The sequence below is a fragment of the Mesorhizobium erdmanii USDA 3471 genome, assembly GCF_000472705.1.
GTDB lineage: Bacteria > Pseudomonadota > Alphaproteobacteria > Rhizobiales > Rhizobiaceae > Mesorhizobium > Mesorhizobium erdmanii.
Map to the genome: position 1 here is coordinate 1 of NZ_AXAE01000025.1, position 113655 is coordinate 113655.

A 113655-nucleotide genomic window follows, 5' to 3' on the forward strand; every position below is an offset into this window, starting at 1 on the left:
AATTCAGTTGACGGTGAGGCCGATAATCAGCCGATGATGCCCATGATGTCGGATTCCTTCATGATCAGAAGGTCTTCGCCATTGAGCTTGACTTCGGTGCCCGACCANTTGCCGAACAGGATGCGGTCGCCAGCCTTGACGTCCAGCGGGACGAGCTTGCCGGCTTCGTCGCGGGCGCCGGAACCGACGGCGATGATCTCGCCTTCCTGCGGCTTTTCCTTCGCCGTATCCGGGATGATGATCCCGCCGGCGGTCTTGGATTCGGATTCGACCCGGCGAACGACCACGCGGTCATGAAGCGGGCGGAACTTCGACTTTGCCGTTTTTGGATGTCCCTGGTGCGGAGGTTGAGCAGTTCTCCGTTGCCGGAGAGCGGTTAGCACTCGGCAGAGGCGAGTGCTAACGTGGCGGTGAGATAGGCCACAGGCTGGTGCTAGTCAAGACGGAAGAGGGGCGGGCGAAGAGCAAATAATTTTGGAATCGGTGCGGAAGCACCCGGGACCCTTTGCGTGAGGACAAAGCCCTTTTTGCATCTTTGCTGCCAGTGGTTTGTCCCCTCCGGCTCCAAACATCTCCGCCAGCGGCGCCTGCCTGGTGTGGCCAGCGGGGAAGGGCCTGAACGGCATTTTCAGCTTGCCCAGGCCAACGAAATCGGGACCTTCTGGCTGAGTCGGTGCGCGGGGCTGTAGCGTCTTTTGATCAGGCCGCGTCGGGACCTTCCGATGCGAGCAGCAGGGCGACTTCGACGCGGTTTCGGCCTTTGTGCTTGGCCTTGTAAAGGGCGGTGTCAGCGGCAAGAAGCAGGCCTTCCGGCATCCTGATCGTCCCGCCCGATCGTGACAGTGCGGTCGCTGAACCGATGCTGACGGTGACGCGTCCGCCGCCTTCCGGATTGTCGCCGTGAGGCAGGCCGAGGTTTTCGATTGCGAGCCTCAGCCGTTCCGCTATTTCGAGCGCTCCTTCGCCATCGGTATCAGGCAAGATGACGGCGAGTTCTTCCCCGCCATATCGGGACGCCAGATCCCCAGGACGATTAAGCACGTCTCTTATTGCGGCAGCGACGGCGCGAAGACAATCATCGCCAACCTGATGGCCGTATTTGTCGTTAAAACCTTTGAACCGATCGATGTCGAGCAACAGCAAGGACATCTGTCCAGCGCTACCAACGGTGCGCCGCCATTCCCTCTCCAAGGTCTCGTCGAAGGCGCGGCGGTTGCCCAGGCCGGTCAGCCCGTCCGTCATCGCAAGTAAGCGAAGTTGTTCTTCGAGCCGTTTGCGTTCTGTTATATCTCTCATGATCAGGACGAAGTCGCCTGGAACGCCGGTTAGCGGATCACGGACGATGCGCGCCTTGCTCTCAACCCAGATAGTTTTCCCATCCTTCCGCCGGATCTCGATCGCAAGCGGCTCGCCTTCATCTGCTCCGGCAAGCAAGAGCGCGGCTGCCGCAGCGATGTTTTGAAGATGCTCCGGCGGGACGAACTCCTCCGGACCATGCCCCACCATTTCCTCCGGCAGCCATCCCAGAAGTCGGGTGCATGACGGTGAAACGTAGCGTGCCTTCGTGTCCGGCCCGAGTTGCATGATGACGTCACCGCTGTTCTCAGTGAGCATCCGGAAATCCGTTTCTTCAGTAAGAATGTCCGAACCGATAGCCAGGCCGGCCGGTGATTGCCCGGACCCGGTGCGACCAAAAGCCTTGCGAATAAGCTGTGACGCGGATGGCAGGCGCATATTTGTTTCCTTTCCGGACTCTTTTTCGCGGGGTGCCGCAGCGTTCTTTATTGGCTGATCAAGCCACCCCCAAGGGAGGGATTTCCGTCAGGCGATCAGATCGATTGGGTTCGCTATGCCGCTCGCTACCCTAATCTCCTCAGCAGGTGGTTGCCCGAACCGCTTCAAAAGGCCTTTCGCTATCTGACGGGGTACCGCTTGCGAAAACAGATACCCCTGACCCAACTGGCACCCGATCTCCGCAAGTAAGACGGCCTGGGCTTCGTTCTCGATGCCTTCGGCGATGACCTGGATGCTGAGCTTGCGAGCGATGCCGACCAAGCCCTCGACGATCGCCAGGCTCGGATCTCCCTGCACAAGGCGATCAATGAAGGATTTGTCGATCTTGACGATATCGACCGGCACCGTCAGCAGATGCGTGAGCGAAGCGAAGCCGGTTCCGAAATCATCCAGCGCGACGCGCAGGCCATGGGCCCGCAACGCCTTGATCTCCCGAGCGACGACCGGATCGCGCTGGCCGAGATAGACCGACTCCGTGACCTCCAGAATGATGTGCTTCAATGGAACGTTCTCGCGGCCGAAGGCGGCTTCAAGACGCGCGTAAAGCGTGCCGCTATGAAAATCGGCTGAGGTAATGTTGATGCCGACATGCTGCAACGGAATACCTTGAACCAGCCACGAGCGCACGTCCGCTGCGACGATCGCCATCATGCGTTCCGTCAGATGCGAGGCGACGCTGACATCGGAGGTTGCCTGGTGAAACGCAGCGGCGGAAACGACCTCGCCATCCGGCTTGCGAAGGCGGCAGAGGGCCTCCATGCCGACGATCGCCCGGGTGTCGAGCCGCAGGATCGGCTGATAGAACGCGTCGATCCGCCCTTCGCGCAAAGCCACGTCGACATCGCGGATCACCTCAATCCGGGTCTTGATTGCGCTGCCGATTCCCGGCGAGTACAGCACGAAGCCGCCTCGCGAAGTTTCCTTGGCGTGGTAGAGCGCGAAATCGGCGTTTTGGCGCACGCTTTTCGCATCGATGTCCCCCGCCGACAGCACTGCGCCGCCGATGGTAGCCTGTGCCAGGATCATGTGCCCGTCGCAATCGGCGGGCACAGCCAGAGTGTCGAGAATATGACGCGCCGCGCTCTCGATGCCGGAGGGCGCGCCAGCTCGCTGAAGGATTACGACGAACTCGTCGCCGCCCATGCGAAACACACGGTCAGGCACTACGCTTTCGGCGAGACGTGACCCCACCGCCTGTAGCAAAGCATCGCCGGCGGCATGGCCGAAGGTGTCGTTGATGGTCTTCAGGTTGTCGAGGTCGATGATCAGGACCGCCCAGGCGCTCGGTTGGCCAAAGGACAGCCGCTCCAGGGCGACGTCCAAACTCGCCCGGTTCGGCAGGTTGGTGAGGGCATCGATATAGGCGCCGTGCTCTCGCTCGACGACCCGCCGGTGACGCTCAAGCGCGATGGCGCACAGGGAGGTACAAGAGGCGACAACCTTCTCCTCGCCAGGGGTGGGGCCGCGTTTCTCCGGAAAGTACAGGGCAAAGGTGCCGAGCACAGCGCCCTCTGCATCGCAGATCGGGCTCGACCAGCAGGCCTTCAGGCCCAGCGCCAGGACCGGCTCCTTGAAGCCGATCCAGCGCGGGTCGGTCGCGATGTCCTTCACAGCCACGGCTTTTCCGAGATAGGCCGCACTGCCGCAGGAGCCCACCAGCGGGCCGATCATCAGGCCTTCGAGAAGAGCCATATATTCATTCGGCAAGCTGGAACCTGGGAGGGGATGCAACAACCCATTACCGTCAACGCGCAGAACGGAACATCTGACGCCCGGCAACAGTTTCTCGATCCGGTGGCAAAGACGGTCCATCGTCGCTTCGAGCGTCTCGCCCCTGGCGATCATTTCGAGAATAGTGTTCTGGAGATGCAGCATGTTAACCCGCCAATCCGCGTTCCTAAATACCCTGCTGGCATTCCTGGTGAAATCCCTTTGAGGAGATGCAGTGTACGAGATGATAATGTCGGGTAATTCTTTATAAGTTGGACGAACCCGTTTCGGTGAGGATCCGCGTTGAGCGGGGGGTGATTTCCTTGAGGCCAGCCCAGGCCTCTAGTTCCGGGACCACCGGCACGGCGATGTGATCCAGCCCAATTCGGTTGAGCGCCATACGTTAGCGATCACGGGTGATATGGGCCGGTCGGGCTTCAATGACGGGGAAGGTGAAGGATTGTTGCGGGCCGAGCTTGTCGGACGCTCAATCGCAAGCGTCATTTGAGGCACTTCCTCTCCCCCATGCAACTGGAAGACACGCTCGTCCAGTCCGTCCAGGTCGGCGTGCGGAACGTTTCTGTCCATTGCATAGGCTTCTGAAGGTTACGCTGGAGCGTCCAGTTCCGAGCGCCGACGCGGCTGTGGACATGCCTGCGCTGCCGCATGAGGTCCAGGAAGGCCTCGACATTTCTTTCGGCTATCAGATATTCGACCTTGACCACGATCGGGCCGCTTCTTGGGTTCAGATTGAGAGCAACAGCTGGGGCGTCGAATTCTTCCAAAGAATCGGGCTCGGACTCGTGGCGCTCGCGCAGAGGAAACAGCACGCCGGCTGCGGCGACCAGCAACATGGCTCCAGCGGAACCCTCCAGCGCCAAGGTCAGGGAATAGTTCTGGGAAGCCGTGCCCCATACCCAGCTGCCGGCAGCGATGCCGCCGTCTATCAATGCATAATAGATCGAGATGGTCCGCCCCACGACCCAGCGCGGGCTCGCCAGCTGTACGCTCACGCCAACCCCCGACCAGGCGGTGACCCAGCCCGCGCCGCCCAAGGCGAGCGCAATTTGAGCGGCATTTGTATATCCTTTGGAAAATCCGTAATCTGCCGTCTCGGCAGGCACGAGGAATGCGGCTCGTGAAAATCACCGGGGAATTCATCCGAGACTCGCTCCTCATTCAGCCTCGCCTCGACCATACAATTCGAAGGCCAGGTTGGCTTGACCGCCGGAGCAGGCGGAGCCTTGGGTCCCCGATGGCGCGCGGACGGGCCGGTGCGAAAGGTTCGGCGGGCGTTCGGGGCTTTCGAACTGGGTTGTCAAAATTTGCGGTTGAAATTTACTTTTACCGAATTGTTCGGTAGGGGATCAACACGCAGCGACTACTCTAGCGCGGGGGGTGAAAGAGTGATGCAGCGTCTGTCTGCCGCAAGGCTCGGTGACCTTCTGGCGGGCGACCTGCGGGCTTTTGGCGGGCCCTCGACGATCGAACCACTTGCCGGCCGCATTAGAGCGGAGCAGGTCAGTATCGTGCTTCGCAATACCCTTCTTGGCATGGTTGCGAATATACTCAATGCAGCCACTCTTGTTATGGCGGTTTGGGGCTCGCCCGACCAAACGAAAGCCATCGTCTGGGCGAGTGGGATCATCGTCGCCGCTGGTTTCGTGGGCTTGAGAGCGAGATCATCGTTTCGGTCAGTCAAACCAAGGTCGGTGTCTCGCCGGACTACGCAAAACCTGGTGCGGAACGCCTTCCTGTTCGGTACTTGGTGGGGCGCACTTCCCATTCTGTTCTTCAGTGGGGCAACAAGTGCCGCCCAGGTCGTCATCACCTGCCTGAGCGCAGGGATGATCGCAGGCGGTGCCGCTTCCTTTTGCACGATTCCTATTGCGGCCATCGCGTATACGCTACCGATCTTCGTCGGTTCGGCGGTTGCCATTGTGCGGGTGGGAGACGCCGTCAATCTGCCCGTCGCAATCCTGATGGTGAGCTACGCCATCACGCTGTTTCGTGCAGTGCTTGCTCACGCGTCCGAATTTACCCAACGCTTCCTTCTACAAGCGGAAAGTGAAAATGCCATTCGCAGGGATGTTCTAACGAGTCTGCCAAACCGGTTCAGCTTCAATGAGCGGCTCGAGAGCGCGTTGCTGGACGCAAAGCAGTTTGACCGACACTTTGCGTTACTGTTGTTCGATCTGAATAATTTCGACGAGGTGAATGATCGCTTTGGTCGAACGATGGCGGATGCCCTTTTGGTCGAAGTGGCTGCGAGACTCCGCAAATCAACGCGGGAGAGCGATGGCATTGCCAGGTTGGAGGGCGGGGAATTTGCAATAATCGCTGCGCGCGAAATCAGGCCAGATCAGATCAGGTCCTTGGCCAAACAGATCATAGATGTCATGCCCGCCCCGTTCTTGATCGAAGGCCGCGAAATATATTGTAAGGCCTCTATCGGCATCGCTTTGGCGCCCACTGACGGTTTGGATGCCAACCAACTCCTGCGGTGCGTCGATACCGCGCTATACAGGGCCAAGACGCGGGGGGCGGGCTCCATCCAGTTTTTCAGCGCAAGCGACGATGAAGCTGCTGTTAGGCGCCATGCCCTTGGACGCGATCTGGCATCTGCGCTCGTCAACGACCAGCTTTGGCTCGTATTTCAACCCTTTCTCGACCTCGGGAGCGATCGCATCCGAGGTTTTGAAGCGCTTCTGCGGTGGCAGCATCCGACCCTTGGCCCGATCTCTCCGTCGGAGTTCATACCCATCGCTGAAGAAACGGGTTTGATTCACTCCATCGGATACTGGGTCGTCAAAACGGCTTGTTTGGCAGCGGCGCGCTGGCCGCGCGACTTGCGGGTCTCCGTCAACCTGTCGGTGGTGCAGCTTAAGAACAAGGCCTTGCTGGATGGAATTGTCGTGGCCCTGGCTGAAGCCGGGTTGGAGCCCCGAAGACTGGAGGTCGAGATCACGGAAACTGTGCTGATTTCGAATTTTGAAGAAACGATTTCATTCTTACAATCGTTAGTTTCTCTCTCCGTCACAGTTGCTCTTGACGATTTTGGCACCGGCTATTCATCTCTGACGTATCTTCGTAAATTGCCTCTTTCGCGGCTCAAGATCGATCGATCTTTTGTCCAGGATATGCTCACCGATGCGGACTGCGACGCGATTGTACGATCATTGGTTAAGTTGGCGCATGAGCTTCGAATCGAGGTAACAGCCGAAGGCGTAGAAACTCCCGAACAGCTCGACTATCTACGCTGCGTCAGATGTGATGAAGCTCAAGGCTATTTAATCGGGAAACCTGTCCCGATAGGCGACATTCCCGGCATTACCGCGAAGCCTTGTTCTGCCGCATGATCAAATCGAGATCCGATTGGTCCAGCGTGTAGTGTTTGGCGATCTCCCGTTCGTCATCTGGGATCGCTGTTGCCTGGCCCCACCACGTTTCACTCAGCAACGCCCTTCGAGCCATTCATCACCCTCCCTTTCATTGCGGACGCTGCACCGAAATGGAAAATGCCTGCGTAAGCAGAATTTGTCCGAAAACCTTGCCATTCATCGGCAAATCGGACATCCGAAATCAACGAGAAAACGGAAACGTCATGACTCATGACCGCCATCGGCTATGCCGGAGTCCCCACCGGCGACCAGGAAACTGCCCTGCAGCTCGACGCATTGCGTAAAGCAGGGTGTGATAGGGTATTAGAAGACAGGGCATCGGGCGTGAAGGCTGATCGGCCTGGTCTTGGCGAAGCCATTCGATATGTTCGGGAGGGCGACACACTCACCGTCTGGAAGCTGGACCGCCTCGGCCGCTCGATGAAGCACCTAATCGAGATCATCGCCGAATTGGAGACTAAAGGTGTCGTCTTCCGATCCATTACTGAAAATATCGATACGACGACATCTGGCGGGCGTTTGGTATTCCATTTGTTCGGCGCGCTGGCCCAATTCGAACGCGATCTGATCAGGGATAGAACCCGCGCCGGACTGCAAGCCGCAAGGGAAAGAGGCCGGCGAGGTGGGCGGCAGGCTGTCGTGACGCCTGAAAAGCTTGAAAAGGCTCGCCAGTACTCGCAGCCGGTCTCAACGTGCGCGAAGCTGCCGCGCGCGTCAAAATAGGGAAAACTGCGCTCTATGAAGCGCTCAAGGCCGAAAAGTCAGTCGCATCTGCCGTCAAACCGCGCGCGAGAAAAGAGAGAAGAATGTCGCTCAGTCACAACCGTCATAAGAAGCTCATCGAGATGGTCCAAACGGATGGCGAAGTTCGGATCCGCGATCTGATGCTGCATTTCAATATATCCGAAGAGACCGCCCGACGGGATATCAAGCAACTCGAGCAAGATGGGTTGGTCGTGCGCGTACATGGCGGTGCAGTCGCCACACAGCAACCGAAGCTCCTGGCCATCTCGTCGCGTGCCATTTCTGAGCTGGCAGAAAAGAACGTTATCGCCGAAATCGCGCTCGGCCTCTTGAAGCCGGGGCAGAATCTTTTCTTTGGTGGGGGGAGCACAGTGCTGGCTCTGGCGCGTCGGATATCCATGCTGCCGGAAATGCGCATCGTCACCAATATGGTCGACACAGCCATCGCCGCCGCCGAAGGCCGCCGGCATCGTGTCGTCTTGCTGGGCGGTGATTTCAACGGCGATTATCGCGTCGTGACCGGATTTGCGGCCCTGCGCACGCTTCGCGAACAGCAGATCGATATCGCATTCATCGGGGTCAATGCGGTGCACCCGACGCTCGGCGTTTTTGACCATGAGCAGGGTGGGCAGGAACTCGCAGCGACGCTTGCAGAACAGGCACGGAGGATCGCTGTGCTCGCCGACCATACCAAGTTCGGTCGGTCGGCGCGTTACCGAACCCTGCCTCATTCTGCCATCGCTACAATCATCACCGATCAAAAACCGGAACCGCACGTGCTGACTGCCATCGAAGGCGCTGGCGCTGAAGTTCTATACATGCCGCAAAATCCGTCATAACCCAGCATTCAAGCCATTCGTAGCAGTGCGTACGGCAGAGGAATTTCACCAAGTCCTGTTTAATTTTTACTATTTAACCGCTACCGATGCCTGCCTCCATCACGATCCGTCATAAGACCGCATAAAACTGTCATGTAACCGCTCTATGTTTCGGACCGGAAGCGGATTTGCAGTTCGTCCGCCAGAAAGAGGGTTTCTTACATGGAAGCAACACGTCGAACATTTCTCGGCATGACGGCCTTGGCCGCCGGCGCAATAGCATTGCCGCGGTCCATCATGGCCGCAGCCGGCCAGCGGCCGACCCTCAATATTGCCGTTCAGGACTTGCGTACCATTCTGGAGCCGGTGGATAGCTCCTCTAACGCCAATGTTTCCTGGCGCGTGCAGTACAGTATCTATGATCAAATCCTGCGGACCGATTACAATGATAACTATCGCCTGCACTTCGCTCTCGCGAAGTCGTTGAAGCAGCTCGATGCGAAGACCTATGAGATTGGCCTGCGCGACAATGTGAAGTTCCACGACGGATCCACGATGACGGCTGACGACGTGGTGTTCTCGCTTGGCGTGGAGCGGTTGCGCGGCGAAAAAGCGCCTGGCGCGGCAGTGTTTGGAAACTTTCTTGCCTCGCTTGCCGATGTGCAGAAGATCGATGATCGAACCGTCCGTCTGGTTACCCAAACGGAGGATCCGGTCTTCACCGACCGTCTCGGCGCTTGGGGCACGCAGATCATCAGCGCCAAGGCATGGAAGGCCGCCACGAATTACAACGCGTGGGCAGCGCGGCCGATCGGTACGGGTCCTTACAAGATCGGCGAAGTGCGAACGGGCGATGAGATAACGCTGATCGCACACGACGACTATTGGGGCGGCCAGCCGCCGTTCGCCTCCATTCGTTTCAAGCGCCTGCCCGAGATTGCCGCGCGCATCGCCGGCCTGAAGGCCGGAGACTACGATATCGTCACCGATATTACCCCGGACCATATCTCGGAGATCGACGGCGTCAGCGGTCTTTCCGTCACCGGGGGCGAAACCATGTGGTTCCGCTTTCTCACATTTGCTCCGCTCAGGACTCCCGCCCTCAAGGATGCCAATCTGCGACGTGCGCTTGCGTCCGCCATCGATCGGGATGCGCTCGCAGAAGGCCTCTGGAACGGCCGCGCAAAGGCGCTCAACGGCTGGCAGTTGCCGATCTTCGGCGAAATCAATGACCCCGAGCGCAAGGGCGTGTCCTATGACCCGGCTCTCGTCAAGGAACTGCTGGCCAAGTCTTCCTACAGGGGCGAGGAGATTCCCTATCCGACCGTCGGGACCTATTACCCGATGCAGCTTCCGGACAACCAGGCTCTGGTCGAGATGTGGAAAGCCGCGGGCATCAATGTCAAGCTGATCATGTGCGAGAACTGGGACCAGGTTGGCAATATCGGCGGCATCAATGATATGTCCGGTGGCGGCCTTTACGCCGATCCCGTCTCTATGCTCTGGCAGATCATCGGTCCGACCAACGACCTGCAGGCCTCGGGCGGCTGGACCAATGCCGAGTTCAATGCGCTCGGCAATCAACTTGAGACAACGTTGGACCTCGCCAAGCGCAAAGCCGCTTTCAAGCGCATGCAGGACATTGTCGAGATCGAAGATCCCTGCGTCACGCCGCTGCACTCCATGCCGTTCATCTATGGGCAAAAGAAGGACATCTCTTGGAAGCCCAATCCGTTGCCGCAGATGTGGCTGGGCCCGAAGTTGCCGCCCGAGCCTGTGGCGTGAGCCCGATGCTGAACGCATTTAACACAAACAGCGCGGATGCCGCGCTGTTTTCCAGTCAGGACGTCGCCGGTCGCTTCTGAACACGCTGGAACAGCCATACACGCGCGATCTCATTGGTACGATCCCGTGTCCGGTTGCTGCCGAAGTGCTGATGTCGCATGTGGCATGACGAGGCGGACATGCGGGCGATATCGGCGAAACACTTCGACCACTGTATCCGCGTCGCTGATTGTACGTATCAATGACGCTTCTGTGAGTCGAAAAGGTCAGTCGTCGATTTCCGATCGGCAACGCAGCTTTTGGATGCGGAAATTTCTGATCGCTGTCGACCAGGTGCCGCCTCGAAAAAGGCGCTGAAGTCCTATGCCCGCCGCAAAATCCGTCATAACCCAGCATTAAAAACCGTTCATAGCGTGCGAGCGGAGGGGAAAATGCCACAAATTACGCCCTTATCTCATCATGATCCGTCATATACCCGCATAAAACTGTCACATAACTACTCTATATCTGGGATTGGAATTGGAAGCGGATTGTCCGCAAGAGAGAGGGTTTCTGACATGCAAGCATCACGGCGCACATTTCTCAGCATGACTGCCATGGCGGCTGGCGCCCTGGCTTTGCCGCGCTCACTTCTGGCCGCCGGCGGCCAGCGGCCAAGCCTCAACATCGCCGTCCAGGACCTGCGCACGATCCTCGAGCCCGTGGCCAGCTCTTCCATCGCCAACGTCTCCTGGCGGGTGCAATACAGTATTTTTGATCAGCTGCTGCGGACTGACTACAACGACAATTTCCGCCTCAACTTCGCGCTCGCGACATCGTTGAAGCAAATCGACGCAAAGACCCATGAGATCGTCCTGCGCGACAATGTGAAGTTCCACGACGGCTCGACAATGACGGCTGACGACGTGGTGTTCTCACTGGGCGTGGAGCGGTTGCGCGGCGACAAGGCTCCAGGCGCTGCGGTGGTTGCCAACTTCCTTTCTTCGCTCGCCGATGTGCAGAAGGTTGACGAGCGCACGGTCCGCCTGGTCACCAGGACGGAAGATCCTGTCTTCGCCAACCGGTTGGGGGCCTGGGGCACCCAGATTATCAGCGCCAAGGCCTATAAAGCCGCCGCAAGTTTCGACGCCTGGGCGGCAAAGCCGATTGGCAGCGGACCGTACAAGATCGGCGATGTGCGTAGCGGTGACGAGATCACGCTCATCGCCCATGACGACTATTGGGGTGGCCAGCCGCCGTTCGCTTCCATCCGCTTCAAGCGGCTGCCCGAGATCGCCGCGCGCATCGCCGGCCTCAAAGCCGGTGACTACGATATCGTCACTGACATTACGCCGGACCATATTTCGGAGATCGAAGGCGCCAGTGGTCTTTCCGTCACCGGGGGTGAGGCTATGTGGTTCCGCTTCCTGACCTTCGCTCCGCTCAAGACGCCTGTCCTGAAGGATGTCAACCTACGCCGCGCGCTCGCTTCCGCCATCGATCGGGACGCCCTGGCTGACGGTCTTTGGAACGGCCGCGCCAAGGCGCTGACCAGCTGGCAGTTGCCGATCTTCGGCGAGATCAACGATCCCGAGCGCAAGGGCGTTTCCTACGACCCGGCCCTGGTCAAGGACCTGCTCGCCAAGTCGTCCTACAAGGGCGAGGAGATCCCCTATCCGACCGTCGGGACCTATTACCCGATGCAGCTCGCCGACAACCAGGCTCTGGTCGAGATGTGGAAAGCCGCGGGGATCAATGTCAAGCTGGTCATGTGCGAGAACTGGGACCAAGTCGGCAATATCGGCGGTATCAACGACACGTCCGGCGGCGCCTTTTATGCCGACCCTGTCTCCATGCTCTGGCAGATCATCGGTCCGACAAACGATCTGCAGGCCTCGGGCGGCTGGACCAATGCCGAATTCAATACGCTCGGCAATCAGCTTGAGACGACGCTGGATCCGGAGAAGCGCAAAGCCGCGTTCAAGCGCATGCAGGACATCGTCGAGATCGATGACCCCTGCATCACGCCGCTGCACTCCATGCCGTTCATCTACGGGCAAAAGACGGACCTGCAGTTCACGCCCAATCCGCTGCCACAGATGTGGCTTGGCCCGAAGTTGCCGTCCGAGCCTGTGGCTTGAACCCGATGCTGAATGCTTTTCAAACGAACAGCGCGAATGCCGCGCTGTTCACCAGTCATGACGTCGCTGCACCCCGCAAACGGCCCATTCTCACGGTCAATGACCTCACCGTATCCTTCAGCGGTGTCCCCGTGCTCCACGGCGTCGACCTGACCGTTGATAAGGGTGAGGCGATCGGTATCGTTGGAGAATCCGGCTGCGGCAAGTCCGTGACCTGGCGTGCGGTGCTGGGTCTCCTGCCAAAGTCGGCTGAGGTCAAGGGCGAAGCGCGTCTGGATGGTTTTAACCTCGCCGGCGCCAGCCAATCTAAACTTGAACAGGTGCGCGGCGGACGCATTGCGATGATCTTCCAGGATCCCGCAAGTGCGCTCAATCCTGTTCATCGCATCGGCGCCCAGATCACCGAGGCGCTTCGCCTGCATCGTGGCCTCACGAGCGCCTCGGCGCGCGCCGAGGCGCGACGGCTGTTGGACCAGGTTGGTATTCCTGACGCGACCAGCAGGCTCAATGCCTATCCGCACGAACTCTCAGGCGGACAGAACCAGCGGGTAATGATCGCCATCGCACTCGCCGGTGAACCCGAGCTTCTGGTCGCCGACGAGCCGACGACGGCGCTCGACGCCACCGTGCAGGCGCAAATCCTACTGCTGCTCAAAACGATCCAGCGCGACACCGGCATGGGGCTCGTGATGATCAGCCACGATCTTGCCGCGGTGGCCGCCATCTGTGACCGCGTCTGTGTCATGTATGCCGGCCGCATCGTCGAGGCGGCACCCACGCATACACTTCTGAACGCGCCGCAACATCCCTACACGCGCGACCTGATCGGCGCGATCCCTCCCTCGGATGGCCCTCGTGTCCGGTTGACGGCCATCCCCGGCGCGCCGCCCCATGGCGGCCTACCGCCAGGCTGCGCCTATGCGCCCCGCTGCCAAAGTGCTGACGCCGCGTGCGCCATGACAGGGCCGGACATGCGGACGATATCGGCACGCCACGTCGTGCGCTGCCTCCGCGTTGCTGACGGGACGCGTCAATGACGCTTCTGCAGCTCGAAAAAGTCAGCCGTCGATATCCGATCGGCAATCCGGTCTTTGGTTTGCGGAGTTTTCTGACTGCCGTCGACCAAGTGTCGCTCGAAGTCAGAAAGGGTGAGACAACCGGTGTCGTCGGCGAGTCGGGCTGCGGAAAATCCACCACGGGACGGCTGGCACTCGGCCTGGAACAGGCCGACAGCGGCCACGTGCTCTTCGAAGATAAACAGCTCGCCGCGGCCGATACACGGGAATGGCGCGCAAAGCGTCAGCGGATGCAGCTTGTCTACCAGGATACGCTGGCAGCGCTCGACCGGCGGATGACCATCGGTGATCTGATTGCGGAGCCCTTGGTCATCCATGACATAGGTGACCGAGCAAGCCGTCAGCAGCGCGTGCTCGATCTCCTGTACGCTGTCGGGCTCAGCGAACATCATCGCGCGCTCTATCCGCATCAGCTTTCCGGCGGGCAGCGCCAACGCGTGGTTCTGGCGCGTGCACTCGCGCCAAGTCCCTCGCTTCTTGTTTGCGACGAACCCGTCTCTGCACTCGACGTCTCCGTCCAGGCACAGATCGTAAATCTACTCGTCGATCTTCAACAGGAACTTGGGCTCGGCATCCTGTTTATCAGCCATGATCTGAGGGTCGTTCGACATGTCAGCGATCGCATCGTCGTTATGTATCTTGGTCAGGTGGTCGAGCACGGGCGGGCCGACACCGTCATCGACCAGCCGATGCATCCCTATACGCAGGCGCTCGTCTCGGCCATGCCGAAACTGCCAGGCGGTTTCGATCACTATCTGCCCTTGCCGGGCGAGCCGCCAAGCCCCACTGAGCGGCCCTCAGGCTGCCCCTTCCATCCGCGCTGTCATCTGGCAAAGGATATTTGCCGGCAGACGCAGCCTGAACTCCTCCCACTCGGACCGGAACGGCGGGTCTCGTGCCATCTGGTATCAAATCCATGACAAACATACTCCCTTACATCGGCCCAAAAGTCTTGCGGGCCGCGCTCTCGATCATCGTGGTCGTGACACTCACATTCTTCGTGCTGCGCGCTTCAGGAGATCCGGCCCTGCAGATCCTCGGGCCCGGCGCGCGCGCGCCCGACCTCGAAGCGTTTCGCCAGAAGTGGGGACTGGATCAGCCTCTGCCCGTTCAATATCTTCGCTATCTCTGGGGCGCGTTGCACGGCGATTTCGGCAACTCGATGCTGGCCGGCAAGCCCGCCGCGGAGCTTGTGCTTGAGCGAATGCCTTTGACGTTGGCCCTGATGCTGCCGGCACTCGCGCTCAACGTGCTGATCGGGATCCCGGTCGGCGCCTATGCGGCCATGCATCGAGACAGCTGGATCGACCGGTCGGTAATGATGCTGACCGTGCTCGGTTTCACGGTTCCAAGCTTCGTGCTCGGCTTGCTGTTCATCCTGATCTTTTCGGTGACGCTCGGCCTGTTTCCCTCAGGGGGAGCCGACAAATGGCAAAGCTTTGTTCTGCCGGTGCTGACGCTTGGCGTCGGCGGGGCGGCAATGCTCGCGCGGTTTACGCGTAGCGCCATGATCGAGGTTCTGTCGCAGCTCTACGTCGTTGCCGCCAGCGCCAAGGGCGTCACCTGGCGCCAGGTCATTCACCACCACGCCTTCCCGAACGCCATCATTCCGATCCTCACATTGCTGGGTCTGATGCTGGGCGGACAGGTGGCCGGGGCGGTGCTGGTCGAAAACGTCTTCGGCTGGCCGGGCATTGGTCAACTGCTCGTGGTCTCCGTCGGCAATCGAGATCTCGCGGTCGTGCAGGTCATCCTCCTGCTCGTGGCACTCACCATGACGTCGGCGAACCTGATGATGGATCTGCTCTACGGCGTCGTCGATCCCCGCTTGCGACAAGCGCGCCCGGGATCACACTGAGGAAGCCAGATGCAGAAGAAGTCACGGATTGACCTGCCGACGCTCTTTGCGTCGCTCTGGCTTTGCCTGATGCTGCTGATCGCGGCGGCCGCGCCGCTGATCGCTCCGCATGACATCACCGCGATGGACCTGCGCGACCGCCTGTCGCCGCCTTTCGGGTTCGGTGGCACGACCGTTCACCTGTTCGGGTCCGACGACCTCGGCCGCGATGTCGCGTCGCGCCTCTATTACTCGATCCGGACCAGCCTGCTCATCGCCTTTGGCGCAACCGTCATCAGCGTTGTGGTCGGAACCGCAATCGGCTTTCTTGCTGCCTATTTCCGGGGGCTGGTCGAGCATTTCCTGCTGCTGCTCATCGACGTCCAGGCGTCGCTGCCCTTCCTGATCGTCGCGCTGGCGATGCTGGCGTTCTTCGGCAATTCGTTGCCGCTGTTCGTTGGCTTGATGGGCCTTTATGGATGGGAGCGCAACGCGCGGCTCGCGCGTGGGCTCGCACTTGCAGCGGGCGCGCAAGGATATGCAGGGGCGACCCGACAGCTCGGCGCGCATCCCTTGCGCATCTATCTCCGTCACATTCTTCCCAACAGTGCGGCAACGCTTCTCGTTGCGGCAACTGTGACGTTTCCGGAGATCATTCTGGTGGAGAGCGGCTTGTCCTTCCTCGGGCTCGGCGTTCAGCCGCCGATGACCAGCCTCGGCGTCATGGTCGGCACCGGCCGCGAATACATCACCCGCGCTCCCTGGATGTTGCTTAGCCCCAGCATCGTCATCGTGTTGACGGCCGTCGCCGTCAGCGTTGTGGGCGATTTCTTGCGCGACAAACTCGATCCCACTCTCAAGTAACGGATGTCTTCCATGCAGAAAAAACTGATTTCCATCCTTGTTGACGGCGTCAGCGCTGACACCTTCGAAAACTATGCGCATCGCCTGCCCAATATGCGCCAGTTGGCTGAAAGCGGCTTGCGCGTTCGCCGCCTGAAATCAACAGTTCCCGCCACCTCTGTTCCCGGCCGGGCCACGATGTTGACCGGCGTCGGTCCGGAGGTGCATGGCATCTACGGCAACCATATCTTCCGCGGCGATGCCTTCTTGGCACCATTGACCGAAGATCTGCTGGTGCCGACGATCGCAACCCATGCGAGACAAGCTGGCCTTGATGTGGCTGCCATCGGTCAGGCGCTGGTCGATCCCGGCGATACGGCAGTCCATGTCTCGCCCTGGTGGCTCCGCGGCTTCATGACGGGTCATCGCTTCAGCAAGATGGTCACGCCGGAAGCGTTGGCAGCGTCGCGAGCGATCCACGATCCCGAAGACAGGCTCGCCCGGGCCGGGCTGACGGATATGGACGCGTTCAGGAATGCTGCCGACGGCGGCGCTCCGCATCTGATCTCGGGCCTGGCGCTCGACCAGTTTCTCAACCGCGCAGTCGTCGCCTTGCTTGGCTCCAACCGGCCGCCGGATGTCTTGTTGACGGAGATCGAGATGCCGGATGCGTTCCAGCACTATCTCGGCTACGACAGCCCGGCGGGGATCTGGTCGGTGGAGTTTGCCGACATGCTGATCGGTAACTTGCTTGCTGTCCTGGAGCGCACCGGGCGCCGCGACGACTACGTTATCGCGGTCACCAGCGATCACGGTCATGGCCCGGTGGATACCGCGATCTATCCTGAGGCGATTATCCCAGAGATGCTTTGGATGACCGAGGGGGCAAGCCTCTATGTCTTCCTCAAGAACGCCGGCGATCTGGAGAAGGCGACGGAGCGTCTGGCGCGCCGTGGTGTGGAGCTCTGGAACGATGCACATGTTCCCGAGGCAATGCGCGGAAAAGTGGCGATGTTTGTTGCTCCACCCCGGCATTCGTTCGAAGAACGGCCGAGTGATGCGACCGGCCCGCTCGTGGCGACGGGTAGCCCGCACCTTATTTCGACCCACGGCTTCCGGCCTGGCAGCCCAGAAGATGATCGCATGTTCCTCCTTTCCGGCGGTGGCATTGCACCGCAAATCGTCGAGGAGGCGGATGCCGATCAGTTTGCCCCGACGCTCGCGAGCGTGATCGGCCTGTCGCAGGCGCCCTATGCCGGGCGTTCCCTGATCGCGGAAGAGAGCCAACCATAGTGCGAGGCCCGCAATCGCTTGAACCGCACCTGAAGTAAATCGAAGAAGACATCCAATGTGGTTGCAAATCTCCAACGCACGAATCGTGTGCGAAAATCATTTAACAGAGGCGGGCCTCGCAATCTGCGATGGTCTCATCCACTCTTTTGAACAAGGTGAAACTCCGAAAGCGGAAGCCATCGATTTTGAAGGCGACTTCCTGCTGCCTGGTCTGATCGACCTGCATACCGACAGTGTCGAACACTTCATGCAACCGCGGCCGGGCGTGCAGTGGCCTTCGTCCCTTGCTGCCGTACTTGCACACGATTGGCAGCTGCTCGGCAGCGGCATCACGACCGTGCTCGATTCGCTCGCGCTTGGCGATTACGACAGCGGCGGCGCTCGTCTCGCCATGCTGAACGAGGCCATCGACGGACTGACGCGGGCGCGAGCGAGCGGTCTTCTGAAGACCGATCATTATTTCCACTTTCGTTGCGAACTCTCCGATCCGGCCCTGTTGCCGATCGTCGAGCGGCATGTCGATAATCCCGGCCTCAGGCTCGTCAGCATGATGGATCACACGCCCGGCCAGCGGCAGTGGCACAATCTGACGCTCTACCGAGAGTTCCGCCGCAAGAAGAACGCCCGGGTTTGGACGGAAGACGAGTTCTCGCTCTACATCACTGAGCGCCGCAAACACCAGCAGCAATATGTCCCGCCCGGCCGTTCGATGATCGGACGCCTCTGCCGCGAGCGCGATATCCGCATCGCCAGCCACGATGACACGGCAGCCGCGGATGTCGACGAATCCCACGCCGACGGGATCACGATCAGCGAGTTTCCGACGACTGTCGAGGCCGCGAGCCGCGCGCGCGAACTCGGCATGAAGATCGTCATGGGTTCGCCGAACATCATTCTCGGCGGTTCGCATTCCGGCAATGTCAGTGCCCTGGAGCTCGCAGATCGGGGTCTCCTCGACATGCTCACCTCGGATTACGTGCCGGGAAGTCTGCTGCATGCCGCATTCGCGCTGGCCGCCAAAGGGTTCGATCTCCCCGAGGCGGTTGCCATGGTGACGAAAACCCCCGCCGACCTGCTCGGTTTTACCGATCGCGGCCGCATCGCGCCGGGCCTTCGCGCCGACTTGATCCGCGTGCGCCTCGTCGAAGGCGTGCCGGTGATCCGCAACATCTGGGTGGCCGGTCGACAGTATCTGTAAAGAGCGCCCAGGCGCCAAAGGAAAGAATGATGAAATCGAAAACGAAGATGGAAGCGGAGCAGGCTGCCATCGCCCAGCGGTCCGACTGGCTTGGTATTCTGTCGCGCAGTGTTGGCAGTGAGCTTGAGGCCTTGGCGGCGGATCTGGTGACCGACTCGACATTTGAATGGCTGAGGCCTTCCGATATCGGCCTGGTCATGGTGCGTGGTCGCGCGGGTGGCACGGGCAACGTGTTCAATCTCGGAGAGATGACGGTAGCCCGCGCTTCGGTCCGGCTTGAAGACGGCACTGTTGGGCACGGTTACGTCCAGGGACGCGACAAGCGCCAGGCGGAACTGGCGGCAATCGTCGATGCGCTGCTGCAGCAGCCGCACCGCCATGAATTGATCACGGCAAAGGTTATCGAGCCGCTGCGGGAAAGGGCCGAAGCACGACGCCTGGCAAAAAGCCGCAAGGCCGCAGCCACCAAGGTCGAGTTCTTCACTATGGTTCGCGGGGAGGACCCGGCATGACAGTCCAATCTTCAGCAACATCCATGCGTCCCGTCTCCTCCGGCGGCGCTTCGCTGAAGGCAGGCTTTGCCGATCCGGTCTTCGACGCCCAAGCGGTGTTTCGCGCGAGCCTGCTTGCGACCGCCTATCCCGGCCGTGTCGTGCCATTCGACCGCGCATTGGCGCCGCCGCGGCCCTTTTCATCGGCAACCGCGGCACTCTGCCTGACGCTCATGGATTTCGAGACGCTGGCCTGGCTCGACCGGCAGGCGGCATCCGACGAGGCGGTGGCCTGGCTCCGCTATCACTGCGGCCTGCCCGTCACAGACGACCCTATGAAGGCGCGTTTCGCTGTCGTCACCGATGCACTGTCAATGCCGCGCCTCGTCGAATTTCATCCAGGCGACGTGGAATACCCTGATCGCTCGATGACGCTGATCATCCAGGTTTCGTCCTTTACCGACGGACCGACGACCACCTGGACCGGCCCCGGCATCAAGACGACCGCTCACGTGAGCATCGGCGGGTTGCCCTTCTGGTTCTGGTCCGACTGGGAGCTGAATAGAGAGCTCTACCCGCGCGGGATCGACGTCATCTTCACGAACGGCAATGCCCTGGTGGGCCTGCCGCGCACAATCGCGGTGGAGACTTAAATGGCTTATGTTGCTGTCAAGGGTGGCGAACAGGCCATCCTTAACACCCTCAGGCTGATCTCGGAAACCCGTCGTGGCGATCCGGCCTTCGCCGAACTAACGCTCGCCCAGATCAGCGAACAGTTCGGCCTAGCCGTCGACCGGGTGATGACAGAGGGATCGGTCTACGACCGGGAACTCGCCGCACTTGCCCTCAAGCAGGCGCAGGGTGATGTGATCGAGGCGATCTTCCTGCTGCGCGCCTACCGCACCACGCTGCCTCGGTTCGCCGTGTCAGAACCGGTCGATACGTCGCGCATGACGATCCGCCGGCGCATCTCGGCGACGTTCAAGGATATCCCGGGCGGCCAGGTGCTTGGACCCACTTACGACTGCACACACCGGCTGCTCGATTTTGCCCTCGCCGCCGAAGGGCTTCAGCGGCCCCAGGCAGGTTTGGCCGCCGAGCCGCTCGACAAAGATGTGCCGCAGGTCATCGACCTGCTCGGCAGCGAAGGTCTGATCGAAGAGGAAAGCGACGAGGGTCAGGGCGAAATCTTCGATCTCACCCGCGAGCCGATGAGCCTTCCGGCAGGGCGCGACCAGCGCCTGCAAAACCTGGCGCGCGGCGACGAGGGTTTTCTGCTCGGGCTCGCTTATTCGACAGTCCGTGGTTACGGCGGCGCGCATCCCTTCGTCGGCGAACTGAGATTGGGTGAAGTGACGGTCGAGATCGTCCCCGAGGAGCTCGGTTTTCCGATTGCTGTCGCGGAAATCGCCGTCACCGAATGCCAGATGATCAACCAGTTCCGTGGCACGGCCGCCAAGCCGCCGCGGTTCACCCGCGGTTATGGCCTCACCTTTGGCCACAACGAGCGCAAGGCGATGGCCATGTCATTGGTCGACCGGGCGATGCGCGCCCGCGAACTTGGCGAGGACGTACGCTACCCCGCCCAGGATGAGGAATTCGTCCTTGCCCATACGGACAATGTCGAGGCGAGCGGCATGGTCTCGCATTTCAAGCTGCCGCATTACGTCGATTTCCAGGCCGAGTTGGCGCTCGTCCGGCAATTGCGGGCCGAACACATGGCCGCCCGGGAAGCACAAACGAAGGAGGTCGCCGAATGAGCGCCGGCACGACAACGATTCACAGCGACACTGGCTACAACTTCGCCTACCTTGATGAGCAGACGAAGCGGATGATCCGCCGTTCGCTGTTGAAGGCCCTCTCCATACCCGGTTACCAAGTGCCGTTCGGCGGCCGAGAGATGCCGCTCGCCTATGGCTGGGGCACTGGCGGTATCCAGGTGACGGCCAGCGTCATCGGTCCCGACGACCGGCTGAAGGTGATCGACCAGGGTGCCGACGACACCACTAATGCTGTCTCCATCCGCCGTTTCTTCCAGACGGTCACCGACGTCACTGTTACCGAATCCACCGAAGACGCGACCATCATCCAGACACGCCACCGCATTCCGGAGATTCCGCTCAAGGAGGGTCAGGTACTGGTCTATCAAGTGCCGCAGCCCGAACCACTGCAGAAGATCGAGCCCCGCGAGACCGAGACGCGCAAGATGCATGCCTATGCCGAATATGGCGCCATGCGGGTGACGCTCTACGAGGACGTCGCCCACTTCGGCCGCATCGCCAAGACCTACGACTATCCGGCCGTCATAAACGGCCGCCATCTGATGTCACCATCGCCGATCCCGAAGTTCGACAATCCGAAGATGGAGATGAATCCAGCGATCCAGCTGTTTGGCGCCGGCCGGGAGAAGCGCATCTATGCGGTGCCGCCCTACACATCCGTCAGAAGCCTCGATTTTGACGACCATCCCTTCGAGGTGCAGACCTGGAAGGGATGCTGCGCGCTCTGCGGCTCGACTGTGAGTTACCTCGACGAAGTGATCACCGATGACAAGGGTTCGCGCATGTTTGTCTGTTCGGACACCGACTTCTGCAACACCCGTCAGGCCAAGGCCGCAGCGCAACCGAAGACCGCCGGAGAGCAGTCATGACCACGAATGCGATCCGCAAGCTTACTCCGAAGCCGCCGCTGCTTGAAGTCTCCGGGCTTTGCAAGTCCTACGGCGGCCAGATCGGCTGCCGCGATGTGTCTTTCGCGATCCGACCCGGCGAGGTGCTTGGCATCGTCGGCGAGAGCGGTTCCGGAAAATCGACGCTTCTCGCCTGCCTCTCCGGCCGGCTGGCACCCGATGCCGGCACGATCTCCTACGACATGAAGGATCGGGGACCCGTTGACATTCTCACGCTCTCCGAACCCGAACGCAGACGGCTTGCCCGTACCGACTGGGGCATTGTTCATCAGAATCCGCGCGACGGGCTACGGCTGGACGTCTCGGCAGGCGGCAATATCGGTGAACGCCCGATGGCGATCGGCGCCCGCCATTACGGCAACATTCGGGCCGAGGCCCAGGACTGGCTGCAGAAGGTCGAGATCGACCTTGCGCGCACTGACCATCGGCCACGCACCTTTTCCGGCGGCATGCAGCAGCGCCTGCAGATCGCCCGCAATCTCGTCACCCGTCCCCGGCTCGTCTTCATGGACGAACCGACGGGTGGTCTGGACGTGTCGGTGCAGGCGCGCCTGCTCGATCTCTTGCGCGGACTTGTACGCGAGCTCGGCATCGCTGTTATTATCGTCACCCATGATCTTGCCGTCGTGCGCCTGCTCGCCGACCGGCTGATGGTCATGCAGCGCGGTCGCGTCATCGAGCAGGGCCTCACCGACCAGGTGCTCGACGACCCCCATCATCCCTATACGCAACTGCTTGTCTCTTCCGTCCTGCAGGTTTGAGACAATAAGGACAATTCATGACCATTCGTTTGCACGCCAAGGGTCTGACCAAGACCTTCACCCTCCACACCCAGGGCGGTATCGTCCTGCCCGTCTTCGACAACATCGATCTTACGGTGAGTCCCGGCGAATGCGTGTGCCTGCACGGACCGTCCGGCGCCGGCAAGTCGACGCTTCTGCGCTCGCTTTATGCCAACTACAAGCCAGATGAAGGCCAGATCCTCGTTGAGCACATGGGCGAGCCTCTCGACCTGCTCGCCGCCGAGCCCTGGGAGGTGGTGGAAATCCGCCGCTCGACGATTGGCTATGTCAGCCAGTTCCTGCGCGTCATCCCGCGCATCGGTGCCCGCGACGTCGTCGCTGAACCGGCCATCGCCAACGGCATGCCCGCCGACGAAGCTGTAGCGAAAGCACAAGAATTGCTCAGTCGGCTCCGTATACCGGAACGCCTTTGGTCGCTGGCCCCCGCCACCTTTTCCGGGGGCGAGCAGCAGCGCGTCAACATCGCCCGCGGCTTCATCGTGGATTACCCGGTCCTGCTGCTCGACGAACCGACCGCATCCCTCGACGCCGCCAACCGTGCGACCGTCGTTGATCTGATCAACGAGGCGAAATCCCGCGGCGGCGCCATCGTGGGTATCTTCCATGACGAGGAAGTTCGAGAAGCCGTTGCCGACAGGCTCTTTGCGATCGGCAATCAACCGGCCGCGATGGCTGTACCGGCTGCTGCCGTAGCGGAGGTGTGCAGTTGATGCCCGAACCATGCGGTCCTCGCTATGCCATTTACTACACCCGCTCGCGAACATCCGCTCACCGTAGCGGCACGTTCGTGGCTTGGCCGTGATGCCTTCAGCGCTGATCCTATCGAGGACGCCCGTCCGGAAGCGGACATCCGTTTAACCTCAGAGCCGCGCCGGTATGGTTTTCATGCCACCCTCAAGGCACCGTTCCGGCTAACAGAAGGCACTTCGGTCAAGGACCTGGAGCAGGCGCTCAGCAGGTTTGCTGCGTCACGGGCCCCTTGTCCGATCGGGCCGTTGAGAATCGACCTTCTCGGCGGCTTCTTCGCACTCGTTCCCGCCAGTCCCATCCCGACTTTGCGTAGTTTTGCTGCGCAGATCGTTGAAGAGCTCGATACAGTTCCGGGCGCCGATGGACGGAGACGACCTCGAGCGGCGCATGAGCCACCAACTCGACGAGGTCGAGATGCCCAACCTCGTCACCTGGGGCTATCCTTATGTGTTTTCATTCGGCTTTTCGAGGCCTGCTCCGATGAGCCGGACATGGAATACGCCATGGTCGATGCCACCATCGTCAAGGTCCATCGCCACGGCCAGGGCGCAAAAGGGGGACTCAAAGCCAGGCCATAGGCCGCTCCAAAGGCGGCATGACAACTAAAATCTTGGCACTCACCGATGCACTTGGCAATCTTGTGCGCTTTGTTCTTTTGCCCGGCCAGCGGTTCGATACGGTGGGTGTTGCACCGCTCATCGATGGTGTCTGTTTCGGCGGCTTGATCGCCGACAAAGCCTTCGACAGCAACACCATCATTGCCGACCTGAATGAGCGCGGCGCCAAGATCGTTATCTCACAGCACTCACGTCGTACTTTTCCCCTGCCGCTCGACAAGGAACTCTACAAATGGCGCCATCTGATCGAGAACTTCTTCTGCAAGCTCAAGGAATTCAAGCGTATCGCCATGCGCACCGACAAAACCGACCAGAGCTTCGCAGCCTTCATCAACCTCGCTGCTGCCGTCATAAACTCACGCTGAATCTCAACAAGCCTTAGGCCGCGGAGGTAACGGTGGATCCCCGCCTACTGGCGCGGCGGCTTCCTCTATGGAGGTCAGCTGTTCAGGACGTTCGCGGCCTCTCTTCAGCGCCGCGCGAGTTGCAGTCAAAGTCGACGCAGGTCACTATCCCATACGCGACCAGCTTACGAAGTCCCTCGCCTTTTGCACGAGAGCTTGGCGCGTTTGCCACCGGCGACCACAAGCGTGAAACGGATGAAATGTGGGGCGGCGAAGACTAAGCGCCCCACCATCGAAACTAGCAGCTTTGAACTTCAGGGATGCAACTCTCGGAGTTTCCATCAACCCCGTTCCGTTCGTCTGGGACATCGATCGGCCTCTCTGTCTGGCCAACGCAAACTAGCTCTCGTTCGCCTCACCTCGACTTGCACTGTTGTGGATCGAAAGAAGAATGCGGACCAGTGCTTCGCCACCGTCTTTGGGCGACTGCTCTCCAGATTTTCGCGTCCCCGTTCGACAAGACGCTTCGCCAAAAGGTCCATGAAACATCGGCTTTGACCCAATCGCGGTATCGCTTGAAAACCGTGTTCCAGCTCCCGAAGAAGGCTGGAAGGTCGCGCCACGGGCTTCCTGTCCGCACGATCCAAAGCAACGCTTCGATGAAGCGGCGATTGTCGCCACCACTTCGTCCGGGATCGGCTGGCTTACCCAGACAATGCGGTTCCATCTTCGCCCATTGGGCGTCCGTCAGCACAAATCGTTCCATCCAAAGCTTGAATCACAATCAAGCCAAAAGTGGAATCCTGAATCTCAACAAGCCTTAATCCGTGAAGTGAAAAACACCTGTCAGACCGCTTGGCTACTGCGTTACGCGGATCCATCTTTTGCCATGCGCGCGGCCCGCCTTGATCGGCCTTTTCACTGTTTTCATCACCGCATGAATGCGACTCAAGGCAACCCTGAGGTCTCCCTCACGGTACTGTCACCTTCCATCTCCTCGACCGTAAAGTTTGTCATCGATGCCACCCTCCAACGCCAACCACCATCTACAGGAAGCGCTAATATAAAATTGCTTTTCGTCAGCCACCTGCTTCCCGGGCAGTAGTAAGAACGCTCTATATTAGATTAATGACGGACAAGGCCGCAACTGCCTGAGTTGTGAGCATCATTGAAAAGTTGCAGTGGCGAGCGGCGCTAATCACGAAAGACATGGCAGGCTCCTAACGGCCAGGAATATGGGGCATACGGTCCGGGTGAAGAGATCGCCGATAGGTCGAAGCGAACGAACGCTGATCGCTTGCCGTCTCGAAAAGGGTTTCATGAAGCAAGCCTGGAATGCTTCTGCTGGCAGGGTTATTCATGATCCAGCAAAGATTCGCGAATGGAATGGCAAGGGGCGGTTGAGTGAACCCGTTCACCTCTGTCAGTGCAGGCCGAATTCGCGCAGCAGTTCTTCGCGATAGCGCACGAACCGGCTTTCGCTGCGGTCGCGCGGGCGGGGCAGATCGACGTCGATCAACCGGGCCGCGCCGCCTTTCTCCTTCGGCAGGATCAGCACCCGGTCGGCAAGATAGATCGCCTCTTCCAGATCGTGGGTGACCATGACCATGGTGACGTTCTCCTCGCTCCAGATGCGGGCCAGTTCCTCCTGCATGCCGATCTTGGTCATGGCGTCGAGCGCGCCGAGTGGTTCGTCGAGCAGCAGGATTTCGGGTTGCACGGTCAGCGCCCGGGCGATGCCGACGCGCTGCGCCATGCCGCCGGAAAGCTGGCTCGGCCAGGCATCGGCGAATTCGGCGAGGCCGACAAGCGCGATGTAGAAGCGGGCCCTTTCGTCGGCGTCGGCCTTGGCCACGCCGCGCACTTCGAGGCCAAAGGCGACATTGCCGAGCACGGTCAGCCAGGGCAGCAGGCGCGGTTCCTGGAAGATCACCGCGCGCTCGGCGCCGACGCCATGCACCGGCTTGCCGTCGATGGCGACGCCGCCGCTGTCGGCGGCCTCCAACCCGGCAAGAATGCGCAACAGCGTGGTCTTGCCTGAGCCGCTGGCGCCGACGATGACCAGGCATTCACCGGAGCGGACGTCGAGGTTGAGCGTCCTCAGCACGGCAAGCTTGCGGCCGCCGAGGGTGAAGGATTTGGAGAGGTCGCGGATCGAGACCTCTCCGCCGCGGTTGGTGCCAGTCATTTCAGCTCCCGGTCCATCTCAGCTCTCAGTTCGTCTTGGTTTCGCCGGGCCGGTAGAGAATGTCGGCGGCCTTCAGCTTACCCTTGGCCAGGCGGCCGTCGCGTTCCAGCACGGCAACCCAGAAATCGATGTCGCGGTCGGTCGCTTGCGCGCCTTCGCGCAGGCCAAAGCCGGTCCAGTAGCGGGCCAGATCGCCATTTTCGCCGCGCTTGTTGAGGATGTCGGCGAGCACCTTGCGGGCTTCGTCAGGATTCTGCCGCGACCAGTCGGAGGCGCGTGCCGATTGTTCGACGAAGTTACGCGCCGCATCCGGGTTGGCGGCGATGAAGTCGCGCCGCAGCACGACGAAGCCGCCGGCGAGTTCGCCCAGCACGTCGGTGTCGTTGAACACGCCGCGCACGCCGCCATTGGCGACCAGGGCGCCGGCGAAGGTCGCCTGCCAGTAGCCCAGCCCGGCAATATCGACCTGGCGCGAGCGCAAGGTCTGTTCGAGTTGCGGCCCGGGTACGACGACGAGGTTGGCGGCATCCGGCGGCAGGCCGACGCTGTGCAGCGCCTCGCGCACCGTATAGTCGAGATGGGCGCCGAGCGTGTTGACCGAGATGGTCTTGCCGGCAATGTCGGCGATCGATTTGATCGGGCTGTCTTCCAGCACATAGAAGACGCTTTTGACGTCCTTGTTGATGCCGTTGCTCGGATAGGCGGCGACGAAGTCGTTGCCGCCGGAGATCGAGTTGATCACCGCGGCGGTGGCTGCCGAACCGAGGTCGACGCTGCCGGAGGAAAGAGCAAACAGCGATTCCGGGCCGCCGGCGGCATAGCCGACATTCTCCAGCTCGATGCCGAGGTCCTTGAAATAGCCGAGCTCGTAGGCCAGCTCATGCGGGGAGATGCCGCCCCGGCTGGCGAGGTAGCGAAATTTGACAGGTGCGCCTTGCGCAAAGGCGAAGCGGGGCAGGCCGGCGGCGATGATGCCGGCGGCAAGCGGTGCACCGGCAAGCAGGGAACGACGCGTGATTTTCATGGTCCGATCTTTCCTGGGTCGAGAGGAGGGGTAGGCCTGGATTGAGAGGGTTGGTCAGTTGACGGGATTGCTCCAGCGGCACAGTCGCCGCTGCAGGACAACCAGCGCCTGGTTGGCGACCAGGCCGAGGCCGGCGAGGATGACGATCGCCGCGAACATCAGCGGAATCTGGAAATTGTATTGGGCGTTCATCACCTGGAAGCCGATGCCCTTGTTGGCGCCGATCATTTCGGAGGCGATCAGCAGCAGGAGCGCCGTGGTGGCGCTGAGCCTCAAGCCGACGAAGATCGAGGGCACGGCGCCGGGCAGCACGACGCGGCGGAACACGGTGAGCCGCGTCGCGCCATAGACGCGCGCCATTTCGAGCAGTTTTGGATCGACTTCCTTGACGCCGCTGGTGGTGTTGAGCAGCAGCGGAAACAAAGTCGCCCAGAAGATGACGAAGATCTTGGAGGTTTCACCCAGCCCCAGCAGCAGGATGAACACCGGGTAGAGCGCCAGCGCCGAGGTCTGCCGGAATAGCTGCAGGATCGGGTCGAGCGCGGTTTCGACGGCGCGCACCTGGCCCATGAACAGGCCAAGCGGAATGGCGACCGCGACAGCCGCTGCAAAGGCAATGCCGGCACGCTGCAGGCTGATGGCGATGTCGCCGAGCAAGGTACCGCCGGCGAGCCCTTTCCACAGGGCGGCAACGATCATGTCGACCGGCGGCAGCACCGCCGCATTGACCCATCCAACGCTGCTCGCCACCTGCCAGAGCGCCAGGAACCCGAGAAGAACGCCGTAGCGCGACAGGAAGCGAACGGTCGCCCGGCCGCCGAGGCGCAGGAAGTCAGTGTCTATGCCGGTTCCGCCGCGGTGTGCGGCGATCGTGATCCGCCGCTCGATATGCTGCAAAGTCATCGTCTTGCCCTTTCCCTGGAAGCTGGTTGGCGCGTCGGAGGACTATTCGGCGGCCAGTACGGTCGAGCGGGCTGATGTCCACGGGTTTTCCGGCCGCCTGAGGCCAAGGTTCTCGCGCAGCGTCCTGCCTTCGTAAGCCCTGCGGAACAGGCCGCGGCGCTGCAGTTCCGGGATGACCAGGTCGACGAAATCGTCGAGTGCGCCCGGAAGCCAGGGCGGCAGGATGTTGAAGCCGTCGGCGGCGTCGCTAGTGAACCATTCCTCCAAGAGGTCGGCCACCTCCGTGGCGCTGCCGACGATGGTGTAGTGGCCACGCGCCGTCGCCACCCACTGGTAGAGCTGGCGGATGGTGAAGTTGTTCTCGTCGGCGATCTGGCGGATCAGCGCCTGGCGGCTCTTCATGCCTTCGGTTTCCTTGCTCGGCGGCAGCGGGCCGTCGAGCGGATAACCCCTGATGTCGAGCGTCTGGCCGGCGAGCCCGTTGAGCAGAGCGACGCCGTCCTCGGGCAGGATGAGGTCGTTGAGTTGCTGGTACTTCTCTCGCGCTTCCTCCGTGGTGCGGCCAACGAAGGGCGCCACGCCGGGCATGATCAGCACCTGGTCGGGATCGCGGCCGACAGCCGCCACGCGCGCCTTGATGTCGCGGTAGAACTCCTGCGCCGTTTCGAGTTTCTGATGGGCGGTGAAGATGACCTCGGCCGAGTGCGCGGCAAGCCCGCGTCCATCCTCGGACTGCCCGGCCTGGACCACCACCGGGTGACCCTGAACGGGGCGCGGCACGTTGAGCGGACCTTTGACGCTGAAATGCGCGCCCTTATGGTCGACGTCGTGCAATTTGTCCTTGTCGTAGAAGCGGCCAGACTGCTTGTCGCGGATGAAGGCGTCGTCCTCCCAGCTGTCCCACAGCGCTTTAACCGTGTCGACATGCTCATGTGCCCTTGCATAGCGCTCGGCATGGTTGGGCTGGACATCGCGGTTGAAGTTCTGGGCGGTTTCGTCGCCGGCCGAAGTCACGACATTCCAGCCGGCGCGGCCGTTGGACAACAGATCGAGCGAAGCGAATTTGCGCGCCAGCGTGTAGGGCTCTTCATAGGTGGTGGACGCCGTGGCGATGAAGCCCAGATGCGTGGTCAGCGGCGCCAAGGCCGCAAACAGCGTGACCGGCTCGAAGCCGGCGATCTTGGCGTTGCCGCCTTCGCGGGCGCCGAGGCCGACCGTCAGATTGTCGGCCAGGAAATAGGCGTCGAACAGACCGCGCTCGGCGGTCAGCGCCAGCTGCTTGTGGAATTCAAAGTTCGTCGCGCCATCGGCCGGCGCGTCGGGATGGCGCCATGCGGCGATATGCTGGCCGCCACCTGGCAGAAAGGCGCCTAGCTTGATTTGTCTGGGCATTGTCAAATTCCTCTTTTCGCATCAGTTGAAGACATGTCCCCTGGTGTTCAGGCGGCCTTGATCCTTGCCGGCTTGGCGGCCTTCGTCCGAGAGACGCTGCGACGTCCGTCGACGGCGACTGGTACGTCGCCGTCGACCGTGGCGCGGTGGACGACGCGGCGCTGATCGCCGTAGTCATTGACGGCGTAGTGCTGCGTGGCGCGGTTGTCCCAGATCGCCACATCACCGCGCTGCCAACGCCAGCGAATGGTATTCTCCGGTGCGGTAACGTAGGATTGGAACAACTCGTAGATCCGGTGGAAGTCGCTTCTGGACAGGCCGACGAACCGCTGCACGAAGTTGCCGAGAAGGAGGGTGCGCTCACCGGTCTCGGGATGAACCCGCACAACCGGGTGTTCGGTCTCGTAAATCGTCGAAGTAAACACCTCATCGAAGTGTTTTGCTTCCGCCTCTGTCGCCCGCGGTCGCACCGCCGCGTAGTCGTAGGTGTTGCTGTGAACCGCCCAAAGATCGTCGGCGAACCGCTTGAGCGTTGGCGGTAAACTCTCATAGGCGGCCGCGGTATTCGACCAGATCGTGTCGCCACCGGCCGAAGGAATGACCACGCCGCGCAGGACCGAGAACTTTGGATAGGCGTCGACGAACGTGACGTCAGTGTGCCACTGATCGGCGCGACCGCCGCCGCGACTTGAGTCCAGTTCGAGGATTGAGGTCGTGCCGACGATTGACCCCTGGGTCGGATGCGGCACCAAGTCGCCTAGCCGCTGAGCGAAACGCTCCTGCTCGGCATCGTCCAGGTGCCCCTGGTCGCGGAAGAACACGACCTTGTGGCGAAGCAGAAGCTTATTGATTGCCACCACCACACTGTGGGGTAGATCCCCGGATAGACGAACGTTGCTGATCTCTGCGCCGACGCGTGCTGTGAGGGGAGCAACATCGGCTTCCGGAATGGTTGCATCAATGAAAGCAGGCTTGGTCATGGCTAGTCTCCAGGCGGATTGAGCTTTTGGTTGCGGCTGACGATTTCTCGAAGATCCAGACAGGGCTGGAGAAGGCGCTTCAGGCCAGATTTGCGTTGGAATCTCGGGTCGAAGAGCGCCACTGGCCGCGGGCGATAGCAATGTCCGCCTGAGGCGCGTCGGAACCCGAAACCAACTCGTCTCGAGTTCGCGACGCCAGATAGGGCGCGAATTGCGCGATCGCGCGATCGAGACGATCGGCCAGTATCGGCGAGACCGAGGTTTGGTCGACGAAGTCGCGTTCTGAAGCATAGATCCCTGTCGCCAGCGTTCGTGCCTCGAAGAACCCAAAGAGCGGCCGCAGCTGATGCTCGACGATCAACGCGTGTCGGTCTCCGCCGCCGGTCGCGGCGAGCAGTACCGGCTTGCCTATGAACGCGGTGGGCTCCAGCAGATCGATGAAATGCTTGAAGAGGCCAGCGTAACTGCCTTTGTAGACCGGGCTTGCGACGACCAGCGCCTCGGCTTGCAGCAGATGGTCAACAAGTCTCCTTGCCTTCGTGTCCAGATCGGAAAGGCGGTGCGCTGCGCCCAGCGAAGGCAGGAACTGGCCAATATCGATGACCTCGAAGCTCCTGTCGTATTGTTGCGCTGTTCGCCTTACGATCTCTTCGACCAAAGCGCGGGTGCGGGAGGGAGAACTGAAGCTGCCGGAAAATCCGACGATTTCGGGTCTGGTCATCAGGTGCTGTCCCTCTCCTTGAAAATGCGGAGCCGCAGTCGCGACATGGGGACAGAATAGTTATTTCTACAAAATCTATAGAGAAAGAGGATTGCGTGTTTGCATCTACTTGTGAAATTCCTTTCCCCGCTTGCGGCGTTTCGAGCCTCGCCTTTCGATGAACGACGTAATCGTGGTGTGCGCAGCACCGCGCGTGGCTCGGAACGGGTTCTCGCGGCCTAGACGTTTGAACGGGCAGTTGCACTGACGTCGGCGCCTGGGAAACGAGGGCGCAAGAGGCTCAGGACCCGTCGTAGCAAGTCGGTCCTCGCACCCTTGATCGCTTCCTGGTCCTGCCCGGCGATGCTGCTCGCCAGCGGCGGAAACGGATTTACCTCTTTGGTTGCCATGTTGGAGGCAGCCCTCGGCCTCCCGAGGCCTGACAAGCGCGGAATCGACATTCGCTGTCTGCCGCCAGCAAAGCGCGCCATCCGTAATCCGATCGGAAAGTCAGGAGTTCCGCGACCGTTTAGATAGTGCTTCGGCGATGAACGCCGTTTTGGCGTTGCTGTAGCCTTCTCGATCAGAGCCGAACCTGTCGGCAAGGCGCTTCTTGAGAAGCCCATATGTTTTCGCAGCGTCGGGATTGGCGCGCAGGTAGTCGCGAAAAGCTATATGCCGCCCGAGTTCTGGGTTGGCCGCCGCACATACGTAGAGGTGATGCGCCGGCAACCTGCTCGGCTGAGTAAAGGCGTGACGCCCATCAATGCCCCTCTCACCCTCATACGTATATCCGATTTTCGAGAGCTTATTGATTGCAACAGAAAGGTCGGCTTCGGTTGGAATCACCACGTCCATGTCGATTATGGGCTTTGCGGCCAAACCGGCGACCGCAGTGCTTCCGATATGCTCAATCTCAAGCGCAGTTGTCCCTAAAGCTCGTGCGATCTCATCTCTGATCTGGGCAAAAACAGCGGGCCATGCGGGATCATACGGCACGATAATTACAGGATTGATCATTCTTCCAACCGGATGGCTTTTTGTCGTGCCTAAAAGCCTGTGACGTATCAAACTTTAGGAGTTTTGCGACAGACAGTCCGCTTCGCGCAACGAATCGGACGTAATGCGGCCTGTGCCTTGGACTGGTTCTTCAGGTTGGGGAAGATCAGCATCATTTCATAGGGTGGAATTTCCCAGCCGCGGAGCAGTTCCACGAGGCGGCCGACCGCGACGGACCGCTGGCACACATAAGCGGGAAGGAGTGCAAGCCGGCGATGCAGGATGCAGCAGAAACCCCATAGAACGCGGTGGAAAGCGAACTTGCAGATATCATCCGCCAGCGTGACGAAGCGATGGCTGCGGAGGAGGGGCTTGCCCCTTATATCGGACGCGTCCTCTGGTTTCGTCTCAGTCCTTGTGAGGGCGTCCTAGGCCAGCGCGAAGGTCACCTATTCACTTTCGAGCGAAGAGGCTTCAATCGCTAGCACATCAAGCCCCTCAATCTCCTGCATCACTTTTCCGGCGATACCCTGCAAGTCGCCATACATGCCGACGGTCGACTCGATCACCGCTTGGATCTGCGCCTCGCGCTTGGCCCACAGGCGTGTTGTGGCTTTGCGTTCCTTGGCGAGGTCATCCTGCATATCCGAGAATTTCTCCACGATCGCCTCGACGCGGTGACGGAAGCGCGCACCGGTCAGATAGCCGTAAACCTGCTCCATTTTGGTGGCCTGGCCATCCTGGGCGAGGCGGGAGTTCGCCAACTCGATCAGGGATTGTCGAAGCATGATGGCGATCGGGATCGCGCATTTGGGATGGGCGACATAGACGCCGTCCACGAGATCGAAGGTTTCCACGCCGGAAGGCAACGCTTCCGAGATCATCAGCGCGATATCCGCTTTCGCCGCGCGTTGATCCGCCCGCAGCTTGCCCAGCCAGCCTTGGCTCCAGTTCTTGGTGCGTTTCGATTCCCACAAAATGGCGCCGCATGACTGGCCTGCCGGTCCGACCACGCGGTGCAGGACATCTCCGCCGAACTCGCCCTTGGCGACCGGTTCAATGATGTCCATAGGGAACCGGTTGGCGATGAGGGACTCCAGTTCAAGCTCGAGGACCTCACCCTGCAACTGCTGGGAGCCTTGCTCGGCACGGCGCTTCAGCTCCTCGATCTGGCGCTGCATGCCGGCGATCTGTACTTCTTTTTCCGCAACCTTCATTTTGAGGCCGTCTTCGGCTTCCGTTCTCGCCTTGATGCGAACGGCATCCAATCCTTCCTGGATCTTCTTTTCGATGGTCAGCGCCATCTCCCGCTTTTCATCGTCAAGCGCACGTTGCTGTTTCAGGAATTCCGCCTGTTGCTGCTGGGCCTCGGCGAGCTTTTCGTCGCGCGCCTTCAACGTCGCTTCCAGCTCGGCAAGCTTGTTATCCCTGTTCTCCAGGTCTACCGAAAGCAGCAATTTTGCCTTGCGAGCTTCCTCGACCGCGATTGCGGCACGCTCGAGCTTGATTTGCTCAGCCACCTGATTGCCGATGTCCTCTTTGGCGGCGTCGATCGCGGCCTGCTCGCGTTCAAGCTCTTCCTCTCGGGCCGCCATGGACGCATTGCTCTGCGCCAAGCGCCGTTCATAGTCCTCGCGGGTGGCGGCAATCAGCGGCGCCGCGAGCGACTCGTTGAGCTTGATCTCCGTTTTGCAGCTTGGGCAGCTGATTGTCGGTTCGTTGAGAATCCTGGGCTGGACGGTCATTGGCGCGCTGACTCGGCTGGGGGCTGATGGTCCCAGACTATATTTTGCCGGCCCCTTTTGGAAAAGAACAAATGTCGAACATGACTGTTATCCCCAGCGGAAGGACGGAACGGAGCGGCGAGCTTCCGCTAACATCCACATTTCTCCGCTATTCCGGCGATGCATTCCTCGAGACGCTCCAGGCGGAACTTCGCAATACGAAGTTCATTCCCGGCGTCGAAACGTCGATGGCGTCCCTGCGATGTGGTCGCCACGAGGTCGCGCTCCAGTTCCGCAATGCGCGCACGCACCTCCCGGGCATCGTCCTGACGCAACCCCTTGATCCACCCACGCCCCCGCATCAGTCTTCCTGCCAGCACCCCGAAAGTCATGCCGAGTTATGCCACCGAGACCCTAATTTGCGGCAAGCCGAAACACTCAAAATTTAACTTCCGCTAATGCGAGGAAGACGAATAGCCCGGCAAGATAGTCAAGCAATCGGACGCGATCCTGGGAGGTGGCTATCGTCTCCCTAATAAGGCCGCGCCCGAACCGAAAACCAACCGGCCGGATACATGCGCCAGGAGCCGGTCACGACGCGAAATACCGACCAAAGATGCGGGCGAGCATCCTGTGTGCGGTCGAATCCCTCCAAGATTGAATGCCCGCTGCGAAAGCAGCTCAGGCGCTCGCCTTTTGCGGTTGGCTAAACGTATTTTCCGGACGCGGCAGACCGAAATGGTCCCTCAGCGTTGCCCCGTCATAGTCGTGCCGGAAAAGCCCGCGCCTGCGCAAGATCGGCACCACCTCCTCGGCGAATATGTCGAACCCGCCCTGCAGATAGGGCGGCATGATATTGAAGCCATCGGCGGCACCATTGTCGAACCATTCCTGGATGTTGTCGGCGATCTGTTCAGGCGTCCCGGCCTGGACCCAATGCCCGCGCGCCCCTGCGAGGCGGTGGAGCAACTGGCGGATGGTTGGGTTCTCGCGCTCGATGATGTCAAGCACGACATGAAAGCGGCTGCTTGCACCACGCTCCCCCTCGACACTGATGAGCTCGCGCGGAAATGGCCCGTCCAGATCGTAGCTGGAAAGATCAGCGTCGACGATGCGGCGTAGCTAGTGAAGCGAATATTCCGGCTGCGTCAGCTCGTTGAACTCGTCATGCAGCGCGCGGGCTTCGGCCTCGGTGGAACCGATGAAGGGGCTGATGCCGGGCAACACCTTGACGTGGTCAGGATTGTGGCCAACTGATTTCACGCGCGCCTTGATGTCGGCATAAAATTCCTGCGCGTTGCCGAGTGTCTGATGGGCTGTAAATATCGCCTCGGCATAGCGACTAGCGAAGGACCGTCCGTCTGGCGATCAACCCGCCTGGACGTAGACCGGACGTCCCTGCGGCGAGCGCGGAAGCGTGAGGGGGCCCTTCACCCGATGGTATTTGCCGATGTGGTTGATCGGATGGATCTTGTCGGTGTCGGCAAAAATGCCGGACTCCCGGTCCGAGACGAGCGCCTCGTCCTCCCAGCTGTCCCAGAGCTTCGTCACCACGTCAACGAATTCGCCGGCGCGTTCGTAACGATCGGCGTGGGTTGGATGTCGATCAAAACCGAAATTCAACGCTGCGGACTCGTCACCCGTCGTGACGATGTTCCAACCGGCGCGCCCGCCGCTCAGATGATCGACGGAAGCAAACAGCCTGGCCAGGTTGTAGGGTTCGTTGTAGGTGGTCGAGGCGGTCGCGATGAAGCCTATTTTCTCCGTTACGGCGGCGAGCGCCGAAATCCATGTCAGCGGCTCCAGCCTGAAGCGGCTCGCGTAGCGGATGTTGTCGGCGAGCGCGGGCCCATCGGCAAAGAACAGCGCGTCGAACTTGCTCGCCTCGGCCTTTTTCGCCAGTTCCTGATAATAGGCGATGTCCAGCACCCTCTCAGGGGCAGAATCCTTATAGCGCCAGCCGGCTTCATGATGGCCGCCAGGATAGATGAAAAGATTGAGGTTCAACTGTCGTTTTACGGCGGGCATATGTTGGTTCTCCTAAGGGGGTGACGCTAAGCGACAAGTCGTGGGGCCCTCAGACGGGCAGCACAGGCTTTATCTCGACGCCGAGATGACGCAGAAGTTCGCAGCGGATCTCGCTGAACCGGCGATCGCCATGATCGCGGGGCCTGGGGATATCGATTGCGATGTCGGCGGCGATCGCGCCATTGTCCAGCACCAGGACCCGGTCCGCCAGCGTCACGGCTTCGTCGACATCATGGGTGACCAGCAGCACGGCCGGCTGGTGCCGGGCGCAGAGCTGGCGTAACAGGTCGTGCATGCGCAGGCGCGTCAGCGCGTCGAGCGCGCCGAACGGCTCGTCCGCCAGCAGCAGGTCAGGATCACGAACTAGCGATCGCGCCAGGGCCACGCGCTGCTGCTCGCCACCAGAGAGTTCGACCGGCCATGCCGTCTCGCGGCCGCTCAAGCCAACCTCTTCGAGAGCCACCCGTCCGCGTTCGGCGGCGTCCGGCAGGTCGAGACCAAGCACCACATTTTCCAGCACGCGTTTCCACGGCAACAGTCGGGCGTCCTGGAACACCACCGATTTCTTTTGGGGCGTATCGAGTCGGCCGGAGCCGGAGACTTTGTCATCCAGATCGGCGAGCGCGCGCAACAATGTACTCTTGCCCGATCCGCAGCGGCCGAGAAGGGCGACGAACTCCCCCTTCTCGATGTCGAGACTGAGGCCGTTGAGGATGGTTCGCGGCCCGAAACGTCTCACCAGGCTCTCGACCCGCACCACCGGTGCGCCGCTCAATCCGCCAAGGTGCGACGCCATGCCAGCGACCTTTCCTGGAAGAAGCGCACGATGCCGTCGCAGCCGAGACCGAGCAACGCATAGACGACGAGGCCGACGATGACGATGTCAGTCTGGCCGTAGTTGCGCGCGAGATCGATCATGTAGCCGATGCCGCTGGTGGCATTGACCTGTTCGACCACCACCAGGGACAGCCAAGCATAGGTCACCGCCAAACGCAGGCCAAGGAAGAAGCCGGGAAGGGCGCCCGGCAGGATGACCTGGCGGATGAAGGTCTGGGCCAGTTCGACATAGCGGTTGTCTATGCCCCGCAAGCTGCTGTGGGTCTGGATATAGATCGGGATCAGCACAGCCAGCGCGATGGCCGTCACTTTCATGCCTTCGCCGATGCCGAACCACAGCATCAGCAGCGGGATCAGGGCGAGCGTCGGTATCGCCCGCTTGATCTGAACAGGGCCGTCGATGATCGCCTCACCAAGTCGGGACAACCCGGAGATGAGTGCAAGCACGGTCCCGATCAGGACTCCGAACACCAGACCCTGTGCTGCCCGCCAGGCGGACGTCATCAAATGATCCTGAAGCTTGCCTTCGGCGATGAGACCAATGGCGGTGCCGACAACGGACCATGGCGCCGGCAGCGTTCTTCGATCGATCAGGCCGGCGATACTGCCGATGGACCAGATCGCGAGAAGCAGTGCAGGCCCGATCAGCGCGCCAAACGGGATCGCTCGCCCAAGCGCCAGGCGACGCCTCGTCCCGGTCTTATGAGGCTGTACAGCGGTGGGAAACAATCCCCTTTCATCCGATGCGTGGGGAATGGGCAGTGCAACTGCGGCGGTATGTGAGAATGCATTCATCTGCTCGTCTCCAGTGTTGGGAAGCAGGCGTCAGGACGCGTTCAGCGCATTTGCCGCGATCGTCTCGAAGCGCCTGTCGAAAAGATCCTCGGCCTTGATCGCGGGTTTGTTCAGTTCCCTGGCCAGGAGATCGATCGTCGCCTGCTGCCGCGCGATCACATCGTTCCAGTCGGACGGGATGTCGAACTGACCATCGGCGTCGACGAGATACTGGCCATCTTCTGCGTTGAGGCCTTGGGTATCGACGTAGTAGCCCGCGATCCACTCTTTGGGATGTTCCTGCACCCATCGGGTCGCAAGGGCCCAGTAGTGAACATATTCGCCGAGAGCGGCAGCTTTGGCCGGGTCATCAAGCACCGCCTGTGGCGCATACAGATGGGCTGGATCGTCGCGCAAGCCATGCGGGATAGTGGTCGCGCCGTCGGCACCGTACTGGTGCAGATAGTGCTTGACGAGGACGCCCCAGATCGGCGCGACGTCGACTTGCTTGCTGGCAAGTGCCACCGCATAGGCATCGCCTTTGCTGGGCAGCTCGATGAGAGTGACATCCTCCTTTTTCAGGCCGGCGGCCTGCAGGACCCTCAGCACCAGCGCGCCTTGCGCCTGACCGGGGCTGAAGGCGATCCGTTTGCCGCGCAAGTCCGCGAGTGTCTTGACCTCGACGCCCGGCGCAATGCCGAGTTGATAAATCGGGTGCGCAACCGGTTCCTTGCGGAACTTCGCGGCAATGATCTTGACCTTGAGCCCCGTCCAGGTGGCGTGGATGGGCGGAATGTCGGCGACCGATCCGACGTCCAGCGCATTGGCGCGAAAAGCTTCGATTGTCTGGGGACCGCCGCTGATATTGGCCCATTCGACCTTGAACGGCAGTTTATCGATGAGGCCCGAGAGTTCCAGTGCCCTTTGCGTCTCGGGGTCGCCGATGCGAAGCACCGTACCCTCCGGGATCTTGGTCGGCAGCTTACCGGCGTCCGCACTGCCCGCCTCCGGAGGGAAACTCTGTTCGTCTCCAATGCGCATTTGGGGCACGTGTCCCTCAAATGAGGCGGGTTGGGTCGCCGCAGCGCAGGAGTGTTCTGACCGATGCCTGCTTGCGTTCGAAGTCAGTTTAGGCGGGCACGGAGGGACCTCCAAGCAGTGCGTTTGCAGTACAGGAGAGCCGGCGGCCGACGTAAGGCGCTTCTTTGTTGTCGCCTATGAAAAGGCCATCGGTGGCTGGTGTGTGGATAATCAGCGCTGGCGTCTTGCCGATTGCGCCAGCCGGCGCGCACTCTCGCGGCCATGGTGGCGGAGCATGTTGAACTGGCCTTGTTTGAGCAGTCACTCGGCAACATCGAGGGCCTCAATCGACCGTTCGGCGATCGTGTGGCTGACGCCGCGGAGAAAACCGCAGGGTCGGTTCTGTTCGATGTTCGCGTCGACGGCGACACCTGCGTTCAGCGGATGGCGGCGATTGGATATGGCGCGACCGGAACAGCGATAATTGTGATGGAGAAGAACGGACAACTTAGATGCGCGTCGATAAACGAAGACACCGCTCTTTTGGTGGCAGAATTGGCTGCCTGGAATGCATCTCCGCTGAGTGAGCAAGCGAGGATTGACCACAGCGCAACGGCCAGCATGCTGCTGGCGAAGCTGCGTATCTCAGGTCACTTCGACCGTCTCTAGCCGTCTCAGCGCTGCTCTTATCGGCCGTAAAGACGTGTCGATAACGACGTCAAAACCGGGCGCCTGTTGAGCCATCCAAGGAGTTGATCACCATCGGTACGGTCCGCCGTCAATTGCTCAGCGCGCCCCGCTAGCGGCTCGTTCAAGCTGCTTCACCCGATGATGCCGTTCATCACCGAGGAGTTGTGGGCACAGACAGCGGGCGAGGGCAAGGAACGGCCTCGGCTGCTGTGTCATGCCGCGTGGCCGTCGCCGGATTTCGAGGACGCTGAAGCGGCCGCCGACATCAACTGGCTGGTCGACCTCGTCTCCGGTATTCGCTCGGTGCGCTCCGAGATGAACGTGCCGCCGACGGCGATCGCGCCGCTGATGGTGATCGGCGCCAACAAGGTGGCGCAAGAGCGGCTCGAACGCCAGGCATCAGCCATCAAGCGGTTGGCGCGCGTCGGCGACATCTCTCTGGCAGATGTCGCCCCGAAAGGCTCGGCCCAGATCAGTGCTCAACGAGGCGACCATCTGCCTGCTGGCAGCCTGATCGATGTGTCTGCCGAAAAGGCGCTTCTCGAGAAGGCGATTGCAAAAACCGAGCAGGAGACCGCTTTGCCGGCAAGCTTTCGAACGAAAAGTTCGTTGCCAACGCGAATCCGGATGTGGTCGCCGCAGACCGTGAGCGTCTCGGCGACCTGGAGGGGCAAAGTGCCAGCCTCAAGCTCGCATTGGCCAGGATCAGCGAGGCGGCCTGAGGAAGACTTCAAAGTCAAATTTGGCACGCGGCGATAGTCGCGTGCTGTTGCGGTCGCTGATGCCCCAGATATGTGCCGGTCGGGCGTCAATGACGGGGAAGGTGAAGGATTGACTGATAGGGTTTGCGGGCCGAGCTTGTCGGCCGCTCAATCGAAAGCGTCATTTGAGGCGCTTCCTCGCCCGCGTGCAACTGGAAGATACGCTCGTCCAGTTCCTTGTCCACTTCCGTGAGACGATGGTTTAACCGAAGGTAGTCCGTCCAGGTCGGCGTGCGAAACGTTTCTGTCCATTGCATGGGCTTCTGCAGGTTGCGCTGGAGCGTCCAGTTCCGAGCACCGACGCGGCTGTGGACATGACGCCGCTGCCGCATGAGGTCGAGGAAGGCCTCGAGATTTCTCTCCTCTATCAGATATTCGACCTTGACCACGATCGGCCCGCTTCTCGGCTTCAAATTGAGGGCGACTGCCGGGGCGTCGAATTCCTCCAAAGGATCGGGCTCGGACTCGCGGCGCTCGCGAAGAGGAAACAGAACGCCGGCTGCGGCAACCAGCAGCAGAGCACCAGCGGAGCCCTCCAGTGCCCAGGTCAGCGAATGGTTCTGGGAAACCGTGCCCCATACCCAGCTGCCGCCCGCGATGCCGCCATCTATCAAGGCATAGTAGATCGAAATCGTACGCCCCACGACCCAGCGCGGGCTCGCCAGTTGCACGCTCACGCCAACCCCGGACCAGGCGGTGACCCAGCCCGCGCCGCCCAGGGCAAGTGCAAGTGCCGCCACCGCAATCGAAGAGGTCAGTGCAAGGGAAAGGGAGCATGCCGCGCAGGCGACGCACGCGAGCCTCATCAACCGTTCCTGCGATAAGCTCCGTCTGAATGTGCCGTTGGCGAGGCCGGCGAAGACGGCGCCTGTCCCGAAACCGGCCATGAGCGTGCCATAGGCGAGCGGCCCGCCTCCCAGTTGATCGCGGACAACCAGCGGCAGCAGCGCGAGGATGGCGATGCTTGCCAGACCAAAGAGGGTTCCGCGCGCGATCGCCGCCTTGATTTCCGATGACATCGCCGTGAAGCGCAGCCCATCATAGATCGCCGTCCTCATCGACTCGCGTGGAAGAGGTGACGAGCGAACCTTCCACTTGCAGCGCCATATGGTGCCCAGGGGTACCAAATAGGTGAGGGTGGTCACGGTAAAAGCTGCCATAAGCCCGAACGAGGCAACCACGATGCCGCCGAGCGCCGGGCCCACGGTCCGGACGGTGTTGAAGCCGACCGAGAGCAAGGTGACGGCAGCGGGAACATCGCGTCGCTGCACCATATCGCCAACCGAGGCCTGCCAGGCGGGATCGTTGAGAGCGCCGCCGCTTGCGATCAAGAAGCTGAAGCCGAGGATCATCCACGGACTAACAAAGCCCAGCGCCACGGACGCAGTGAGCATCGCAGAGGCTATCACCATAAGGCAACGGCCGGCGAACATGACCCTGCGACGGCTGAAATTGTCGGCGAGCACCCCGGCGAAGACAGATAAAATGAACGCGGGCAGGTTCGATGAAGCCTGTACCAACGCAACCATCAGATCGGAAGTCGAGATCGTCGCCATCAGCCAGCTGATGGCGACAGTCTGCATCAACCAGCCGAGAGAAGAGACCTGCGTGGCGAGCCAGATCGAACGAAAAGTCGGCTGCATGAGTGGCGCAAAAGTCGTCGGCGCAGCCAAATCTTCAACTGATCCAGCTACCCTACTCATTTTTTGCAAGCCTTTTCTTTCCGGTATCGGCCGTCTCGCATGTAATCTCGACTGAACCGAGGCGGCTGGCAAAATTGAGAGAAACTTTTTGCCTCCGATGAGGCGGACACAGTTCCTTCCGATCAGTGATTTGCGGCCGAGACGCTGACCCGAGCCAACTCACCTTGCCTTCGAAGACATCACCCGGGTGGAGCCCGTTCTTGCTTGTCGTTTGACGCAGCATGCTTCATCAACAGGCTCTTTGCCGGGCGACGCCTTTTCGCGGGACGCGACCATGTTCTTTCGTTGAAAACTCATTCACCAGGCGCGGTCAATGCGCTGAGTGTGGCTTGGGGAGAGTGAGGACGTTTGCAGATCTTTGACAGGATCGATTCACTGATAGACGCAGACGATTGCCGGGCCGCGATCGAAGAGGCGCGTGCCTTGCTACTTCAACTCGAACAAAGGTCTGATGCGCTCACACATGCGATCGACGACTTTCTGCTCGATCTCATGACACTGTCTTTCATTGTTGAATGTTACGGGCGCGGCTTTGAACTTTTGGCGCGAACGCTTGCCCGTAGAAGACTGGCGAAGGTCAGGCTTTTGTCGGGAGGGGTCGGTTCTGTCACTTGGCCGTTTTAGCGGCGATGTAAGCACCGGAGCCATGACGTGAGTCTGGGGGCTTCCAAGCGCCGGTTTGGCCGGTTAGGGTTTGCAGGGGCGCGAACAACCGCATGAACGAACGGGATGATGCTGGAAAAACTGCGCACCTGTTGGGGGTTTAGCCCGACCGTCGACAGGAACATCGCCCTGGTCGAAGGCTTTCTGAAGGGCAAGCGGTTCGCCGACCTGGCTCAGGAGCATGGCTTGTCGACAGCCAGGGTGCGCCAAATCATCGAGAAGGCCGATTGGTTCGTGGGCGGCGGCATCCTGACCAAGCCTGAACCGTCCAAGGCCTCGCCTCGATCCGATTTCATGGCCGCCTATCCGTATGTGTGGAACCTGGCCCAGCTGCAAGGGCTCGGTAGCGCCACGCCGCGTCATTTCTTTAGGGAGTTGGAACGCGCGGGATCGCTGGAACGGCTCGTTGAGAAGATGAAGCGATTGCCGAGCCGCGGACGAACAACACGTGAGCTGGTGCGCCTCGTTTGGCAAAAGGAGAGGGGCGAGAGCCCATGGCCTGCGATGAAGCGATCAAGCATTGCGATCGCGCAACCAAGTGGCCCGGTCGACCGTCCGGACCGCGCCCTTCAGTGCCAGCTCGCCTTGGAACCGGCCCTCCAGCAATTGGTTCAGCGCGCACTGGAATCAGGCTGGAGCGAGGATGAGACAGTCTACGCGCTCCTCGAGCTCGCCGGCGCGCGCCTCAAGGGGCAGCTTCCGAGGGCGGCGGTAGTCGATGGAGATGGCACTTCCTGAAACAGCTAATTCAGCCATATTGCCAAAAATAGCTGTTTCACCTATCTTAGGGGTAAAGATGGAGAGCTAGGATGACCAGCTTTACGCTAACCGACCTCGGAAACAAATCTGGCGAGGTGGTAGAGGCGGCATACCGAGGGCCTGTTGAGATCACAAAGCGCGGCAAGCGCAAATTTGTGCTTCTGACCGTTGAGCAATTCGACCGATTGGCGGGACGAAGCGCACAACGGGCGTATCGTGTCGAAGACCTCAAGGGAGCCGAGCGTGATGAAATTCTCGCTGGCCTGGACGCCGTCACCTTGAGGGATAGCGGAGAATGACCGAGCCTGAACATGGCCACGTCATTCTCTATTCCTATCTGTGGGCGCGAGAATTCGATCGCGGTGAAGACAGTGGCCGAAAGGCTCGGCCGACTTGTGTGATGGTAATCGTCGCAGGCAAGGATGGCCGCACGCGGCCTCTGCTTTTCCCATCACGAGTAAGGCTCCGGGACCTGACCGGCGTTGCTTCGAGGTCCCGGAGACTGAGGCGAAGAGGGCGAAGCTCTATACGCCGGCCTGGGTCATCGTGGACGAATTCAATGTCGATGACCTCACGACCTCATGGGCTTTGGAGTCCACCGTTCCGGTAGGCCAGTTCACGCGACGTTTCATGGCGAAGGTTGCGGCCGAGGCAGCGGCCGCCATTCGGGCCAAAAACATTCGCAGCATACCGCGGCAATGATTATCGCATTGCTCGCTGAAATCCTCACTTGAATGGGGTTCTTTGCACGGACGCCACTATCGCGGCGGCATCATCGGTACAGCAAGAACGGTTCCTGCCCTGGACTAGACCTTGATGAAGCTGGCATAAGTTGGCCGCAAGTACTGTAGTCATGTATCCGCGAGGTTTCGTGGCGAGTGACGTGGCTCCTGTGCGGGGCCCATTTCCCGCTCTTTCGGCTTAATTCCCTTGTTCCAGCCCGGACCTTGCCGATCAACCCGCTGCGGGGTCGGACTACGCAAAGCGTGCCGTCGCTCAAGGCTTCGCCATCGCGATGATCGCGGTCCCGGCTGGACCCGACGGGCGCCTGTCGAGCGGGGAATGGTCCCCGCAAACACGGGAGCAAAACACATGTCGCACGAACTCAGCCTCGCTCAGAGCCACGCCTGGAACCTCGCTCGCACCCTGATGACGCCGGTCATCCTGTTCAAGGTCAATGACAACGAGTACGGCGTTCTTCCTGCCGAAGACCTCGACGGCGACGAAGTCGAGGCGATCGCCGAATACTGCCCATACACAGGCGGTCGGCCGGTTCATTGAATCGGCCCTCTATGCCACGGCGTGCCGCTTGCGAGCGGCAGGCCGCAAGGGAGGCTGCGCCGCGGCGGTAGCCGCGCCCTTGCGCCCTTTGCTCTTCGCGGCGGTCGCGGCGTGTTCCGCCAATTGTGGAAGAGATAGACTTGGAGAAAGGCGGACCGCAGGCTGCCAGGAGAGAAGAATGGAAAAGGCGGATATAGAAGAGCTGCGCGGCCGGGTCGGCTGTGCGGCGGTGCTGGAGACGGGCGGCTTTGCGGTCGACCTCAAGGAAAGCACCCGCAAAGCGGTCAAATATCGCCGTGGCGACGATATCATCATCGTCATCCATGACGGCAAGGGATGGTTCGCCCCGTTGTCGGATGCAAAAGGCGATGTCTATTCGCTGGTCCAGCATCTGGACGGCGGCGATTTCGTGGAGGCCTTCGTGCGGGTTGCGTCGCTTGTGGGATTGGTGCCGAGCGAGCCCGAATGGAAACGGCAGTCCCGGGAGACCGAACTCGACCAGTCCATCCCGCAACGATGGGTGGCGCGACGCAAGCCGTGGCGCGGGTCGGCGACCTGGCGCTATCTGCGCGATGAGCGGCACATTCCCGAACAGGTCATCGCGACAGCGACCGCTCAGAACGTTCTGAGGGAAGGCCCGCGCGGCAGCATGTGGGCCGCCCACAGCGACGCGGCCGGTATCGTCACCGGCTGGGAGGAGCGCGGCCCGCAATGGCGGGGTTTTGCGGCTGGAGGCGGCAAGATGTTGTTCCGGTTGGGGACGACGATGACAGCCACCCGCATCTGCGTCACCGAAGCGGCGATCGACGCCATGAGCCTGGCCGCGATCGAACGGATCCGGCGCGATACGCTGTATGCCAGCACCGGCGGCGGCTGGTCGCCGGCGACGGACACGGCTCTTCGCCTGTTGGGGGCAAAGCCGAACACGCGGCTTGTGGCGGCCACCGACGCCAACCCGCAAGGCGAGGCATTCGTGTCGAGGCTGCGTGAGCTTGCCGGCGAGCTCGCCTGCGACTTTGAGCGGCTGAAGCCGCGCGCCGAAGACTGGAACGCGATGCTGCAGGACGCGGCACCCGCCTGACGGCGCCGATCACTCAACCGCCGGCGCAAGATTGAAGATCGCTGCCAGCGCTTTGCCAATGACCATGTCAACTCGAAAGTCTGCGCCACGCGGGCATGACAGCCGGTTCGCACCGCCAAATTGGAGAGGAAGAGAGAGAAAAGGAAAGGAAACCGGGTTGCCGCATGCCCGCCGGTCGCGTGCAAGGGTGAAGCTTCGCCCGGCTGCGCCGGCCCTTGACCCGCCCGGACGGAGAGGCGGCCGCTGGGAAGGGGTCATGAAGGGCTGAAGATGATGGGCATCCACGAGGGTGTTGCGCGCTCAGGCCCGACGAGGCTGAAGGAGCCCGCCGATGAACCCCTTTTCTCCCATCCGTAAAGTCTACCAGGGCATTGCCGACCGCCGGCAGATGTTCCGTTTGTTCGACCGCCATGCGCAGCGCCCGAACCGGGATCACGTCGATGCCGGATCTCTTTATCTCGGGGAGTGGTTTGGAGTCGGCCGCGCCGAGCACGACTACATGCTGGAAATTCTGCCACCGCTCTGGATGCGAGGCGAGATGTTCGCGCTACGCGAGTTTCTTACCGATAGCATCACCAGCGTCTTCTACACACTGCGCATCGACGGCGGAACGCGTTACTATCATGCCTATTGCGATCTGAATGTGGCGCGATCGCCTGCCGAAATGCGCGATGCCATCGTCGAGCGCGAGTCCTGGCCGGTGAAGGCGATGACGCGCGAAGAGCGGTTGGAGCATATCTGGAGCGCCACGCACGACGATTACCGTTGCTATGCCGGGGACCGCTGGCTGCCGGAGCATCGCGGCAAGCGCACGGTGCTCTGTTATGGCGGCCGGCAGGGCACCACGCTGAAGTTGCTCGACGAACTCACCGATGATGAGATCGCGGCCAAGCTGCCGGTGCATCTGCGCCATCTCCCGATCCAGGCGGCGGCGTGAGGTGGGGCGATGTTTACCTTTCCCATCCTTGCCGTCCGCAAGGTGATCGATCGCGGCATTGCCGATGCCGCCGCCAATGGAGGCTTCCGCAATCCCTACTATGGGACGAGGCCCGGTGAGGGCGAACGGCCCGGCCTCTGGTTGGTCGGCGACGAGGGCGTCTACATCCTGTCCAACGGCAAACTCGCCGAGGGCGCCCGTGCGCTCGTCGCCTATTCGGAGCAATGCCACCCTGTCGGCAATCCCGACTGGTGGGACTACAAGCGCCGGCATTTCGGCGGTGACGACGGCATCGAATTCATCGACGCCGAGCAATTGATCCCGCTGTTCGATCGCAACCTTCGCTGCACGCATCTCAACGTGCAGCTCACCGAGACCGAAGTCTCGCTCTCGCTGATCGCCCGCTAACCCCAGCCAACCCGCCAGCCTTTCACGCGGCCGCCAACGGCGTCCGCGTGCTCGCGCTTGCCCTCAAATCCAAGGAGATTTTTCATGGCCCATGACGACCCCTTTACCATCGACCTGTTCGGCAGCACGGCCATTTCGTCCGGACTTGGCCTTGGCGTCACCGCCTTCGCGGCTGACTTCGGGCCGGGCGATGACGATGATCCCAATTCTTCCGCGCCTTCGCCGGTCACGACGGCGGTTGCAGCCATGCAACCGACGTCGAAGCCTCGACGGGGTCATGGACTGAACTTTCATCTTGCCGGCGATCGTGGGCTGGCCCGTGGCTGGAAGGATCGGGCCGGCGACAACATCGCTTCGATCCGGCTCGCCGCCGAGATCGAGGCCGATGAGCGCTCTGCCACGCGCGAGGAGCAGGAGCGGCTGATCCGGTTCACCGGCTTCGGCGCGTCCGACCTTGCCAATGGCGTCTTCCGCCGCCCCGGCGAGAGCGAATTTCGCAAAGGCTGGGGCGAGATCGGCTCGGACCTGGAAGATGCCGTCGGCGAGATCGACTATGCCTCGCTCGCGCGCTGCACCCAATATGCCCATTTTACGCCTGAGTTCATCGTGCGGGCGATCTGGTCAGGCCTCCAGCATCTCGGATGGCGCGGCGGTCGGGTTCTTGAACCAGGCGTCGGAACTGGCCTGTTTCCGGCGCTGATGCCGCAGTCCCTGCGCGGCGTCTCCCACGTCACTGGAATTGAACTCGATCCCGTCACCGCGCGCATCGCCCGGCTGTTGCAGCCGCAAGCGCGGATCATAACCGGAGACTTTGCCGCCACGCAGCTGCCGGCGACCTTCGACCTCGCCATCGGCAATCCACCGTTTTCGGATCGAACCGTGCGCTCCGACCGGGCATATCGGTCGATGGGATTACGGCTGCATGACTACTTCATTGCCCGGTCGGTCGATCTGCTGAAGCCAGGGGCTCTTGCCGCCTTCGTCACCAGTTCGGGCACGATGGACAAGGCAGATAGCACCGCGCGCGAGCATATTGCGAAGGCGGCCGATCTGATTGCCGCCATGCGCCTGCCCGAGGGCAGTTTCCGGGCCGACGCCGGCACCGACGTCGTGGTCGACATTTTGTTTTTCCGCAAGCGCAAGCTCGGCGAGCCAGAGGGCGACCTCTCATGGCTGGACACCGAAGAAGTTCGGGCCGCGACGCGGGATGAGGGCGCGATCCGCGTGAACCGCTGGTTCGCGCGCCACCCAGATTTCGTGCTCGGCACGCATGCCACTGTCTCGGGGCCTTATGGCGAGGCCTATTCCTGCCTGCCCCATCCCGGTGCCGATCTGGAGCGTGCGCTCACCGCAGCGATCTCGCTCCTTCCGGAAGCCATCTATGAGGGCGAGCCGGCCGAGATTGATCATGAGATTGATCATGACGCCGAGCCCAGTGCCGATGTCGTCGATGCCGTCGATACCCTGCCGGAAGGCTCCGGCGTGCGCGAGGGCAGTTTCGTCGTCGCGAAAAATACCGCCCTCGCGCAGATGATCGATGGTGCTGCGGTGGCCATCACGGTGCGCAAGGGCAGGGCGAGCGAAGGCGTGCCGGAAAAGCACGCGCGTATCATCCGCAAATTGATCCCCATCCGTGATGCGGTGCGTGAAGTCCTGAAGGCCCAGGAGTTCGACCGGCCCTGGAAGCCGGCCCAAGTCAAGCTGCGCATCGCATGGTCGAATTTTGTGCGCGGCTTCGGCCCCATAAACATGACCGTCGTATCCACCAGCGAGGACGCAGAGACCGGCGAGGTCCGCGAAGTGCATCGCCGGCCAAACCTGCAGCCCTTCCTCGACGATCCCGATTGCTGGTTGGTCGCCTCCATCGAGGACTACGATCTCGAAACCAACACCGCCCGGCCGGGTCCGATTTTCACCGAGCGCGTCATCGCGCCGCCCGCACCACCCATCATCACAAGTGCTGCCGATGCGCTTGCCGTCGTGCTCAACGAGCGCGGCCATGTCGATGTCGATCACATCGCCGAATTGCTGCACGCCGATGTCGAAGCCGTCATCGCCGAACTCGGCGACGCCATCTACCGCGATCCCGAGACCGGTTCGTGGCAAACGGCCGACGCCTATCTCTCCGGTCAGGTCCGCGACAAGTTGAAGGTCGCGGAAGCCGCAGCCGCACTCGACCGAATTTTCGAGCGCAATGTCCGCGCCCTGGTCGAGGTTCAACCGGCCGATCTTCGGCCTTCCGATATTACGGCCCGTCTTGGCGCACCATGGATACCCGCCGCCGATGTTGTCGCCTTCATCAAGGAGACGATGGGTGCCGAGATCAGGATCCATCACATGCCGGAGCTGGCATCGTGGACCGTCGAGGCGCGGCAATTGGGATGGACGGCGGCCGGCACGTCCGAATGGGGTACCGATCGCCGTCATGCCGGCGAGCTCCTAGCCGACGCGCTGAACAGCAGGGTGCCGCAGATCTTCGATACGGTGAAAGAGGGCCCTGCTGAAAAGCGCGTGCTCAATGTCGTGGATACGGAAGCCGCCAAGGAAAAGCTGCACAAGATTAAGACCGCTTTCCAGAACTGGATCTGGTCCGATCCCGAGCGGACCGACCGGCTGGCGCGGGTCTACAATGACCGCTTCAACAACATCGCTCCCCGAAGATTCGACGGGGATCACCTGCAGCTTCCAGGCGCCTCCGGCGCCTTTTCTCTTTATGGACACCAGAAGCGCGGTATCTGGCGTATCGTCTCGGCCGGCTCGACCTACCTCGCCCACGCCGTCGGCGCCGGCAAGACCATGACGATTGCCGCGGCCGTCATGGAGCAGCGCCGGCTTGGCCTGATCGCCAAGGCCATGTTGGTCGTTCCCGGTCATTGCCTTGGACAGGTGGCCCGCGAATTTCTGTCGCTCTACCCGACCGCGCGAATCCTCGTCGCCGATGAGACGAATTTTTCTTTAGCCAAGCGACATCGCTTCCTGTCGCGTGCGGCGACGGCGACCTGGGATGCGATCATCATCACCCACAGCGCCTTCCGCTTCATCGGCGTGCCGTCGGCTTTCGAGCAACAGATGATTGAGGACGAACTGGAACTCTACGATACGCTGCTGACCAAGGCCGAGAGCGATGACCGCGTCTCGCGCAAGCGTCTTGAGCGGCTGAAGGAGGGGCTTAGGGAACGGTTGGAGGCGTTGGCGACCCGCAAGGACGACCTGCTCACCATCTCCGAGATCGGCGTCGACCAGATCATCGTCGACGAAGCGCAGGAGTTCAGGAAGCTTTCCTTCGCCACCAACATGTCGACGCTCAAGGGCGTCGATCCGAACGGCTCGCAGCGGGCCTGGGACCTTTATGTCAAATCCCGGTTCGTCGAGACGAAGAATCCGGGCCGGGCGCTCGTGCTGGCCTCCGGCACGCCGATCACCAACACGCTTGGCGAGATGTTCTCGGTGCAGCGTTATCTCGGTTACGAGGCGCTGCTTCAGCGCGGCCTGCACGAGTTCGACGCCTGGGCTTCGACCTTCGGCGACGTCACGACTGAACTCGAATTGCAGCCATCCGGCAAATACAAGCCGGTGACGCGCTTCGCCACCTTCGTCAACGTGCCCGAGCTGATCGCCATGTTCCGCTCCTTCGCGGATGTGGTGGTGCCGCAAGACCTGCGGGACTATGTGAAGGTGCCGGCGCTTTCCACCGGCGCACGTCAGATCATCACCGCCAAGCCGTCCGCTGCCTTCAAGCGCTACCAGAGGGTGCTCGATGCCCGCATCAAGGCCATCGAGGAACGCGACTGTCCGGCAGAACCTGGTGACGACATCCTGCTCTCGGTTATCACCGATGGCCGGCACGCCGCTATCGACCTGCGCCTGGTCGATCCGGACGATGACAATGAGCCGGACAACAAGCTCAACGCCCTGATCGGCAATGCCTTCCGCATCTGGCAAGAAACAGCGGAATGTAGCTATGTCCGCGCCGACGGCATGCCGTTTGAGCTTGCCGGCGCAGCGCAGATGATTTTTTCCGATCTCGGCACGATCAGCGTCGAGAAAACCCGAGGCTTCTCGGCCTATCGCTGGATCATGGACGAGCTGGTCCGCAGGGGCGTTCCGCCATCGGAAATTGCCTTCATGCAGGATTTCAGGAAGTCGGAGGCCAAGCAGCGCCTGTTCGGCGACGTGCGGGCCGGAAAAATCCGGTTCCTGATCGGCTCCTCCGACACGATGGGCACCGGCGTCAACGCGCAGCTTCGCCTCAAGGCGCTGCATCATCTCGATGTGCCGTGGCTTCCCTCTCAGATCGAGCAGCGCGAAGGTCGTATCTTGCGGCAGGGCAACCAGCACGATGTCATCGATATCTTCGCCTACGCCACCGAGGGTTCGATGGACGCCCAGATGTGGCAGAACAACGAGCGCAAGGCCCGGTTTATCGCAGCCGCCCTGTCGGGTGACACGTCCATTCGGCGGCTGGAGGATATGGGTGAGGGGCAGGCCAACCAGTTCGCGATGGCCAAGGCGATCGCCTCGGGCGATCCGCGTCTGATGCAGAAGGCAGGTCTGGAGGCAGACATTGCCCGTCTGGAGCGCCTTCGCGCGGCCCACATCGATGATGAGCACGCCGTTCGGCGGCAGATCCGCGATGCCGAGCGCGATATCGAATACTCGACCCGGCGCATCGGCGAGGTCGGAAAGGATATCGAGCGCCTCGTGCCGACGACCGGCGACGGGTTCAGCATGGTGGTTGGGGGCGAGGCGTTCACTGAGCGCAAACTCGCTGGTCGCGCGCTGATGAAGGAAATCCTGACTCTCGAGCAGCTTCAGAAGGAAGGCAAAACCCTTATAGCCTGCATCGGCGGGTTCGAATTCGAATATTCCGGCGAGCGTTTCGGCAAGGACGGCTACCGCTATGCCACCATGCTGGTGCGCACCGGCGTCGATCATGAGATTGAGCTCGCGGTGACCACCACGCCGCTTGGTGCGATTTCTCGCCTCGAGCATGCCTTGGCCGGCTTCGAGGGCGAGCAGGTACAATACCGCCAGCGTCTTCAGGATGCCGAGCGCAGGGTCATCTCCTATCGCTCGCGTCAGGGCGGCGAGTTCGGATTTTCTGGTGAACTGGCCGAGAAGCGCCGGCAGCTTGCGGAAATCGAAACCGATCTCGCGTCCTCGACTGATGGCCGGGATCAGCGTGCTGCCGCATAGCAGGCTCGATACACGCTGCCGATCATTGTCAGCCATTGACCGGGGGCAAAGGTTCAAGGCCGCTTTGTGCAGGCGATGGAGGAGGCGCGCCGAACTGCAACGTTTCGGTCATGCTCGGCTCCGGCCAGCCAGACAACATGACGTAACGTCAAGAATCAGCTAACTAGATCATTGCGGCGGACCTGATTGGACCGTCCGGCCGGTGCCTGCCAGAGCCCCCCGCAAAAGCAGGCGCCGGCCTTTTAGCGCTTGAAAGGCGAGCAGTCATATTGTTTCGTCTTGTCCCCATCCAGACACGAGGCAGTTGCGATGGACGACACCAAAGGCTGCGCGAACCACACGTCCGTCGAGATAGTCGAGGCCATGGGCGAGTGATTCGTCCGTGTTGTTGAGAACGGCGAAGAACTTACCCGATCATTCGACCTGGAATCGGTCGCCCTTGCCTTCGCGGAAGGCCAGCGGACACGCCTAGGGCTTAAGGACTTCAAGCGGATCTGACCCGATTTCCGCGTTCACACCATTGCCGCCTAAATTCAATTTGCTATCGATCCGTTGCGGGATGGCCCGCCGCAAAGCCGGCCGCCATCATTGGCTCAGAATAGATCAGGCCCGGTTGCGTACTGGACAGTGCTCAAATAGAGATGGGACAAATCAGACAAAAGGACCGACACATTGACAAAAGAATCCGACCAACTCCCCGCCGAACTAGCCGAGCTTACTGCGGAGATTGTGTCCGCCTACGTAAGTAAGAACCCTGTGCCGGCAACCGGTCTGCCTGAACTAATCGCATCCGTGCACAAGTCTCTGTCCGGGCTTGGTACGCCGATCGCGCCTGTCGTTGAGCCGCAAACTCCCGCGGTCAACCCGAAGAAGTCGGTGACGCCAGATTTCATTATCTGCCTCGAAGACGGCAAGAAGTTCAAATCCCTGAAGCGGCACCTTAGCACGGACTTCGGTCTGACACCGGACGCCTATCGCGAGAAGTGGGGCTTGCCGCGCGACTATCCGATGACGGCTCCGAATTACGCCGCTCAGCGCTCGCAACTGGCGAAGTCCATCGGGCTTGGCCGCAAGGTTGAACCCGTCGCAAAGAAGACACCTGCGAAGCGGAAAGCAAAAGCGTCCGCACCACCTGACGCAGCGTAACGACTCAGCTCTGTCAAGGCGCGGCGGATCCCAATCCCGCCCGTGGCCCGCGCCATTCGGATAAGCCTCAGCGAGGGCGCCGGCCTTTGTTCTTAGCGTGGCGGACTCGCCGGGCGAAGAAACCCCAACCACCTTAAGCCCGGCGAGCCTACACCTGATCAAAGTAGGCGATCAGGACCGGGATCAACCGGCACCACGTCCGAAGCAAGAGCAATGCCAGCACTTTGCTCCCGAAATGGGACAATACCGGGGTCCCCCGGTAGCAGCCGGGTTTCTCCTCAGAAACAACAAACATAGAACAAAAACCTGGCTGTCGCCACGGGAGCCGCCGCGCCGAGACAGAGAACCGTCCACCGACCTGCGAGCGCTGATTGATGTCCACAAGACAGCATACGCTGCGTTCGCCAAGGCGCTCAACGAAGTGGGCGAAAACAGCCGTGACCCTGATAGAGCGAGCCGGGTTGAGGAAATGGCGTGGCTGGCCATCTGCGCCTATCCTGCGATCAGGGAAAACAATGCTTGGCCAAGGCCCGATATCTTTTAGAGTTCGAGGCGCGCGGCTTCGCCCAACTATGTGGAAGGGTTGAGATAGACTGCCTGTTAGCCTCCATCAGATGGTTCGGAGTTCGCCGGTCGACGTCTTTCCGGAACGTTTGTCCTGCAGCAGTCGTATGACCTTCTGACCAGGAATGGGTGACGTCATGATCACAGCCCGACAGCTTCGAGCCGCTGGAGGGCTCCTTTGCGGCGTGCGTAGGTTCAAAAACGGTTAACCTTCAGCTCGCCGTGCTAAATTCTCCGCTTATCTCCATACCCCGGTCTAAGTCGAAGGGATGAGGAAAGGAAACGGAGGAGGAATAAAACCCGCTCGCAGATCGGGCGGGCCGCTGACGCTGGCGCTCAACCGCGCCGCTCGCGATCCCGGCCGCGTCGTCCTGCGCAGGGCCCAAGAGCCCCGCTCGGCCAGCCGGGCAGGGATGCTCGGCCGCAATTGCACCGGCCCGTCCGCTCCGCGGGCCGGGGGATGTCTTCGGGAAGAAGACGAGGAAGGACACAGCGAACGAACGGCGGTGTCCGCAAACCCCCTTGAAGGAGCATCTCCATGGAACTGAAGTTTGTCGATCCGCGTGCGCTGAAGGATAACCCTGACAAGGCGCGACGCTCGAAGTCCAGTCCGCAGGCCGACGCGCTACTGCTGGCTACCATTCGCGCCGTCGGCATCGTGCAGCCGCCTGTCGTGGCGCTGGAGACGGAAGGCGGCAATGGCTACGTCATCGATGCCGGCCATCGCCGGGTGAAGCAGGCGATTGCGGCCGGTCTGGAAGAGATCGCCGTCCTGGTGATCGAGAGGGCCGAGGATGGTGGCGCCATGCGGTCGCTGGCCGAGACGCTGGCGCACGAACAGCTCAATCCCGTCGACCAATGGCGAGCGATCGAACGTCTGGTTGCACTCGGCTGGACCGAAGAAGCCATCGCCGTCGCTTTGGCGCTTCCCGTCCGCCAGATCAGGAAGCTGCGCCTCCTCGCCAACGTTCTGCCGGCTATGCTCGACCAGATGGCCAAGGGCGACATGCCCAACGAGCAGCAGTTGCGCACCATCGCGTCGGCTTCGCTTGATGAGCAAAAGGAGGTCTGGAAGAAGCACAAGCCGTCCAAGGCCGATCCGCAGGTGTCGTGGTGGAGCGTGGCGCAGGGCCTGACGAAGCGTCGCATGTACGCGCGCGACGCCAGCTTCGGTGACGATCTCGCCCGGGCCTACGGCATTGCCTGGGTCGAGGACCTGTTCGCTCCGGCCGACGAGGACAGCCGCTATACGACGGATGTCGAGGCCTTCCTTGGCGCGCAGCAGGAGTGGATGGCAAACACTGTGCCCAAGCGTGGCGTGATCGTGGAAGCCGCTCAGTGGGGCGAGCCGAAGCTGCCGCCCAAGGCCGAGCGTGTGTACGGCAAGCCGTCCAAGTCCGATCACACTGCCATGTATCTCGACCGCGAAGGCAAGGTGCAGTCGGTCGCGTACCGCATGCCGGCGGCCAAAAAGCCCAAGGGCAAGAATGGCGCTGACGTCGAGGCCGATGGCGAGGATATCGTCGTTACGGCAAAGCCGCGTCCGGACGTAACGCGCAAAGGCATGGAGATGATCGGCGACCTGCGTACCGACGCGCTGCACGAGGCGCTGTCGCGCGCACCGATCGGGGACGACACGCTGATGGCGCTGCTTGTTCTCGCCTTCGCCGGCCAGAATGTGACAGTGGTATCTGGCGCCCGCGACATCTCCTATTACGGGGCCACAGGCCTCGGCGAACACGCCACGCGCCTGTTCGACCAGGACGGCAAGCTCGAGTTCGACATGGACACGCTGCGCATTGCCGTGAGGTCCTTGCTGATCGACGTTCTGTCCTGCAGGGAGAATCGCTCGGACAGCGGCGTTGTCGCCCGTGTCGCCGGCGACGTCATCGCCGCCGACAACTTCCTGGCCAACATGGGGACGGAGGACTTCCTGTCATGCCTGTCGCGGCAGGCTCTGGAAGCCGCCTGCGCGGATACATCCGTCCCGCCCCGTCAGAAGGTCAAGGACACCCGTGCGGCCCTGGTCGAGCATTTCAAGGAAGGCCGCTTCGTCCACCCGTCGGCGCTGTTTGCGCCCGCTCCCGAAAAGCTGACCTCCTGGCTGAAGAAGAACGAGGCCAGAAAACAGCCTGACGACGACACGCCGCAGCACCAGGACGAGCTCGACGGTGATGCGGGTGTCGAGCCCGCGCATGACAACGTTGGCGAGGATTCCGCTCCGCGGGAGGAGGACCTCGCGGACGAACAGATCGAGCCTTACAAGGTGGCCGCCGAGTAGGCGGCTCCGCCTACCTTTCCCTCAGAACGATCATTCCGCCGCCGGCACATCACCGGCGGCGGTTCTGTTTCCACCATGAGCAACACGGAGACCATCATGTCGGCTCAATTGATCTATGACCTCGTTCCCCTCGGTTCGATCGTGACTTATTCCGACGGATCCCCACGCCCGCCAAAGCGGCATCGCAAGAAGCTCGCAACCTGGGAAAATCGCAACGGTGGCGGCCGCCTGATCCGCAAACACAAGGGTGACTATGGCAGTCAAGGAACCATTGTGTTGCGCGTCCACCAGGCGTTTTCGGTGAACAACGACCTGAAGTTTTCGGTCAAGGAGCGGCCGTCCATCGGCACGGTTCTCGTTCTCGACCGCGCCGGCGACGATGCGGAGCTTGTCCATCTTGCCGCCAATCGCACAGCCGCCGAGGAAAGGCTTAGCCGCCACGGCTATCCGAACGCCGTGTTGCAGCAAGTCACGGCCGACACAGTAGCGGCGGATACCGTAGCGGGGAGGACGGCAGCATGACTGCGCGAACTTCTGAAACCCATGACGTCGAAACCCCCGGGTTTCCGGGAGTTTCTTTTGGCCGAAGCGCCGACGGGCTTTGGGTCGCCCTTGTCGGCGAGCACGCCTTCGCCATGGCTCCAGCCCGCGACGGCCGGCACTATCTCGTCACGGGCTGGCGTATCCGCCGGCCCATGGCCGAATGGACGCGCAGCGATTTCTACGGCCATGCCGGTGAGCTTGCCGACAAGGCGGCGTTTCACGCGCATGTCGAGGAGAACGCCCTCCACCAGCGGCAGCGCGCAGCGCTCGGACGTCGCGAGATACACTCCCGCGCCCATACGCCATGGGGAACCTCGCAGGGAGCGACCGTCTATGCCGAGGGCGTCGTGGCTCACTCGACGGCAGGCCATGGCGGGTTCCATCTGTCGGTGGAACGAAATCGCAAAGTCCATGACTTGCTCCGCTCCGATGGCGGCTGGTATGAAGAGGACTGCGATTGGGCGGCCGTTGCCCAGGCTTTCCCGCAGCTCTTCACGGACTTCGAGAAGGCTTGTGCGGCAAGGACCATCCGCGACTGGTACCCGGATGCGTGGGAGGCGATCCACGGGAGGGCGCTCGAACCCGGCCAATCCGCGAAAAAGGACGAGCGGGCATTTTTCGAGAAGCATGCCGATGACTGGGTCGTGGTGTCGGCGATCCGTTGCGAGCACCAGGCCGGGTTCACCGAAATTATCGCGACCCCTGGCGGCAAGCGCGGACCGGGCACGGAGGAACGTCGCTTTCTCGTTGCGAATGACGAATATCATGTCGGCCGCTTTGGATTCGTCATCGATGTTGCACGCCACCGTGTCTATGGCGGGCCATCAAGCTTCATGGATTGGCAGCGGAGAGACACATAATGTCTGTCCGCGATCACCGCGCAGCTCTTCGCATGGATCACCGTGCCCTCTTCAGGGTCTGGCCGGCACCCTTGACCTCGAGGCTTGACGAGGACGACGGAGGCGCCGTCGGCCAGCATGGTGCCGGCGGCGTCGCGCACTTCAATGCTTCCGGCACAAGCTTTAATGGCAGTCCTTTCCGAGGCTGGTCGCCATTCCCCTGTCGTATCGTCATAGACGTAGTCGTCGTTGTGATCGGTCAACGCTGCCCTGTCCTCGGGATTGAATACGGTGCGCTGTTAGCAGACGTGGCAGCAGGCCAAAGATCTGATCCACGCGGCGGACCGGCGCAGCTCATCTATACCAGCAGCCGGCGTTCAAACCGCGAACGCCCAGCGTCATTGGGCAGGCGGTGCGATGGCATGGCAGCGCGGGTCGACCGGGTGCTTATCCTTCCCGCATGCCGGTATCCGTGCCATCCCCTTGCCGGTCTTCCCGGCGGGTTTGCTGCGGTCTGAACCCGCAGCTGTCCGCTTCAAGGCCGCTATCGCGCCGCGGAGCGGCCGGAACCCGCCGATCTCGGCAAGGCTGGCCCGCGTCCCGCGCAAGGCCAGTGAAGAACTGGCCCCGCTTGTCCGCAAGCCAACCTCGCTCGCCTGGCAGGCTCCGGACCCTGAAGCGTCCAGCTTCCGCCGGTTCCTTTTGACCGCACCCGCAGGGAAAACCGGCAAGGGCTGGAACACCTGAAGGGCATCGCTAGAAAGGAAAGTTCAATGTCCAGTTCAACCCGCTCCACCAAGACCAAGGCCCGCGTCGTCCAGCTCCGCAAGGGCACAACCCTCGAAATGGTCCGGCTCTGCTGCCCGGATCGCCACCAGGCCACCCTCATTTCCGAAAGTTTTGGCCTCTGCGTCCTCGACAGCGACGGCATCCGTGAATTCCATGAGCGCAGCCTGATCGAAAGCGCCGATACGCTCTCCGAGGGCCTTTCCGAAAAGGCCATGCAGATCCACCTGCAGAGGATCGTCGGCTCCCATGTCGGTTCGGCTTATGGAGCAGGCCAGTTTTACTCGAAAGCCGTCACCGAGGCGAAGGACGCTACGGCCAAGCTCGCCAACGACACCCGCGACGAAGACATTGACGGTCCGGTCGGCTTCGACAGCAAGGCCCAGCGCAAGCGCGAATTCGCCGCCGAAATGGGTCTGCAGGCACATGCGCTGCGCATGGCGGCCGAGGGCGCCGTGGCAGCCTACGAGCACGTCGTTGGTGAAGGCTGGAAGCCTTACGAACGCCAGACCGAGAATCCCGGCCAGGGCGTCAGCCGGCAGGCGGCCGACCTGCAGATGGCGGCTCTGGGCTGACACTCTTCGGGCGGAACTTCGGTTCCGCCCCATTCCATAGGCTGGTTCCCGACGGGGCGCCGGCCTGCTTGCATGTCGCAATGTATTCCACTCCAGATCCTTGAAAGGGAAGGAAATCCTTTGGTTTGGCCGCGCCGATCGCGGCCGTCACGAATGATGGTCCTGCTTGCGGTCCTCGGCCGCGAAACGGCTGCGCCGTCCTCCACTGCCGTTGCGGCCCGGCTGCGAGATTTCTCCTTCCTCCGATTGAAACCTCGACCGGGTTCGCGGACCTGCGGTCCTGCGCGGTCGGACCTCGTGACGGCCGCGATCGGCGCGGCCTCGAATGGAGGTTTGAAATGGACAAGAAGAGCAACCAGCCCCGCGTCGACATCTACGCGAAAATCACCGATCGCATCGTCGCGGACCTGGAAAAGGGTGTGCGCCCATGGGTGAGGCCGTGGAGCGTGGGCAATGCGAAGGGTCGTATCACGCGCCCGCTACGCCACAATGGCCTTCCGTATCAGGGCATCAATACCTTGCTTCTCTGGTCGGAGGCCGCTTCGAAAGGCTTCGTCTCTCCGACGTGGATAACCTTCAAGCAGAGCGTCGAACTGGGGGGTCATGTCCGCAAGGGGGAAACGGGCTCAACGGTGGTTTATGCCAGCCGCTTCACCAGGACCGAAACCGATGCTCATGGCGAAGAAGTCGAACGGGGCATTCCGTTCCTGAAAGCCTATACGGTATTCTGCGCCGACCAGATCGAGGGTCTGCCGGCCCACTACTACGCGGCGCCCGATCCTGTTACCGATCCTGTCGAGCGCATCGAGCATGCCGATCGCTTTTTCGACAATACTGGAGCGGTCGTGCGGTATGGCGGAGACAAGGCCTATTATTCTCCCTCTTCCGATCATGTGCAGCTACCGTCCCCGGAATTTTTCCGGGACATGGCTTCGTTCGTCGCTACGCGCGCGCACGAAACCCTGCACTGGACGGCGGCTCCCCATCGACTGAACCGAGACCTCAGCCGTTACCACAAAGACCGCACGGACCGCGCGCGCGAAGAATTGCTTGTGGAACTCGGCGCCGCCATGCTCTGTGCGGACCTCGATATCGTGCCCGAGCTCGAGCCAAGGCCCGATCATGCCGCCTATATCCGGGGCTGGGCCAGCCTGTTGGGCAGCGACAAGCGGGCCATCTTCCAGGCGGCCGCCCATGCGCAACGCGCGGTCAATTATCTCCACGAACTCCAGCCGCAGGCGAAAGAATTGGGGAGGGCGGCCTGACGTTGCGCGCTCCGCTATTGCAAGGGGAGGGCGCCGAGCCCTCCCTGATCATCCGCCTTCGCGTGCTCAGCACCGGCGGGGAGTGCAATCAACCGCGCTCGCCCTGATGGCGGCACCTGGCATTTCGGGCGGCTGGATTGCACTATATTCGCCGATGCGTGCTGGAAACCCGTCGCTGTCTTTAGGTATGTCGCCGAATGTGCTGCCCGTTTCCGGTTTGTCTCGGCTGGCAATTTGCGCGAAATCTCCTCGACGCTCGCCGAGGGCAAGTGGTGGGCATCGATTCCTTCTATTACCCGCACCGTCGACCGGCGCGCCAATCTCTTGATCGGTATGACTCGCTGGCAGCGACCACAGCCGGCGGATCGAAACGATCCCGCGCCGGCTAGCCTCACGCGCTGGCGCTCGCTGCAGCATCCGGTCGCCACTTAATGGCTCGGAATCCGCCCAAAAGTGCCTGCATCGGTTGCCCCAGCCTACAGCCTCTATACGATCCATGCGTGACAATGACGCCGAGGCATGTCCCCGATGCTGTCGACGTTGACCGGGCAACTCGCACCGGCCCACCGCGGTATCGGCGGCCAGGTCTTTCTGCACCGATCCTGCGTTCCCCTTGGCGAAGTCGATTTGTAGACGGCACAGGCCAGTTCGACTTGTGGCCAAATGAATGTCAAGGGATGCGCGGCGTGCGATCGTCCAGCCTGCAAAGCGTCGTTGGCTTCAGCACACCGACATGCACAGCAGGTTGAAGGCCCCGCCTTGCGGCTGGCCCTGTCCGAGCGGTAACCCGGGGGCCGGAGCCAATCAGCCGGCCCGTGCGGCGTCCAGTTCGAGAAGCGTATGTCCATGACCGTCAAGGGGCGGTTCGTGCCTGAAGCAGCAGATTGCTTGGCTGCTGGAGTTTGGCCTATCGGCCTCGTCGTGGTTCAACCGATATGAGCAGGCTGGCGCGTTCTTTCCGGCTATGGGCCTTCGTTCTGCATGACGCTGACGTGGACGGCCGGGCTTGATGGCGCCCCACCGTGCCTGCGGTTGCGGTGATCATGCCGATAGGTTTCGCCTGTCGTCCGTGGCCGCGGTTTCATGGAGGGGCGCACCACCTGCGTCCTCGATGTGGCTGGTCTGACCGAAGGCCGTCTTCGCTTCGCTCCGCCTCGTTCTCAAGCCCGCAACAGCCGGTCGCGACTTTCTTCCCCTGCTGGCTTCGCCATCATTCCGCGCGAACAAGAAACTCGCGCCCTGGCTGCCCTTCACTGTCGTTCCGGCCCTAAGGACCACCCCATTGCGCACGCGCAACGGGGACCCCGGTGGGTGCAGGCCGATCGCCTCCGGTCTGTCGACCGCCATCGAGGTCGCGGTGGTCGCGGCCCGAGAAACTCAAGGAGACGACAAATGGCTACCATCGGCACTTTCACCTCAAACGGCAACTCCGGCTTTTCCGGAGCGATCAAGACCCTCAACCTCAACGTCAAGGCCAAGCTGATCCGCGTCGAGAACCCTTCCGACAAAGGCCCTCACTTCCGCGTCTACTCGGGTAGCGTCGATCTCGGAGCCGCCTGGCAGAAGGTCTCCAACGAGGGCCGCGACTACCTCTCGGTCAAGCTGGACGACCCGAGCTTCCCCGCTCCGATCTACGCCACCCTGATCGAGGTGGAAGGCGAGGAAGGCCTGCAGCTGATCTGGTCTCGCCCCAACCGGGACTGATCGCCTCAACGAGGGCTCCGCCGCAAGGCGGGGCCTTCGGCCGTTCCAAACGAACGCCGGCAGGCGGACGGAGCAAGAACGCGTCGCCTTTCGGGCTTGCTGCTCCGTCGGCATCGCAAAACCGAGGTCCGCCCCTATCGGAATCCGGTGTCCCCTCTGTTCCCACCTGAGCCTACGGCTTTTCGGCCCGCCGCAAGGCCGGACCGCCTCACCAAAATGCTGACGCGTTTCGGCTCCTCCGTGCGCCTGCTGCGCCGGTCGCTGCACGAGCCTTGCCCACTCTCGTGCGCGCTCGCCATGGTGCCGCCCGACTGTTCCAGAGCCGTGTCATGACAGGTAGAGCGGCAATGTCCCTTCTACTTCACGACAGGCGAGCCTTTGAGCGGCTCCGATAAGATTCTGGACTTTGCGATCAACGCTCACAGTGAGCACATCTATCACATGCCCGGCCAAGAGTATTACGATCGCACCGTGATCACGACCAGCAAGGGAGAGCGGTGGTTCTGCAGCGAGGAAGAGGCGGTGGCCGCTGGTTGGCGGAAAGCAAAGCGTTAAGTCACAGGGGGCAGGTGTTGCCCTGTTTTTCACCTGCGCTGGCGCGGACGGCGGGAGCGCTGACTGCAACATCGGCGACGGCCCGAAGTTGCAACCTGTGGCAGCGTCAAGATCGCTGACTTCCGGCTGGCGACATCTGACCCGGCCGGTCGACGGCATGGTGGTCAAGGCGAAACGGCTACACGAGCAGGAGATCGAATGGCCGCGCATCAAGGTGCTTCAACAGCCTCGCCCGAGACGTCGCAGAAGCGTCAAGGGCATGTCGGTCGGGGTGCGTGCGCGTATCCACTCCATGAAGCGGACGGATAACGCGGGCATCGAGCGGCGACAGCTTCGAAATCATCGCGACGCCGTCGAATTCCTCGCTTGACCCAAGCCCGACAGCTCGTCCCAGCGGCTGCCCCGTCAACCAGACGAGATCGCTTCTGCGCGTCGGGTAGGTGGATCTCGGCTGATAGCCGCGCATCCGCTTGGCGCGCAGCAGCTCGAGGAAAAACCCGACGGCTTCGCCCTCGGTATCGAAGGAGTGCTGTACCGTGCGGCCGTTGGTTCCAATCCGGCCCCAACGGCGGACCAGGCAGGTCTGCCCGAACAGAGTCTCCTCGATCGACAGCACATAGAAGCGCGCCATGTTCCGATCCGCATCGCGGCGTTCGATATAGAGGCGATAGTGCTGCGCGATCATGGCGGACAGAATCGCGCAGCCGGACGCGCGCGTCCAATGATTGGTTTGAATCAGCGGACGCCGATCGATTCACGCGCGTGATGGATGGAACCGAACGTCAGTCGTTCAGCGGCATCTGCGATGGCCTTCCCCGCAGAGATGTAGCGAAGCCTCGCCGAGTCATACGCGGTTGGTCGTGACGAAAATCGACGCTAATCAGCGCGTCTGGCTACTTCGGCTGCCGAGCAAGGAATTCCGTTATCAGGTCCTGCACCACCTCCTGCATGGTTGTCCTATTGCGCGCGCAATGGACCTGCAGCTCGATCATCTGCGAGACCGGAATGCGTGTGTGCAGCCGGGCTGTCTCGCCGTCTGCCTTTGGCCTTTCGAGCTTCGCTTTCGCCGCTCTGGCAGACTGGGCTCTCGTCTGCTCCTCCAGGCTGTCCGTTTCGCTGATGCTGGATTCCACTATGGCAGCCATGTTGCGCGAGAACGGATCATCCGAACGTGCACGCGGTTTTAAGGCGGGCAGCGGCAACTGGTTTGCGGTCCGATCGCTTTTCTCGTTCATGGCGTATTGGCTCCGTTCAGTTTGCGAATGATCTCGGCAGTGAGGGCATTCGTCTGGTCGCGAGCGTCCTGCACGGCCTTGTTCACAGGCTGCACTTCGTAAAGCGTCCCAGCCGTTGCGATCGAGGCGAAGGTCGGCCGCTGCGACAGAAAGGTCTCAAGCACGCTGGCGTCGGCCTGCCGCAGCAGCTGGATGGCTGTGCGGAAGGCCATCGTGTTGTGCTCGATCCCCGAAACCATGTTGAGCATCACCGAGTAGGGAATTTCGCGGTGGCGTCCGCCAAGTGAGCGGATGTGCCGGATCAGACCGAGGCATTGCTTGACATCGAAGACGTGCGCTTTCGTCGGAATCAACACGAAGTCGGCGTTGGCGACGGCCGGGCCGAGTGCGGCCACGGCCGTGCCCTGCACATCCACCAGCAGCAGGTCCTCGGCGTCGGATTGCGCCAGGCGATCGATCAGTTCGTCGGTCGAGCCGATGGGGATGACGTCGATGTTAGAAAGAGCGTACCCGGCGCGGCGACTGTTTTTGCTCCACTCCACCGCGGACAGTTGCGGATCGGTGTCCAGCACCGTCACCCGATGACCGGCGGCGGCGAATTCGCCAGCGAGCAGGATGGTGGTCATGGTCTTGCCGACCCCGCCTTTGGGAGAGGCCACTGTTATCTGCACCGCGCGTTGTTCCGGCATTTTGTCTCCCAATATTCGCGTGTCACTTTGGCGCCAAATCGCCTCTGCGCTTTGGCGCCAAAGTGACTTTCTTGCATTATGCCTATGCGCCAATGCAACAAAGTGCGAAGGCACATAAGTGCCTATGTGATAATACGAATTTGCGCATCGGTGCAATGTTCCGAGAGGCATAAAAGGTGATGGATTGACGAGTCATTTAGTTATTATAATGTTGTTCAGTGAATTGACAAGATACGCAATTTGGGTCCAAATTGGCTGAGCAGGTCATCGCTTCGCTTTGACCTGGACCGTCTTCGACGGGAGGCCCATGCGCCATGGCGAGGAATTTTGGACACCAGCGCTGCCCAGAAAGACACTCGAAAGCGCTCCCGGATCGATCTCGGGCCGGAGGCGGGCGCGCTCCTGGACGAGGCCTGCAAGGTGTTCCAGCTTGACCGGGCGGAGACGTTGCGGCGCATTATCCGGGCCAGCCTGAATGTCGGTCCCGCTCTGTCGGCTGAGAATTCACGCACTGTCGCGGCGTTGGCCTCGCAAGTGCGGATGGTCGGCCGAAACCTCAGCCAGCTTCTCCATGCCATTCATTCCGGCCACGCCGTCCCCATGGAGGCGGCGTTGCCGATATGGGAAGCACTGGATGAGAGGGTGAAAGCCGTCGACGCCGAATTGACGGCGATGACGATCGCCCATGGCCTGAAACTTCGGAAGGCGGCGCATCTGCTGGATGGTGAGAGCGCGTGAACCTCGACCAGTCGTCCATACAGGCCATAGAAGATCGGATTCGCGCGAGCGCAGCTTTTGAAGACGAGAACCGCAAGCGCCGCAATCGGGCCATGTTGTCACTCGCTGCAAATGACGATGATTGGTTGCTCACGGTTCGCGGCCGGAAGGAGGCGGGCGGTTTCGGGGGAAGCCAGTCCCCGGAACCGGCGGTGCCGCGCTCGTCTCCCCGGGAGCTCGAGCCGCCGCGCGGTAAAGCCGGGCGACTAAACCTCCCCCTGCCAACGAATCGGCGGAAGCTCGCCGGCGGACTTGCGCCGAGGGCGGCTGCCGACAAGCTGGCGGCCGGGTATCAGCCGGCGGTCCTGAAGGTGATTTCCTACGGGCATGGCGTCGCAAGGGCAGCCGCCATCGGTCAGTATATCCAGAAGGAGGGCGTCGCGCTCGAAACGCATGATGCGCGCATCCTCGCAACGCAGGGGGCCGTTGCCGAGGAAATGAAACAGTGGGGCAAGGGCTTTGACAAGCGGCGGGAAAGCGAGGATGTGGCGACGTTCCGGCTTTCGCTGGCAGGGGAGGAGAGTGCCGAGCGCCTTTCATTGGCGGTTCAGGCTGGTTTTGCCGGCCACGGTTTCGCCTATCGCATCGACACATTGCAGGACGGATCGAGCGTCGCGCGTGTTGTCTCGACAATGGCCGGACACAGCGTCGTGGAGAGCGAGAACGGGGACAAGAAGGTGAAGCATCGCTTTCACCTTTCCGATCGACGCCAGCATGATCGCCAGTTCTCGGCACCAACCCGGGCCATGATCGCCTCGCGGATCTGCGAGGCGCTTGGTGTCAACGAGGAGGCCGTTTCGGTGAAGCCGCTCGGGGAACCCAGCCACGGCAAAGCCGGTGTCGTGTTCCAGCTCTCGCGCCTCACCCATGACGGAGCGGCGATCGGCGCCGACGGCGCCACGATCGCGTCTGAGGAGGCCGTTCGGCAGACCGCGCAGTTCTGGGACAAGACCCTGAATTCCTACAAGCCTCGCGACATCATGCATATGATCCTGTCGGCCAAGGCGGGCGAGGACCGGCAAGCTCTGGTAAGGGCCGCGCGTGGGTTCCTGCATGAGCAGTTCCCCAATCACAAATTCGCCTTCGGCATGCATGCCGACATGGCCGAGGAGGGCGGCCACATACACGTCCATGCCGTCGTCGCCGTGAAGGGTGAGGACGGTGAGCGCTTGCGACCAGGCCCGGCCCAGCTTCGCGAATGGCGCGCTCTCTATGCCCAGCACGCACAAGCGCAGGGCATGAAAATCGTCTCGACCTCCGCGGCCTATCGAGCGTCATCACAAAGCTATGGTCCGCGCGACAAGGCGATCGTGGCCACGGCCGAAAAGCCGCGGCCAGGTAGGGAGGCGCGGGACCGCGCCTATGCCCGTGCAAACCCGCACGTCATCGAGAAAGCACGACAACGGATCGACTACGCGAGGGCCAACCCGATCAAGATACCGATTTCGGCGCGCCAGCTGCGGGCCACCCAGGCAAGCCTTCGGGACTGGCGCTCGGTCGCAGCTGCTCAGCCGGATAACACGATGGCGAGTCAATTCATTGATCGGATGACGCAAGCTGTCCGATCCGGTACTGTTGTGGTCGCTATTCGAGATGGAAAGGGTGTTCGAATGAGTTCAGATGCCACCGCGGACCAAATGCGGGAAAACCTAAAAGAGATCAACGAGACCGTTAACAAGACCGCGGCGATGATGAACGGCCAGACCAAAGCGGAGTTCTTACGGCGCGCGGCGCCCACCATGGAGCTGCTTGCGATCCGGACGGATCTCAAATCCCTGCAGGAAGGTGGCGTCACGCATGTCAGCGAAGACCAGGCCCATCGGATTGCCGGCGCACGCGCCGAAGCTTTGATCCATCGCGCCCAGGAGATCGAGGCGGCCGAGCGGCTTGAGGCCGATCGCGCTCGCGAGATCCGCAACCGCGCCATCGAGCAGGAGATCCGCGACGAACGAGCTGGATCGGCTGATCCGACATCGCTTGAGCAGGTTGCACAAGACCGCGAAATGGTGCGCAACGCCGAAAGCATCGCTGCGAAGGAAGCCCGCGAGGCACAAGCCGCGAGCGAAGCCGCGCGTGCATTGGCGCAGAATCCTAACGAGCGGCTTGATCCCGAGATCGTCAAAGGCGAACGGCTCGAAGAACTGCAGCGCCTGCAGTCGAGGAGCATCAACACCGCTCCGGTCGAAGGCGAAGAGCCGGATTCACAGAAGCCGCAAAAGCAGTAGTCGCCTCGCCACGCAGCACTGCGTGGGCTTGTTGTACGCTAAGCCGGGCGAGGCAGGGGCTCCGTTCGGCACACGCTCGCTTCAAACTGCAAGATGTGCTCCGAGGAAGACGAGGATTTGACACCTCGTGATTATGCCGCCTGCTTTACCCGGATTTCTATATCCAGGTGTGCCGAGGCGGCGATGTTGACGAGCGCGTCAAGCGAGAACTTGGCGAGCTTACCGCGCAGCAGGTCATTGGTGCGAGGGCGCGTCAGACCGAGCCGCTTGGCGGCTTCCTCCTGGGGAATGCCCCAACGCTGGACTGCCTTACGGATTTCGTAGAGCAGCGCCGAGCGCGCTTTGAGGTTTGCTGCCTCCTGTTCGGTGTCCGCCAGGGCATCCCAGACGTTCTCATAGATTTCTACGTTCATCGTTCTGCCTTCCATCGTTTTAGCCGTTGGGCCGCTAGATCGAGGTCTTTCTTGGATGTGGCCTGTGTCTTCTTCTGGAACGCATGAAGCACCAAAACGCGGTCCTCCAGGGTTGCCAGATAGATGACCCGAAACGCTCCCGATGCCTCCCGAACCCTGATTTCCCTGACGCCGGCCCCCACGATCTGCATAGGCTTCCAGTCATCTGGATCGTCCCCGCGCTGGACAAGTTCGAGCTGCCAGCCGGCCTCTATCCGCGCATCGTCAGGAAACGCTCGAACATCCGCTCTGCTGCTTCCAAGCCATTCAATCACCTTCATCGCGGCCACTGTATCGGTATCGATACATTTTGGCTAGAGAGAAAACCAATCGCATTTTACGGACCAGCAATCAGCTGCACCGGATTGCCGAACCCGCCAGATCATCCCCAGCGGGCCCAATATACCATCGAGCACAAGGAACGGTTCGATGCGACCGTTATCGGATTAAGGGACACTTGGTCGTGTTGTCACACTCGCACAGGCGCGGAACGCTCAAATCGCGCTTTTGTATTCACCTGAATTTCCTGTCCTAGCGATCGCCGTGACGTCTAATTTGATCCTGCAGCTCTTCAATTGCGGCAACCGGCACCGTGTCGGCCTCTTCGTCATCCACGGACGGCGACAGCGAACGAGCGCCGGCCTCTACCTCGTGATCGAGGGATGCGAGCAGCGCGGCGATCGACGTGGACTTGTTTCCCGGCCGGACCTGGAATTGCAAGACGCTCGCCTTGCCTTCAGACGCACTCGGGTCGGACGTATTTGAGGCTGCCGGCGCCGATTGCCGGCCAAGGGTGGGAAGCGGCCGCGGCGCATCCGCGGCCGTCTGATCGGTCCGCTTCGGCTTCAACTCCGCAACTTCAGCGGTGACCTCACTCTTTGCTCCAGCCTCACCACCCGCTCGACGGCCTCGGCTTGGCAGCACCCGCGGTGCATCCGCGCTGTCGCTATTCGCTTTTGGCTTTAACCCGACGGGACCAGCCCCTTCAGCCGCCGCACCAGTCGCGGGCGGCACCGCATCGACAGACGCTTTATCGCCCGAAATCGGCGCTTCGACGGTATCGGGTTCCCCCAACTCGAACGGCGCCGCTGGCGTACTGTTGGCCGCCGCTTCGACCTCCGCCATGGAGCGTAGCGGAAGATCCTGCCATCGTGAGAGAGGCGGAACCTTCAAGCGCCGGTGCCGAAATTCCTGGTAAGTCGCCTTATAAGGAGCGTCCTTATAATAGGTGATCTTGCGCACCATGAAACCAGGCGGGCTCGAGACCAGAACCACGGCCTGCTTCGCCGGCATTTGCCGAAGCTCCGCCGCCGTCCGGAACGGCCTTTCCTGATAACTTAAACTCTTGTCTCGGCCCCCGAATATGCCTTGACCAGCCCTGATGATCGGTGTGGGCACCTCGATCGTGGTCGGTCCCAGCATTACAGAGACATGTTCCGATGTCTCCACATCGTTCATGCGGATGAAAAGCTTCACCTGGCACGCTGTCACCGTGGTCTGCCGCGTCGCTTTTCCATAGACTTCGTCAAGCTGGGCAAGGTCCTGCAGGATCAGGACCATGCGAAATCCATAGCCCGCGTTGATAGCCAGCTTGGAAACGATAGTCTCCATTTTGCCGAGCTGGCGAAACTCGTCGATCATCACCAGGACCTGATAGGGCTCGTCCGGGCCTGGTAAGGAAGCCATCAGCACATCATGGATTTGCTGAACCAGGAGTTTGATGATGGGCCGGAACACCTCGAGCTGCGCCACCGAGCAGCCGATGAAGAGAGCCGTCGGATCCTTGCGAAGGTTCGAGATATCGAAATCGGTCGACGCCGTTGCGGCTGCAACGAGATCATTGGTCCAGGGGTTGAGAGCCGCCGTCAGGTTGAAGAAGGCCGAGTTTCGCGTTTCCTTTTCCAGCGCAATGAACTGGTTGAGCCCCTGCACGACCCACGAAGGCAGATATTTTTCCTCGTCATTGCGGATATTCGTCAGCACCCTCAAAAAATCCACGCCCGTCGACAGAAGCATCGCGACAGCTCGCAAATGACGCTGCCCCTCATAGCGTGGCGATGTCAGGACATAGCCGATCATGGCCGAAAGCAGCTGCCGACCGGCGCGCGCCCAGATCTCGGAACTCCCTGTCGCCTCGGGGATGATGAAGGAGGAGACCACCGCGCAGTCCGTCGGCATGCGCGCATCGCGCCGAATGAAATCCAGCGGATTATAGCGATGCGAATCCCGCTCGCCGGGGGAAAAGAAAAAGACCTTGTCGCCGAGAGCCTGCCGGTGCGCACCGAACGCCTCGAAGTTTTCCCGCTTAGGATCGAACCACACCGAGGATCCTCGCCACATATAACCGTTCGGTATGACAAAGCTGACGCCCTTGCCGGATCGGGTCGGCCCGACCACCAGGACGTGCGCGGGATCATCCGAGCGGATGGTCGCCCCACCCATCTTGCCGAGGATCAAGCCTTGCTTTGCCAGCAGGTTTTGCCTTTCGGCGTCCATGATCGTGCCGAACCGTGCATCGCCGTAGTGCTTTGGCTTGCGGTTGATCAGGCTTGCAAAGATCAGGCCGACGCCGATCGCCACGACAACCGCGACCGCGATCGCGCCCCGAATGATCGTCTCGCCCTGCGTGGGATGATAGGCCAGGCGCTGGCTGAAATGCTGCCAGGCAACCAACAGGCCGCTCAGGCTGCGTTGCGCGTTCTGGTACTTTAGAAGCCCCCAGCGCGAGGCGCCTTCGGAAGGGAGGGCGGGATTCCAACGCCATGTCGCCACCAGCTCGTAGGCCAGGCTCCAAAGAGCAAAGAAGGCGGCGAGGCCGATGAGGCCGAGGAAAAGCCTATAAGCCAATAAGCGAGACATTCTGGGGAACCTTTCTGGCGGCTCTCCACTCAGTCATGCGGTTGAACCAGATCGCCGAAGTACCGCGCCAGCCGCCCCGGCGCGTCTGTTGGATCACAATCGGCAGGACCGACCGCACGTAATCGATGATCTCCGCCTTGCTCAGCCCGAGCCCAGCCTGCATGACCATCAAGGCCAGCTGCTCGAACGCACCGGCCGGGCTGTCCGCGTGGATCGTCGTGATCGATCCCGGATGACCCGTGTTGACGGCGCGCAAGAACGAATAGGCTTCCGCCCCCCGGATCTCGCCCAGGAAGATTCGATCCGGCCGCAAGCGCATGGCCGCCTGCAGCAGCGTTTCAACGGTCACGCGCGCCAGGCCCTGGTCGCCCTTTGACGCGACGAGGGGCAGATAATTGGGCTGGTGGGGTTTGACCTCGCGCGTATCCTCAATCGTGAGAATCCGCTCATCCGAAGGCACCTCGTGCAAAATCGCGTTCAGAAATGTCGTTTTGCCCGACGATGTGCCTCCCGAAAGCAAGATCGAATAACGTTCGCGCACGGCCAAGCGGAGGAAATCCTCGATCTTGCCGGCGTCGAGATATTCGCAAAGGGCGCTGTCGGTCTCGCTCAAGTTGCCGGGATCCTGGACGGAGATCGTATCGAACGCCCCCCGCTTCCGATAATCCTCAAGGCGCATATCCTTCACCACCTGCTTGCGGATCGCGAAGGCGCCCCCTGTCGGGGTTGCCGGCGCAAGCACGCCCTGAAAGCGTTCGCCGCCGGGGAGGGCGGCCGAAAGCAAGGGATTTTCCTCGCTGACCGACTGCGAGGATGATGCCGCTATACGTTCCATGAGGTACGTGATTGCGGCGCGGTCGAGCTCAGGCACGTCGAAGGGCTCCATATGGGTGGAGCCAACGATTTCGACCCATACAAGTCCAGGCCCGTTCGCACAGATTTCCACGACGCGCTCGTCGTCGAGCCAGCGCCGCACGGGCCCCAGCGCCTTATTTAGAAAGACGGTTCTTTGCTGCCCGCTCACGTCGTATCTCCCTCAAAGCCTCGCGTACCGGGTCCGGATAGAACTCCGAAAAATCGAGGTCGCGGCGCACGAACACCATGATGCGCGACCCCTGATCGACGTGGATCGTGGGCGCGATATTGATCGAGTTGCGAAGCGCCTCTTCGGCAATGCGGTTGAGGCTTTGCGAAATCTGTTGCGCGCCGATCTGGCGGGCGCTCTGCATGTACTGGTTGGGTTGCGTCTGGGTTGTCACCGTCTGTCCGGTCTGCGGATCAGTATAGGCCTGATTGGTGTTCGACCCGTTCTGGTCATTGCCAAGGTTGGCGATGAACTGGGTCGCGCCGCCCACGACACTTAGAAGGATCGCCGAGCCGAACCGCTCGAAATAATGGTTGTCGACCTCGCCCGGCATGCCGCTGCGACCGAGCTCGTCGGTGCCCGTCGAACCGAGCTGCACCGACATGCCGTCCGATCGAAGCAGGCGTGTCCACACAATGAACACCCGCGTTTGGCCGGTTGCGAGGCCACTGCGATATTCACCGATAAGGCGGGAGCCACCGGGGATCAAAACCCTGCGACCATCGAACGACCATACATCCTCCGACACGACGGCCCGAACCATACCGGCAAGATCGCTCTGGATCGCGGTCTCGAGCACGCCCTTGATCATCGTCCCCTGGGCGACCAGAGCGTCGGTGCGCGGGTTCATCGTGGCCTTCGATGTATCCGCTCCGCTCTGGCTCGCCCGTGCCAAAAAACGCCGGTTGGGGTCCTCCTCGCCCTCGCCTGCGTTCCCGGCCGCCGCTGCATCCGTTCCATTGCCGCCCAGTGCTGATGCACTGCCAGGCGTATCGCCGCTATCGACGACGAGCTGCTTGGCGCCCAGGCGCTCCCATTTGCGGCGCTCCTCTTCTTCCTGCCTGCGCCGTTCTTCCTCAGCCAGACGCCGGGCCTCGGAATCGTCCTGAACCTGCTGTGGAGCCGCAGGCGGTTGCAATGCTGGCGGAGGGGGAGGGGGAGCCTCGATCGTCGACGGCGGCTGTGCTGGCGCCGCCGGCGGCTCCTCGGGAGCCGTCGGGATTTTCAGGGTCCCGTTATCAAGCTGGGGACGCGGCGTATCGAACCCTGGTGCGGGAAACTGTGTGGTGTGAAACTCCTCGCCATCCGACGCCGTCAACAGCGGCTTGTCCGACGCACGCGTCGCCGCATAGATCATCCAGCCGGCGAAGACCACCGCACCCAGCGGCACGGCGATCTTGAACAATGTGCTTGCGCCGAATTTTGGCGCGGCGACCGCCGTGCCCTCCTCAGCGAGCATTCTGTACTCATTGGGAGATGGCATCGGGTCCCCTCACTTTCCGAACAGCCCCACCGCCGACACGCTGCGGCTCGTAAGGTTCAAGCCCGGTCGGTTCGTTTACATTGTTCAGTCTCAGATTGAAGACGCAGGTTGCTTCGTTGCCATTGCGCAGGGTCCATTGGTAATTGACCTTGTCGACGACGATGTACGCGCCCTCGCGGCGATAATTCACAAGGGTCTCATTGCGCTCGCTATCGACGACATAGATCGCCGGCACCTCCCTTGCCGGATCGAAGCGGAACCAGGTTTTCACGCCGTCGTCGTAGATCACGAGCGGCTTATTTGCCGACGACCCCTTATAGGCATAGGACGAGTTGGCATTTTCCGCCTTGAAGCCTTGCCGGTTCGGCTGCGCTGCCCGGGCCCGGGCTTCGTCCATCAGCGCCGCGTCCGACGCCTCTTCGGGATAGCGGAACTTGATCGCGTAGACTTGTTGCGCAACCGGCCGAAACTCGCCGTTGAGGAAGAACACGTAGCTGCGCTTGTTCGTCAGGACGTTGAGATTCCCGCCCGCATTCTTTTCGATCGGCTTCACAAACAGCACATTGCCCTTCTTGTTGGGCTCGATGCTCCAGGCCGGGACGTCGCCAGCGCCGAGGGTTTCGATCTTCTCGTCATCGCCGAATTCGATCATGGTCGAGGCGCCATAGCTCGCCGGCACCGACACGACATCGTCCTTTTGATACCAGACGAAGCGAATGCGGCTGTCACGAGATCCCGCCCGAGGGGTCTGTTCGGCAAGGGCCGGCTGGACCGCGCAAACGGCGAGCCCGATTGCCATCAGGATGCCGGCGACCTTCATTGCGGAGTCTCCGGAGTCGGTGCCGTCTCCTGATCGCGCCGATATTCAAGCACTTGGAAACCGAGCGGATTTTGAAAGCGAATCTCGTTTTTGGCTGGCGCGCCGGTGTAGCGGAACCGGATCAACGACACCCAATGCCGCTGCACCGTGTTAGCCTGGCTCTTTTCCTCCGTCATGAACCGGACCAGAGCGGTCCTTTGGTTGGGAAATGTCACGGACTTCACGGTCACAGCCACGACGGTGTTTCGCCCGTAGAGCACGACGGGGTTGGTCACCTTGTTTGCCGGGCTGAAAAGCTCGACGAGCTCTCTCGAGGCATCGCCGGCGCTCAGCAATTGCGCGAGATCGAAGTTGTCCTTCAGCGCCTTCGGATCGTAGGTCTCGCGAGCCTTCACATAACGAACGATATCGAACATCCCCATCGACTCGTCCTGCTGCAAAGGACCGTCAGCCAGCGGCCGCTTCACCTCGACAAACCCGGTGGATTTGTCGACCACCACCATGTAGGGCTCATAGGTCTTGAGCGGCAGCGCCAGGATCAGCGCGCCCACGGCTGCCACGGCAATGACCGAGGCGACGCTTGCCACACACCATGCCAGAGATCGCGACCAGCGATTGCGCCGCGCGATATCTTTTTCCCAGATTGCCGCATCCACGTAGTACGGCAATGGAGACTCGGTTTCCTTCGCCGGTCCCCCAGCGCTTTCCGTCACGTCGCTCATTGGTGCCCCAAACTATGCGGGATCCGTCAGCTTTCGCGAAAGCCGCGCATATTCCGCTGAATTCTCGTATCTTCTTTGTGCGAGGCTCACGCGCGCCCGCTCGCGACCCGCCAAACGTTCCTGCCGCGTGCTCCAGCCCATGCGTCCCATCAGCGTCCGCTGACCGGCTTGGCCCAGTGATCCGAAAGCCCCGCCGTAAAACCGCCCAAACGAAGGCGTTCCAATACCAATTCCGCCTGCGAGTGAGGCGGCAACGTTGGTGATTTGCGACAGCAGCAGCACGCCGACGAGGCAGATCAGGATCAGCGGCGCGGCTTCGGTCAAAGTCGTTGTGGCGGCGCCGTTCGACCGGTTGACCGCGTCGAAATAGGTCTGGGTGATCGAGATGAAGAAGGCGCAGAAGGCGTAGACCAGAATCTGCACACACATGTACTGCACGATCGCGGTTATCCAGCCAGCGAAGAACCGGGTCGTGTAGCCGAACAGCATGAGAATGATGAACACTGGGGCGAGCGCCAGCAAAAGCCAAAGAAAGATCTTCGACAGGATGATGAGGAAGATCGCATAACCGATGAGCAGCGCGCCGACGACGAGGATGATTGCCGCCAGCACGTAGCCGCCGAAGTTCAACACCCCTAGGCTCTTGATAAAGGCAGAGGTGGAGTTGGCGAGCGAATCCCAGATATTTTGTAGGGCCGTCTGCACGGAATTGACGGAGTTCAGCCCGGCCGATGTCCCGGTCACATTCGCCGACACGCTCGTGAGAAGGCTGTTCCCGATCGCGGAAGGTGTCTCATTCGCGAACGAATAGGCATATGTTTGAAAGTCGCCCCAACTCGTCGCCAGAGCGTAGATGACGAAGGCGCGGAACAGGCGCCAGACCATCTCTTTTCCCGATCCGGTCGAGGTTCCCTGCCAGATGCTGATGGCCCAGAATATCACGTACAGCGTCAGCATCAGGCCGGCGACACCCACCTGTCCGCCGCGGGTCAAGGCGGACGCGAGGTTCTGGTAGGCTTGCGATACGTAGTTATTGCCGAACTGATCGACCTGTTGCAGAAGCGTCGTGATATTGAAGTTCATTTATTCGCCATCCCACCTGGAAACAGAGATGGATCGCTATTGAGTGCCTTCATCGGACCACACTCGAATGGCTTCGCCGCTTCTGTTTTTGGTTCGGGCGCCGCGAACCCCAGGGGCTGCATCGGTCCCTCGTCGCGCGAGCATGGAGCCTTCAGCGGCTTGTGGCCGCACCCGGAGGTCGCGACAGCGCCAATGATGGCGGCCGCTGATAGAAGCAAGCGCACAGTCATTGGCCGGATTTGTATTCGAGCCCCCGCGAGGCCTGGGTGATCAGGTTCATACGATCGATGTTTTCCTGGTTGGCGGCCGCCGTTGCGGTGTTCACCGCGCCGATCAGCTCGTTCACGGTCAGACCGGTTTGCACCATGATCTGGCTGTTCTGATCGATCGAGCCCTTAATGTCCTGCGCCGTGCCGATCCGCTGAGCGCCCGACTGAAAAGCGTTGGAACGCGTCTTCACCCCGTTTTGCGAGGAGTCGACCAGTCCGGTGACCGTGGCCGCGACGTTCACCAGGGCGCTGTAGTTCTTATCCATCTGCGTCGTCTGGCCATTGATCAGACCCGAGATGGTTTTCACCAGCTGCAGGCCGTTGATCAGGTTGGAAACGATCCCCTGCGATCCGTTGCCGAGGCCGGCGAACGACAACGAGCCACCCGAGATCACGCTACCAAGCGAAGGCGCGCCCCCCATCGAGAAGCCGCCATTGCCCAACGCCATCTGCGCCAGCTGGCCGGCCTGGCTCGACCGGTCGCCCGTGACGGCCTGGAGCGTCTTTTGCGTATAGTTCATGATGTTGCGGTCGGTGCTGAGGATCTCGCTCGTGGCCGATGCAATCTGCCGAGCCTGCTCCAGATTGGCCTCGTCGATCGTAGGCACCTGCGCAAAGGCGATGCCGCCAAAGCCAAGCAAGAGTGCCGCTGTTAACGCAATTCCACGCATAGCGCTGTCTCCTATTGAGCCTGATATTGCTTGACAGCCGACATCAGTTCGTCGGTCGTCATGGTGACGGGGGCGCTGGTCGCGTCCCTTTGGATTTGCGTAAGCATGGGCGATACGTTTTCAACCGTGTCGGTCGTGCGCGGCGCCGGGCATGCGCTGTCCGTCGACGAGCAGCATGGGTTGCCGGCTTTGCCGATGCCACTCGACCCCCCGGGGCAGCTCGTCGCGCCACCGGAGCCAGGCGGCGGGGACGCGGGAGTGGGCACCACCAGGCCGGAGGATCCGCGGCTCGTCAGTGTGGCAGTGCCGATGTTGCGCACGTTGAAAGCTTGGGCGAAGAAGCCTGTCGCCTGGATCACCTCGTTGAAAGTCAGCCCGCCTTGGGCGCGGATTGCGCTGTTGCGGTCGAAGGCTTCCATGACCGTTCTGTCGGTCCCGATATCCTGCCCCATGGTCTCGAAGACCTGTCTATTGGGGGCCACCGTCGACATGCTGCCGTTCATGCCGCCGAGAACCTGACCGGTGCTGTCGAGCAGGCTTCTTTCACCGGCATTGCCGCCGACAGCGCCCGACCCCGACCCGGTTGAGGCGAACGCCGAAGAGCCCTTGATGTCGGGATTGGCCTGTTCCAAGGACGCCCGGCCACTCGCCGGATCGACCGAAGCCTTCGGGCTCTTCACGTTCTGCGCCTTTTTGGGCGTCGTCACCGAGCAATTGACGCCCTGCGTGGCGGACTTCGTGTCCTCCTGGATGAGCTTGATCTGAACCTTGTCGGCCTTGTCCTCGCTCCGCTGCGACAGAATAGGGCTGTCAGAAACCGGCACGGCCGCCATGGCCGTCGATCCCGCGAAAATCGTCACAAGGGCGGCCGTCGCGCCCATGATGGTCTTCATTCCGGGTCCCTCCCAAGAAAGATTGGCAACCAGACCTGCGGATCGTCGCCGACGCGCGCGCGCAGCGCGTCGAGCTCCTGAACCGTCTCAATTCGACCGGAAAGGATCTTGATCGCGTCAGGCATCGCGCCGAGATTGAGGCGCGCGATGACGCTGTCCTGGTCATGCTTGATCAGGAATTTGCGGGCTTCGGGCGGGGTTTCGCGGATCCATTTGATCTCGCGTTCCGACAGCCCGAAAGCCCTGTGCGAGTCCTCATCGGCCTTCGGGTTGGGGAAAAAGATATTGGTTGGTGTCTGTTCGATCAGCGTGTTGGCGATCGACGACTTCACGATATCCGCCGCAGACTGCGTGCCGAAACCAATGATGCCATTCAACTTTCGAATGGTTTTCAGCTTGTCCTTGATGAAGTAGCTGAAAATATCATTGTCCAGGAGCTTCCAGCCTTCATCGAGGAAGATCATGACCGGTTGCCCGTCAAGCAGCTCCTCGATGCGATGGAAGATATAGAGCAAGGCCGCCGTGCTGGTCGTTGCGTCGCTCAACACGCTGGTCATGTCGAAGCCAAAAATGGACGACATCGAAAACGAATCTTCGGCGTTGTTGAACAACCAACCGCGCTGATCGGGTCTCATCCATGGCTGAAGGCGCGAATAGAGATCGTCATCGCCGGCGCGCATCGCACCACGCAACAGCTCGGCGAACTCTTCCATGGTTCGACCTTCGGGCGGTGCGCTTGCCACCTGGGCGATCGCGTTGCGAATGACTTGCTCCTCGCGCGTCGAGTGGGCGTGTCCGTCGGCGCGACGCAGCATGAAACTGAAAAGCTGGAAGAGAAATTCCCGGTTGTGCGGCGTATCGGGCAGGCGCAATGGATTGAAGCCGGAAGGCTCGCCGGCCTTGAGAACCTCATAGCGGCCGCCAAGCGACCGCACGAAGATATCCAGGCCGCGGTCCTTGTCGATCATGACCAGTTTGGGGCGCGGCGTGATGCGCTGCGCCTGTGCGGCAAGAAAGCTGAGCAGCACCGTCTTGCCGGAGCCCGAGGGACCGTTCAGGGTAAAGTTGCCGAGATCGCGAACATGGAAGTTGAAGAAGTAGGCCGTTTGCGACGTCGTCTCGAGCACGCTTATCGGCGTTCCCCAATGCACCCCACCAGCCCGGCCGCTCGGATAGTTATGGAAGGCCGAGAAGCCCGCCATGTTCTTCGATGAGATCATCGACTTGCGCGCCACATAGGCGAAATTGCCGGGCAGGGTGGCCCAGAATGCAGGTTCACAATTCAGGTCCTCGCGAACCCACAGGGCGGACACCTCCGTCAGCGCGGTGCCGACGTCGGTCACGCAGCGCGCCACGTCGTCCATGGTTTTCCCAAGGCACAGCACCGTCAGATGATGCAAACCATAGAGCGCTTCCGAAGATAAAAGCTCATCGCGCGCTTCGCCGAGTTGATCGGCGACGATCGAGCCGGCCTCATCCGACATGTCGATCTTGCGCCCGACCCGCTCCATCTGGGTCAGCGCCTGGGGCTTATCGATGATGGCGAAGGATTGCGTGACGATGAATTCGTGCGGCACCTTCAGCATGGGGTTGAGCATCCCCGGTCCCGTAATGGAGGGGTATTCGCCCACTGAAATGATGGCGCCGTATCGCGTTTCGCCAGGAAACGCCCCGCGAATTTCCAGCGCATTCGGGCCGAAGAACAGGCGCTTGGTCGCCAGCGCCTCCGCAAGCTTCATGCGCGGCAGTGCCATCGGCCGCGGAAACCCGCCATTGACAAGCTGCACCAGGAATTCCAGCGGCTCGGAATGCCAAACGTCATTGCGCTTGACGACGCTCAGAACCCGCGCGCCATACGCCTGCAGGCTCTCTCGGACGGCTTTCAACACATCCGTGAGTTCGATCAGCGACCGCTCCTCGCTCGAAGAGCGACCGTCCGCCGCCCTGCGTCCCAAAAGCTTGCGGATCACAAGATCCGCTGTCCCGACGGTGCCCTGCAGTTCGCGCCGCACGATCGTCAGGTAGATGTCGTTCACAAACATGCGCTGGGTGCGCAGGGTCGCCGTATAGCGCTGATCCAGCTCTTGGCAGAACTTATTCTCGAAGCTTGACTCGATCGCCGGCTTCACCTCGCGGCGCAGGATATGCGAGTAGATCGCATAGCGGGAATTCGCCAACCCCCGAATGAGATCGTTGCGACCGAGCAGGCGCGAATTGATCTCGGCGATATCGATCGTCTCGAAAGATAGCCCGCTCATGTGAACGAAGGACATCAACATGCCGTCCTGCGTCTTGATCACCTCGTCGGACACATGCCGCGAATAGGGTATATGGGCCGAAACCGGGTTCTCCCGACGAGACACTGCCCCGAAACTCAGTTCATCACGAAGAGCCCGTGCGATCGCCACGGTCAGACCCGATAGCTGCGCGCGCCCCAGAAGCTGGCGCTCCGGGGCGGCATCTTTCGTGAACGGATGAACATGATCTCGATGAACATGGGATCGCGCATGATCGCGATCCTGGCAACCGCATAGAGCGGCACGCAGATAGAGAGCATGACCAGATTATGGGTTGCGAGGAACACGACAGCGGTCAACACGCCGATGAACCCCGCTAGCTCGTAGGGGATGCCGAGCACCGTCGGCGCTCGGGTCAAGCCCTTGACGAGAGGAGTGATCAACAATTTGGGCTCGCCAGGATCGATCCGGCCGTCTGCCATGCCATCACCTGCCGACCGCGGATTGAAAGAATTCGACGATCTGAGCCGAGCCGAAGACCAGCACGATACCCAAGACCCAGCTTCCGGCCACAAACCATGACAGGCGTGCCGCCCAGGCCATGAAGCCCATGAAAATGCAGAACAGAACCGCCAAAGCCGTCGCGATCGGCCCGGTCAGGGTCTGCACCAACGTCTGCAGCGTGCTTTGCACCGGCTGGAGATTTCCGCCCCCGGCCATGGCCTGCGTCGCCAGCACCATGAGCGGCATCGCCACACCAGTGCTGCGTGCAGCAATCGTCTTCAACAAGGTCATCAAAGCTTCTCCTCAGTCAAAGTTTTGCACCATCCCGCCCTGCCAGACCGGCGCCGTCGCTTCTCGAGACGTCGTCGTGCTGCCATTGCGGGAGTTGCTGCGGGATAGGTCATTTCGTTGATCCGCTGCGCCGGCCGCAGCCTGTTGAACGCCGGCCAGATCGGGGCTCGCGGCGCCGGCGGGCATCACTGCTTCGGACCCGGCCGATGGCCATTGGTAGAAATCATTGATGACGTTGGCGACGTAACCGACCGTCTCGGAGTAGGGCGGCACGCCCTTATATTTGAGAACCGCGACCTCGCCGGCATTGTACGCGGCGAGCATGTATATCGGGTTCGGAAATTTGCGATGCAGATCCCGTAGAAAGCCGATCCCACCTTTCACATTATCCGCGGGATCGCAGATATTGACACCGTAGCTTGCTGCCGTGGATGGCAGAAGCTGCATCAGGCCATAGGCCCCTTTGGGCGATAGCGCGCCCGTATTGAAACGACTTTCGGCCCGTGCAACCGCGACAATGAGCGGCGGGGCAAAGCCTTGCTGGCGCGCGATCGTTTCGACGATCCGCTGTCCTTCTTCCTTCGACAGGGCAGCGACGCCGGGGCAGGGGTTGTCAGCCTTGGTCGATGTCACCGGAGCGGCCGCGCCGTCAACGCCTCCTGGCGCGCCGATCCGCTGCACGTCTTGGCGCTCAACCTGATAGGCCGGCATCACCCGGCCATTCACGTCGACGGCAGCATTAACGATGCGCGTGGCAGGTGCCGTAACGCGGTCCTGGAATCCTTGCGAGGCTTCCTGCGCAAACGTCCCTTGGCACATCACCAGGATCGCACACGCTGCCAGTACCGCTTTGCGGAATCGAATCACCAAGATAATCCTGCGCCGTTGCCGATTTTGCGATATCGAATTAATACAATGATTCGATGAACTGCAATCGCGAAATTGAGGCAGAGACAATGAAAATGATCGGAGTTCTTCCCCTTGTGGCGTTTTTGCCGACCTTGGCGGCTCTGTCGGCGGCCCCGGCCCGTGCCGATGACTTCGGCTGCAAGGTCTTGCTGTGCATCCTCAACCCGCAGGGTTGGGCGAGCGTCGGGGAATGTGTGCCTCCGGTCGAGCGCGCTTTCCGTATGGTCGCGCATGGGGAGCCCTGGCCTCAGTGCCCCGAGGCCGGCAGTTCCGGTCGTATCGGATATGAGAAATTCAAACCCTGCCCGGACGGCACGATCGCCGTCTCGCCCGAGACGGAATCGAGCGGGAGCGACAACAGCTCTCGCTCACAAACTGTCTACAAGCCCGACAGCAACGGCGCTTTCTGTGCTCTGCGGAATGCGACGAATGCCTCTTGGGACACTTACCCGAGAGGGTCGGGCTCCGGCACGCATCCCATATCCTCCGTGACGCGGCGCGAGCAGCGGACGGAGCCAAACTATCTCGATCTCACGACGACCGACGGCAAACAGCGCTTCTGGTTCGATCTGAGCAGGTATCAATAATGAAGCCTGGCTTCTCAGCCGTTGGCCTTCTCGCGGCCGTCCTCGCCTGTGTTCCGGCACTGGCCGAGGAGAAACCCAATCCCTGGTTTACGATCCCCGCCACAGCATCTTTCAGCACCGGGGACACCTGGACCTATGCCGGCGAGACCCACCGTCTCTACGGTGTTCAAGCCTGCTTGCGAGGCACTTATTTTACAAATGGGGCAGGGGGGCGTGTCGATTGCGGCGAGGCAAGCCTTGCCATGCTCGTCTCTCTCATTCGGGATCTCAAACCTCAGTGCTACACGGCCGCCTGGCAGGCCGCGACCAAAACGCGCTTCGTCGTTTGCGTCGCACAGCCTACTTCAGGATCCGCGGCCGGTTCTCGCATCGATCTCGGCACAGCGCTGATCTCGACCGGCTGGGCGTTCGCTGCCGTCACTCCGAACGGCGCTCCGGTTCATGCTCCCTATATCGTCGCGCAGGAGGTCGCTAAAAAGCAGCACCTTGGCCTGTGGCAGTTCGCCGACGTGCCCGATCCGAATGCCATCATCCTCCGCGATATCCGAAACGCATTTAACCAGGCAGGTCAGTCTTCTGATCCGCCTGCAAATCGATAACCGGTCCCCGGCGGGTTGGGTCATACGGGCCATCCTGCAGAGACCATCGCCGGATCACGAACGCGACGGCCAGCGCAATCGCCGAAATCGAGCCAAGAAAAATAGCCGCGATTAGCCCCGGCTCTCGCCAAAACGATAGACTGTCCCACTGGTTCAGAAGGCGGGCGCCGGACAGCACCAAAATCAGGATTGTTGCGATGACAATGCCCGTTCCCGGATCCATGTCGAATTTCTTCAGCATCGCTTTCTCCTTTTCACACTCCCGGGTCACGGCGCCGATCAACGGTCGCTTCTAGCGCAAACACCGGCGCCAGGCGCAAGCCCCAGGCTCAGCTTGCCCCGTCAGTGCGCCAGCCGGCGCCTGCGCTTCGTCGCTCTCACGGACTCTCGCCAACCGCATCCAATCATTGCCGTCATCTGGCCTTTCGCTTGTTCACCATTTCTATTTCCTGGCTGGTCCAATTACCGCGGCTGCCTCGCATCACTTCCGCTTTTCAGTTGTTGCGTCGATATTCCAAAGCCTGCCTGCCAGGCGGAGCCGAAAGCCGCTGCTGTTTGCCCGGTAGCGCCGGCCGGGGGCCGCTTGCGTCCCAGCGCCAGGTCTCGAGCTCGCAGCTTGAAATCAGATGGTCGAATTCCGCCCGTACCGCCTCCTTGGCATCGTGCGGTACGACAAAAAGCGCGGTTCCCTGTTGGTCAACGTCGGTCAGAAGACCGAACGCCATCGGCGCTGCCGGCAGCACGTTGTAGCGCAACGTTTTCACAAATCGCCGATGCTCCCCGGTCAGGACCTCGATCAATTCCTTTTCGTCGTTGTGTTGAAACGGAATCCAATTTTCCGTCACGTTCATAAAGCCGATTTCGTCGATCGACAGAAGGCCGGACGGCATCTGCATGACCGTTGCGATGGTGATCAGGTGCGAATTTTCGTGCAGTCGCCAGAGGTCGAATTCAGTTGCAAAGCGCTTCGGCACAGTCTTGAACATTTTCTCATCCAGAAAGAGCGGCGCGTCGGGCATATGCTTGATCGACAGCTTGCCGCCAAACCGGGCGGGATCCAGCGATTTCACAATGCCGATCACGATCTTCCTGTGCTTCGCCATAGCTGCCGCGGCGAAAGCCCGCTCCCGATCCGCTGCCAGGCGATCCTTGTGCTCAGGCGAGTACATTGCCGGCATAAACAGCAGTTCGCGCAACTGGAACTTCTGGCTCGACTTTGCATCGGCCGCGCCCCAGAGAAAGGTCCGAACCAACCCCCAATTTCTTTTTCCCACAAAGCCGGGCGCCATTAACGTCAGTTCCGCCTCTTCCCAGAGATAATCAAGCAAGCCTCGCAGCGTGAGCTTTTTCGGATCGGCTTTTACGGTGTGGTGCGAAGTCCCCTCGCCGGATGGCCCCTGCCGCGCCTTGCCCTGTGTCAGTGCGAAGGCCAGCTTCAGCCGCGCGGCCTCCGATGCAGGATCCTCAATGATCGCTTGACCCAGGACCTCCGCCTTTCCCGAGAGTGCAAGAGGCAGTTCATAGCGATCACAGTCTACCGCATGGTCCTTGCCGGTGTTCGGCATGCGCTTGACGATCAATTCCTCGCCGACAGCGGCAATGTACATCGGCACTCCGGGATGTCGACACAAACACAAGACACGGGCCTGCTTGTCGCGCGCCTGACGCAAGAGCGTCTGAATTTCCGGATGCTGTGGGCCAACCGTGCGACCCAGAATAGCAAAGTCACTCATAAGGATGCCATCCGACCTTAGATCGTGCACCCTATGATTAAATCATTGAATCGATATCTCATTCAACCCCCTTTGGCTTCAACGATGCATCCCATGGATTGACGTGGTTAAGCCTGGGCCGTCGCGGCGTCAGGGCGATCGTCCATTCCACCGCCATCGCTTTCCCTCCGAACAAAGCGACGCTCATGGACTACGCGGGCCTAACATGCAAAAGCGTGCAATCATTTGCGTTACCTATCAGGCAGGTCGCAGACCTGTTGAACCAGGCGGACGGTCTGTGCGCGTGATTGAGCGGTTCCCGGCGCGGTTGGGGACTGTTAGAGTTTGAAGCGGCCAAGGCGCCGATCGTTGAGGCGGTACTGCCAGATGAGGTTCGGATCCTTGGGGTTGACGCCGGATGTCGACCAGGAGGACCGCTCGAACTTTGCAGCGTCATGCAAGGGAAGATCGTCATCACAGCGCGACGGCTGTAACGACGAGCGAAGACGATAATAACGTCCGAGTTTGCGCGTCAGAAACGCGATGACACAGACGGCGGCGAGGGACAGGATCAAGAAAGCAGTGGAAAAGCTGAGCATGCGAATGCCGGCTTCCTGATCGGGCAGGGCGAAGAAAGCGAGCACGCCGCCGGCGAAAATTGCGAACGCGAACCTGATCAACATGACAGAGAGCCTCGTATTTGGATGTCGATCATTATAATATCACGGATCGAGCGTCATTATAATGATCAATAGAGATAGGATGGGCCGCTCATGGATCAAGCGTTTATCGACGGCTGGGGGCATGGTGTCGCTTTTGGGGACCCCGGCTTCAGAGTGCGGCGTATTCCCCAACGCCTTTTCCAGCTCGAACCGGATAGAGATTGGATCCTCGCCGACTTCGCAGGGGCTAAGCATTACGGCCCGTTAGAGTAATTGGCAGATGCGAATCATGTCTGCGCAGCCCGCCTAATACCGTCACATAGCCGGGAAATCATCCACGCTCTTGAAGCAGCGGCGTCGAGGTTTCGCTTCTGGTCGCTCTGCACCAGGTCACTCGAAATGGGATGGGGCAACGATTGCAGGGCCAGCCCGTCGCGGGGGAAGAGAGAACAAGGTTGTCCCTCCGGATCAGGCATTACACGACAATCTCATAAGTCGGATGACCAGGCCATCCAAACCGGATCATTTAATTATTCATTTCCCACAGGGCGTGCAGATCGAAATGCTATCGTGCCCTCGAATGAATTTGCGGTGGCCAAAAGCTATACGCCTCACTTTGAGGGAGGTATGGGGGAGGATGCCGCGACACTTTAATGGGGCAATGTGTCATCGGTTCGGCTGCCAACCTAACCACTAGACATTTTACAGAAAATAGCGGTCATATTCCGCCCGATAAGCGGGAGTGCAGCTGTGCCGATATTTAAAAACAAGACAGAAGACAGCGATGGCTGGCTTTCGATCCTGCTCGCACTGCGTCTTCGCCAAATCGAGAACGAGTACCCCGACTATGCGAGTTTTGCCGACGCCACTGGGCTCTCACGTGGCACGCTCTACCAGTTGCGGGCGGGGAAGGGGAACCCGACGTTAGTTACTCTTGAGCGGCTGGCACGGCATCTGAAGGTGCCGGTGTGGACGCTGATCGGTCGGCCTGGTGACGACGACAGTGTGAAGCGGGACATCGAGACGTTCGGCTTTAACTTCAACGAGATTGCGCGGCATATTGAGGCCACGCGTGCTGTGAAGCGCTCCATGACTGAGTTCAGTGGTGTGCTTCCTTTGAAAGAGGCAGCCAACCCCGCTGGGGCAACCTCCGAGAAGAAGCGGCTACCTCCGGCCAAAAAGGGACGCAGGGCCAGTAGCATACGAGTAAAGTAGAAGCTGCTAAACAATGAGCGTAGATTTATTTGCTACGATAGGCAAAAAATCTATTTTATATTTCTTTGACAGGTATCAGAGAATCCAGCAGCGTCGATGCGATGTCATCCTTTTGCTGAAGGGTTCACGATGCAAGCGAATATCTGGCAAGTCGCAGGAGACGACGCGCTCTATAAGGAGGCGGCAGCGTTCGTCGATTGCCACCCGAAACCATGGGTGGAAGAGGTTTCGGAGTTTCTGCGGAAGAAAGGCAAGCCCGAGACGATCACGTTGGTGATCGGACAGTTCATCGTGGCGGCTCTGTTCGAAGGCCGACACGCGGATCTGTTGTACTGGTCGCTGGTTGCGGCCGAAGTGAACTGCGTTGCGATGGAGCAATGGCCAGATGATGTGCGCCAGGAGCTGGCGAGTCATCTGAAACGGGGATTTGGCAAGCTCTCGGCGCGAAATCTCTCCCATTGAAGGCTGCGCCCCGACGGCGCGGCCTCAAATAAGGGAGACGGGGTCACACCTGACCAGAGGCAACGTTGATGTCGCTGCCGGCGGGACCGGGAGCGGATGAAGCGAGTTTTGTGTCACCACCGTTAGGCGTCGGAAAGTCGCCTGGTCCCAGTTGGCAGACCGCTTGCGCGCCGCATCCCTGAGGAATGGATTGGCCGGCCGAATTGAGGCCGGCGTAGCGGCGGTTTACGTCGTTCGTCCAGTTACGGCGCTGGCTTTCAGTGCTGCCGTTGTAACGATCGGCGAGACAGCGAATATCTGACGTGCCGCCGCATGAGTTGACAGCATCGCGAAGCGTCATTACGCCGCCTTCAATGTTTTCGGACAAGATGCCCCGATCCATTCCGTAGGCCCGGCCGGTCGCCCCCGTAAGCTGCATCGGTCCAAGAACGCCACTGAAGGAGCCGGCACATGCTGACATCGCGCCTTCGTGGGCGGACACGGCAAGAGCGAGCTTGGGATCAACGCCATACTTGGTGGCGGCGTCTACAATCATATTGGCGATGTTCGGGTTGCGCTCCATCATCTCTTGCGTGGACGGATAGCTCGGCAGACCCGCTCCGTTCGTACAAAGAGAACGCAAGGTGGTTTTGTCATGGAGGTCGCAAGAACTTGCATCCTGATCGAAGGAATTCGCTTGCGCAACACGCGCTTGTCCAACGACCAGGAGCGCGGAGAGGAGTATTGGGAAGGGACGCAGCATCTTACTTCCCCGGGCAGAAATTATAGATGGCGCCATTGATGGAGAGCGCGTCGCTGGATGGGCGCGTAATCTTCATCGGCGTGATGACCGGGGAGCTGCTGCCACGCTCTGTACATGAGGCTTGGAACGCATCGTCTGCATGACGGGTGCCTGCTATCTTGCAGGTGCTTGCGCCGACGGTGATTGCGTCGCCGTCGAACTCGGCAAGTTCGAGAGCACCGACGCCTTGGTCGAGATCGGCACATGTGTGCGTGGACGCTACATATGATCCCTGCGGAGCCTTGAGCGGATCAAGTGCTTGCGCGATTGCCGGCGAGATCAAGACGGCTAGAGTCGCGAAGATTGTCCGGCTGGCCATGGCAGATCTCCGGAACATCATCCCGCCGTGGCCGCCGGCAGGAGCCGCGGTCAAGGCCGCGCATCGCGCGCCGTCAGGGAAGCATTGATCCGTTGGCGATGGCCGGTGGCAGGCTGGTGTCCTGAATAACGTCAGGTTCTCCATGTCGATCATGATTGCACTCCTTCCGAATATCGAGGTTGCCGGAAACACACCGGGCATCGCGGCTTCCTCTAGGGTTGCGGGACAGGGACCCGGTATTGGCATTCCGGGGCGATTTCACCTTGGAATACGATGCCGGCGCGAATGCTTTTGGCCTGAACATCATATGCACCCATCGCGCCATTCCGAGCGAGGTCGGGGCGGACGTTGTTCGGTTGCGCGCCATATTCGATGAAACAGCCGGAGCCGGCGTCAGCGACCGTGGATCGGCCATTCTGATAGATCGCCAGGCGCATGGGGCATCGTTTTAGCGTGGCCTTGCCGACGGGATCCGTGCGGATCGGCGAGCAGCCGGTAAGCGTATGCAGGACCGAGAGCACGACAGTTTTCGTCGGGCTGCGCACCACGATGTGACTCTCGGAAGCCGGCGCGTTGGCGACGGCAAAGCGCGTATCACCTTCGGCCGCGTAGACGTCGTTGTTCTCCTTCAGCCGGTCGGCCCATAGCGAGGCGTAGGGCGCAGCCTCCGAGTTCGGGAGCTCGAGATCGGCATAGGCCACGGCGCGCCAGGCGTTTGGATCATGCTTGAGCGACTGAGCCGAAGCGTGGGGCGCCAATGTAAGGGCAGCCGCGACTGCGACAAATGTCAGGCGTTCGTGCATTCCTTGCCTCGCTTTTGTACCCTATGATTAAATCAATAGATTGGTGATTGTCGAGTGTGATATTTGGATGGAACAAGAAGCTCGCCTATCGGGGTTGGATGAATTGCGAGGTCTGGCGATCGGACTGGTGGTGTTGTCGCATGTTGGACCGGTCTTCGCAGAAGGCGGGACGGCCGCCGCTCTGCTGTTTGGGCCGGCATGGAGCGTCGGGGTCGACCTGTTCTTTGTGTTTTCCGGCCTGGTGGTGGAACGCTCATTACGAAGCCTGCGGCATGAGCGCGGTGCGCTCGAAGCAGCCTCAGCCTTCTATGTCAGGCGTACCATGCGGATCGTGCCGCTGGCCTGGTGCGTTGGCACCATCCTCTCGATCGGATTGATCATGCCGGGAAGCGGCATTGAGCCTGAAGATGCGAAGGCGGCCTTCGCGTTCATCTCGAATGTGCATTGGGCACCCTGTTTCGGGGGCGCCGCAGGATGCGGGAACGCCTTTGCGTTCGCGCCATTCTGGTCAGTCGCTGCCGAGGTGCAATTCTATCTGCTGGCTCCGCTCCTGGTGTTCCTGATACCGCGGCCCGCGCTTGTCGCGCTGGCCGGGCTGGTCCTCGTGGTCGGGGCGTTCACGCTCCGGCCATGGGGCGGGACGCTTTGGACGTTTCGCATCGATGCAATCGCGGTCGGGCTGGCGATCGGAGCAATCATGGGGACAAGCGCATGGCCGCGTCTGGCTGAACACCTGCGGGTGATCGGCAACATGGAAGCGGCGTTCTGGATGTCGGTCGCGGCCTTCATGTTGGCGATCTTGCCGCCGGCGACGCATGGCCTGGCGACTGCCATGCTGGCGTTGATGTGCGGATGGATCGTGGCAAGGGCGACCCTGCGGGGCGGTTCCGTGACTTGGCCCGGGCGGATGCTGCGCCGACTAGGAGGCATCTCCTATGCCCTCTACCTGATCCACCTGCCGGTGCTGGCACTGTGCAACTGGTCGCTTGGCCATTTGCTGGGTACCCCGGCGACCGCAACGATCTCGATCGCGACGGCGGTCGGGATGTCTCATGTGCTGGCGGCGATCATGGGAGATCCGCTCCACCAGCTCGGTCGCCAATGGTCAAATCGAACAGTACGGGAGGTGTCGCCGTGACGGAAGAAAATCGTCAATGGTCGCTTGGTGGTGTAGATGTCGATCAGATTCCGCGAGGGGTGAAAGCGCTGGCGGATCAACTGTTGAAGGAAAACGACGGCGATGCCGTGGCCGCGCTCGTCGGGGCATGCTGCATTGTTGGAGCCATGCGGCCGGCGATATCGAGGGGCATTGTACGCAATGGTTCCTCCTCAGGGGTCGACATAGCGCAAGTGCTGGATCTGTTCGTGCGAAGCGAGCACCAGCCAGAAGATCAGAACCGGCAATGGTGAATTGCGTGTAGCTGCTTGAATTTATCCGCGACCGCCTGGGACAAAATAGGCTCGGCGAGAGCATTGCCGAGCGGTCATCGGCCGACAGCGAGAGAGACGCGGTAGTAAATCGGCAAGCTGCGTGACGACACATCCGTAGCGTCGCAGCGAAAGCTTTGGTTTTGCAACAGCGATCGTTCCGCCCGTATGTTCGGCTCGACCATTGGAGTGTAACGGCGCCGCTTAATAGCGGTCGCCGAACCAATTCTTGCTCTTTGCGGGCGAGGGTTCCTGATAAGCCCACGGCACGGACTTGTAGGACGGTCTTGGGTCTTGGACGCGCCAAGCCTTCCGCCAGTAGTAGAAATTGAGGGGTACTCGGGCCAGCACGCGGCCGTCGTCCGACAGGAGGTCGCAAGCGCAGGCGACGACGGGGCCGTTGTAATATTGCACGCGGCCGGAATAGCCGTTGAGCGCTCCTGGCCGGCAGGCAAAGACGCGGACGCCTGCAGCAACCATGTCCGGGGCTTCTGCCAGGACGGAGATCGTCTTTATGCCTTCCTTCGTGAGCGAGCGCACAGGCACGGTGCTCCAACGCGAGCGGCGCAAGGCGTTATTCGCCTGGGCTTCTGTTGGGTAGCCGGTGAGCCGGGTCACGGTTGGCGGGAAGCGGCCCCAGTCGGGGGCATATTCCTGCCGGCTGCGGCTGACCCAACCCGGCTTCCAATAGGGGTCTGTGACCGCAACGGGGCTGGCCAAGGCAGAGTGTGAAGCATCCAGCGAACGCCCGGCGCAGCCGGCGAGCAACGCCGCGGATGCGACGACGGGAAGGATACGGCGAAAGGGACGCATGTCGTGCTCCGGGGTCATGGATTTGGCGAGGATTTCCGGTACAGCCAAGGCATCTGGAAGGCGCTGGCCCAAATACCGCGATAGAATTTGCGAGCCTCACGCTCGAGCTGGGCGTAGATGGGGATGCGACGATCAGGATCGTCGGGGAGGGTGATGGCTATTCCGGCTTTCAGCATTTCGGCTGCGACGTCGGCCATTTCGGCGGTTGCGCAACGCGCGACGATGACAGCTACCTCTGTCCGGACCGGCGAGCAGACAACCCATTTATTCAAGGTGGCGTTCACGAGCCATGCCACGGCGACAACGCCACATGGCCATGTCTGCTTTCCAAGTCTCGCGGTCTGGCCCAGCTCGCAGGCGTCAACGCCGTAGAGCCGGTACTTTTGTTTCGTTTCGACATCCTGGAACGTCGTGGGCGAGATGACCACGACGCGCATAGGATTGCTCGCCGCGTGGTCGCCCGGGGTATAGACGCCGGGCGCCGTGGCGGTGTCCAACGTGGCGACCTGCGCCGGGGCGACTGGCGGCATTGTCAGAGCGAGGCCGCAAGATGTCGCCCCGATCACAAGCGCAGCGCCAAAGGTTTTGCGCGCCGTCTTCACTGATCGGGTCTCGGTTGACGGGAGCGAACAGATCGATGTCTTCGGCGATCACGTCCGTGGTGGAATGGATGACGTCGCCCTTTCTGATACATGCTACACGCGCGCCTGGACGAGCACCTTGTCGCCTTTGTGAATCCGGCGCGGCACGAAATCGGCCATCTTTCCCTCGAAGAAGGTGATCGTCATCCAATCCCTGACTGATTTTCTTTGGCCCTCGTCGTCGAGCCACGACCGGTTGGCGGCGACACTGAGCTTGACTGTCTTGCCGACCTGGCGCGGTTCCCGACGGAAATTTCCAGGAAGCAAAAGTTGGCCGCCGGTTCCCATGACTAACTTCTCTCCAGATTCATTGGTTCAATAAACTATCTTACAAATCGCTGTGCAAGTGTCTCGGGCTCAAAATCCGGACGGTGGGGGGCGCGGGTCCGGCGCTGACGGGCCGGGGTCGGATCCACGGTGTCGAGCTGGGCGCCGCGGTCTGATTTTTGTGATTTTGGCCGGGGCTGGGGCCACGACCGCACGCTGTGCTGCCCGGCGCAGCGCCAGCGTCAGTTGGGCGACAAGCCGATTGATATAGCCGGCAATGTTGCGGCCGGTACGCTGGAAAAGGCGACGAGCGGTTTCATAGGGGAATGCGCAATCCCGGAACTCGAGCACAGCTGGAACTGCCAGGCGTACCGGGCAGCGGTCGCAACGGAGAGGAGAACCCCAAGGGCTACCGGGGCAGGGCGTGCCGTATTTGCGCAGAAACTGCGAACGCCACTTTTCGATTGCCGAGAACAGGCGCGATCCGACGGCAACTAGACGCAAAGCTTGATCGGTCTTGTAGCTATCCCTGATCGCCTGTTGCAGCGGCATCCGACTGGACGAGCTCAGCGGCTTCGTCGGCGGCCTTGCCTGGTGTCGCTGCGAGCCTTCCGAAGCCGCTGTTCGAGTGCCAAATAGCGAGCCGTTATCGAGTTCAGCTTTGTGAAAAACTGCCTGCTCTGCGCAGGGTTGCCCGGCGCAGGCGGAGGGAAGAAAGCAAAAAGAGCTTTCCGATCAGCGTCTAATTGTTCCAGCTCCGAGCAGAGACGGCAAATGTCGTGGTCGTCCGTTGCGGAACCCTGATGTGATGCACGGCGGTTGGCGGGTGTGGAGTTAGTCTGCCGAGCCACATCGTCTGACGAAAGTACAATCTTATCCAAGGCGTTTCCTCCACGCCGGGTTGTGGTCATCCAATCTGGAATAATGCGGGTTGCAACCGATGTATACTGGCGGTTTCGCCTGTCACTTTTGACACGTCGTGAGACGCTGGAATTTCGCGATGAACAACCTTAGTAGATGACCGCCGGGGTGGCTTGGACAGCGGCAGGTCGAGACAAGGAGGTATGGCTGGAGATGGCGCAATCTGTGTCTGATCTTCATGGCATAACTGAGCGAATTGGGGCAGTTGCCTCCGCTACGGACGCAACGGAGCTTTTGAACACAATTGTCAAAGCCTACGGCCTCGAGACGGCCGCCTTCCTTACCGTCAGGCCGGTTTACGAGGAGCCGAGTCAGCCATTCTATGTGACCACATATTCGCCTGACTGGGTGAAACGCTACATCGACAAGAGGTTTTTCGACATCGATCCCGTGCTTCTCGATGGGCTGCGTGCAGTAACCTTGGTCGATTGGAAGGAGATCGACCTATCGGACAAGTCCGTGCGCACGTTCTTCGGTGAAGCGAGGGAACATGGGGTCGGAAAGCATGGCGTCACGATCCCGGTTAGGGGTGCTGACGGCGAACGCGGCATTCTGAGCGTAACGAGCAACGAGAACGCAGCAGGGTGGCAGGCGTTTCTCAAATCCCACGTTCGTGACTTCCAGCCTCTCGCCGGCGAACTTCACAATGCTATCAGGCGAATCCAAGGAAGGCCCCTCCATCCGACGGCCTGCTCTGATAGAGAAATCGAATGTCTGAAGTGGTACGCGAGGGGAGAGAAGGTCAAGAGGACCGCAGAGATATTGTCTCTGTCGCCTCGCACAGTTCGATTTCATCTTGATCTGGCACGGGCCAAGCTGGGCGCCAAAAGCTTGACGCATGCGGTTGCGATCGCGACAGAGCTCGGACTCTTCTTCCAAAAACTGTTCTGATCGGTCGCCAAGCGTTTCGCGAGAAGGGCTCGCCGGTAATAGGGCTTCGAAAAGGCGACGCGACGCTCCGAGGCTAGAACGGTGGTCAACCAAGTGGCTATTCGCAAACCATACGGTACCGCTTGCCGGACTCGCTGACGTTCTTGCAGACAAGCGGCTTGTGCGGTCCGGAAGAGGAGAGCGGAGGACTAGCGACCGGCGATATGCGTCTCCTTGATGTCTTGTGAGTTGCCGTACGGCGCGGTTCGAACCTTTCCGGCTCCTGTGGCGCTACCGGAAACACGCTGGCTTCGATTTGTGGCTGTTGCAGGCGAGGCGGCTCTTTGTCAAAGAATCGCCTAGCATCCAGCGGTCTTGGAATAGTCACCGTACCATCCTCGCTGCGTGCGCAGCCGCTGCTCAACAGCAAAGCCAGCCCCAGGAAAAAAGGCAGTATCCGTTCAAACATAAGTACACCCTTGCCGCGCATATACCCCGGCTTGCGGGTCGCCGACAACCGGCGGAATGGCGCAGGCGCGCTCAGGCAAGAACCATAGCCACAATGAACCCTAGGTGTGGCCGGCCGCTTGCACCAGTGACGGGCAGTGATGCCGAAGCGGCGTCCCCTCGCGCGGGCGAATGGATGACACAAAGGTCGGGCTCACGATTGAGGCACCTGCCCCGTAGGCTGTGCAGGCACAGCCAGGGGCCAAGCATTGAGGGTGCCTCGCGGCGCGTAGCAAGGACCATGAAGCCGTGCCCCTCAGCCTTTCTTGGCGGCGGCTGCCAGCATCGCCTGACCAATCGGATGATCCCCTTGGGCGTTGACCATTTCACCAGCGTTTTGAATGTCGCGCAGCTCTTTGTTCTGACTGAGCTTGGCCTTGCCGACAAGGCGGGTGATTTCGATCTCTAGACCGACGATCGCCTTGACCATTGTGTCGATAAAGTCCCTCGGTGCATCCCCCATCTTCCACGGGACAGGTTGGGTCGCTTCGTGCCTGTGAGTAAGCTTTGCGACATTGCGGCGGACATAGCGTTCGTCGTCGCGGATTGTGATCCGTCCCGTTGCATGGACGACGATGTAGTTCCAGGTCGGCACCTGCTTGTGGAACTCCTGCTTGCTTGGATACCATTGCGGCGAGATGTAGGCGTCGCCGGCGCGGAACACCACAAGCACCTCATCGCCGGTCGCCACGTCCTTCCAGACCGGATTGTGGCGTGCGACGTGGCAGCGAAGGGTACCGTTTTCTCCCTGCGACGTGTCGAGTTCGAAGGGGATGTGATTGGCGTCGAGGCCGCTGCGTCCATGGGTTATCAGCACGCCGAGCGCGTTGTTCTCGATCAGTTCGTAAAGGGCTTCTCGGCTGGGTTCATCGAAATGCGCGGGTACATACATGACAGTTCCTTTCACGGGCCGCCGGGTTCGCTGTTCACCGGCTGGCGTCTGATGGCAAGCGTTCCAAAGCCGCCGCGATCTGACGCTTCGCTGGCGCGGGGAGGGGCAGGATGGGACGCGGGAGTTCGGCACGACAAATGTCGAACAATTCGGCGAGTGCATAAACGACCCGAAGGTTCGAGAACTCTTTGAAGAGGCCCCAGAGGGGCGCAAGCGCGGCATCGATCCGTCGCGCTTCGGCCGCATCGCCCCTCCGCGCCGCCGTGACGATCTTCATGCAGACCTCGGGCAGGATGCCGGCGAGGACGCTGTACCATGTGTCGGCTCCGGCGATCATGGCCTCGGCGGCGTTCCAGTCGCCGCTGTAACCGATCGAGAAACCTTCCGGCACAGCGCGCCTCTGGTCGGCCAGATGGCTCTTGATTGCATCGGGCTTGTCCGTCGGATTCTTAATAGCGATGATGCCCCCCACCTTTGCCAGGCGGCTGACGAGTGCTGGCGTGAAACGGAAATGCGTCGTTCCTGGATTGTCGTAGACGACGATTGGCAGGCCACTTTCGCGCGCCACTGTAGAGAAATGTTCGAACACCTCGTCATCGGTGAGCGGGGTGTAGGAGGTGGCGGCTAGCAACCCCGCGGCAGCTCCAAGGGCCTTGGCGTCCTGCGCGAGCCTCACTGCTTCGTCCGTGCGCAGCGCGCCCACACCCACCACCACCGGCATTCGTCCTGCGATCTCGTCCAAGGTCTCGGCGAGCGCCCTTCGCCGTTCCTCGCGCGACAGATACATGTATGTGCCGGTGCTGCCGAGAAGGCCGACGGAATCGACCTGAGCAGCGCTAAGCCGAGCAATCAGCCTGCGTAAAGCAACGGTATCGACTCGGCCGTCATGATTGCTCGGGGTGATGGGGAACGCGGAAAGACCGCTCAGGAACGCCATGGCAAAGCTCCATGTTTCTGCTTCAGCGCAGGGGTGGCCGCACGACAGGTCATCAGAATGCGTCCAGAGCCTGCCGCAGGTCGGCGATTAAGTCATTGGCGTCTTCAAGACCCACCGAGAGACGCATGAGGTCCTCGCCGACGCCATCGGCCAAATGCGCATCCTTGCGGATTGGCTGACGAGCACGTGTCAGGCTCCCAGGATGATAGATGAGGCTGTCGGCATCGCCGAGGCTGACAGCCCGGGTGATCAGGTTGAGCCGGTCCATCATCCGGCGCGCGCCTTCGAATCCTGCGTGCAGGCCAAAGGCCAACATGCCCGACCCTTGGGACATCTGCTTTCGCGCCGTCACCCGATCAGGGTGCGAGTCGAGGAAGGGATAACTCACCCATGTCACCGCCGGGTGCGCCTCGAGTGCCTGAGCCACCGCAAGGGCCGTGGCGCTGTGCCGTTCCATGCGCAGCGTGAGCGTCTTCAGACCACGCAGGATCAGGAAGGCTGACATGGGCGAGAGCGCGGCGCCGGTGATGTAGCGCAGGCCCGTTTCGTGCAGCGTGCGGAGCGTTTGCGCGTCACCGAGAATCGCCCCGCCAAGGGCATCGCCATGACCGTTGATGTACTTGGTCAGCGAGTGGAGCACAATGTCGGCCCCGTGTTCAAGCGGTCGCTGGAGCGCGGGCGAGCCGAAGGTGCTGTCGACTGCAACCTTTACACCGCGCGCGTGGGCGCGCTCAGCAATGGCAGCGATGTCGAGGATTCGGCTCAGCGGATTCACCGGTGTCTCGAAGAAAACAAGCCGGGTCCGCTCGGTGATCGCGGCATCGAGATTGTGAGGATCGGACAGGTCGACCGCGACGGCCTTGATGCCGAAACGGGGGACCGCCTGTTCGACCATGGCAAGCGTGTTCGCATAAAGGGTCCTGTGGACGATGAGTTCGTCGCCTTGGGACAGGAGTGACAGGATCAGCGTGCCGAAAGCCGCCATCCCCGAAGAAACGACCAGACCCGCCTCGGCTCCTTCCAGATTGGCGAGCCGTTGTTCGAGAATCTCCGTTGTCGGATTGTATTCGCGCGCATAGAGCCTTCCGCCAAGCGCGGCGGCGGCTTCGTTCGCCGCCACACTTTCGAATCCATAGGTAGAGGTCAAGAAGACGGGCGGTTGAACGGCATTGGAAAAGCCGGCTGGATCGTAGCCATGATGGATCGCCCGGGTGGCAAATCCGAGGCCGGATTCGTTGAGCGACCGTGCGAGAGCGTCGGTTTCTGATTGAAAAGAGCGAGTCATGGGCCTCCAACATCTTCCTGGGTCTCTGGAAGATTGACGACAAACTGGCTAATGTAAAATATCCAGTTGGCGATGAATGAAATGGGCCAGTCTTCAAGTGCCGGTTCTGCAGGTCGCTCGCACGCGATGGGTGCGCGCCAGATCTGCGTGGCACTTCGCGAGCAAATCCTCGGCGGCGTCTATGCAACCGGCAGTCAGCTGCCGTCCTCGCGGGGCCTTGCAAATGACCTCGGCGTTTCGCGAACCACGGTCACGATCGCCTACGAGCAATTGGCTGCCGAAGGTTTCATCGAAGTCCGTCAAGGCGCACGACCTCGCGTTGCATCTTCGTTGATCGGCCATGAGACAGGCCGCACTCCCGCCAAACGGGTCGGCCCGGTTCTTCTGTCCGCCTATGGGGGCCGACTGCGCGTCACGCCGCCCTGGCCGGATTATCTGCCGAGTGGGCTGAAGGTCGATTTCCGCTATGGCGACCTGGCGCCGTCAGACTTCCCTGCATTGGTCTGGAAACGTGTGATGAACGAGGCGATGGGGCAGCGGCCCTTGCGCCTTGCCTACGACGATCCTCGGGGCTCTCGCCGGTTGCGCCAAGCGCTTCAGGGCTATCTTTGGCGCGCCCGAACCCTGAGCTGCGACCTCGAGCAGATCATCATCGTCAACGGTTCGCAGCAGGGTCTCGATCTGTGCGCGCGCCTGCTTCTTGATCCCGCCGACGGCTTCGTCATCGAGGATCCGTGCTACAAGATGGCGCGTCAGGTCTTTGCCAGCACTGGTGCTTCGCCCATCCCCGTCATCGTCGACGAGGACGGGATGAAGACGGAGTTGCTTGTGGGGATTGAGGCACGACTGGCCTATGTCACGCCATCGCATCAGTTTCCGCTGGGCGGCGTCATGCCGATCGCGCGCCGCCACCAGCTTTTGGAATGGGCGCGGCACAACAACGCCTATGTGATCGAGGACGACTACGACAGCGAATATCGCTACGACATCAATCCGGTCCCTCCGCTGCACAGTCTCGAGGACCCCGGGGCTGTGATCTACCTCGGCACGATCTCCAAGACGCTCTCTCCGATGCTGCGCATCGGCTACCTCGTTGTCCCGCCCGAATTGCAGGAGGTCTTTGCAACCGCCAAACAATTCGCGGACCGGCATTCGCCCGTGGCCGAACAGGAGGCCCTGGCCTCCTTGATCGAGAGTGGCGGGTACGAAAGCCATGTGCGTCGTGTGCGCAGAATGAATGGCGAGCGTCGGGAGGCGTTGTTGGGCGCCGTGCGGCGCAGCTTTGGAGATCGCATTGCAGTCCAGGGAGCAGATGCCGGACTGCACGTCGTCGTTTGGTTCAATGACCTGCCCCGATTGTGCGAAACGACCCTGGTCGAAGCCGCCCGAAGCGTGGGCTTGGGGCTACACCTGATCTCGCCCCTTTACGGGCGGCAGTTGGACCAAGGCCGCAGCGACCGCGTCGGGCTTGTTATGGGCTACGCCGCCTTGAGCATTCGGCAGATCGAGAAGGGCGTCGAGGTCTTGCGAGAGGTTGTCAAGCAGATGCAAGACGCGTTGCCGGGACACGGTCGCTAAAACAGCGAGGCATGGCGAACTGGCGAGGACACCGTCCTGGGTTTCCCCGCATTCGTTGGACGGGCCCAGCTGGACTGGGAAAACGCGATGCAACTGGTGCTGTTGACCAGGCTAGCTTTGCAGCAGGGTTTTCACGAGACGAATTTCCGAGAGCGATGATGACCTGGCGAGGAAAGCTGCTTCACATCCATATCGCACCCGCTGCCTCCTATGAAATGGAGGAACTGGCGGAGGCGCAGCTTATTGCCGGCCAAGGCATTGTCGGAGATCGCTACTACCTTGGAACGGGGACCTATTCCGCGCGTCCCGACGTTCGCGAGGTGACGCTAATCGAAGCTATGAGGATTGTCCGTCTGGCTGGCAAGCGGTTGGCAGCTCCCAATCCGATCGGCCGGGCTTAGGTCAAGAACGGAACATCTGCCGCATTTCGGCCGATAGGCTCTCCTCGCCCGTTGTTTTCAAAAACAACGCCGTCGGCGGGCATCATGGAGACCGATCACGTCCGGTCCAGATCGAAATCGGCGGTAAGGTGGTTGCGGCAACAATCCAGACCGCGGGAAACGATCGAGGGCATTCCCTTGATAATGGCCCCACCTACTACACCATCACTCGACCGATGCGCGGAAAGCCCTGGTTCATCGAGTATGATGACGCGAGCGGCGTGCGCCAGAAAAGCTGGTTCAATCTCAACATGCCATGAGCCAGGCGATCACGCAGGACGGGGTACTATGAGGGTTACAATTCAGAGAGGTTTGAAGTGTTCAAGGCGCTTCTCCTGTCCACTGTGATTATGAACACAGGCGTAGTGCTGGCGGCGGCTGGTCAGAGCGACAAGCCGCGATCAAACGTGGACAACCCTATGTGGCCGGCTTCACTGAAATGGGACTGCAAGACCTCAGCCAAAATCGTGTGCGAGCGCGATGGCAGTTGCTCAGTGGCTGAGGACCACACTGGATTTGTGCTGAACTACGGCAGCAACGAAGCCGAGTTCCCGGCCAGCAATGTCAGGATCAAACGCCACTATCAACAGACCGTGCAGGGGAGCCCTTTGCAGCAGGAAGTTAAAGTCGAACTGGCCGACAATCGCGTTCTTTGGCTGACGGCGGTGGATGCCAGCCGCACTTATTCGCAAGCGTGGGTCGGCGCACTGAGCGAGTTGAAGGGTGGCGCGGTACTAATGGAATCCGAGGGCGTCTATTGCATGCCGCACAAGTGAGTGGGCCGAGAGGGGAGGCGAGCGAAACCGTTACGGTCTGGCCTCGAGTCGGGGCATTGCTTCGACTCGGCTGCTATCAATTGGGTTTTCGGTGAAGTCGTCTATGTCGAGGATCTCGTTCTGCGACGCGTCTCTCCGCGCCCCGCGTGCCGAATCGATCCTACCCGGCGCGGCGTGGACCATATTGGCTGCGCTTCAACTCTCGGCCAGCCTGCATCTCGGCTATCCTGGCGAGAGGGTATCGAGGGGCTTTTTCTCGACCACCTCTGATCTATGAACCGAACGTAGCTTGCCGAAGGTTCTGTAGGGCAGGGACGTGCTGCCCTTCAATAATCTCGAGCCGGCCGTCGGGATAGTCGCAGATGACCACCTTCTTGTCGGCCAGGTGCGGCGCGAAGGCGTTGGGATCGAGAAGGAAAAGCACCTTGTCAGCGCAGCGTCAAAGCCTGGGATAGCGTGCGAAACTCTGAGCGGCACATCGCGCCGCGGGCGTTGAAATCCGTAAGGAACTCCAATGCATAGACGTTTGCCTCTCTGAGGCCGCTAGCTGGGTGGGGATCTACGAAGGTTTTGCCGATATTCACCCGTGAGATTGATGTGTTCCCAGCCGAGCGGCGAGAGCATGGGTTAGCACGCGTAGGTGTCAACGTGCCGTACGCAGTGTGCGCGGCCGTATTGAGCAGAGAAGCGTTTGTTGCCGCGGCTGGACTCAGCGACTTCAAGGAGATCAGGTCCGTTTTCCGCCATTCCTTACTCGAACGCGAAATTTTTTATTGCGTCATATCGTGAGAATGATATAGTGCAATGACAAAATGATATAACACAATCTGGGAACCATAACAATGTTGCTCCGCGCGGCCCCGATCAAACCCTCATCCAGCTTTTTCGGAAGAGGGACATCGAGAGCGACTGGCCCCCGAGCATGTTGGATCGTTGCCCGTGAATCGGGCGAATGGTTCGAGACCGATACAAACTTCCTAATCCGCACGCGCACGCATTCTTCAGCTGGTTAAAGCGTCCTGATCGGCGGTGCATATCTGCCTACAGATGCATACCGGCGGGGATCGGGAGCTAACCGAGACATAAGTTCGAAACAGCAGTGGAGGGAAGAAGCAAAGGCCGATGTGTCGCGCGCAACGCTCCCGTCGTCGCGACACAATGAACGCAACTGGGAGTGAACCCACTAAAATCAGGGGAATGACCGTGAAAATTACAACCATGAAGTTTGCAGTTAGTGCGGCTCTTCTGTTGGCATCGTTGCCAACGGCTGCGCTATCGGATGAAATCCCCGACAATCTTAAAGGGTCGGGCGAACTCGTTACCACAACTGGCGGCGGAGGAGCATTTGACGACGCCCGCAAAAAAGCGTGGTTCGAACCATTTACGCGAGACACCGGCATCAAGGTAGTGATCGTTCCGACTGACAATGCGAAGCTCATGACCTCGGTGAAGGTTGGGCAGCCCGAAGCAGACCTGACATTCGTCAGCGGAGGTGAAGTTCCGAGTTGGATCAACAGAGGGTTCGTCGATAAGATCAATTACAGCTATTTTTCGAAGGAAACGCTTGCAGGCATCCCCGAAGAGGCCAGAAGTGAATATTCATTTCGCTCTAACAGTTACTCTGTCGTTCCGACTTATAGCACCACAAAATATCCACAGGGCACTAAGCATCCCGAAAACTGGGTTGACATTTACGACGTAGCGAAGTTCCCGGGGAAGCGCGCTCTTCCGAATTGTGGGAATACTCTCTATGGCGGTTTGCTCGAAGGAGCGCTTTTGGGTGACGGCGTTCCGCCTGAAAAGCTTTACCCGCTCGATTTTGATCGTGCCTTTGCCAAGCTAAAGCAAATTGCCCCCAACGTCGGGCGCTGGTGGGGTTGGGACGAAGGTGGTTTGGCTCCGCAGAGTCTCATTGATGGCGAAGCCGATATGGGTTCGGCGTGGAATGGTAGAATTCTCAGTTTGCAGAAGCAAGGCGCACCGGTAGCTTTGTCTTGGGATCAATCCCTCTTGCAGTACGACGACTGGGTGGTCGTAAAAGGGTCACCCAATCAAGAAAACGTTGCAAAGTTCCTTGCCTATATCGCTCGTCCTGAAGCGCAAGCGGCCTTTGCCGAAGCAATTCCTTACGGCGTTGTGAACCGAGACGCCTACAAACTCCTTCCGAAAGAACTGGCCGAAAACTTGCCGGGTGCCCCGTCGATCGCACCGAAACAGATCACACAAGACTACGCTTGGTGGTCAGAGGCCAGGCCTGACGGTAAGACAAACCTCGATTACGCGGTCGAACGTTGCCAAGCGGAGTTGGCAAAATAATCGGTCTGCGCTCCTGCAAGCTTTGCTGCAACGCATTCTGAGCCGAGTGTTCCAATTGCCAGTACGACAGGGCTAGTAATACTACTGCTGTCCGATGAAGTAAAAAAGTTAAAGAGGCGGTTCGATGGAGACGTCGGCCGCCTCTTGAAGAAGGAAAATCAATGCTGCACTGTTGCAGAATGCTGAGCTCGACGAGATGGCCCAGTGGTCGGCGCACAAAACACAAGCATCAATTCCGAAAGTTGCCTCTGTGCCGTCGGTCATTGTTAAGAGGAAATTGAACCGAACATGAGGGATTTGAGGGAGGAGCAAAATCAGATGACCACTCTCCTGGCAAAACGAAAAGTCGCGGGGGCGGCAGTCGGCAATGTGCCCAGGAGCAAAAACCTGCTGAGCGGGCTATTAGCGCGGCGATGGATCCGAGGCACGATCATTGCCACGCCAATTTTAGTGCTCTTAGTTGGATTCCTCGTCATCCCACTATCGATTATTATTTGGGGCAGCGTCGAAGGCAGCAAGCTGACATTCTCGCACTATGTTCGCATATTCTCCGACGAGACGAACCTCAGCGTCATGTTGCAAACACTAAAAGTCGGGTTTGCCGTAACACTTCTGTCCTTGTTAGTCGCTTATCCCGTTGCTTACCTGCTTACTCAGATTGAGTCGCGCGCTTTGTCGATTGTGACCTTGTTCATCCTCGTGCCACTGTTCACTGCATTCCTCATTCGGACGTACGCTTGGATGATCATCCTTGGTCGCCAAGGACCCATAAATAACACATTGATCTGGCTCGGAATCATCGATGAGCCGCTGCCGCTTCTCAACACTACCTTTGGCGTTATTGTAGGGATGGTGCACGTGCTGCTTCCTATGGCAATCTTCACAATGTACTCCTCGATGGTGCGTATAGACCATAATGCGGCGCGCGCCGCACAAATACTCGGCGCAAAGCCGGTGCAAGCCTTTTTCCGCGTCTATCTCCCTCTATCGCTACCAGGCGTCTTTTCTGCTGGGGTACTGATGTTTATCATTTCGATTGGTTTCTACATTACACCTGCACTTCTCGGCGGGCCGCGCGATGCAATGATAACGCAGCTGATCGTTACCCAACTGACGACGCTTTTAAACTTCGAAATGAGCTTTGCGTCAGCATTCGTACTCCTATTAGTCACGCTCTTGATTCTTTTCTTTGCGAGTCTATTTATCCCTCTTGAGATGATTTGGTCGTCGTCGACTGTCGAGAATACCAATCGAGCGGCGCGATCGAAGTCGCAGTTATTCAGCAATGCTAAGCAGGCAATGCATCCGGCTCTGACCGCAGTAGAGCACCTGATACATTTGATAACCAAACCGTTCTTGACACGTAATGCGCGCTGGCTTTGGGCGTACACGATTCTCGTTCTTCTGTTTCTGACAGCGCCCCTGATCGTCATCTTCATGCTTTCATTCAGCTCGTCCTCGTTTGTCGTATTTCCTCCCCCAGGGATCTCACTGCAGTGGTGGGAAAAATTGCTCCACGCCTCTGATTGGCACGAGTCATTCCTATTCTCTGTCAAACTCGGGGCAGTCTCTGCAATCTTTGCCACGATCATTGGGACCATGGGCGCCTTCTGGCTTGTGCGTACCACGCTACCGATCAAGAGAGCATTGTTCCTGTTCTCACTGTCGCCTCTTATGGTGCCTGTTATCGTTATCGCGACTGCGCTTTACATGTTTGAGGCACGAATCCATTTGCTTGGAAGCTTTGCCGGACTGGTTATCGGTCATGTGCTTCTGTCGGTACCCTATGTCGTTGTCATCATGGCCGCTGCATTGCGTAGTTTTGACCAGTCGCTAGAGACAGCAGCTGCTATTCATGGCGCGCGCCCGATGCAGGTTCTTCGTTTAGTTACGTTGCCACTCTTAAAGCCGGCGCTGCTAACCGCGGCTTTGCTTGCATTCCTGACTTCGTTCGACGAACTGCTTATAACAATGTTCATGATCGGAAGGCAGACGCTGACGTTACCTTTCAAGTTCTGGAACGATATCAAATACGAGCTCAATCCGCTGCTTAGTGCGGCCTCGGCGTTTATCGTCCTTCTCGTGACGGCAGCGATCTTGACAACGCTGTGGATCAAGGTGCGGCACGACAGACGTACCTCTGCTAGCATCGGACAATGAAAGGTAGCGAACAATGTCCACCAGCCTCGAAATGAAAAAAATTCAGAAATGGTACGGCGGGCTCCACGTTGTGCGCGACTTTGATCTCAACGTAGATCCGGGCGAATTCGTAACGTTTCTTGGGCCATCCGGCTCCGGCAAGACGACCGCGCTGAAGATGATCGCCGGCTTCGAGCAACCCAGTGGCGGTGACATTATGCTCGGCAGTCGCTCGATCGTGGACGTCCCGCCCTATGAACGTGGTATCGGCATGGTTTTTCAAAACTACGCGCTGTTTCCGCACATGACCGTTGCTGAAAACGTTGCCTTCCCACTCAAGGTTCGTAACGTTGCAAAGGCTGAAACTGAGCAGAAAGTACGCCGTGCCCTGGAACTCGTGAAGATGGGTGAGTATCGCGATCGCTTTCCTAATCAGCTCTCTGGCGGACAGCAGCAACGAATTGCCCTTGCTCGTGCGATCGTCTTTGACCCGAGCCTCCTGCTCATGGACGAGCCGCTTGGTGCTCTCGATCGCAATTTGCGTGAGCACATGAAAATCGAGATCATGCGCATTCAAAAAGAGTTGAACATGACGGTTGTCTTCGTCACCCACGACCAAGACGAAGCACTTGTTATGTCCGATCGAATTGCTGTGATCAACGAAGGCAGGCTCGTGCAAGTCGCGGATAGCAACAACCTTTACTACAATCCAACGAACCGCTTCGTTGCATCTTTTGTCGGCGAATCTAATCTGCTGCCCTGTCGGGTCGACCGGATAGATAGCGGGGCCGGCAAGGTGACTATTGGCGATCACGCTTCCGGCGTGTCGCGCTTAAACGGGCAGGCACGTGGTGACTCCGGTTGGCTCTTCGTAAGACCGGAGCATATCGACATCTGGCCGCAGGGCGCGGTTACTGACGTGGAAAATGTCCTTAGTGGAGTTGTTGAAAGTGCGTTGTTTTTGGGCGAGTTGACCCGGTACGTGGTTCGCTGCGGAAACGAGAGCATAACCGTCAAGCAACAAAACAGAGGGCAAACTCGATTTGCCAACGGCACTCCCGTGTCAGTATCTTGGAATATGGGGAACTCTACCGTTTTGAATTGACACTCGATCAAATTGGACTTTTGGTGCGCCCTCGTAGAGCATTGGGCGCGACCGAACACCGCCTTTCGCCAAGGATTCCAACAGGTGTATAGGCCAAAGCCGTTTACGATTGAGAGCTTACCATGATGCGTGTGGGACTCGATTTGTAGAACTCGAATCACGCTGCAATGCTTTGCACTGGTGTCATTGCATTCGATGACGCTCGACGCCTGCCAGGCAAAAACGAAAAATCGCTCACCGGCGCCCAAGTGTGATCACGGCGACGACAGATCGGCATTTGAACAACCTAAAGGAGATATTAATGCTCAATTCACCGTTTCAAGCGTTTTCCGAAGCCGAACATAGATCCAGGCTCAAACGAGCTCGTGAAGAGCTAGCCGCAGCGGGTTATGGCGGGAGTATTATTGTCGCCCCCGAGAACATCTTCTACCTCACTGGTTACGATTCTATCTGCGCCAACATTTGTCCGCAAGCTCTCATACTAAGCGTCGACGAAAGTCGGGGTCCGACATTGTTGGTCCGCAACCTGGACCTCCCACTGGTAAAGGAGACTTCCTGGTTGGCGGACGTCCGGACGTATCAACTTTTCGTAGACGATGTGGCTAAAGTCGTTAGCGAAATTGCCAACGAACAGGGGATAGCGAAGGGTCGCCTAGGATTGGACATGCAGTCACCGGCGGTCACCGGGAGCTATATGCGGGCACTGGAAACTGCACTGAAATTACAATTTGGTGATGTAAGTCACTTGTTGAACAAGCTTCAGCTCATAAAGTCACCAGCTGAAATTAACTTCATGAGGGAAGCCGCGCGCTATGCAAATCTGGGCGTAGAAGCAGCCCGTAAAAGACTGCAGCCTGGTATTAGTGAGATCGCGCTTTGCGCAGCTGTGGAACAGGCAGCTCGGGAAGCTGGCAGTGACTATCCAGCGCTTCCGATCGAATGTGGGAGTGGGTCGCGCTCAGCAAGCGGCCACGCAGCCCCTATGCCGAAGATTATTGGCAAAAATGAACTTGTTCACCTTGAGTTTGCCGGCGTGGCCCGCCGATATCATAGTGTGGCGATGACAACTTTGGCTACGGGCGAGCCGGGCGAGGGCGCGCGCAAACTGTATGATGTAGCGCGGGAATCGCTAGTGGCAGGCCTGGAGGAATGCCGTCCTGGAGCTCATGTCGCTGACATCGACAACGGTTCGCGTAAACCGATCGATCGCGCTGGTTTGGGCGACGCTGCGCAGATGCGTTTTGGTGTCGGCATTGGTATTGCCTATCCTCCTATTTGGTTGAGTTCCCTCCAGCTCGATAGATTTTCTACCGGCACATTAGTGTCTGGCATGACCTTTTATGTCCATGCTTGGCTATCAGTCCCACGCGACGGGTTGGGTGTGATGTTGGGTGGCACTTACTTGGTCTCCGAGACGGGCATCGAAGCACTCTCCGGGGCTGGGCCTGTCGACCTGTTCACCGTCTGAAAGGCGAATACCAAAGTACGCCTCCGGCGAAGGCCGCCTTGCGAGAAGATGGCACGGTAGCGAGGCTGCGCTCTTAAGGTCGTCCTTACGAGCGAAGTTAGCAGCACAGCATGAGCCATGTGACGTTATTGACCGGGCCGGAGCGGCGGCGCCGTTGGAGTGAAGCGGATCAGTGCCGGATACTGGCCGCGGCATTCGCGCCCGGGGCCACAGTGACGGCGGTGGCGCGTCAGTACGATGTCGCGACCAGCCTGATCTATAAGTGGCGCCGCACGCTGAGAGCCCGCGAGACAGGCTTTGCCGAAGTTGTCGTGGTTCCCGATGAGACTGTCGCCGTTTCGCGGCCGGCGGCATCCCCAGCGGTGATCGAGCTGGAGATCGCCGGCAAGGTGCGGTTGCGGATTCCACTGACCACACCGCCGACACTGGTGGCGGCGACGGTGAAGGCGCTGGGTGTTTCATGATCCCGGTCCCGAGCCAGGTGCGGATCTGGTTGGCGGTCGGCCGGACCGATATGCGTCGCGGGATGCAAGGCCTCGCTCTGCAGGTTCAGGAGACGCTGGGCCGGGATCCCCATGCCGGCGATCTTTATGTCTTCCGCGGCCGCAGCGGCAATCTGATCAAGATCATCTGGCATGATGGGCTGTAAGCGCCACGCCGCTCCCCTCGTGCGGCACATGAGGTGAATGTGCGAAGAATCCCCCCGATCGCGAGAGACGGAGGGCCTACGTGGGAGCAGACGGCAAAATGGACGTCCATTTGGACGTCCCAACAGCTGGTTACGCAGGCCAGCTCGAGGTTCTGGACGGTCCAACGGGACGGCGGGTTCGCTCGGAGGCCGAGAGAGCCCGGATTGCGGCCGAGAGCCTGATGCCAGGGGTGCAGGTGGCGGCGGTCGCGCGCAAGCATGGCGCGACCCGCTGGCAGGTCTACGATTGGCGGCGTCGCCTTCGTCAGGGACAACTGGCACTGCCGGAAAGCATGGCGCCGATGTTCGCGCAGTTGATGGTGGACGACTCATCGGCGCCTCAGCGGAGGATGAGGCCATCGAAATCGACGCCGGCGAAGGTGGAAATCGTGATCGACGACATGGTGATCCGAACGGCGGTTGACCTCGAGCAGCTGTCGCAGGTGATCCGAGCGGTTCGGGCCTCGCGATGATTGCACCGGGCAACGATCTGAAGATCTACGTGGCGACCCGGCCAGTTGACTTCCGGCGCGGCATGGATGGATTGGCATTGGCTGTGCAGGAGATGCTAGGCCTCGACCCATACTGTGGGGCAGCCTTCGTCTTCCGGGCCAAAAGGGCTGACAGGATCAAGATTTTGGTGTGGGATCGCACCGGCCTTGTGCTCGTTCACAAGCGGCTCGAGGGCTCGAAGTTCGTCTGGCCGCAGGTTCGCGACGGCGTGATGCGCATGTCGCCGGCGATGTTCGCGGCCTTGTTCGAAGGGCTGGACTGGAGACTGGTTCGCCCCGAGCGGGCACGGCGTCCGCAGCTTGCCGGATGAGTGTGGCACAGTGACTCAGGTGCCTTGTCTCCAATGGCATTATCGGCACTCATGTGCTTGATTTAGTGCATGAATCTGACGGTTCTCCAGGAAGAGAACGAGCGTTTGAAGGCGCTCCTGGCCCAGACGCAAGCGACCCTGGCCGAGCACCAGGCTGCCTTAGCTGCATCCGAGGAGGCGCGCCGCCGGCTGGAGAGCGTCGTCAGCCAGCTCAATCACGAGAAGTTCGGCGCCAAGTCCGAGAAGCTGCATCCCGATCAATACCACCTGCCACTCGAAGACGTGGAGATCGCGCAGGGCGTGCTCGATGCCGCGCAGGAAAAGGCGCAGCGGGTCATCCAGGGGCGTTCGGACGGCTCGTCCGGTTCGCGCCAGCGCAATCGTGGCCACTTGCCTGCCCATCTGCCGCGAGTGGAGCGGATCATCGAGCCCAAGAGCACGCTGTGCCCCTGCGGCTGCGGCGAGATGGCCAGGATCGGCGAGGATGTCAGCGAGCGGCTCGACGCAATCCCGGCGCAACTGCGCGTGCTGGTCACGCGCCGCCCGAAATACGCTTGCCGGCGCTGCTCGGGCGCCGTCGTGCAGGCGCATGCGCCCGAGCATATCGTGCCTGGCGGCCTGCCGACCGAGGCGCTGATCGCCCAGGTCATCGTCGCCAAGTTCGGTGATCATTTGCCGTTCTACCGGCAGGCCGAGATCTACGCCCGCCAGGGCATCCAGCTGGATCGGGCGACACTGTGCAACTGGGCAGGCCGGGCCTGCTTCCATCTCAAGCCCATAGCCGACCACATGCGCGGGCATCTGGCTGCGGCCGAGCGCCTGTTCATGGACGAGACCACGGCGCCGGTGCTCGATCCCGGACGCGGCAAGGTCAAGAAGGGCTTCTTCTGGGCAATCGCTTCCGATGACCGCGGCCATGGTGGCCAAGGCCCGCCCATCGTGCTGTTCCACTATGCGCCGGGGCGCGGCGGCGAGCATGCCGAACGCTTCCTTCAGGGCTTTGGCGGACAATTCCTGCAGGTTGACGCCTATGAGGGCTATGACCGGCTGACGCGTCTGGAGCGGTCGCAGGGACCATGGAAGCTCGTCCATTGCTGGAGCCACCTGCGCCGACGTTTTGTGAAGCTGGCGCGCAACACCAAGTCCCCGATCGCCGAAGCCGCCGTGCGCCAGATCGCTACGCTCTACGCCGTCGAGGCGACGGTGCGCGGCATGGCGCCACAAGCTCGGCTCGCCGCGCGACAGCAGTACTCCACTCCGATCATCGCCGCCCTGAAACCATGGTTCGAAAAGCAACTGTCGATGATCTCCTCGGGCTCAAAGCTGGCCGAAGACATCCGCTATGGTCTTGCCCATTGGGAAGGGCTCACGCGCTTCCTCGGCGACGGCCGGCTCGAGCTCGACACCAACCCAGTCGAAAACGCCATCCGACCACTATGCTTGACCAGAAAAAATGCCCTGTTTGCTGGCCATGAGGTCGGGGCCGAAAACTGGGCACTGCTCTCATCCGTCGTGGCCACCTGCAGGCTCAACGACGTCAATCCCGTTGCCTACCTCGCCGAAACTCTTGACGCCATCATCAACGGCCATCCGCAGAGCCAGATCGAGGAACTCATGCCCTGGCGATTCAGGAAAACGTCAAGCCCAAATCCATAGGCGATCTGCAAGGCGCTTACGATGGGCTCGGCATGTCGCTGTATGCAAAACGGCTCGAGAAGGGCCGGTTTCTATGGCCGTCGCCGGCGGACGGTACGGTTTCCATATCACCGGCGCAGCTCGCCTACCTGCTCGACGGCATCGATTGGCGCAACCCGCGTCACACGTTCCGCCCCCAGCGCGCGGGCTGAGTTTTTCTTTGAGTTTGCGGCATTTTCCGCGAGTCAGCGGACGCATTTTATGATTCACTCCAGGGCATGGTTGCCACCGCCCAGGATGCCGTTCCGGACGATATCGGCGCGCTGAGAGCAGCGCTGACCGCGGCGCTGGCCAGAGCCGAAGACGAGGCGGCGCGCGCTACGCTGGTCGAGGCCGAACTGGCAGTCGCCGGGGCCAAGGCATCGGATGATGCGGCGCTGATCGCGCATCAGCATCTGACGATCCGGAAGCTGCAGCGGGCGCTGCATGGTCAGAGTTCTGAACGCTCAGCCCGCCTGCACGACCAAATGGAGCTCACCTTCGAGGAGCTCGAGAGCACGGCGATGGAAGACGAGATCGCCGCCGAACAGGCCGCGGCCCGGACCACCGAGGTGGCGCCTTTTGTGCGCAAACGACCGGCGCGCCAGCCATTTCCCGAGCATCTGCCGCGCGAACGCATGGTCGAGCCGGCGCCGACCGCTTGCCACTGCTGCGGCGGTCATCGGCTGCGCAAGCTGGGTGAGGACATCACCGAGACGCTGGAGGTGGTGCCGCGGCAATGGAAGGTGATCCAACATGTGCGGGAGAAGTTCACCTGCCGCGACTGCGAGGCGATCAGCCAGGCTCCGGCGCCGTTCCACGCCACCCCGCGCGGCTGGGCCGGTCCCGGCCTGCTGGCGATGATCCTGTTCGAGAAGTTCGGACAGCATCAGCCGCTCAACCGCCAGGCCGAACGCTATGCCCGCGAAGGTGTGCCGCTCAGCCTGTCGACGCTCGCCGACCAGGTCGGCGCCGGCGCCGCGGCGCTAATGCCGCTGTTCAAGCGGCTCGAAGCCCATGTGCTGGCCGCTTCACGTCTGCACGGCGACGACACGACGGTGCCGGTCCTGGCCAAGGGCAAGACCGATACCGGCCGATTATGGACGTATGTGCGCGATGACCGACCGTTCGGCGGCGCCGATCCGCCGGCGGCGGTGTTCTATTATTCCCGCGATCGTCGAGGGGAACATCCCGCGGCGCATCTCGCCGGCTGGAGCGGCATTCTGCAGGCCGATGCCTGTGGCGGTTATGGCGATCTCTATGCGGCGGGTCGTCAGCCGGCGCCTGTTCTGGAGGCCAGCTGCTGGGCCCACAGCCGGCGCAAAGTGTTTGAGCTGGCCGATGTCGAAGCGGTGGCGCGCAAGAAGGCGCACGGCGAGAAGCCCAACCTGGTCTATCCGCTGGCGGTTGAAGCCGTGAAGGGCATCGATGCCCTGTTCGATATCGAGCGCGCGATCAACGGCCTGTTGCCGGCCCAACGCCACGCCGTGCGCCAAGAGCGGAGCGCGCCGCTGGTCACCGAGCTCGAGCGCTGGATGATCGAGACGCGCGAAAGCTCTCGCGCGGGCACGACCTGACCAAGGCGTTCAACTATATGCTGCGCCGCTGGTCATCCTTCACCCGGTTCCTCGACGATGGGCGGATCTGCCTATCCAACAATGCAGCTGAGCGAGCCCTGCGCGGCATCGCTCTCGGCAGAAAGTCCTGGCTGTTCTGCGGTTCCGATCGCGGCGGACAGCGCGCTGCCGTTCTCTACAGCCTGATCGTCAGCGCCAAGATGAACGATATCGACCCTCAGGTCTGGCTCGCCGACGTCCTCGCGCGACTGCCCGCCTATCCGGCCCCTCGGATCGATGATTTGCTGCCGTGTTGGGGTGGACGGCTCCCAACGGCATCGCGATGTGCCAGAATGAGTTCGTTGAAAGCTCAATCGAGGGAGACCGTCCGTGGAAGAGATTATCCGAATTGGTGTCGATACGTCAAAGAGCGTTTTCCAATTGCATGGCGTGAACGCAGCCGAGCAACCAATCCTGCGCAAGAAGCTTTCGCGTAGGGAGATGGTGAAATTCTTCGAGAAAGCACCACCGACCACCGCACTCGAAGCTTGCGGTGGCTCTCATCATTGGGCGAGGTTGTTAGGTTCCTTCGGCCACGACGTAAAATTGATCGCGCCGCAATTGGCCAAGCCTTATGTCAAGCGCGGCAAGAACGACGCGGCGGATGCGGAAGCCTTGTGTGAGGCGATGAGCCGACCCACCATGCGCTTCGTGCCGGTAAAGAGCGCGGAACAGCAGGCTGCGTTAATGCTGGTCGGTGTGCGAGAGAGACTCATCCGCAATCGGACACAGCTTGCCAATGCTATTCGCGGTTTCGCCATGGAGTTCGGCATCGTCGCGGCCACCGGCATGTGCCGGATCGAACCGCTATTGGAGCGCATTGCGGCTGATCAAGCCCTGCCTGAATTGGCCCGCGAGCTCTTTGCCATGCATGGCGTTGAGTATCGAGATTTGCTTGCCGAAACGAAAGTCGTCGAGGAGAAATTAACCGCGTTGCATCGCTCCGATCAATGCAGCAGGCGCCTGGCCGAAATTCCGGGCGTCGGGCCGGTCGGCGCATCGCTTTTGATGATGAAGACCCCAGATCCCCGAACGTTCAAGTCGGGTCGCGATTTTGCCGCCTGGATAGGACTCACGCCCAAAGACCATTCGACCGCAGGCAAGGTCAGACTGGGGGTGATCACACGTGCTGGCGACGAAATGCTGAGGAGCGTATTGGTGGTTGGCGCAACTGCCCTTCTTCAGCATGTCAGAACCGGTCGAAGCAGACATGCTTCCCGATGGCTGATCGAACTCCTGCAACGGAAGAAACCGAAGCTGGTGGCGGTGGCGCTCGCGAATAAGATCGCCCGAATTGCCTGGAAGCTTATGGTGAGCGGCGAAACGTACCGGCGACCGGAAGAACAAACACAGGCAATTTAGGAAATTGGCCACCACGGCGAGCACGATAAAAATGCTACCGTGTTGAGCTGATGCTGTGAACTTGCAAGAGAAAAGCAGATGGTGCGATCGATCGATCCAAGACGCGTGACACTCCGCCAATTCCAGTGGCCTTTCGAGGTCGTTGCCGTGTTAGGAACACGCGTTGCGGAAACCATCTTGGCCAGTGGTCATGTGCGACCACACACAAAGGCCGCACATATGGATGCAAGCGATCCGATCAAAAATATCCGCAAAAAACACTTGCAAGTGGGAGCCGTCCACATATGGAATTGGAGATCCGCAAAACTGCGGACCCAACCAGCGGCGGCCTGATCATGCAGCGCAATAAGGTGCATCACGTCTACA

At 60.7% G+C, this 113655-nt stretch carries 104 protein-coding genes and 11 pseudogenes (1 of these 115 only partly in view); 64 read left to right on the forward strand and 51 right to left on the reverse strand.

Annotated features, from left to right (window positions below):
* Nucleotides 1-26 precede the first annotated feature (26 nt).
* The 4 genes and pseudogenes from groES to A3AU_RS1000000136900 all read right to left on the reverse strand — a co-directional run.
* Nucleotides 27-320, reverse strand: a pseudogene (groES, locus tag A3AU_RS0120515) (co-chaperone GroES); the annotation flags it as partial.
* A 379-nt stretch (nt 321-699) separates the two neighbouring features.
* Entirely contained in the window at nt 700-1734 is a 1035-nt protein-coding gene (locus A3AU_RS0120520; protein ID WP_081709604.1) for a sensor domain-containing diguanylate cyclase, read from the reverse strand.
* An 87-nt stretch (nt 1735-1821) separates the two neighbouring features.
* Nucleotides 1822-3669: a sensor domain-containing phosphodiesterase gene (locus tag A3AU_RS0120525; protein WP_027054546.1), complete on the reverse strand. Its 1848-nt coding sequence runs from the start codon at nt 3667-3669 to the stop codon at nt 1822-1824.
* 279 nt (nt 3670-3948) lie between these two features.
* Nucleotides 3949-4577 (reverse strand): annotated as a pseudogene (locus tag A3AU_RS1000000136900) (MFS transporter); the annotation flags it as partial.
* A gap of 336 nt (nt 4578-4913) precedes the next feature.
* Here A3AU_RS1000000136900 and A3AU_RS0120540 point away from each other — a divergent pair.
* Nucleotides 4914-6863: a putative bifunctional diguanylate cyclase/phosphodiesterase gene (locus tag A3AU_RS0120540; RefSeq protein ID WP_032917799.1), complete on the forward strand. Its 1950-nt coding sequence runs from the start codon at nt 4914-4916 to the stop codon at nt 6861-6863.
* On the opposite strand, the gene A3AU_RS1000000140970 is transcribed toward A3AU_RS0120540, so the two are convergent.
* Entirely contained in the window at nt 6835-6978 is a 144-nt protein-coding gene (locus tag A3AU_RS1000000140970; protein ID WP_418001073.1) for a DUF4158 domain-containing protein, read from the reverse strand. The two genes, A3AU_RS0120540 and A3AU_RS1000000140970, sit on opposite strands and share 29 nt — an antisense overlap.
* Before the next feature lie 137 nt (nt 6979-7115).
* On the opposite strand from A3AU_RS1000000140970, the pseudogene A3AU_RS1000000136905 reads away from it, so the two are divergent.
* The 18 genes and pseudogenes from A3AU_RS1000000136905 to A3AU_RS0120635 all read left to right on the forward strand — a co-directional run.
* Nucleotides 7116-7684: pseudogene (locus A3AU_RS1000000136905) on the forward strand (recombinase family protein); the annotation flags it as partial.
* 66 nt (nt 7685-7750) lie between these two features.
* The gene (locus A3AU_RS0120555; protein WP_245235542.1) at nt 7751-8488 is read left to right on the forward strand and encodes a DeoR/GlpR family DNA-binding transcription regulator; all 738 of its coding nucleotides are present in this window, start codon (nt 7751-7753) and stop codon (nt 8486-8488) included.
* A gap of 276 nt (nt 8489-8764) precedes the next feature.
* The gene (locus A3AU_RS0120560) at nt 8765-10252 is read left to right on the forward strand and encodes an ABC transporter substrate-binding protein (protein ID WP_245235529.1); all 1488 of its coding nucleotides are present in this window, start codon (nt 8765-8767) and stop codon (nt 10250-10252) included.
* A 299-nt stretch (nt 10253-10551) separates the two neighbouring features.
* On the forward strand, nt 10552-12372 hold the full coding sequence (locus A3AU_RS0120565) for an ABC transporter substrate-binding protein (RefSeq protein WP_245235530.1): 1821 nt from the start codon (nt 10552-10554) through the stop codon (nt 12370-12372).
* 5 nt (nt 12373-12377) lie between these two features.
* Entirely contained in the window at nt 12378-13409 is a 1032-nt protein-coding gene (locus tag A3AU_RS0120570) for an ABC transporter ATP-binding protein (protein ID WP_081709605.1), read from the forward strand.
* Nucleotides 13406-14368, forward strand: a complete 963-nt coding sequence (locus A3AU_RS0120575; RefSeq protein ID WP_027054552.1) for an ABC transporter ATP-binding protein — start codon at nt 13406-13408, stop codon at nt 14366-14368. Before A3AU_RS0120570 ends, A3AU_RS0120575 begins: the two co-directional genes overlap by 4 nt.
* Nucleotides 14365-15306: an ABC transporter permease gene (locus A3AU_RS0120580; protein ID WP_027054553.1), complete on the forward strand. Its 942-nt coding sequence runs from the start codon at nt 14365-14367 to the stop codon at nt 15304-15306. Before A3AU_RS0120575 ends, A3AU_RS0120580 begins: the two co-directional genes overlap by 4 nt.
* Before the next feature lie 9 nt (nt 15307-15315).
* The gene (locus A3AU_RS0120585; RefSeq protein WP_027054554.1) at nt 15316-16149 is read left to right on the forward strand and encodes an ABC transporter permease; all 834 of its coding nucleotides are present in this window, start codon (nt 15316-15318) and stop codon (nt 16147-16149) included.
* Nucleotides 16150-16161: 12 nt separating this feature from the next.
* Nucleotides 16162-17421 carry an alkaline phosphatase family protein gene (locus A3AU_RS01000000135715; protein ID WP_032917785.1) on the forward strand — a complete coding sequence of 420 codons (1260 nt, stop codon included), beginning with the start codon at nt 16162-16164 and terminating at the stop codon, nt 17419-17421.
* Nucleotides 17422-17476: 55 nt separating this feature from the next.
* Complete coding sequence (gene phnM / locus A3AU_RS0120595; RefSeq protein ID WP_027054555.1) at nt 17477-18619, forward strand: phosphonate metabolism protein PhnM; 1143 nt, start codon at nt 17477-17479, stop codon at nt 18617-18619.
* Nucleotides 18620-18645: 26 nt separating this feature from the next.
* Nucleotides 18646-19131, forward strand: coding sequence for a phosphonate C-P lyase system protein PhnG (gene phnG, locus A3AU_RS0120600; RefSeq protein ID WP_027054556.1), 486 nt, complete (start codon nt 18646-18648; stop codon nt 19129-19131).
* Nucleotides 19128-19763 (forward strand): phosphonate C-P lyase system protein PhnH, encoded by a 636-nt coding sequence (gene phnH, locus A3AU_RS0120605; RefSeq protein WP_027054557.1) that lies wholly within the window; start codon nt 19128-19130, stop codon nt 19761-19763. Before phnG ends, phnH begins: the two co-directional genes overlap by 4 nt.
* Nucleotides 19764-20870, forward strand: a complete 1107-nt coding sequence (locus A3AU_RS0120610; protein ID WP_027054558.1) for a carbon-phosphorus lyase complex subunit — start codon at nt 19764-19766, stop codon at nt 20868-20870.
* The gene (locus A3AU_RS0120615) at nt 20867-21760 is read left to right on the forward strand and encodes an alpha-D-ribose 1-methylphosphonate 5-phosphate C-P-lyase PhnJ (protein ID WP_032917787.1); all 894 of its coding nucleotides are present in this window, start codon (nt 20867-20869) and stop codon (nt 21758-21760) included. Before A3AU_RS0120610 ends, A3AU_RS0120615 begins: the two co-directional genes overlap by 4 nt.
* A complete protein-coding gene (phnK, locus tag A3AU_RS0120620; RefSeq protein ID WP_051355413.1) occupies nt 21757-22560 on the forward strand; it encodes a phosphonate C-P lyase system protein PhnK in 804 nt (267 codons plus the stop codon). The genes A3AU_RS0120615 and phnK overlap by 4 nt, the downstream gene beginning before the upstream one ends.
* 17 nt (nt 22561-22577) lie before the next feature.
* On the forward strand, nt 22578-23312 hold the full coding sequence (gene phnL / locus A3AU_RS01000000135720; protein WP_032917789.1) for a phosphonate C-P lyase system protein PhnL: 735 nt from the start codon (nt 22578-22580) through the stop codon (nt 23310-23312).
* A gap of 24 nt (nt 23313-23336) precedes the next feature.
* A pseudogene (locus A3AU_RS1000000140430) lies at nt 23337-23636 on the forward strand (DUF1045 domain-containing protein); the annotation flags it as partial.
* Nucleotides 23637-23801: 165 nt separating this feature from the next.
* Nucleotides 23802-24334 (forward strand): annotated as a pseudogene (locus tag A3AU_RS0120635) (IS5 family transposase); the annotation flags it as partial.
* Between the two features lie 394 nt (nt 24335-24728).
* Here the strand turns inward: A3AU_RS0120635 and A3AU_RS1000000140975 are convergent.
* The 14 genes and pseudogenes from A3AU_RS1000000140975 to A3AU_RS01000000135735 form a co-directional block, all read right to left on the reverse strand.
* Entirely contained in the window at nt 24729-25079 is a 351-nt protein-coding gene (locus A3AU_RS1000000140975; RefSeq protein ID WP_081709606.1) for a transposase, read from the reverse strand.
* A gap of 657 nt (nt 25080-25736) precedes the next feature.
* On the reverse strand, nt 25737-26501 hold the full coding sequence (locus A3AU_RS0120640) for an ABC transporter ATP-binding protein (protein WP_027054562.1): 765 nt from the start codon (nt 26499-26501) through the stop codon (nt 25737-25739).
* Between the two features lie 25 nt (nt 26502-26526).
* Entirely contained in the window at nt 26527-27525 is a 999-nt protein-coding gene (locus tag A3AU_RS0120645) for an ABC transporter substrate-binding protein (RefSeq protein ID WP_027054563.1), read from the reverse strand.
* Nucleotides 27526-27579: 54 nt separating this feature from the next.
* Nucleotides 27580-28428, reverse strand: a complete 849-nt coding sequence (locus tag A3AU_RS0120650; protein ID WP_027054564.1) for an ABC transporter permease — start codon at nt 28426-28428, stop codon at nt 27580-27582.
* Between the two features lie 42 nt (nt 28429-28470).
* Nucleotides 28471-29820, reverse strand: coding sequence for an LLM class flavin-dependent oxidoreductase (locus A3AU_RS0120655; protein WP_027054565.1), 1350 nt, complete (start codon nt 29818-29820; stop codon nt 28471-28473).
* A gap of 47 nt (nt 29821-29867) precedes the next feature.
* Nucleotides 29868-30800 carry a TauD/TfdA dioxygenase family protein gene (locus A3AU_RS0120660; RefSeq protein WP_027054566.1) on the reverse strand — a complete coding sequence of 311 codons (933 nt, stop codon included), beginning with the start codon at nt 30798-30800 and terminating at the stop codon, nt 29868-29870.
* A 79-nt stretch (nt 30801-30879) separates the two neighbouring features.
* Entirely contained in the window at nt 30880-31521 is a 642-nt protein-coding gene (gene msuE / locus A3AU_RS01000000135725) for an FMN reductase (protein WP_081709607.1), read from the reverse strand.
* Between the two features lie 489 nt (nt 31522-32010).
* A complete protein-coding gene (locus A3AU_RS0120675; RefSeq protein WP_027054568.1) occupies nt 32011-32520 on the reverse strand; it encodes a GrpB family protein in 510 nt (169 codons plus the stop codon).
* A gap of 428 nt (nt 32521-32948) precedes the next feature.
* Nucleotides 32949-34244, reverse strand: a complete 1296-nt coding sequence (locus A3AU_RS0120680) for a DUF2130 domain-containing protein (protein WP_027054569.1) — start codon at nt 34242-34244, stop codon at nt 32949-32951.
* Between the two features lie 128 nt (nt 34245-34372).
* The gene (locus A3AU_RS0120685) at nt 34373-34615 is read right to left on the reverse strand and encodes a hypothetical protein (protein ID WP_245235531.1); all 243 of its coding nucleotides are present in this window, start codon (nt 34613-34615) and stop codon (nt 34373-34375) included.
* 289 nt (nt 34616-34904) lie between these two features.
* Nucleotides 34905-36251 (reverse strand): annotated as a pseudogene (locus tag A3AU_RS1000000136910) (LLM class flavin-dependent oxidoreductase).
* Between the two features lie 49 nt (nt 36252-36300).
* Nucleotides 36301-37047, reverse strand: coding sequence for an ABC transporter ATP-binding protein (locus A3AU_RS0120695; RefSeq protein ID WP_027054571.1), 747 nt, complete (start codon nt 37045-37047; stop codon nt 36301-36303).
* On the reverse strand, nt 37023-37883 hold the full coding sequence (locus A3AU_RS0120700) for an ABC transporter permease (RefSeq protein ID WP_051355414.1): 861 nt from the start codon (nt 37881-37883) through the stop codon (nt 37023-37025). Before A3AU_RS0120700 ends, A3AU_RS0120695 begins: the two co-directional genes overlap by 25 nt.
* 30 nt (nt 37884-37913) lie before the next feature.
* Entirely contained in the window at nt 37914-38903 is a 990-nt protein-coding gene (locus A3AU_RS01000000135735) for an ABC transporter substrate-binding protein (RefSeq protein WP_418001074.1), read from the reverse strand.
* Nucleotides 38904-39164: 261 nt separating this feature from the next.
* Between A3AU_RS01000000135735 and A3AU_RS0120710 the strand changes: the two genes are divergently transcribed.
* A complete protein-coding gene (locus tag A3AU_RS0120710; protein WP_027054573.1) occupies nt 39165-39551 on the forward strand; it encodes a hypothetical protein in 387 nt (128 codons plus the stop codon).
* Between the two features lie 114 nt (nt 39552-39665).
* Nucleotides 39666-40294: pseudogene (locus A3AU_RS0120715) on the forward strand (class I tRNA ligase family protein); the annotation flags it as partial.
* A gap of 86 nt (nt 40295-40380) precedes the next feature.
* Here A3AU_RS0120715 and A3AU_RS0120720 read toward each other — a convergent pair.
* Nucleotides 40381-42036, reverse strand: a complete 1656-nt coding sequence (locus A3AU_RS0120720) for an MFS transporter (protein WP_032917790.1) — start codon at nt 42034-42036, stop codon at nt 40381-40383.
* A 348-nt stretch (nt 42037-42384) separates the two neighbouring features.
* Here A3AU_RS0120720 and A3AU_RS1000000136915 point away from each other — a divergent pair, with 348 nt between their 5' ends.
* The 12 genes from A3AU_RS1000000136915 to A3AU_RS0120790 all read left to right on the forward strand — a co-directional run bounded on the left by A3AU_RS1000000136915 (nt 42385) and on the right by A3AU_RS0120790 (nt 57755).
* The gene (locus A3AU_RS1000000136915; protein WP_051355416.1) at nt 42385-42660 is read left to right on the forward strand and encodes a hypothetical protein; all 276 of its coding nucleotides are present in this window, start codon (nt 42385-42387) and stop codon (nt 42658-42660) included.
* A gap of 108 nt (nt 42661-42768) precedes the next feature.
* The gene (locus A3AU_RS01000000135745) at nt 42769-43437 is read left to right on the forward strand and encodes a hypothetical protein (protein ID WP_245235534.1); all 669 of its coding nucleotides are present in this window, start codon (nt 42769-42771) and stop codon (nt 43435-43437) included.
* Nucleotides 43438-43508: 71 nt separating this feature from the next.
* Nucleotides 43509-43757 (forward strand): type II toxin-antitoxin system Phd/YefM family antitoxin, encoded by a 249-nt coding sequence (locus A3AU_RS0120735; RefSeq protein ID WP_027054576.1) that lies wholly within the window; start codon nt 43509-43511, stop codon nt 43755-43757.
* Nucleotides 43758-44550: 793 nt separating this feature from the next.
* Nucleotides 44551-44739: a hypothetical protein gene (locus A3AU_RS0120745; RefSeq protein ID WP_006205770.1), complete on the forward strand. Its 189-nt coding sequence runs from the start codon at nt 44551-44553 to the stop codon at nt 44737-44739.
* A gap of 178 nt (nt 44740-44917) precedes the next feature.
* Nucleotides 44918-45820 carry a DUF3991 and toprim domain-containing protein gene (locus A3AU_RS0120750; RefSeq protein WP_027054577.1) on the forward strand — a complete coding sequence of 301 codons (903 nt, stop codon included), beginning with the start codon at nt 44918-44920 and terminating at the stop codon, nt 45818-45820.
* Between the two features lie 331 nt (nt 45821-46151).
* Nucleotides 46152-46757 (forward strand): DUF1419 domain-containing protein, encoded by a 606-nt coding sequence (locus A3AU_RS0120755; RefSeq protein WP_027054578.1) that lies wholly within the window; start codon nt 46152-46154, stop codon nt 46755-46757.
* 9 nt (nt 46758-46766) lie between these two features.
* The gene (locus tag A3AU_RS0120760) at nt 46767-47165 is read left to right on the forward strand and encodes a DUF3085 domain-containing protein (RefSeq protein WP_027054579.1); all 399 of its coding nucleotides are present in this window, start codon (nt 46767-46769) and stop codon (nt 47163-47165) included.
* 84 nt (nt 47166-47249) lie between these two features.
* Nucleotides 47250-52361: a helicase-related protein gene (locus tag A3AU_RS0120765; RefSeq protein WP_027054580.1), complete on the forward strand. Its 5112-nt coding sequence runs from the start codon at nt 47250-47252 to the stop codon at nt 52359-52361.
* 672 nt (nt 52362-53033) lie between these two features.
* A complete protein-coding gene (locus A3AU_RS0120770; RefSeq protein WP_027054581.1) occupies nt 53034-53507 on the forward strand; it encodes a Ros/MucR family transcriptional regulator in 474 nt (157 codons plus the stop codon).
* Nucleotides 53508-54609: 1102 nt separating this feature from the next.
* The gene (locus A3AU_RS0120780; RefSeq protein ID WP_027054582.1) at nt 54610-56352 is read left to right on the forward strand and encodes a ParB N-terminal domain-containing protein; all 1743 of its coding nucleotides are present in this window, start codon (nt 54610-54612) and stop codon (nt 56350-56352) included.
* Nucleotides 56353-56448: 96 nt separating this feature from the next.
* Entirely contained in the window at nt 56449-56874 is a 426-nt protein-coding gene (locus tag A3AU_RS0120785; RefSeq protein WP_027054583.1) for a hypothetical protein, read from the forward strand.
* Complete coding sequence (locus A3AU_RS0120790; protein WP_027054584.1) at nt 56871-57755, forward strand: DUF7007 domain-containing protein; 885 nt, start codon at nt 56871-56873, stop codon at nt 57753-57755. Before A3AU_RS0120785 ends, A3AU_RS0120790 begins: the two co-directional genes overlap by 4 nt.
* A gap of 46 nt (nt 57756-57801) precedes the next feature.
* Here A3AU_RS0120790 and A3AU_RS1000000140145 read toward each other — a convergent pair.
* A pseudogene (locus A3AU_RS1000000140145) lies at nt 57802-57997 on the reverse strand (PhnA domain-containing protein); the annotation flags it as partial.
* Nucleotides 57998-58151: 154 nt separating this feature from the next.
* Between A3AU_RS1000000140145 and A3AU_RS0120795 the strand changes: the two are divergent.
* From A3AU_RS0120795 to A3AU_RS1000000141095, 5 genes are all read left to right on the forward strand, one after another.
* Complete coding sequence (locus A3AU_RS0120795) at nt 58152-58481, forward strand: hypothetical protein (protein WP_154674623.1); 330 nt, start codon at nt 58152-58154, stop codon at nt 58479-58481.
* Between the two features lie 26 nt (nt 58482-58507).
* Nucleotides 58508-59095, forward strand: a complete 588-nt coding sequence (locus tag A3AU_RS0120800; RefSeq protein ID WP_027054586.1) for a hypothetical protein — start codon at nt 58508-58510, stop codon at nt 59093-59095.
* 338 nt (nt 59096-59433) lie between these two features.
* The gene (locus A3AU_RS0120805; RefSeq protein ID WP_027054587.1) at nt 59434-60360 is read left to right on the forward strand and encodes an ArdC family protein; all 927 of its coding nucleotides are present in this window, start codon (nt 59434-59436) and stop codon (nt 60358-60360) included.
* 1392 nt (nt 60361-61752) lie between these two features.
* Nucleotides 61753-62064 carry a DUF736 domain-containing protein gene (locus A3AU_RS0120815; RefSeq protein ID WP_027054589.1) on the forward strand — a complete coding sequence of 104 codons (312 nt, stop codon included), beginning with the start codon at nt 61753-61755 and terminating at the stop codon, nt 62062-62064.
* Between the two features lie 378 nt (nt 62065-62442).
* Nucleotides 62443-62619, forward strand: a complete 177-nt coding sequence (locus A3AU_RS1000000141095) for a sunset domain-containing protein (protein WP_470362432.1) — start codon at nt 62443-62445, stop codon at nt 62617-62619.
* 178 nt (nt 62620-62797) lie between these two features.
* On the opposite strand, the gene A3AU_RS1000000140870 is transcribed toward A3AU_RS1000000141095, so the two are convergent.
* The 3 genes from A3AU_RS1000000140870 to A3AU_RS0120835 form a co-directional block, all read right to left on the reverse strand.
* Nucleotides 62798-63304 (reverse strand): WGR domain-containing protein, encoded by a 507-nt coding sequence (locus A3AU_RS1000000140870; RefSeq protein WP_081709608.1) that lies wholly within the window; start codon nt 63302-63304, stop codon nt 62798-62800.
* A gap of 208 nt (nt 63305-63512) precedes the next feature.
* Entirely contained in the window at nt 63513-63854 is a 342-nt protein-coding gene (locus tag A3AU_RS0120830) for a hypothetical protein (protein WP_027054590.1), read from the reverse strand.
* Complete coding sequence (locus A3AU_RS0120835) at nt 63851-64543, reverse strand: ParA family protein (protein WP_027054591.1); 693 nt, start codon at nt 64541-64543, stop codon at nt 63851-63853. The genes A3AU_RS0120830 and A3AU_RS0120835 overlap by 4 nt, the downstream gene beginning before the upstream one ends.
* A gap of 327 nt (nt 64544-64870) precedes the next feature.
* Between A3AU_RS0120835 and A3AU_RS01000000135765 the strand changes: the two genes are divergently transcribed.
* The gene (locus A3AU_RS01000000135765) at nt 64871-65281 is read left to right on the forward strand and encodes a hypothetical protein (RefSeq protein ID WP_245235535.1); all 411 of its coding nucleotides are present in this window, start codon (nt 64871-64873) and stop codon (nt 65279-65281) included.
* Nucleotides 65278-67545: a relaxase/mobilization nuclease domain-containing protein gene (locus tag A3AU_RS0120845; RefSeq protein WP_027054593.1), complete on the forward strand. Its 2268-nt coding sequence runs from the start codon at nt 65278-65280 to the stop codon at nt 67543-67545. The genes A3AU_RS01000000135765 and A3AU_RS0120845 overlap by 4 nt, the downstream gene beginning before the upstream one ends.
* Nucleotides 67546-67676: 131 nt before the next feature.
* Here the strand turns inward: A3AU_RS0120845 and A3AU_RS0120850 are convergent, their stop codons facing one another.
* The 14 genes from A3AU_RS0120850 to A3AU_RS0120915 all read right to left on the reverse strand — a co-directional run bounded on the left by A3AU_RS0120850 (nt 67677) and on the right by A3AU_RS0120915 (nt 81561).
* Nucleotides 67677-67958: a helix-turn-helix domain-containing protein gene (locus tag A3AU_RS0120850; protein ID WP_027054594.1), complete on the reverse strand. Its 282-nt coding sequence runs from the start codon at nt 67956-67958 to the stop codon at nt 67677-67679.
* Nucleotides 67955-68278: a type II toxin-antitoxin system RelE/ParE family toxin gene (locus tag A3AU_RS0120855; protein WP_027054595.1), complete on the reverse strand. Its 324-nt coding sequence runs from the start codon at nt 68276-68278 to the stop codon at nt 67955-67957. Before A3AU_RS0120855 ends, A3AU_RS0120850 begins: the two co-directional genes overlap by 4 nt.
* 250 nt (nt 68279-68528) lie before the next feature.
* Nucleotides 68529-70856, reverse strand: a complete 2328-nt coding sequence (locus A3AU_RS0120860) for a type IV secretory system conjugative DNA transfer family protein (protein ID WP_027054596.1) — start codon at nt 70854-70856, stop codon at nt 68529-68531.
* A complete protein-coding gene (virB11, locus tag A3AU_RS0120865) occupies nt 70834-71880 on the reverse strand; it encodes a P-type DNA transfer ATPase VirB11 (protein ID WP_027054597.1) in 1047 nt (348 codons plus the stop codon). Before virB11 ends, A3AU_RS0120860 begins: the two co-directional genes overlap by 23 nt.
* Nucleotides 71846-73180 carry a type IV secretion system protein VirB10 gene (gene virB10 / locus A3AU_RS0120870; protein ID WP_245235536.1) on the reverse strand — a complete coding sequence of 445 codons (1335 nt, stop codon included), beginning with the start codon at nt 73178-73180 and terminating at the stop codon, nt 71846-71848. The genes virB11 and virB10 overlap by 35 nt, the downstream gene beginning before the upstream one ends.
* Before the next feature lie 7 nt (nt 73181-73187).
* Nucleotides 73188-74024: a P-type conjugative transfer protein VirB9 gene (gene virB9, locus A3AU_RS0120875; RefSeq protein ID WP_027054599.1), complete on the reverse strand. Its 837-nt coding sequence runs from the start codon at nt 74022-74024 to the stop codon at nt 73188-73190.
* Entirely contained in the window at nt 74021-74746 is a 726-nt protein-coding gene (locus A3AU_RS0120880) for a VirB8 family type IV secretion system protein (protein ID WP_027054600.1), read from the reverse strand. Before A3AU_RS0120880 ends, virB9 begins: the two co-directional genes overlap by 4 nt.
* Nucleotides 74747-74758: 12 nt before the next feature.
* Nucleotides 74759-75829: a TrbL/VirB6 family protein gene (locus A3AU_RS0120885; RefSeq protein ID WP_027054601.1), complete on the reverse strand. Its 1071-nt coding sequence runs from the start codon at nt 75827-75829 to the stop codon at nt 74759-74761.
* Nucleotides 75830-76055: 226 nt separating this feature from the next.
* Nucleotides 76056-76769, reverse strand: coding sequence for a type IV secretion system protein (locus A3AU_RS0120890; RefSeq protein ID WP_027054602.1), 714 nt, complete (start codon nt 76767-76769; stop codon nt 76056-76058).
* A gap of 11 nt (nt 76770-76780) precedes the next feature.
* Nucleotides 76781-77662, reverse strand: a complete 882-nt coding sequence (locus A3AU_RS0120895; RefSeq protein WP_027054603.1) for a hypothetical protein — start codon at nt 77660-77662, stop codon at nt 76781-76783.
* Entirely contained in the window at nt 77659-80070 is a 2412-nt protein-coding gene (locus A3AU_RS0120900) for a VirB4 family type IV secretion/conjugal transfer ATPase (RefSeq protein ID WP_027054604.1), read from the reverse strand. Before A3AU_RS0120900 ends, A3AU_RS0120895 begins: the two co-directional genes overlap by 4 nt.
* Nucleotides 80071-80072: 2 nt before the next feature.
* The gene (locus A3AU_RS0120905; RefSeq protein WP_027054605.1) at nt 80073-80381 is read right to left on the reverse strand and encodes a VirB3 family type IV secretion system protein; all 309 of its coding nucleotides are present in this window, start codon (nt 80379-80381) and stop codon (nt 80073-80075) included.
* A gap of 4 nt (nt 80382-80385) precedes the next feature.
* Nucleotides 80386-80694, reverse strand: a complete 309-nt coding sequence (locus A3AU_RS0120910; protein WP_081709609.1) for a TrbC/VirB2 family type IV secretion system protein — start codon at nt 80692-80694, stop codon at nt 80386-80388.
* A gap of 12 nt (nt 80695-80706) precedes the next feature.
* On the reverse strand, nt 80707-81561 hold the full coding sequence (locus tag A3AU_RS0120915) for a lytic transglycosylase domain-containing protein (RefSeq protein WP_027054607.1): 855 nt from the start codon (nt 81559-81561) through the stop codon (nt 80707-80709).
* An 89-nt stretch (nt 81562-81650) separates the two neighbouring features.
* Here A3AU_RS0120915 and A3AU_RS0120920 point away from each other — a divergent pair, with 89 nt between their 5' ends.
* Entirely contained in the window at nt 81651-82190 is a 540-nt protein-coding gene (locus tag A3AU_RS0120920) for a hypothetical protein (protein WP_154674624.1), read from the forward strand.
* A complete protein-coding gene (locus A3AU_RS1000000138130; protein ID WP_081709610.1) occupies nt 82190-82789 on the forward strand; it encodes a thermonuclease family protein in 600 nt (199 codons plus the stop codon). Before A3AU_RS0120920 ends, A3AU_RS1000000138130 begins: the two co-directional genes overlap by 1 nt.
* Here A3AU_RS1000000138130 and A3AU_RS1000000139010 read toward each other — a convergent pair.
* The 3 genes from A3AU_RS1000000139010 to A3AU_RS0120940 all read right to left on the reverse strand — a co-directional run bounded on the left by A3AU_RS1000000139010 (nt 82746) and on the right by A3AU_RS0120940 (nt 85184).
* Complete coding sequence (locus tag A3AU_RS1000000139010; protein WP_154674625.1) at nt 82746-83030, reverse strand: hypothetical protein; 285 nt, start codon at nt 83028-83030, stop codon at nt 82746-82748. The genes A3AU_RS1000000138130 and A3AU_RS1000000139010 overlap by 44 nt on opposite strands.
* Nucleotides 83031-83283: 253 nt before the next feature.
* The gene (locus tag A3AU_RS01000000135770; RefSeq protein WP_081709611.1) at nt 83284-84522 is read right to left on the reverse strand and encodes a DUF1173 family protein; all 1239 of its coding nucleotides are present in this window, start codon (nt 84520-84522) and stop codon (nt 83284-83286) included.
* Nucleotides 84523-84839: 317 nt separating this feature from the next.
* On the reverse strand, nt 84840-85184 hold the full coding sequence (locus tag A3AU_RS0120940) for a hypothetical protein (RefSeq protein WP_027054611.1): 345 nt from the start codon (nt 85182-85184) through the stop codon (nt 84840-84842).
* A 729-nt stretch (nt 85185-85913) separates the two neighbouring features.
* Between A3AU_RS0120940 and A3AU_RS0120950 the strand changes: the two genes are divergently transcribed.
* Together A3AU_RS0120950 and A3AU_RS0120955 are read left to right on the forward strand one after the other, a co-directional pair.
* Nucleotides 85914-86378, forward strand: coding sequence for a helix-turn-helix domain-containing protein (locus A3AU_RS0120950; protein WP_027054613.1), 465 nt, complete (start codon nt 85914-85916; stop codon nt 86376-86378).
* A 129-nt stretch (nt 86379-86507) separates the two neighbouring features.
* A complete protein-coding gene (locus A3AU_RS0120955) occupies nt 86508-86840 on the forward strand; it encodes a hypothetical protein (protein WP_027054614.1) in 333 nt (110 codons plus the stop codon).
* Between the two features lie 43 nt (nt 86841-86883).
* Here A3AU_RS0120955 and A3AU_RS1000000137305 read toward each other — a convergent pair whose 3' ends face one another.
* The 3 genes from A3AU_RS1000000137305 to A3AU_RS0120970 are packed head-to-tail and all read right to left on the reverse strand — an operon-like array spanning nt 86884 to nt 88743.
* Entirely contained in the window at nt 86884-87582 is a 699-nt protein-coding gene (locus A3AU_RS1000000137305) for a transglycosylase SLT domain-containing protein (RefSeq protein WP_051355418.1), read from the reverse strand.
* Between the two features lies 1 nt (nt 87583).
* Nucleotides 87584-88093 (reverse strand): hypothetical protein, encoded by a 510-nt coding sequence (locus A3AU_RS1000000140150; RefSeq protein ID WP_027054615.1) that lies wholly within the window; start codon nt 88091-88093, stop codon nt 87584-87586.
* A gap of 59 nt (nt 88094-88152) precedes the next feature.
* Nucleotides 88153-88743 carry a hypothetical protein gene (locus A3AU_RS0120970; protein WP_027054616.1) on the reverse strand — a complete coding sequence of 197 codons (591 nt, stop codon included), beginning with the start codon at nt 88741-88743 and terminating at the stop codon, nt 88153-88155.
* Between the two features lie 67 nt (nt 88744-88810).
* Here A3AU_RS0120970 and A3AU_RS0120975 point away from each other — a divergent pair, with 67 nt between their 5' ends.
* Nucleotides 88811-89881 carry an acyltransferase family protein gene (locus A3AU_RS0120975; protein ID WP_032917796.1) on the forward strand — a complete coding sequence of 357 codons (1071 nt, stop codon included), beginning with the start codon at nt 88811-88813 and terminating at the stop codon, nt 89879-89881.
* Entirely contained in the window at nt 89878-90153 is a 276-nt protein-coding gene (locus tag A3AU_RS0120980) for a hypothetical protein (protein WP_154674626.1), read from the forward strand. Before A3AU_RS0120975 ends, A3AU_RS0120980 begins: the two co-directional genes overlap by 4 nt.
* Before the next feature lie 222 nt (nt 90154-90375).
* On the opposite strand, the gene A3AU_RS0120985 is transcribed toward A3AU_RS0120980, so the two are convergent.
* From A3AU_RS0120985 to A3AU_RS0120995, 3 genes are all read right to left on the reverse strand, one after another.
* The gene (locus tag A3AU_RS0120985; RefSeq protein ID WP_245235537.1) at nt 90376-91032 is read right to left on the reverse strand and encodes a hypothetical protein; all 657 of its coding nucleotides are present in this window, start codon (nt 91030-91032) and stop codon (nt 90376-90378) included.
* Complete coding sequence (locus A3AU_RS0120990; protein ID WP_154674627.1) at nt 90999-91586, reverse strand: thermonuclease family protein; 588 nt, start codon at nt 91584-91586, stop codon at nt 90999-91001. The genes A3AU_RS0120985 and A3AU_RS0120990 overlap by 34 nt, the downstream gene beginning before the upstream one ends.
* Nucleotides 91587-91679: 93 nt before the next feature.
* Complete coding sequence (locus A3AU_RS0120995; protein ID WP_027054621.1) at nt 91680-91913, reverse strand: single-stranded DNA-binding protein; 234 nt, start codon at nt 91911-91913, stop codon at nt 91680-91682.
* Nucleotides 91914-92909: 996 nt separating this feature from the next.
* Between A3AU_RS0120995 and A3AU_RS0121000 the strand changes: the two genes are divergently transcribed.
* The gene (locus tag A3AU_RS0121000) at nt 92910-93704 is read left to right on the forward strand and encodes a helix-turn-helix transcriptional regulator (protein ID WP_027054622.1); all 795 of its coding nucleotides are present in this window, start codon (nt 92910-92912) and stop codon (nt 93702-93704) included.
* A gap of 742 nt (nt 93705-94446) precedes the next feature.
* Here the strand turns inward: A3AU_RS0121000 and A3AU_RS0121005 are convergent.
* From A3AU_RS0121005 to A3AU_RS01000000135780, 3 genes are read right to left on the reverse strand one after another with little or no spacing between them, the layout of a single operon-like run.
* Complete coding sequence (locus A3AU_RS0121005) at nt 94447-95082, reverse strand: FMN-binding negative transcriptional regulator (protein ID WP_027054623.1); 636 nt, start codon at nt 95080-95082, stop codon at nt 94447-94449.
* Between the two features lie 34 nt (nt 95083-95116).
* Nucleotides 95117-96019 carry a dihydrodipicolinate synthase family protein gene (locus A3AU_RS0121010; RefSeq protein ID WP_027054624.1) on the reverse strand — a complete coding sequence of 301 codons (903 nt, stop codon included), beginning with the start codon at nt 96017-96019 and terminating at the stop codon, nt 95117-95119.
* Between the two features lie 52 nt (nt 96020-96071).
* Nucleotides 96072-97304, reverse strand: a complete 1233-nt coding sequence (locus A3AU_RS01000000135780) for a trans-sulfuration enzyme family protein (protein ID WP_081709612.1) — start codon at nt 97302-97304, stop codon at nt 96072-96074.
* A 72-nt stretch (nt 97305-97376) separates the two neighbouring features.
* Here A3AU_RS01000000135780 and pdxR point away from each other — a divergent pair, with 72 nt between their 5' ends.
* The 3 genes and pseudogenes from pdxR to A3AU_RS0121035 all read left to right on the forward strand — a co-directional run bounded on the left by pdxR (nt 97377) and on the right by A3AU_RS0121035 (nt 100098).
* Nucleotides 97377-98882, forward strand: coding sequence for a MocR-like pyridoxine biosynthesis transcription factor PdxR (gene pdxR, locus A3AU_RS0121020; RefSeq protein ID WP_027054625.1), 1506 nt, complete (start codon nt 97377-97379; stop codon nt 98880-98882).
* Nucleotides 98883-99040: 158 nt separating this feature from the next.
* A pseudogene (locus A3AU_RS01000000135785) lies at nt 99041-99217 on the forward strand (MOSC domain-containing protein); the annotation flags it as partial.
* Nucleotides 99218-99639: 422 nt separating this feature from the next.
* Nucleotides 99640-100098, forward strand: a complete 459-nt coding sequence (locus A3AU_RS0121035) for a hypothetical protein (protein WP_027054626.1) — start codon at nt 99640-99642, stop codon at nt 100096-100098.
* 163 nt (nt 100099-100261) lie between these two features.
* On the opposite strand, the pseudogene A3AU_RS1000000140450 reads toward A3AU_RS0121035, so the two are convergent.
* Nucleotides 100262-100637, reverse strand: a pseudogene (locus tag A3AU_RS1000000140450) (ISNCY family transposase); the annotation flags it as partial.
* 658 nt (nt 100638-101295) lie between these two features.
* Here A3AU_RS1000000140450 and A3AU_RS0121050 point away from each other — a divergent pair.
* From A3AU_RS0121050 to A3AU_RS0121110, 14 genes and pseudogenes are all read left to right on the forward strand, one after another.
* Nucleotides 101296-102414 (forward strand): ABC transporter substrate-binding protein, encoded by a 1119-nt coding sequence (locus tag A3AU_RS0121050; protein ID WP_027054627.1) that lies wholly within the window; start codon nt 101296-101298, stop codon nt 102412-102414.
* Between the two features lie 318 nt (nt 102415-102732).
* Nucleotides 102733-104574 (forward strand): ABC transporter permease subunit, encoded by a 1842-nt coding sequence (locus A3AU_RS0121055; protein ID WP_081709619.1) that lies wholly within the window; start codon nt 102733-102735, stop codon nt 104572-104574.
* Between the two features lie 13 nt (nt 104575-104587).
* Entirely contained in the window at nt 104588-105658 is a 1071-nt protein-coding gene (locus A3AU_RS0121060) for an ABC transporter ATP-binding protein (RefSeq protein ID WP_027054629.1), read from the forward strand.
* A 250-nt stretch (nt 105659-105908) separates the two neighbouring features.
* Nucleotides 105909-107126: a M24 family metallopeptidase gene (locus tag A3AU_RS0121065; RefSeq protein ID WP_027054630.1), complete on the forward strand. Its 1218-nt coding sequence runs from the start codon at nt 105909-105911 to the stop codon at nt 107124-107126.
* A 110-nt stretch (nt 107127-107236) separates the two neighbouring features.
* On the forward strand, nt 107237-107590 hold the full coding sequence (gene tnpA, locus A3AU_RS0121070) for an IS66-like element accessory protein TnpA (RefSeq protein WP_027054631.1): 354 nt from the start codon (nt 107237-107239) through the stop codon (nt 107588-107590).
* Nucleotides 107587-107775 (forward strand): IS66 family insertion sequence element accessory protein TnpB, encoded by a 189-nt coding sequence (tnpB, locus tag A3AU_RS01000000135795; protein WP_032917824.1) that lies wholly within the window; start codon nt 107587-107589, stop codon nt 107773-107775. Before tnpA ends, tnpB (A3AU_RS01000000135795) begins: the two co-directional genes overlap by 4 nt.
* A gap of 221 nt (nt 107776-107996) precedes the next feature.
* Nucleotides 107997-108287: a transposase gene (locus tag A3AU_RS1000000137310; protein WP_245235539.1), complete on the forward strand. Its 291-nt coding sequence runs from the start codon at nt 107997-107999 to the stop codon at nt 108285-108287.
* Nucleotides 108284-108637 (forward strand): IS66 family insertion sequence element accessory protein TnpB, encoded by a 354-nt coding sequence (gene tnpB / locus A3AU_RS0121085; protein ID WP_027054633.1) that lies wholly within the window; start codon nt 108284-108286, stop codon nt 108635-108637. Before A3AU_RS1000000137310 ends, tnpB (A3AU_RS0121085) begins: the two co-directional genes overlap by 4 nt.
* A 69-nt stretch (nt 108638-108706) precedes the next feature.
* Nucleotides 108707-110293, forward strand: coding sequence for an IS66 family transposase (tnpC, locus tag A3AU_RS0121090; RefSeq protein ID WP_027054634.1), 1587 nt, complete (start codon nt 108707-108709; stop codon nt 110291-110293).
* A 5-nt stretch (nt 110294-110298) separates the two neighbouring features.
* Nucleotides 110299-110484: an IS66 family insertion sequence element accessory protein TnpB gene (tnpB, locus tag A3AU_RS01000000135805; RefSeq protein ID WP_272481096.1), complete on the forward strand. Its 186-nt coding sequence runs from the start codon at nt 110299-110301 to the stop codon at nt 110482-110484.
* Between the two features lie 66 nt (nt 110485-110550).
* Nucleotides 110551-111989: pseudogene (tnpC, locus tag A3AU_RS1000000136925) on the forward strand (IS66 family transposase); the annotation flags it as partial.
* A 99-nt stretch (nt 111990-112088) separates the two neighbouring features.
* Nucleotides 112089-112364: a transposase domain-containing protein gene (locus tag A3AU_RS1000000140980; protein WP_418001075.1), complete on the forward strand. Its 276-nt coding sequence runs from the start codon at nt 112089-112091 to the stop codon at nt 112362-112364.
* Nucleotides 112258-113289, forward strand: a complete 1032-nt coding sequence (locus A3AU_RS0121105; RefSeq protein ID WP_027054647.1) for an IS110 family RNA-guided transposase — start codon at nt 112258-112260, stop codon at nt 113287-113289. The genes A3AU_RS1000000140980 and A3AU_RS0121105 overlap by 107 nt, the downstream gene beginning before the upstream one ends.
* Before the next feature lie 335 nt (nt 113290-113624).
* On the forward strand, nt 113625-113655 hold the start of the coding sequence (locus A3AU_RS0121110; protein ID WP_032917833.1) for a hypothetical protein. Its footprint extends 203 nt past the window's final position; 31 of the gene's 234 nt are visible here — the first part of the coding sequence; its start codon is at nt 113625-113627; its stop codon lies beyond the right edge, outside the window.

Excerpts from the sequence above, each read along its gene's own strand:
- A3AU_RS0120520 (WP_081709604.1), bottom strand. The coding sequence starts at position 1,734 with ATGCGCCTGCCATCCGCGTCACAGCTTATTCGCAAGGCTTTTGGTCGC.
- A3AU_RS0120525 (WP_027054546.1), bottom strand. The coding sequence starts at position 3,669 with ATGCTGCATCTCCAGAACACTATTCTCGAAATGATCGCCAGGGGCGAG.
- A3AU_RS0120540 (WP_032917799.1), top strand. The coding sequence starts at position 4,914 with ATGCAGCGTCTGTCTGCCGCAAGGCTCGGTGACCTTCTGGCGGGCGAC.
- A3AU_RS1000000140970 (WP_418001073.1), bottom strand. The coding sequence starts at position 6,978 with ATGGCTCGAAGGGCGTTGCTGAGTGAAACGTGGTGGGGCCAGGCAACA.
- A3AU_RS0120555 (WP_245235542.1), top strand. The coding sequence starts at position 7,751 with ATGGTCCAAACGGATGGCGAAGTTCGGATCCGCGATCTGATGCTGCAT.
- A3AU_RS0120560 (WP_245235529.1), top strand. The coding sequence starts at position 8,765 with ATGGCCGCAGCCGGCCAGCGGCCGACCCTCAATATTGCCGTTCAGGAC.
- A3AU_RS0120570 (WP_081709605.1), top strand. The coding sequence starts at position 12,378 with ATGCTGAATGCTTTTCAAACGAACAGCGCGAATGCCGCGCTGTTCACC.
- A3AU_RS0120575 (WP_027054552.1), top strand. The coding sequence starts at position 13,406 with ATGACGCTTCTGCAGCTCGAAAAAGTCAGCCGTCGATATCCGATCGGC.
- A3AU_RS0120580 (WP_027054553.1), top strand. The coding sequence starts at position 14,365 with ATGACAAACATACTCCCTTACATCGGCCCAAAAGTCTTGCGGGCCGCG.
- A3AU_RS0120585 (WP_027054554.1), top strand. The coding sequence starts at position 15,316 with ATGCAGAAGAAGTCACGGATTGACCTGCCGACGCTCTTTGCGTCGCTC.
- A3AU_RS01000000135715 (WP_032917785.1), top strand. The coding sequence starts at position 16,162 with ATGCAGAAAAAACTGATTTCCATCCTTGTTGACGGCGTCAGCGCTGAC.
- phnM (WP_027054555.1), top strand. The coding sequence starts at position 17,477 with ATGTGGTTGCAAATCTCCAACGCACGAATCGTGTGCGAAAATCATTTA.
- phnG (WP_027054556.1), top strand. The coding sequence starts at position 18,646 with ATGATGAAATCGAAAACGAAGATGGAAGCGGAGCAGGCTGCCATCGCC.
- phnH (WP_027054557.1), top strand. The coding sequence starts at position 19,128 with ATGACAGTCCAATCTTCAGCAACATCCATGCGTCCCGTCTCCTCCGGC.
- A3AU_RS0120610 (WP_027054558.1), top strand. The coding sequence starts at position 19,764 with ATGGCTTATGTTGCTGTCAAGGGTGGCGAACAGGCCATCCTTAACACC.
- A3AU_RS0120615 (WP_032917787.1), top strand. The coding sequence starts at position 20,867 with ATGAGCGCCGGCACGACAACGATTCACAGCGACACTGGCTACAACTTC.
- phnK (WP_051355413.1), top strand. The coding sequence starts at position 21,757 with ATGACCACGAATGCGATCCGCAAGCTTACTCCGAAGCCGCCGCTGCTT.
- phnL (WP_032917789.1), top strand. The coding sequence starts at position 22,578 with ATGACCATTCGTTTGCACGCCAAGGGTCTGACCAAGACCTTCACCCTC.
- A3AU_RS1000000140975 (WP_081709606.1), bottom strand. The coding sequence starts at position 25,079 with ATGGAACGATTTGTGCTGACGGACGCCCAATGGGCGAAGATGGAACCG.
- A3AU_RS0120640 (WP_027054562.1), bottom strand. The coding sequence starts at position 26,501 with ATGACTGGCACCAACCGCGGCGGAGAGGTCTCGATCCGCGACCTCTCC.
- A3AU_RS0120645 (WP_027054563.1), bottom strand. The coding sequence starts at position 27,525 with ATGAAAATCACGCGTCGTTCCCTGCTTGCCGGTGCACCGCTTGCCGCC.
- A3AU_RS0120650 (WP_027054564.1), bottom strand. The coding sequence starts at position 28,428 with ATGACTTTGCAGCATATCGAGCGGCGGATCACGATCGCCGCACACCGC.
- A3AU_RS0120655 (WP_027054565.1), bottom strand. The coding sequence starts at position 29,820 with ATGCCCAGACAAATCAAGCTAGGCGCCTTTCTGCCAGGTGGCGGCCAG.
- A3AU_RS0120660 (WP_027054566.1), bottom strand. The coding sequence starts at position 30,800 with ATGACCAAGCCTGCTTTCATTGATGCAACCATTCCGGAAGCCGATGTT.
- msuE (WP_081709607.1), bottom strand. The coding sequence starts at position 31,521 with ATGACCAGACCCGAAATCGTCGGATTTTCCGGCAGCTTCAGTTCTCCC.
- A3AU_RS0120675 (WP_027054568.1), bottom strand. The coding sequence starts at position 32,520 with ATGATCAATCCTGTAATTATCGTGCCGTATGATCCCGCATGGCCCGCT.
- A3AU_RS0120680 (WP_027054569.1), bottom strand. The coding sequence starts at position 34,244 with ATGACCGTCCAGCCCAGGATTCTCAACGAACCGACAATCAGCTGCCCA.
- A3AU_RS0120685 (WP_245235531.1), bottom strand. The coding sequence starts at position 34,615 with ATGACTTTCGGGGTGCTGGCAGGAAGACTGATGCGGGGGCGTGGGTGG.
- A3AU_RS0120695 (WP_027054571.1), bottom strand. The coding sequence starts at position 37,047 with ATGGCGTCGCACCTTGGCGGATTGAGCGGCGCACCGGTGGTGCGGGTC.
- A3AU_RS0120700 (WP_051355414.1), bottom strand. The coding sequence starts at position 37,883 with ATGAATGCATTCTCACATACCGCCGCAGTTGCACTGCCCATTCCCCAC.
- A3AU_RS01000000135735 (WP_418001074.1), bottom strand. The coding sequence starts at position 38,903 with ATGCGCATTGGAGACGAACAGAGTTTCCCTCCGGAGGCGGGCAGTGCG.
- A3AU_RS0120710 (WP_027054573.1), top strand. The coding sequence starts at position 39,165 with ATGGTGGCGGAGCATGTTGAACTGGCCTTGTTTGAGCAGTCACTCGGC.
- A3AU_RS0120720 (WP_032917790.1), bottom strand. The coding sequence starts at position 42,036 with ATGAGTAGGGTAGCTGGATCAGTTGAAGATTTGGCTGCGCCGACGACT.
- A3AU_RS01000000135745 (WP_245235534.1), top strand. The coding sequence starts at position 42,769 with ATGCTGGAAAAACTGCGCACCTGTTGGGGGTTTAGCCCGACCGTCGAC.
- A3AU_RS0120735 (WP_027054576.1), top strand. The coding sequence starts at position 43,509 with ATGACCAGCTTTACGCTAACCGACCTCGGAAACAAATCTGGCGAGGTG.
- A3AU_RS0120745 (WP_006205770.1), top strand. The coding sequence starts at position 44,551 with ATGTCGCACGAACTCAGCCTCGCTCAGAGCCACGCCTGGAACCTCGCT.
- A3AU_RS0120750 (WP_027054577.1), top strand. The coding sequence starts at position 44,918 with ATGGAAAAGGCGGATATAGAAGAGCTGCGCGGCCGGGTCGGCTGTGCG.
- A3AU_RS0120755 (WP_027054578.1), top strand. The coding sequence starts at position 46,152 with ATGAACCCCTTTTCTCCCATCCGTAAAGTCTACCAGGGCATTGCCGAC.
- A3AU_RS0120760 (WP_027054579.1), top strand. The coding sequence starts at position 46,767 with ATGTTTACCTTTCCCATCCTTGCCGTCCGCAAGGTGATCGATCGCGGC.
- A3AU_RS0120765 (WP_027054580.1), top strand. The coding sequence starts at position 47,250 with ATGGCCCATGACGACCCCTTTACCATCGACCTGTTCGGCAGCACGGCC.
- A3AU_RS0120780 (WP_027054582.1), top strand. The coding sequence starts at position 54,610 with ATGGAACTGAAGTTTGTCGATCCGCGTGCGCTGAAGGATAACCCTGAC.
- A3AU_RS0120785 (WP_027054583.1), top strand. The coding sequence starts at position 56,449 with ATGTCGGCTCAATTGATCTATGACCTCGTTCCCCTCGGTTCGATCGTG.
- A3AU_RS0120790 (WP_027054584.1), top strand. The coding sequence starts at position 56,871 with ATGACTGCGCGAACTTCTGAAACCCATGACGTCGAAACCCCCGGGTTT.
- A3AU_RS0120795 (WP_154674623.1), top strand. The coding sequence starts at position 58,152 with ATGGCATGGCAGCGCGGGTCGACCGGGTGCTTATCCTTCCCGCATGCC.
- A3AU_RS0120800 (WP_027054586.1), top strand. The coding sequence starts at position 58,508 with ATGTCCAGTTCAACCCGCTCCACCAAGACCAAGGCCCGCGTCGTCCAG.
- A3AU_RS0120805 (WP_027054587.1), top strand. The coding sequence starts at position 59,434 with ATGGACAAGAAGAGCAACCAGCCCCGCGTCGACATCTACGCGAAAATC.
- A3AU_RS0120815 (WP_027054589.1), top strand. The coding sequence starts at position 61,753 with ATGGCTACCATCGGCACTTTCACCTCAAACGGCAACTCCGGCTTTTCC.
- A3AU_RS1000000140870 (WP_081709608.1), bottom strand. The coding sequence starts at position 63,304 with ATGATCGCGCAGCACTATCGCCTCTATATCGAACGCCGCGATGCGGAT.
- A3AU_RS0120830 (WP_027054590.1), bottom strand. The coding sequence starts at position 63,854 with ATGAACGAGAAAAGCGATCGGACCGCAAACCAGTTGCCGCTGCCCGCC.
- A3AU_RS0120835 (WP_027054591.1), bottom strand. The coding sequence starts at position 64,543 with ATGCCGGAACAACGCGCGGTGCAGATAACAGTGGCCTCTCCCAAAGGC.
- A3AU_RS0120850 (WP_027054594.1), bottom strand. The coding sequence starts at position 67,958 with ATGAACGTAGAAATCTATGAGAACGTCTGGGATGCCCTGGCGGACACC.
- A3AU_RS0120855 (WP_027054595.1), bottom strand. The coding sequence starts at position 68,278 with ATGAAGGTGATTGAATGGCTTGGAAGCAGCAGAGCGGATGTTCGAGCG.
- A3AU_RS0120860 (WP_027054596.1), bottom strand. The coding sequence starts at position 70,856 with ATGTCTCGCTTATTGGCTTATAGGCTTTTCCTCGGCCTCATCGGCCTC.
- virB10 (WP_245235536.1), bottom strand. The coding sequence starts at position 73,180 with ATGCTCGCTGAGGAGGGCACGGCGGTCGCCGCGCCAAAATTCGGCGCA.
- virB9 (WP_027054599.1), bottom strand. The coding sequence starts at position 74,024 with ATGAAGGTCGCCGGCATCCTGATGGCAATCGGGCTCGCCGTTTGCGCG.
- A3AU_RS0120880 (WP_027054600.1), bottom strand. The coding sequence starts at position 74,746 with ATGAGCGACGTGACGGAAAGCGCTGGGGGACCGGCGAAGGAAACCGAG.
- A3AU_RS0120885 (WP_027054601.1), bottom strand. The coding sequence starts at position 75,829 with ATGAACTTCAATATCACGACGCTTCTGCAACAGGTCGATCAGTTCGGC.
- A3AU_RS0120890 (WP_027054602.1), bottom strand. The coding sequence starts at position 76,769 with ATGCGTGGAATTGCGTTAACAGCGGCACTCTTGCTTGGCTTTGGCGGC.
- A3AU_RS0120895 (WP_027054603.1), bottom strand. The coding sequence starts at position 77,662 with ATGAAGACCATCATGGGCGCGACGGCCGCCCTTGTGACGATTTTCGCG.
- A3AU_RS0120905 (WP_027054605.1), bottom strand. The coding sequence starts at position 80,381 with ATGGCAGACGGCCGGATCGATCCTGGCGAGCCCAAATTGTTGATCACT.
- A3AU_RS0120910 (WP_081709609.1), bottom strand. The coding sequence starts at position 80,694 with ATGACCTTGTTGAAGACGATTGCTGCACGCAGCACTGGTGTGGCGATG.
- A3AU_RS0120920 (WP_154674624.1), top strand. The coding sequence starts at position 81,651 with ATGAAAATGATCGGAGTTCTTCCCCTTGTGGCGTTTTTGCCGACCTTG.
- A3AU_RS1000000138130 (WP_081709610.1), top strand. The coding sequence starts at position 82,190 with ATGAAGCCTGGCTTCTCAGCCGTTGGCCTTCTCGCGGCCGTCCTCGCC.
- A3AU_RS1000000139010 (WP_154674625.1), bottom strand. The coding sequence starts at position 83,030 with ATGCTGAAGAAATTCGACATGGATCCGGGAACGGGCATTGTCATCGCA.
- A3AU_RS01000000135770 (WP_081709611.1), bottom strand. The coding sequence starts at position 84,522 with ATGAGTGACTTTGCTATTCTGGGTCGCACGGTTGGCCCACAGCATCCG.
- A3AU_RS0120940 (WP_027054611.1), bottom strand. The coding sequence starts at position 85,184 with ATGTTGATCAGGTTCGCGTTCGCAATTTTCGCCGGCGGCGTGCTCGCT.
- A3AU_RS0120955 (WP_027054614.1), top strand. The coding sequence starts at position 86,508 with ATGCAAGCGAATATCTGGCAAGTCGCAGGAGACGACGCGCTCTATAAG.
- A3AU_RS1000000137305 (WP_051355418.1), bottom strand. The coding sequence starts at position 87,582 with ATGCTGCGTCCCTTCCCAATACTCCTCTCCGCGCTCCTGGTCGTTGGA.
- A3AU_RS1000000140150 (WP_027054615.1), bottom strand. The coding sequence starts at position 88,093 with ATGATCGACATGGAGAACCTGACGTTATTCAGGACACCAGCCTGCCAC.
- A3AU_RS0120970 (WP_027054616.1), bottom strand. The coding sequence starts at position 88,743 with ATGCACGAACGCCTGACATTTGTCGCAGTCGCGGCTGCCCTTACATTG.
- A3AU_RS0120975 (WP_032917796.1), top strand. The coding sequence starts at position 88,811 with ATGGAACAAGAAGCTCGCCTATCGGGGTTGGATGAATTGCGAGGTCTG.
- A3AU_RS0120995 (WP_027054621.1), bottom strand. The coding sequence starts at position 91,913 with ATGGGAACCGGCGGCCAACTTTTGCTTCCTGGAAATTTCCGTCGGGAA.
- A3AU_RS0121000 (WP_027054622.1), top strand. The coding sequence starts at position 92,910 with ATGACCGCCGGGGTGGCTTGGACAGCGGCAGGTCGAGACAAGGAGGTA.
- A3AU_RS0121005 (WP_027054623.1), bottom strand. The coding sequence starts at position 95,082 with ATGTATGTACCCGCGCATTTCGATGAACCCAGCCGAGAAGCCCTTTAC.
- A3AU_RS0121010 (WP_027054624.1), bottom strand. The coding sequence starts at position 96,019 with ATGGCGTTCCTGAGCGGTCTTTCCGCGTTCCCCATCACCCCGAGCAAT.
- A3AU_RS01000000135780 (WP_081709612.1), bottom strand. The coding sequence starts at position 97,304 with ATGACTCGCTCTTTTCAATCAGAAACCGACGCTCTCGCACGGTCGCTC.
- pdxR (WP_027054625.1), top strand. The coding sequence starts at position 97,377 with ATGAATGAAATGGGCCAGTCTTCAAGTGCCGGTTCTGCAGGTCGCTCG.
- A3AU_RS0121050 (WP_027054627.1), top strand. The coding sequence starts at position 101,296 with ATGACCGTGAAAATTACAACCATGAAGTTTGCAGTTAGTGCGGCTCTT.
- A3AU_RS0121055 (WP_081709619.1), top strand. The coding sequence starts at position 102,733 with ATGACCACTCTCCTGGCAAAACGAAAAGTCGCGGGGGCGGCAGTCGGC.
- A3AU_RS0121060 (WP_027054629.1), top strand. The coding sequence starts at position 104,588 with ATGTCCACCAGCCTCGAAATGAAAAAAATTCAGAAATGGTACGGCGGG.
- tnpA (WP_027054631.1), top strand. The coding sequence starts at position 107,237 with ATGAGCCATGTGACGTTATTGACCGGGCCGGAGCGGCGGCGCCGTTGG.
- tnpB (WP_032917824.1), top strand. The coding sequence starts at position 107,587 with ATGATCCCGGTCCCGAGCCAGGTGCGGATCTGGTTGGCGGTCGGCCGG.
- A3AU_RS1000000137310 (WP_245235539.1), top strand. The coding sequence starts at position 107,997 with ATGCCAGGGGTGCAGGTGGCGGCGGTCGCGCGCAAGCATGGCGCGACC.
- tnpB (WP_027054633.1), top strand. The coding sequence starts at position 108,284 with ATGATTGCACCGGGCAACGATCTGAAGATCTACGTGGCGACCCGGCCA.
- tnpC (WP_027054634.1), top strand. The coding sequence starts at position 108,707 with ATGAATCTGACGGTTCTCCAGGAAGAGAACGAGCGTTTGAAGGCGCTC.
- A3AU_RS1000000140980 (WP_418001075.1), top strand. The coding sequence starts at position 112,089 with ATGAACGATATCGACCCTCAGGTCTGGCTCGCCGACGTCCTCGCGCGA.